Here is a 107003-nt window from a genome sequence, read left to right as displayed (position 1 = left end):
AGTTGGCGCCGGTGGCGATTCCGCGAACTATATGGCCGGACGGAAAATTCGTCGGCGGGTTCTGAATGCTGAGGGCGTTGTTGCCCCACGTGCGGATGGTGCCGTTGTCCAGAAGCGCGAAGGACTGGCTGTTACTCGCAGACACTGCGATCACTCCGCTGTTTGCGGCTCGCAACGCTGCGGGCACCTGGACCGGAGCACCGGTACCCCCGCTGCCCCACGCATGGACGGATCCGTCGCTTGCGAGGGCGAGGGTGTGGTGGGAATAGCTGGAAACCGACGTGATCTGCTTGCCCGTGAGTGAGGCCGGAAGTGTCAGTTGCTGTTGGAAATTGTTGTCACCCCACACGATGACCTGCCCACTGTCAGTCACAGCCACTGAATGCACAGCACCAGCCGCGATAGCTGTGATCACCGCGTCGTCGACTTCTGGAGGAACTACGGCCTGGGCTCTGGTTGTACCGCCATCAGAGGCTCCCCACGCATAAACCTTGCCCTCCGCGGTGAGAGCGAGGCTATGGAGATGTCCGCCTGCGATGGCAGTGACGTTCTCGTTGTCCAACTCCGGAGGCATGACCAGCCGATCCGACCCCGGACTGCCCCACGTGTGGACTTTGCCATCGTTGGTCAGTGCGAGCAGGTGGTCGTTACCGGCGGCGATGGCAACAGTGCGGCCGGCTGTCTCCGGCGGGACCGACAAGATGGGCGGTGCGGGGCTGGCGGTCGCCCCCCATACGTCGATGCTTCCGTCTGCGGTCAACACCATCGAATGACTGGTGCTCCCATCCATCGCGATGATTTCCACACCGTTCAGACGGGCCGGGGGCTGATGCTTGTTGCCGGTCGCCTGTCCCCATCCATACACTTTGCCGCCGGGGATCACTGGAATCCCATCGCTGGCCGAGACGGCCGGGGCAGAAGTTACGATCAACACGCTGGCAGCCACCGTGGCCCCCACCGCCTCAACGACGGCGCCATCGGCCGCTCCCGTGCGCCTGAGATGCGGATGAGTCCGCACCCCTTAAATGTCTTACGTCCATGGAAATCTGTGCCCTCCTTCAGGGCCGGCACTGTCGTGTAGACGCGAGGTGAATAGTGCGAACATGACGATCATCACACTTTCTTGGTTCAAACTTATATCCCCCATTCGGGGTAAATTCTATTTATTTTATGCTAATCGTTGAAATCCGCGGCGCACTCCGACAGATGCCCGTCGTGGAGTGGGCCAACTGACCTGACGCGGTAGATCTCGTGGGCAAGGCGGTGCCGCATCACGGTCCTTGGCGAACTCCAACGCCGGGCCGTGAAGCACCGCGCAGGGTCAGCTTCGATCCGCGGCGGCAAATTCTGGGGCCGGTCGCCCGCGCGAGACAATGTCCGGGTCGTATAACCCTCGACCCGCTCGACCGCTGACAGAGGGGATGCCTAACGGGCTGGCGAACGAACACCAAATCGAGCGAGCTCGGCCTGCTCGGCGTCTCGCCCCCGATGTAGCGAGCGACGTCCTGGAGCGGTCAAAGACAAAAACGGCCGTAGCCAGGAGAATCCCGGCTTCGGCCGCCGCAGTTCTAAACTCAAACTGCTCTCGGTGGGCGAAGGGGGACTTGAACCCCCACGTCCCGAAGGACACTGGCACCTGAAGCCAGCGCGTCTGCCATTCCGCCACTCGCCCGAGTAACGCTCGAACAGGCTAACACGGCCCGCTCGATCGCCACTAATCAGCAGGTGGGAGCGGATGAAAGTCGCCAGAACGAAAACCGGGGAACCAGTGGTCACGGCTCTGGCGCGTGCTTAGAGCGGCCACCGCCTCTATGATCGACCGGATGCCGCCGGAAGCGGCCCGACCGGTCGTGCCCTGAGGCCACGACATGTGGGAGAGAGGAGGCGCGACGTGGGGATAGTCGGCAAGTTCGAACGGACCCTGCAGGGCGCCGTGGGCGACGCGTTCGCCCGACTCTTCGGTGGCAGAGTGGTGGCGGCCGAGGTGGAGGCACAGCTGCGCAAGCAGGCGGAGGCCTCCCTCAAGGTGGTCGACGGCCACCTGCTGGTGTCCAACAGCTACACCATCACCCTCGCGCGCTCCGACTACGCGTCGTTCACCGAGGACGAGGCACTGGCCGTGAAGACCTTCTCCCGCCACCTGTCGGATCACATCAGCGAGCAGGGCTGGGAGACCTACGGTCCGGTCACGGTGACCTTCGTGGAGCGCGACGACCTCCACACCGGACAGATGCGTATCGACGGGGTCGTGGACCCCGATGCCGTCCCGTTCCACATCTCGGCCGCCGCGCCGGCACCGCGACCGGGTCATCCCGCGCCGTCGTCGCCGTCGCGCCGCGAGCCGAGTGCGAGCAAGGAGAACATCGACATGCAGGCACCCGCCTCCAACTATCCCGTCGCGGCCGAGACCGGTCCCCGCAGCTCCGGCTGGGGCGGCCCGTCCGACGCGCCCACCCAGATCACGCAGGGGCGCTCGTCCCTGGCGGTCACGCTGCACCTCGAGGACGGCTCGGGCCGCACCTTCCGCCTCCAGCGGGGCTCCAACCTGCTCGGACGGGGTCAGGACGCCGCGTTCCGACTGCCCGACACGGGCGTCTCGCGGCAGCACGCGGACATCCACTTCGACGGGCGGGAAGCGGTTCTCACCGACCTCGGCTCGACCAACGGCACCACGGTCAACGGCGGCCCGGTCCAGGACTGGCAGCTGGCCGACGGGGACGTGATCCGGGTCGGACACTCGGAGATCACCGTCCGGTTCGACTAGCCTCGACACGAATGACCCCCGGAACCACCGGGGGCGGTGACACGTTGGTAGAGGTGACCCGACCGGCGAGGGGAGGACGGCACCAGTGCAGGGACTCGTTCTGCAGCTGTCGCGCGGCCTGTTGCTGGTGCTGCTGTGGCTCTTCATCTACCTCACGCTGCGCGCGCTGAAGACCGACGTCTTCGGCAACGTCGGCATGCGCTCGGCCGGCCGCACCGAGCGCCGCGGTGGCGTGTTCGGCCGGGGCGCCAAGGCCATCCGTCACCTCGTCGTCACCCAGGGCGCGCTGGCCGGCACCCGCATCACGCTGTCAGAGCAACCGGTCCTGCTGGGCCGCGCGGACTCGTGCACGTTGGTGATCGACGACGACTACGCGTCCAATCAACACGCCCGGCTGTCGCCACACGGCCCCGACTGGTTCCTCGAGGATCTGGGTTCGACCAACGGCACCTATCTGGACAGGACGCGGGTGACGACCCCCGTCAAGGTGGCCGCCGGCACGCCGATCCGGATCGGCAAGACCGTGATCGAGCTGCGCACGTGACCCCGGCGCTCGTCTACACCGCCAGGTCCCATCTGGGGATGGTGCGGGAGAACAACGAGGACTCGGCGTATGCCGGCCCGCGCCTGCTCGCACTGGCCGACGGGATGGGCGGTCACGCGGCGGGGGAGATCGCCAGCCAGTTCGTCGTGGCCGCGCTGGCCCGGCTCGACGAGGACGAGCCCGGGCAGAACCTCACCGCCGCCCTCACCCGCGCGCTCACCGTCGGCAACGAGGCGATCGCCGCCCACGTGGAGGCGCACCCGGAGACCGAGGGGATGGGCTGCACCGCCACGGCGCTGCTGTTCGACGGCCGCCGGATGGGTCTGATCCACGTGGGTGACTCGCGCGCGTACCTCCTGCGGGACGGGACGCTGAGCCAGATCACCAAGGACGACACGTTCGTGCAGTCACTCGTCGACCGCGGGGAGCTCTCCGCCGACGAGGCGCACACCCATCCGCGCCGCTCGCTCATCCTCAAGGCCCTGACCGGCGAGCCGGTGGAACCGACCGCCGTCATCCGCGAGGCCCGCGTGGGCGACCGGTACCTGCTGTGCTCGGACGGCCTGTCCGACCCCGTGAGCACGGAGACCATCGCCGAGACGCTCTCGACGGGCACGGTCGAGGAGGCGGCGGACCGGTTGGTGCAGCTGGCCCTGCGGTCGGGCGGGCCGGACAACATCACGGTCGTACTGGCGGACGTCGTGGACTCGCCGCGCGACGCCCCCGTGGTGCCCGTGGTGGTGGGCGCGGCGTCCGGCGACGAGCCGGGACAGATCGACCCGGCCGCCGATCCGTACTCGGACACCGCGGCCGGGAAGGCCGCCGCGTTCTCCCGCGCCCAGGTCGCGTCGCGCGCCGGGGAGGTCGGCGGGTCCGGTGCGGGACGTGGAGCCGCCGGCCCGGGCCCGACGGACGACGACGACGAGGGCGATCCCGCTCCGCCGCGTGGCAGCAGATGGCGTTTCGCGCTGAGCGTCGTCGGGGTCCTCGCGGTGCTGGCCGGGATCGTCGGCGTGTCGGCACTGCTCGTCCGCAGCAACTACTTCGTCACCGAGGAAGACAACCAGGTCGTGGTGAAGAGGGGCATCTCCGGGGAGGCCTTCGGCATCTCGTTGGCCTCGGTCAGCCAGGTCGCGTGCCTGGCCAGTGACGGTGACCTGACAATGCACTCCCCCGACGCCATCCCCACCGGCTGCGACGTGTTCACCCTGGGCGACCTGCGCGAACCCGCCCGGGAGACGGTGCGCGCCGGGATGCCGTCAGGCAGCCTGGCCGAGGCGACCGCCCAGGTCTCCCGCCTCGCGCAGGACAATCTCCTGCCGGTGTGCGAACCCGAACCACGGGACCCGGACCGCGACGGGCGCACCTCGCCGTCGTCGCCCTCCTCCCCCACCGGCCCGGCGCCGGTGCCCGGTGAGACCTGTCGGGCGGTGAGCTGACCGTGCCCAACGCCGCGTCGACCTCGCCCCCGTCCGATCCCCGGGGGCAGGCGGTCCCCGACCACCCGCGCCGGGGCAAGGAACTCGTCCTGCTCATCGCCGCGTCGGTGATCGTCGGGTTCGCGCTCCTGCTCGTCCAGCTGGCCCAGGAGCAGGAACTGTCCCCGGCACTGCTGTGGATCACGCTGGCGTTCCTCGGCCTGTCCGGCGGCGCCCACCTGCTCATCCGCTGGCTCGCCCCCTACGCCGACCCCGTGCTCCTGCCGGGCGTCGCGCTGCTCAACGGCCTCGGACTCGTGCTCATCTACCGGCTCGACCTGGCGTACGCCGCCAACGCCGCGGCCGCCGGCAACGATCCGCCCGGTATGGACGTGACCCGGCAGTTGCTGTGGACGTTCATCGGGCTCGGCCTCATGGGCGCGGTCCTGTTCCTCCTGCGCGATCACCGCGTCATGGCCCGCTACGGCTACACGATGGGGTTCGCCGGGCTCGTCCTGCTGGCGATCCCCGCCGTGCTGCCCGCGCGGTTCTCCGAGATCAACGGCGCCAAGAACTGGATCATCCTGCCCGGGTTCACCATCCAGCCCGGCGAGTTCGCCAAGATCCTGCTCATCATCTTCTTCGCGTCGATCCTCGTGGAGAAACGCGAACTGTTCACCACCGCCGGTAAGCGCGTGCTGGGGGTGGACCTGCCGCGCGCCCGCGACCTCGGGCCCATCATCGTGGCGTGGTTCCTGTCGCTCGGCGTGCTGGTGTTCAACACCGACCTGGGTATGGCGCTGCTGATCTTCGCCACCGTGTTGACCATGCTGTACGTCGCCACCGAGCGGGTGAGCTGGCTGCTCATCGGCGTGGTGCTGGTGGCGGTCGGCGGTGTGCTCGCCTACGCGCTGTTCGGACACGTCCGCGTGCGGTTCCAGATCTGGCAGGACCCGTTCGCGTTCTTCGACACCGGCGGCTACCAGAGCTCGCAGGCCCTGTTCGGCCTGGCCTCCGGCGGGATGGGCGGCACCGGGCTCGGCAACGGTCGGCCCGACCAGGTGCCGTTCGCCAACACCGACTTCATCACCTCCACCATCGGCGAGGAGCTGGGCCTCATCGGCCTGGCCGCCGTGCTCATGGTCTACGCGATCCTCGTGCTGCGCGGCATCCGCGTGGGGCTGACGATCCGCGACAGCTTCGGCAAGCTCGTCGCCGTGGGCCTGGCGTTCACCGTGGCCATCCAGATGTTCGTCGTGGTGGGCGGCGTGTCCACGCTCATCCCGCTGACCGGCCTCACCCTGCCGTTCATGGCGTACGGCGGGTCCAGCCTGCTCGCCAACTACGCCCTCCTGGCCATCCTGCTGCGCCTGTCCAACGACGCGCGCCGGCCCATGCCCACCCCGCGCCAGGCGCCGGCGCTCGCCGAGGCCGCCACCGGCCTGATGCGCACGCCGCGGCTGCTGCCGGGGCGGAGGAACGGGTGAGCGCCGCGTGAACGCCGCCATCCGCAGGGTCGCAGTGGCCGCCATGGTCATGGTGGTGGCCCTCCTCCTCCAGCTCACCTGGGTGCAGGTCTTCCGCGCCGACGAACTGCGCGCCGACCCGCGCAACACCCGCATGCTCCTCGACGAGTACTCCCGCCAGCGCGGACAGATCACCGCCGGCGGGCGCGTGTTGGCCATGTCCCTGCCGTCGGACGGGCGTTTCGAGTTCGAGCGCACCTACCCCACCGACCCCGAGGTGTTCGGCCCGACCGTCGGCTACTACTCGCTGCAGTTCGCCACCGCCGGGATCGAGCAGTCCCAGGACGCCTTCCTCAACGGCTCCGACCCGCGCCTGCTGTCCCAGCGCATCACCGGCCTCATCTCCGGCCGCACGCCCCAGGGCGGCTCCGTCGAGCTGACCCTCGACCCGGTCGGCCAGCGCGTCGCCTACGACGCCCTCCGCCGCGGCGCCGGCCAGGGCCCGTTCGTCGGGTCCGTCGCCGCCGTGCGTCCCTCGACCGGCGAGGTGCTCGCGCTGGCCTCCAGCCCCTCGTTCGACCCGGGCGCCCTGTCGAGCACCGACCCCGACGTGCGCGAGGCGGAGATGACCCGCATCGAGCAGAGTCCCGACCGGCCCCTGCTCAACCACGCCACCCAGCAGGCCCTGCCGCCCGGCTCGACGATGAAGGTCATCACCACGGCCGCGGCCCTCGAGCAGGGCATGGGCCCGGACACCCCCGTCTCCGGCGCCGACCGCACCCTCCTGCCCGGCACAGCCACCTACCTGCAGAACTACGCGGGTCAGACCTGTGGCGGCGGCACGGTCACCCTCCGCACGGCGCTCGAGCTGTCCTGCAACGTCCCGTTCGTGGAGCTGAGCCAGGAGATCGGCCCGGAGGCGTTCACCGAGATGGCCGAGAAGTTCGGCGTGGACGGGTCCGCCCCGGAGGAGTTCGGGGTGCCCGTCGCGCCGTCGGGGCTCGGGCAGATGGAGGACGCGGCCCAGCTCGCCATGAGCGCGATCGGCCAGAGCGACGTCCGCATGACCACCCTGCAGAGCGCCATGGTCGCCGCGACCGTCTCCAACGGCGGCGTCCGCATGGAGCCGCAGCTGATCAAGTCCCTGACGGCGCCCGACCTCTCCGTCGTCGAGGGTTTCACCCCTCGCGACGCGGCCCGCGCCCTCACCGACGACCAGGCCGCCACCCTCACCGACATGATGATCGGCGCCGAGGCCAACGCCGGCGGCGGCCTGCCCGGGGTGACCATCGCCTCCAAGACCGGCACCGCCGAGCACGGCGTCGACGCCTCCACGTCGATCCCCTACACCTGGTACATCGCGTTCGTCCCCGGCCGCGACGTGGCGGTGGCCGTGGCGGTCGAGTCCGGCCCCGGCATCACCCGCGACACCGTCGGCGCCACCTACGCCGCCCCCATCGGGCGCGAGGTCCTGGGCGCCCTCCTCGGGGGCGCGCCGTGAGCCTGAACTCCGGGGCTCTGCTGTCTCAGCGCTACCGCCTGCTGCGGCTCATCGCCACGGGCGGGATGGGCCAGGTCTGGGAGGCCGACGACTCCGTCCTCGACCGGCACGTCGCGGTCAAGGTCCTCAAAGCCGAGTACTCGTCCGACCCCGAGTTCGTCGAGCGGTTCCGGTCCGAGGCCAAGGTCACCGCGCGGATCTCCCATCCCGGCATCGCCACCGTCTACGACTACGGCCAGATCACCGACCCCGCCTCCGGCAGCCCGCTGTCCTACCTCGTCATGGAACTCGTGGTGGGCGAGCCGCTGTCGGACGTCCTCGCGCGCGAGGGCACGCTGCCCCTGCGCCACACGCTGGACATGCTCGAGCAGACCGGCCGCGCCCTCAACGCCGCCCACGCGATCGGGCTCGTGCACCGCGACGTCAAGCCGGGCAACATCCTCATCACGCCGACGGGGCAGGTCAAGCTCACCGACTTCGGGATCGCCAAGTCCATGGGCACGTCCGCCGTCACCCAGACGGGGATGGTCATGGGCACCGCCCAGTACATCGCGCCCGAGCAGGCGATGGGCCACGACACGACCCCGGCCGGCGACGTCTACTCCCTCGGCGTGGTGGGTTACGAGTGCCTGGCCGGGCGGCGACCGTTCGTCGCCGACTCACCCGTGAGCGTCGCGATGATGCACGTGCGCGACACCCCGGCGCCGCTGCCCGAGTCCGTGCCCGGCCCGGTCCGGCGCGTCATCGCCGAGGCGATGTCCAAGGATCCCGAGCGGCGCTACCCCGACGGCGAGGCCTTCGCCGAGGCCGTCGCCGACATCCGCGCCGGCTGCGATCCACGCCCGCCGAGTGCGTTCCTCGCCGCCGCGGGCGGGGCCGCCGCCGGGGCGGCCGCGGGTGCGGCGGCAGCCACCGCGGCGACCACCGTCCTCCCTGACGACGGCTCGGGCGTGTACCGCGCCTCGTCGGCCGGCGCGGATCCGACGCGCGCCTACACGAGCATGCACCCGGGCACCGCGGGTCGACCCCGCACCCAGGGCGCGCCCCGCACACAGGGTCCCGCACGCACGCAGGGGCTGCCGGCCGCGCAGGCCGCGGGTCGGCCCCACCGGTCGCCGGCCACCGGCCGACAGCCCGCCACGCCGGTCACCACGCGACCTCCCCGGCGTCGCCGCGGGGGCGGGTGCGCGGGGTGGTTCCTCGTGGTGTTCGTCCTGGTCGCCGCCCTGGCGGTCGCCGCGGCGGTCGCGCTGTCCAATCTCGGCGTCTTCGGCCCGGGCGGGCTGTTCGGCGGCGGCACCACCACTCCGCGGACGCCGGCCACCACGCCCGTCACCACCGTGACCACCCAGGCCCCCGCCCCGGCCCCCGCCCCGGCCCCCACGCCGCAGCCGAGCCGCACCCCGTCCCCCACGCCGACACCGGAGCCCTCGCCGTCGCCGACAGGGGCGCCGGCCACCTCCGACCTGCAGGACATGCTCGACTCGCTCACTTCGGAGTTCAGCTCGTTACTGCCGCAGCAGGGCGAGGGCCAGCAGGGCGCACAGGGTCAGCGCCAGGGGGGCGAAGGCCGGGGTGACGAGGGTCGCGGCGACGGTCCCCAGGCCAGCGGGCGGACCGATGGTGACGTGGTGCCCGTGTCGGCGCGCGGCGGGGGTGAGGGCGCATGACCACCCCGCCAGTCCTCGCGGGTCGGTACGAGATCGGCGAGATTCTCGGCTTCGGCGGCATGTCGGAGGTCCACCGCGGCCGGGACACGGTTCTCGGCCGCGACGTCGCCGTGAAGATCATGCGACCCGAGCTGGCCCGCGACGAGACCTTCTACCAGCGCTTCCGTCGTGAAGCGCAGAACTCGGCTTCGCTCAACCACCCGTCGATCGTCGCGATATACGACCAGGGTGAGGAGCACACCGACGAGGGCTCCCTGCCGTATATCGTCATGGAGCTCGTCGAGGGCGACACCCTGCGCGACATCATCCGGATGGACGGTCCGATGCCGCTCGAGCGGGCGCTCGGCGTGATGGCCGACGTGTGCGGGGCACTCGACTTCTCGCACAAGAAGGGCATCGTCCACCGCGACGTCAAACCGGCCAATGTCATGATCTCCCGCGACGGCGCGGTCAAGGTCATGGACTTCGGCATCGCGCGCGCGATCAGCGACTCCTCGTCGACGCTCACCACCACGTCGTCGGTCCTCGGCACCGCCCAGTACCTGAGCCCGGAGCAGGCTCGCGGCGAGAAGGTCGACGCCCGGTCGGACCTGTACTCCGCCGGCTGCGTGCTCTACGAGATGGTCGCCGGGGTGCCGCCGTTCACGGGCGAGTCGCCGGTCGCGGTGGCGTACCAGCATGTCCGCGAGTCCCCACGGCCGCCGTCGGCGGTCAACCCGGAGGTGACGCGGTACGTCGACGCGGTGGTCATGCAGGCCATGGCCAAGAACCCGGAGAACCGCTACACGTCGGCCGGGGAGATGCGCACCGATCTCATCACGGTGCTCACCGGCGGCCGTCCGGCGGCGCCGTTGGTGCTGTCGGACGACGATCTCGACGACGACGAGCGGCCCGACGCGCCACACGGGTTCACCGGCGCGGGGTACGGGACCGGCCGGCCCCAGCAGTCTCCGTCGGATGCGCTCACGGAGGCCCACGATCTGGCGGGCGTGGCCGGCGGCGTGGCCGGCGGAGCCGCGGGGGCCGCGGGGGCCGCGGCGGGCTCCCGTCCCGCATCCCACTCCGCGGGCGGTCGCCGTCCGGCGGCCCGCGACGGCGACCGCCGCAGGCCACGGGGGGTGGCGGTCGCGCTGGCGGTGCTGCTCGTCCTGGGCGGCGTCACGGCCGTGTCCCTGTGGGCGACCTCGAACGGCGGCGGCGGGATCTCGCGGCCGCAGGAGGTGACGATCCCGGAGGTGGCGCAGCGGCCGGTGGCCGAGGTGGTCGAGGAGCTCACCGCGCTCGGCCTGGAACCGGTGCAGGCGCCGGCGCCGCACCCGGAGATCCCCGAGGGTCACGTCATCTCGTCGGACCCGATCGCCGGCAAGCGCCTCGCGGTGGGCTCGGAGATAAACCTGGTCGTGTCCACGGGTAAGCCGATCCTGTCCGTGCCCAACGTCATGGGGATGTCCCCCGCCGACGCCCGGTTGGCGCTCGAGGAGGCGGGGTTCGAGGTGGTCCCGGAGAACGAGGCCCGACCGTCGACGCCGGAGGACCAGGACAAGGTCGTCGACACCGATCCCGCCCCGGGCGCGCAGGTGCCCTCCGACCGGCCGGTGCGGTTGACGGTGGGGTCCGGTCCCGAGCAGGTCGCGGTGCCCGGGGTGATCGGTCAGGGCGCCGAGTCCGCCCGGGCCACGCTCGAGGCCGCGGGCTTCCGCGTGGACACGCTGCGCGTCGACGGCACCGCGCCGGAGGGTCAGGTGGTCGGCCAGTCGACGCCCGCCGGGCAGTCCCAGCTCAAGGGCGCGACGATCACGCTGCAGGTCTCGGCCGGGAACCGGTTCGAGATGCCCAACATCGTCGGCGACACCGTCGAGGAGGCGTTGGGCAAGCTCGAGCAGGCGGGCTGGCGCGGGGATCGCGGTCAGCTCGTCGAGCTCCCGCAGAACGACCCGGACCTGTCGCGGGTCGGGCGGATCTACTCCCAGCAACCGCCGGTCGGTGAGGCGGGTGTCAACGATCAGGTCGTGGTCCGGGTGATCCGCTTCGGGCTGGTGCCCGGGCCCGGCTGACCGGCCGGTCGCCCGCCCCGCGCGCGGCGTGCAGCGGTCAGGCGTCGCTTCTGCACGGTTCGCCGAACCACGTCCTGGGGATTCGCTGACCGAAGTGACGGCTCGCGCCATCCGGCCGCGGTCAGGCGAGGGCGGCGCCGCGGGTCCGGTCGAGCTCCGACTCCAGCCGCGTCACCAGGGTCTCGGACGGACGCTCCCCGCACATCCCCAGCCAGTTGGCGAGCATGCGGTGCCCGCCGTCGCTCATCACCGACTCGGGGTGAAACTGCACGCCGTGGACGGGCATGTCGCGGTGCCGCATCGCCATGACCAGCCCCGACTCCGTCCACGCCGTCGGCACGAGGGCGTCCGGGATCGTCTCGGGCAGCACGGTCAGCGAGTGGTAGCGCGTGGCCGTGAACGGGCTGGGGATGCCGGCGAGGACGCCGGAGTCGTCGTGCGTGACCCGGCTCGTCTTGCCGTGCATGAGCTCGGCGGCGCGGTCGACGGTCGCGCCGAACGCCTCACCGATCGCCTGGTGCCCCAGGCACACGCCCAGCACGGGCACGCCCGCGCGGCCACAGACCCCGATCAGCGGAATCGTGGCACCCGCCCGGCCAGGCGTTCCGGGCCCCGGGCTGAGCAGGACGCCGTCGTATCCGCCGATGACGCGTTCCAGACCGGCCGGGTCGTAGCGGCCGTCCGGGCCGGCGAGCCTGAGGTCGTCGTTCCTCCACACGTCGCACGTCGCGCCCAACTGGCCCAGGTACTGGACCAGGTTGTAGACGAAGCTGTCGTAGTTGTCGACGACGAGAATGCGCATAGACGCAGCGTACTGCCCTCGGGCCGGGGAGCGTCTCCGGTGGGCTTGGTAGACTCGCCCCGACATCCCCCACCACGAGGACTGAAATGCCCAAGTCAAAGGTCCGGTCCAAGACCGAGTACACCGACGCGGCCGTCAGCCGCACCCCCGTCAAGGTCAAGGGGACCCCGACGGCGCGCTGGTACCTCGTGCTCATGCTAGGTCTGATGATCGTCGGACTGCTGTGGCTGGTCACGTACTACATCGCCGGGGAGAAGATCCCGTTCATGCGCGATCTGGAGACGTGGCAGAACTTCGCGATCGGCTTCGGTGTGGCCGTCGTCGGGCTGCTCATGACGATGAACTGGCGCTGACGGTTCTCCACAGACCCCCGCCGGGGAGGCGCACCCGCGCTTTCCACAGGCTTTTCCACAGGTCACCCCCCGCACGACGCGGGGGGTGACCTGCATTTTCTCCGAAATGTGTCTATTTGTGCAGGTCAACAGCCCGATCGCAAGGCCGCCAACCACAGTGACCCCGCTCCTCCACACCCCTCACACACTGTGGACAACTCCCTCCACACTGGGGATAAAGCCTGTGGGACGACGACGAGGTCGACACCGCAGGTCGGGCCCGCTCCGACTCGAACGACTTTCGAACTCCACGCGTGTTATTCCTCCACAGTGTGGATAACGCCTGTGGATAAGGGAGGATGGGCGTGTGAGTGGTGAGGCGGTCTCCGGAGGGGAGCCCAGGGCGGTGTCGTGGTCGCCGGGCATGGTGTGGCCGGGCGTGCAGATCGCCGCGGGAGTGTTGCTGGTGGTGCTCGGACTGCAGCGCCAGGAACCGCTCGCGTTGCTGCTCACCGGCCTGGCGGCGCTGTTCCTCATCCCGTCCGGGGTGTCCCAGTTACTGCGGCGGCCGCGGATCGAGGTCGTCGACGGGCAGCTGGCGATCGCCACGCTCGGACGGGTGATGTTCGTGCCCCGGTCCGAGGTGGTGGAGGTGCGCGCCCTCGGCTCGGCCCGGTGGGGCGTGCGGCAGCACATGATGAGGCTGGAGTACACCGACGAGCGCGGCCGCGAGCAGCTCGACGTGTTCACCCGGCTCGATCTGGGCACCGATCCGCGCGACGTCGCGGAGACGCTCACGCGGCTGGGGTTCGGCGGCCGGCGCGGCGACACGTAGGTGCGGCCGGCGCGGCGACACGTAGCCACGGGCGGGAGGGCAGCGAGATGGCGCGGCGGCGGCGCCGGGCAGCGGGGCGGGGCCGGCGGGGCTCAGCGGAGGACGACGAACCCCGCGGTCATGGACTCCGCCGCGTACCACGCGGCGAGCCCGACGAGGACGACGACGACGAGGTACGCGGTCCACGACACGACCTCCCGCCCCCCGCGACCCACACGGGGGGGCAGGCGCCGCGGCAGCACCACCAGCGCGACGGCGGCGACCGCGCCCACCGCGAGCCCGCCGAGATGCGCGCCCAGCGAAACCCCGGGGACGAGGAAGCTGACGCCGATGTTGAGTACGAGCAGCAACCCGATGCCCTTGACGTCGAGGCGCAGGGACATCGCGACGATGGCGTATGCCCCCATCAGCCCGAAGATGGCCCCGGAGGCGCCGGCGGTGAGCGCGTTCTGGCTGGTGAACATCACCGCCACGGACCCACCGAGGGCGGAGACGAGGTAGAGACCGAGGAACCGGGCGTGCCCGATGCTGCGCTCGATCCCCAGACCGAGGATCCACAGCATGTACATGTTGAGCAGCAGGTGCATCGGACCGAAATGCTGGAACGCCGAGGTGAGCAGCCGCCACCACTCGTCGCGGACCGCCACCATCGGCGGGAACAGGGCCGTGGCCTCGAACAGGGCCGAGGCGCTGTTCGCCATGATGCTGCGCGCCTGCGCCGCGGTGGCGACGTAGACGGCGAGATTGGCGGTGATGAGCCACGCCGTGACCGGCTGGAGGCGGAAGAAACGCGAGACCGCGCCACCGCGGTGGGTCTGGATGCTCATGGCTCCCGGTTCGTCGTGCTGCGGATAGACGTGCGGCGCGGGTCCGTGTGTCCCGGGACCCGCGCCGCCGACCGGCCGGGGAGGTCGGTCAGGAGATCTCGATCGACTCGATCACGACGTCCTCGGTCGGGCGGTCCATCGCACCGGTACGGGTGGTGGCGATGGCGTCGACGACCTTGCGGGAGTCCTCGTCGGCGACCTTGCCGAAGATGGTGTGGCGGTTGTTCAGGTGCGGCGTGGGGCCGACCGTGATGAAGAACTGCGAACCGTTGGTGCCCGGTCCGGCGTTGGCCATGGCCAGCAGGTAGGGCTCGGAGAACTGCAGCTCCGGGTGGAACTCGTCCTTGAACTGGTAACCCGGGCCGCCGCGGCCGGTGCCCGTGGGGTCGCCGCCCTGGATCATGAAGCCGGAGATGACGCGGTGGAAGATGGAGCCGTCGTAGAACGGGCCGGTCTTCTCCCCCTTGGCGTTGGCTTGGGAGTACTCCTTGGAGCCGTCGGCCAGCCCGACGAAGTTCTGCACGGTCTCCGGGGCGTGGTTGCCGTACAGCTCGACGACGATGTCGCCCCGGTTGGTGTGGATGGTTGCCTTCTGCGTTGCGATGCTCACGTGTCCCATCCTGCCACGATGGTGGAACCGATGTCGGCGAGGTGGTGGTCGGTGTCCGAGCGCTGTGCCACCATCGTCACATGAGCACACGAAGCGATCGCGCCGCCCACCGCAAGGCCGTCAAGCAGGCGGACAAGGACCTGAACAAGGCCGGGACCGCCGCGCGCAAGGCGTTCGACCTCAAGGACCCGCGGTTCCTCGGCGAGGCCGCCGTCGCCGCCACCCGGGGCCCCGTCGGGCTCGCCCTCTTCGGAGCAAGCCGCGGCATCCAGGTGCTCCGTGAGCGCCGCGCGGAGCAGGCGGAGATCCTCGGTGACCTCGCGGCCGACGCCCGCCAGCACGCCGACTCCCTGCGCGAGAAGACCTCCGCCCTCGCCACGCCGCAGGAGAAGCGCAGCCCGCTGCGTCGCTTCGCGCCGCTGTGGATCGTGGGACTCGTCGGCGGTGCCGCCGTCGTCGGCGCCACCGCGTACTTCCTGCGCGACCCGGGTTCGCCCGCTCCCTCCTCCCCGCCGGCGCCCAAGCCCACCCCGGCTCCGCCGCGGACGCCCACGCCGGCCGAGGCGGCCGCCGACTCCCGGGGTGACGCGGCCGGATCCACGGGCCCGGACGCCCGTGAGTCCGAGGATTCGGAGACGGGCGAGGACCTGACCATCGAGTCCCCGGATCCCGAGGGCCCCGCCGACCAGTCCGCCGAGTCCTCCCCGGCCGCGGGCAGCGCCGCGCCCGGCCCCGCTGCCGGTTCCGCGCCGCAGCCCTCCGATGACGCCGCGGGGGACGACACCTCGACGGGCGGTCAGACCACGGACGGCAACACCACCGGCGCATGAGCCGATCCGACGCGTCGGCCCACGACCCGGCGCTCGAGATCTCCGCGTCGGCCCTCGAGGAACTGGGCCCACTGGACGTCCACGCGCTGTACCGACTGCGCGTGGACGTCTTCGTGGCCGAGCAGGACTGCCCGTACGCCGAGATCGACGACGTCGACGCCGACCCCGGCACCACACATCTCCTCGCGCGGGGGTCGGGCGGTGAACTCGTGGCGACACTGCGCGTCTTCGCAGACGACGCCGCCGACGGACTCATGCACGTCGGGCGCGTGTGTACGGCACCGTCGTGGCGGGGCCGGGGTATCGCGGCCGACCTGATCCGCCGGGCGTTGGAACTGTGCGGTGACCGGCCGGTCGAGATCGGGGCCCAGGCCCACCTCGAGCGGTGGTACGAGCAGTTCGGATTCGTCCGGTGCGGACAGGACTACATCGACGGACGGATCCCCCATCTGCCCATGCGACGCGACCTCCTAGGATGAGACCAGGCTCACCCTTCGATCGCTTCCGAGGACACACATGACGTCTGCCGCCCCCTCCGTCCCGCTGGTCAAGGCTCTCCTGCCCGAGAACGAGATGCCGACGCACTGGTACAACATCCAGGCCGACCTGCCCGAGGCGATGGCGCCCCACCTGCACCCCGGAACCAAGGAGCCGCTCGGTCCCGAGGACCTGGCGCCCCTGTTCCCGATGGCGCTCATCGAGCAGGAGGTGACCCCGGAACGGTACATCGAGATCCCGGAAGCGGTCCGGGAGATCTACCGGCTGTGGCGGCCGTCGCCGCTCATCCGTGCACGGCGTCTCGAGAAGGCGCTGGGCACCTCCGCCCGCGTCTACTACAAGTACGAGGGCACCAGCCCCGTCGGTTCACACAAGCCGAACACCGCGGTCGCGCAGGCGTACTACAACGCCGCCGAGGGCATCACCAAGCTGACCACCGAGACCGGCGCCGGCCAGTGGGGTGCGTCGCTGGCGTTCGCCGGGCAGGCCTTCGGGATCGAGGTCGAGGTGTGGCAGGTCAAGGCCTCCTTCCACTCCAAGCCGTACCGGCGCATGCTCATGGAGACCTTCGGGGCGTCCGTGCACCCGAGCCCGTCCGACCTCACCGAGGCCGGTCGCGCGCTCCTCGCCAAGGACCCCGACACCCCGGGATCTCTCGGCATGGCCGTGTCCGAGGCCGTGGAGGTGGCCGCCGCGGATCCCGAGACCCGTTACTCCCTGGGCTCGGTGCTCAACCACGTGTGCCTGCACCAGACCGTGATCGGCGAGGAGGCCATCACGCAGCTGGCGGTGTTCGGCGAGGGCGCGCCGGACTACGTGTACGGGTGCGCCGGCGGTGGCTCCAACCTCGCCGGGCTGGCGTTCCCGTTCATCCGGGAGAACCTCGCCGGCGCGAAGACCGAGATCGTCGCGGTCGAGCCCACGGCCTGCCCGTCGCTGACGGAGGGCGAGTTCCGCTACGACCACGGTGACGTCGCCGGCCTGACCCCGCTGATGAAGATGTACACCCTCGGCCAGGACTTCGTCCCGGATCCCATCCACTCCGGCGGCCTGCGCTATCACGGCATGGCGCCGCTGGTCAGCCACGTCAAGCACCTCGGCCTGCTCGACTCGATGGCGGTGGAGCAGAACGTCGCGTTCGCGGCCGGCGTCGAGTTCGCCAAGGCGGAGGGCATCGTTCCAGCCCCCGAGTCGACCCATGCACTGGCCGGCGCCATGGCGAAGGCCCGCGAGCACGCCGGCGAGGCCGGGACCGGGCCGTCGATCGTGATCGGCCTGTCCGGTCACGGCTTCCTCGACCTGCCCGCGTACGAGTCGTTCGTGCGCGGCGAGCTGGGCTGACGCGCCGGACGGGGCCCGCGCCCCCCACCAGACCACCAATCACGTTCCCTACCCTCGATAAAGGAGCCCCCAATTGACCAAGACCATCGAGTTCACCGATCGCGTCGCGATCGTCACCGGTGCGGCCGGCGGCCTGGGCCGCGCGTACGCCCTCGCGCTGGCCGAGCGTGGTGCCAAGGTCGTCGTCAACGACCTCGGTGGCGACGTCCGCGGTGAGGGCGGGTCGCCGTCGCTGGCGCAGCAGGTCGTCGAGGAGATCACCGCGGCCGGCGGCGAGGCGATCGTGGACGGCAGCGACATCACCGACGAGGCGGCGGTCGAGGCCATGGTGTCGACGGTCATGGAGAAGTGGGGCCGGATCGACATCCTCATCAACAACGCCGGCATCCTGCGCGACAAGTCCTTCGCCAAGATGGACATCGCCGACTTCCGCAAGGTCATCGAGGTCCACCTCATGGGCTCGGTGAACTGCACCAAGGCGGTCTGGCCGCACATGGCCGAGGCCGGCTACGGCCGCATCCTCATGACCACGTCCTCCTCCGGAATCTACGGCAACTTCGGCCAGGCCAACTACGCCGCGGCCAAGTCGGGACTGGTCGGCCTGATGAACGTCCTGGCCATCGAGGGCGAGAAGAAGAACATCAAGGTCAATTCCATCGCTCCGACGGCCGCGACCCGCATGACCGAGGACCTGCTGCCCCAGCGGGTGCTGGACATCATGGGTCCCGAGACCATCGCGCCGGGCGCCCTGTTCATGGTCAGCGAGGACGCCCCCACCAAGACGATCCTCGGGGCCGGCGCCGGTGTGTTCGCGGTGTCGCAGATGGTCGAGAGCCGTGGCGTCTACCTGCCCGAGGGTGCGCGGACCCCCGAGGTGGTGGCCGAGCGCTGGGCCGAGATCGCCGACGTCACCGACGCCAACCCCCTCGAGGGCGCCTTCGAGCAGACCTCGAAGTACGCCGCGCTGGCCGCCCGCGAGCTCGGCCTGCACCTGGAGAGCTGACCGGCCGGCCGCGGGTCACTCCTGGTCGGCGAACTGCGTCTCGTACAGTTCCGCGTACCGTCCGCCGCCCGCGAGCAGCTCGGCGTGGGTACCCGACTCCACCACGTGCCCCGCCTCGAGGACGAGGATCCGATCCGCGGCCCGGACGGTCGACAGCCGGTGCGCGATCACCAGGGACGTCCGGTCGGACATCGCCTCGGTCAGTGCCTCCTGGACCGCGGACTCGTTGGTCGAGTCCAGCGCACTCGTCGCCTCGTCCAACACCACGACCGACGGCTCGGCGATGAGCAGTCGCGCGATGGTCAGGCGCTGACGTTCTCCACCCGACAGCCGGTATCCGCGGTCACCGATGACCGTGTCGAGACCGTCGGGCAGCGAGGCGACCAGGCCTTCGAGCCGGGACCGGCGCAGGGCGTCCCACACGAGATCGTCGGTGACCTCCGGGCGCGCGAAGGTGAGGTTCGCCCGGATGGTGTCGTGGAAGAGGTGGCCGTCCTGGGTGACCATGCCGACCGTGCGACGGAGCGACGACGACGTGACGTCACGCACGTCCAGTCCCGCGACCCGCACCGCGCCCGAGTCGACGTCGTAGAGGCGGGGCAGGAGTGAGGCGATGGTCGACTTCCCGGCTCCCGACGACCCGACGAGCGCGACCATCTCGCCCGGCGCGGCGCGGAACGAGATCCCGTGCAGCACCTCCTGCCCACCGCGGGTGTCGAGGACCGCGACCTCCTCCAGGGAGGCCAGCGAGATCTTGTCCGCCGCGGGGTAGGAGAAGTGGACGTCGTCGAACTCGATGGTCGCGGGGCCCTCGGGGATGTCGACGGCGTCGGGGGCGTCGGCGATCAGGGGCTCCAGGTCGAGGACCTCGAAGACCCGCTCGAAGCTGACGATGGCCGTGACGATGTCCATCGGGGCGTTGGCCAGCGCCGTCAGCGGGCCGTAGAGGCGGGTGAGCAGCAGCGCCAGCGCGACGACCGACCCGGCGTCCAACCCGCCGTTGAGGGCGAACCACCCGCCCAGTCCGTAGACCAGTGCCAGCGCCAGGGTGGACACGAGCGTCAGCGAGTTCATGAACACGCTCATGAGCAGCGCGGTGCGCACCCCGATGCCGCGGACCCGCCCGGCACGGGCCGCGAATTCCGCCGACTCCGCGGAGGGCCGACCGAACAGCTTGACCAGGGTCGCCCCACCGGCGTTGAACCGCTCGGTCATCTGGTCGTTCATCGACGCGTTGAGGTCCGAGGCCTCGCGTCGGAGTCGTGCCAGACGCCTGCCGACGTACCGGGCGGGGAACAGGAAGATCGGCAGCAGGAGGACCGACAGCACGGTGATCTGCCAGTTGATGCCGGCCATCACCGCCAGGGTGAGGACCAGCTGCACCAGGTTGGACACGACCCCGGAGAGGGTGTCGGAGAAGGCCCGCTGGGCACCCATGACGTCGTTGTTGAGGCGACTGACCAGGGCGCCGGTGCGGGTCCGCATGAAGAATGCCACCGGCATCGTCTGTACGTGGTCGAACACCGCGCGACGCAGGTCGAGGATCAAGCCCTCGCCGATGCGCGCCGACCACAACCGGGTGAACACGGCCGCGACCGCCTCGACGACGCCGATCGCGGCGATCAGTACCGCGAGCCCGACGACCACCCGAACCGGCGAGGCCTCGACGATCGCGGTCACGACCCGGCCCGCGAGCACGGGGGTCAGGACCGCCAGCGACGCCCCGAAGACGGAGAGGATGAGGAAGACGACGATCCGCCGGGTGTGGGGGCGCGCGAACTGCCCGATCCGGCGGAAGTTCTCGCGGGTGAAGACACTCCGGTCGAGCGAGATGCCGTTGTTCTCGGCCCGGTACAGCGTCCGCATGGCGGCCATGTGCATGGACAAGCCGGGCCACTCCTCTCACGCCGGTCGAGGGGTGTACCGACGACACCTCCGTACAACCCGGCCGGTGCCCGACCTATTCCGGCCCGGGTCGGAGATCGCGGGTCCTCGTCGTCGTCATCATCGAGGCCTTCTGGACAAAGACCGACGGTATGTCTAGACACGGCGCGGGTTTTTGTCTAATGTCGGGTGCAACACAGTGGCATATGCCACACAACGTTGATTCGGAGGTCGTCAGCGATGTCCAGCACCGAGTACATCCGCCCCACGGACGGGGCCGATGAGCACGAGGCGCCTCACGCGCATCATGACCATCACGGACACGACCATCACGGCCACGACCACGCGGACGTCGAGCCGTACGCGTGGACCGACGCCAAGCGCTACCTGTGGCTGCTCGGAGTGATCCCGGCGATGGGCCTGTTCCTCTCCATGCCGTTCGTCGCCGGCTTCAACGCCCTCGGCTGGGATATCCCCGCGACCATCGCGTGGTTCCTGCTGCCGTTCCTCGTCTACGTCGCCATCCCGCTCGGCGACCTGGCGATCGGCGCCGACGGGGAGAACCCGCCGGACGAGGTCATGGACAAGCTCGAGGCCGATCCGTTCTACCGGTGGTGCACCTACCTGTACATCCCGCTGCAGTACGCCTCGCTCATCGCCGCCTGCTACCTCTGGACCGCCGACGACCTGTCCTGGCTCGGCTACGACGGCGGCCTGAGCGTCGCCGCCTCCATCGGCGTCGCCTGGACCGTGGCCATCACCGGCGGCATCGGCATCAACACCGCTCACGAGCTCGGCCACAAGATCGCGGGCAGCGAGAAGTGGCTGTCCAAGGTCGCGCTCGCCACCACCGGTTACGGCCACTTCTTCATCGAGCACAACCGTGGCCACCACGCGCGCGTCGCCACTCCGGAGGACCCCGCCAGCTCCCGCTTCGGAGAGTCCTTCTGGGCGTTCCTGCCGCGCAGTGTCGTCGGCTCGCTCCGCTCGGCGTGGTCGCTCGAGTCCGAGCGTCTCGGCCGCCTGGGCAAGAGCCCGTGGACCCTCCGCAACGACAACCTCAACGCCTGGCTCATGACCGTCGTGCTGTTCGGCGCGCTCATCGCGATCTTCGGGTGGGAGGTCGCCCCCTGGCTGATCGTGCAGGCGATCTTCGGGTTCTCCCTGCTCGAGGTCGTCAACTACCTCGAGCACTACGGACTGCTCCGCCAGAAGACCTCGGCGGGTCGGTACCAGCGCTGCCGCCCCGAGCACTCGTGGAACTCCGACCACCTGGTGACCAACATCTTCCTGTACCACCTGCAGCGCCACTCGGACCACCACGCCAACCCGATGCGCCGCTACCAGATGCTCCGCAGCTTCGAGCAGGCCCCGCAGCTGCCGTCCGGGTACGCGACGATGATGGTCATCGCCTACATCCCGCCGCTGTGGCGGAAGGTCATGGACAAGCGCGTCCTCGACCACTACGACGGCGACATCACCCGCGCGAACATCCAGCCCTCCAAGCGGGAGAAGATCCTCGCCCGCTACGGGGCCGGCTCGACCGCGGTGGCGGAGAAGATCATCGCCGACACCGACATCGCGACCGACCAGACCTCGCCCACCGGTGAGTACGTGTGCCCCAACTGCGGGAACCACTACTCCGAGGCCGCCGGCCTCCCGCGCGAGGGCTTCCCGCCCGGCACCCCGTGGTCGGCCATCCCCGACTCCTGGCAGTGCTCGGACTGCGGCGTGCGCGACAAGGTCGACTTCCTGCCGGTGAAGTGACCCCCGCGTACGGGGTGGGAACCCGGCCCTCCCCCGCCCGGAACCGGGTATCCGCAACAATGGACACCATGCCCCGTCACCGCCAGACCAGTGACCGACCCTCCCCCGCGGACGCGCGCGGGGAGCGTCGGCCGCTCCGCAGCACCGTGTTCGAGGCCATGCACGAGCTCCTCGGCTCGCGCGACTGGTCCGCGGTCACCATGTCCGACGTCGCCAAAGCCGCCGGACTGAGCCGGCAGACCCTCTACAGCACGTTCGGCAACCGGCAGGGTCTGGCGCAGGCGTACGCGCTGCAACTGTCCGAGACGTTCGCCGGTGAGATCCGCGACTCCATCATCCGGTATCCCGGGCAGATCGAGACCGCGCTGCGTGAGGGCATCAACGGCTTCCTGCTCTCCAGCCAGCGCGACCCGCTCATCCGGGCCCTGCTCACCGGGGACATCAAGCCGGAGCTGCTGCGGCTCATCACCACCGAGGCCGGCCCCCTCATCGAGCGGGCCACCGAGGTGCTCACCCCCGCCCTCGCCGAGAGCTGGATGCGGATCGAGGAGACGCAGGCCCGGTTGGCGGCCTCAATCATCGCCCGCATCGGCATCAGCTTCATCTCGCTGCCGCCCGAGGATCCCGACCAGCTGGCCTCCGGCCTGACCGAGGTCATCGCGCCCTACCTGCAGAAGGTCGTCCAGGTCGACCTCCCCGGCTGAGCCCCTATCCCCCGTCGCCGAGCATCGACTCGGTGCCCGGCTGGCCCGGCACCGGCACACTCGCCTCCAGGAACAGCCCCCGCGCCTCCACGCACAGACGATCGCCGGCGTGGATCGTCGCGTGCGTCCACGTCTTGCGGCCCTCGCGCTCCTGAACCCACGCGCGGAACGACAGCGGCTCGAGCAGCGGGGTGGGCGACCGGTAGTCGATCTCGTAGTGCGCGGTCATCCCGAAGCGGCCGCCCCAGTGGTTGGCGAACCCCATCATGTGGTCGATGATCAGCGCGCTGATACCCCCGTGGACACAGCCGGGAGGGCCCTGGTAGACGGGGCCCAGCGTCACCTCGGCACGCACCGAGCCGTCATCGCACCCGTAGAACTGAACCGGCGGGGCGAGTGGATTCTCCGGCCCGGCAACCGGGTTCGACCGGCGGGTGCCCGCACCCGTCCACATGATCTCCAGCCGCTTCGCCGGCGACGGGACGCGCGGTTCGATCAGGTCGGCCACCGCGGCCAGGCGGTCGGCGATGTCCCCCAGCTCGACCTCCGAGTGCGCCAACGCCGCGGTCGCCTCACGGAGTCGACGCAGCTCGGCCACTACGCGGTCGAGCTCGGGATCCGCCGGCGGCAACTCCGGGGTGGGGATCGGTTCGAACCTTGTGCCCAGTCGCTTGCGCGCCGCCTCGAGGGAGAAGTCCTCGTCCGAACCCAGCTTCGGCAGGGGTACGCCGCCGAATCCGGGACTATCGCTCTGTTTAGTCATACTCTAAGGGTATGTCGACACCTGTCAATCCGAAGCCGTTCGATCCCGCTACCTATGGCCCCTGGGCCCTCGTCGTGGGCGGAAGTGAGGGCGTGGGCGCCGAGATCGCCTTCCGCCTCGCCGATCAGGGGGTGTCCACGATCCTCGTCGCCCGCAAGACCGGGCCCCTCGAGGAGACCGCGGAGGCCGTCCGCGCCAAAGGAGTCGAGTGCCGGACCCTGTCCGTCGACCTCACCGAGCCCGGCGCCACCGAGGGCATCGCCGCGGCCTGCGAGGGTCTCGACCTCGGCCTCATCGTGCTCAACGCCGGCGCCAACACCTACGGCTCCGAGTTCGTCGAGTCGGACATGGACAAGGTCCAGAAGGTCATCGACCTCAACATCACCTCGCCGATGCAGATCATCCGTCAGTTCGGCCCCGGCCTCAAGTCCCGCGGCCGCGGCGGCATCGTGGTGATGGGCTCGATGGCCGGCTACCTCGGTCACGCCGACATGAGCGTCTACTCCGCGGCGAAGGCGTTCAGCCGCGTCTTCGTCGAGGGCCTGTGGCTGGAGATGCGTGAGTACGGCGTCGACGTCGTCGAGGTCATCCTCGGCGTCGTCCGCACCCCCGCGATGGTGCGCGCCGGCCTGGACATGGATCTGCCCGGCTTCACCGTCAGCGAGCCCGAAGAGGTCGCCGAGGAGGTCCTGGCGTCCATCGGCAACGGGCCGATCCACGTCTGTGGCGGCGAGAACAACCGCAAGGGCGTCGAGTTCTCGTCCGGCGTCGACCGCGGCCGGATCGTGGCCGGCTCGCACAAGCGGATGAAGGCCCTCCGCGGGAACTGACCCCCGGGTCGCGGGCGCGGTCAGCCCTCGATGGGCTTGCTCTGATCCCCGTCGAGCATCCAGCGCGGCGTGACGAACATGCCCGTGACCGACGCGCACAGGGTGTCACCGGCGTGCAGCGTGCCCGTGCACCACAGTTTGCGCCCGTCCACCCGGTCCTGGCGGGCCTCGAACCGCAGGGGCGTGTCCAGCGGGGTGGGGGCGACGTAGGTGACCTGCAGGTCCACCGTCATCCCGATGCGCTCCGCCGCGGCGTTGGCCAGGCCGAGCATCTCGTCGAACAGCATCGCCACCACGCCGCCGTGCACACATCCGGGCGGGCCCTGGAACTCCACGCCCAGCGTCAGGTCCGCGCGGACGGTGCCGTCCGGGAGTACGGCGGCCTCCAGCGGCGGGGCGGCCGGGTTGCGCGAGCCGATCACCGGGTTGGAGGCGATGTGCTCGGGCACGCCCCATGAAGCGTACTCGGCCGGCGGGTGGGGGGTCGCGGCGTTCTCGATGCGGTCGGCCAGCTCGCGGGCCAGCTCGATCTCCGCGGCCAGGTCCTCGAATTCCGCGCCGGAGACGAGGCCGCGGATGCGCCTCAGCTGGCGGGCGAGCTCGGTGGCACCGGAGGCGTGGTCGGGCTGGTCGAGGAAGGTCTGAGCGGAGACGGCTTCCCCGAATTCTTGCTGTTCGGTCACGCCGTGTGACGTTACTCCGCAGTCGGGCGCCGCCCGACGTGGCCCGGCGTCAGGCCGCCACCTCGCGGAGCCGGGCGGTCGGCGGGCACAGGCCGGTGTCGAAGATCCCGCCGGTCGTCAGCGCGCGGATCCGACGGACCTGCTCGACCAGGGCGTAGAGACCCTCGTCGTCGTCGTCCATCCGATCGACAGCGCGACCACCGCCTCGCGCGGGTCCCACGGACCCGGGTCCATCCCCGGCCGGTCCCGTCGCTCGACGGCGACCTGCCCGCTCACGCCTGCACCGACCCGACGGCGTCCACAGCGGCCGACGCGCCGCCAGCACCGGTCGCACCGGTCGCCCCCGCCGCGCCCCGACCCGCACGCCGGCCGAAGAACGACCCGTCGCCCAGCGAGGTACCGGAGATGTAACCGTCACCGTGGAGCCCGTGGGTGCAGCGGCCCGCGGCGAACAGGCCGGGGACGGGATCGCCGGCGCGGCTCAGCACGCGGGAGTCGAGGTCGGTGTGCAGTCCGCCGAGCGTGAAGCCCTGCGCCTTGAGGGGCAAGCCGTTGAAGGTGTCCGGCCCGCCGGCCCCCGTGGGGTATGCGCCGAACGGCGGCTCGAGCGGGCGCACCCACCGCGCGCTCTTGCCGAACTGCGGGTCCTCGCCCCGCGCGGCGCCCTCGTTGTAGCGGCGCAGCTGGTCCGCCAGCGCATCGGCGGGCAGACCGCAGTCGGCCGCCAGCTCCTCGATGGTCTCGGCCGCGTGCATGGGCTGCATGCCCCACAGCTCGTTCTCCGGCACGTCCTCGATGCCCTTCTCGTCGATGATCACCCACACCGGCGGGCGGCGGTGGTGCACGGCGGCGTGGCAGTACAGGCCCGGGTACACCTCCTCGTTGATGAAGCGGTGGCCGTCACCGTCGACGAGCATCGAGCCCACGACCAGGCGCGGGATGATGAGCATCGCGGTCTCAGTCTGGTGCATACGACGGACCGCGGCGCCGGCCTCCATGCCCATCTCGATCCCCGAGCCGTCGTCGCGGCCGTCGGAGACCTTGTCCTTGCCCAGCTGCTGGGGCGCCCACTGCTCGAGCATGCGGTCGTTGTCCACGAACCCGCCCGTGGCCAGTACGACACCGCCGGTCGCGCGGTACTCGCGCTCCTCACCGAACTGCGTTGCGCGCACGCCCACCACACGGCCGTCCTCGACGATCAGCGACCGCGCCTTGACGTCACAGTGCAGGTCGACGCCGGCCTTCTCTGCGGTGGCGACCAGCGAGTCCATGAGGAGGTTGCCCGCGAAGTTCGGGCCGGGCGGGCGGTGACCGCGGGCGGCCGGTTTCGCCAGCGAGGCGTAGGGCTCGGCGCGCTCTCCCATCCACATGAGCCCCGAGTCGTCGCCCGGCATCCACGTGGGGGTGTCCCACAGCTTGTGGTTGAACACCGCGCCGTGATCGACCAACCAGTCGTGGTGCTCGACGGCGCCGGCGCAGTATTCGTCGATCTTGGCCTGATCGGCGTTGGGCCCGAGGGCGGCGGTGAGGAACGCGCGCATGTCCTCAACCGTGTCGGAGATGCCGAGCGCCCGCTGGGTGGCCGTTCCGCCGCCCAGGTAGATCTCCCCGCCGGACTGTGCAGACGAGCCACCGGGCCCGGAGGCGCCCTCGATCGCGATGACCGTGGCGCCGGCCTCGGCGGCCTCGATCGACGCGCACGCTCCCGCGATGCCCATCCCCACGACCAGGACGTCCGCCGTGAATACCGATGGACCGGTGTCCGGTGAAGTGTCCGCCATACCGGAACTATAACGTGTTCACCCCCTCAGGCAGCGCATTAACGTGGTGGTCATGACTTCCTCCTCCGAGGCCGTGAGCCTCGATTCCCTCGACACCCGACTGGCCGCCCTCGAGGCGCGGCTCACCGACACGCACGACCGCCTCGCCGCCGCCGAGGACGAGCTCGCGATCCTCCGGATCCTCGCGGCCTACTCCCCGCGCGTGGACTCCGGCGATGCCCAGGGCGTGGCCGAGTTGTGGACCTCCGACGGCGTGTACGACGTCGACACCGGCCGCCTCGAGGGCCACGACGGCCTGGTGGAGATGGTGACCGGCGACGCGCACCAGGGTCTCATCGCGCACGGGTGCGGTCACGTGCCGAGCCTGCCGGTGGTCGTACTCGACGGCGACCGCGCCGTGGCGACCGGCTACACCCAGCTCGTCGTCCTCTCCTCGAAGCCGGGTCGGTACACCGTCGTGCGGGTGACCGCCAGCCGGTGGGAACTCGAGCGGCGCGGGCCGGTGGACGCGCCCGACCGTGGGTGGCGCGTCGTGCTCCGCACCGCCCGCGCCATGACCGACGACGGCGAGGGCCGCGCCCTGCTGGGACGTTCGCGCGAGAGGTAACGTGGCGGGCATGAACCGCCGACGCCGTGCGTCCGCCGATCCGACGCTCCGAGCGGGCCGCCTCGCGCTGCTCACGACGTCCGCAGTCCACCTGGGTTTCCAGTCCATGGTCACCTCGGTGGTGTATCCCCAGCTGTTCGACGGCCCCACCCACGGGATCGCCGAACGTCAGGCCGACCACGCCCGCCGTATCGCCCCCGTGGCCCTGACGCTGTACGCGGCCGGGCTGGGCGCGACGGCGTGGACGGCCTACGGGTCTATCCGCTCGCGCGAGCGGACCGGGCTGACCGCCACGCTCGTCGCCTGCGCGGCGGGCGTCGCGGCCCCCGCGGTGACGGCCGGGGTGGTGCCGCTGCACGTGGGAATCGCGCGTGAACAGGTCACGCGGCCCCGCATCGCCGCACTCCTCGCCTCGGACCGCCTGCGCACCGGACTCGCCGCGCTGAGTGTCGTGGCCGCCGCGCAGGCGTTGAGCAGAGGTTAGGTCCGCCGCGCGCGGGTCACGGCAACCAGCGCTCCCAGGGCGACCACGCCCACGACCAGAGCCAGTACGTGGTAGGCCGGGATGAGCCCGATGCCCTCGGCGATGACCGCCGCCACCACCGCCGGCACACCGAGCGAGGTGTAGGCCACCACGAACAGCGCGGAGAAGACCTGCCCGCGTACCGCCGGGGGCGCGCTCTGCGCCACCAGCGTGTTGCCCATGAGGAACAGCAGCCCCATCCCCAGCCCGGTGAGCGCGGCCGCGACGATGAAGCCCGTCACCTCGCCGGCCGCCAGGGACAGGGATGCGACGACCAGCCCGGAGACCAGGGCCCCCACCCCGACGGCCACCCCGAGCCGCCACCGCTCCGGCCCGGATCGCAGGTTCCACACGAGCTGGGCGATCCCCGCCGCACCCTGCAGGCTGGCCACCACGAGTCCGGTGACCATGTAGTCCGACCGGCCCATCAGGTCGCGCGCGATCGCCCCGCCCAGCCCCAGGAAGACGCCGCCGACGGACCACGAGACGGTCACGCACACCGCCGCGAGGGCGAACGTGGACCGGATCTCCGCCGGGACCGTGGGTGGCCGCACCCGCAGGGCGTCGCGCGCCGTCGAGGAGCCGCCCGCCGTCTCCGGGACGAGGGTGGCCACGGCGACGAGGAGCGCGACGGTGGCCGCGCCGATCACGAGGTAGGGGTGCACGAGGGGTGACGACGACGAGGTGGCCACGGCGCCCGCGAGGAGCACTCCCACCGCGATGCCGAAGTTGGTGGTGGAGCTGCTGGTGAGTGCGCCGACCCGTGAATCGCGGGTCGGATGGAGCTCGATCAGTGCGGCGGAGGCCGAGCCGGTGATCAGGCCCACCGCCAGTCCCTGGATGATGCGGCCCGCGATCAGCCACGCGACCAACGGGGCGGCCGCGAGCATGCCCATGCTCGCCGCCAGCAGCGCCAGCCCGGTGAGGATCACCGGTCGGCGACCGATGGCGTCGGAGAGCCGCCCGAGGAACAGCAGGGGCACGAGGACCGCGAGGGCGTACACGGCGTAGACGACCGTGATGGTGGTGCCGCCGACCGCCCACGACTGCTGGTAATCGACGTACAGGGGCGAGGGGGTGGCGCTGGACGCCAGTGCCACGGTCACCACCAGGGCCATGAGGACGAACGGGACCCATGACGAGCGGGGGGTGGTCTGCACGGTCTCCCTATCCGCCGGATCCGGCGTCGGTCGGGGTGGCGTCCTGTGCCGCGGTGGGCTGCGGCGCGGTCCGCCGCGGCGGGCGCCGATGAGTGGACCTCCGTAGGGAGTTTGAGAACCCTTGCCCGGCCTTGAAAACCGTGGCTTCTCGCGGGTCCCGTGGGGCTTACAAGCGGGATCGGAGGCCGTTGGAACCGACTGTAGTGGACTCGCGGGGCCGGATGGTGCGTGCGGTTGGGATGACTCAAACCTTTCTGAGCCCAGCGCAGGTGGACGAGTTGGTGGCCATGTACCAGGCGGGTGCGACGCTTGTGGAGGTCGGTGAGCGGTTCAGCGTTCACCGCCGCACGGTGGCGGCGCATCTTGTCCGCCGGTCAGTCCCGATCCGCAGGCGCGGCCTCGATGAGTCCCACCTCGCCAAAGCAGTCGACCTCTACGTCAGCGGGTTGACGCTCATGGAGGTCGGGTTGCGGTTCGGCGTCAGCCAGCAGTCCGTCAGGCGCGCGCTCGTCGCAGAGGGCGTCGTGATCCGGCCGGGCGGGCGGCGCGCTCGGGTCAGCGCTTGACGTGCCTGCCACATGTGGACGAGCGGATCATGGGCGTAAGGATGTCCGGCAGCATGGCCGCGGCGGCGAGGGAACGTGCGCCACCGTCTGCGACATACACGGTTACGCCTGCATCACCCGAGGTCTGCCACTGCCTGCGGGTCGGCGGAGACGCCGCTCGGCTCGGGACCAGCGCTGAGGCGGTGCGATCCGCGGTGATTGTCATTTCACCGCCGTGGCTATCACGGCCGGACAGCGACTCGGGGCTCAATCTGAGTCTTGACCTGGTTGTAGACGTCCACGTTCACGGTCGGAGCGACCCAGAGCGAGAGCGCGACGGCGAAATCCACCTGTTGCCCGGCCAAGCCGCCGGCCTGCTCGAAGCACTTGACTCGAACGACCATGTTCGATCCCTGACCTGCGCCGAAAGAGCTGGTCAGCTCCCATGACTGATGCTGCACCGTCGCAGCCCCGCGGGTCGAAGTGTCAGAAGAAAGGCCGCTGGGTGTTTGGAGCTTGGGTATCGATCCCGCGGGTTTCACGAACGCGAGCGAGGCCTTCCGGTACTGCCTGTGTCGCCAGTTGACAGGGCTGAGCCATGCCAGGGTTGCGTCGATGCGCTTGGCCTCGCGGATCCCGAGCCCATCCGGGAGCGGGAACAGAAGTTCTTGCTCCTGTGCGGCGCCGATTGAACCGACAAATAGCACGACCGCTTCGTTGGTGGCGCACCCATCGGTGTAATCCCGCTGAATGATGCCGTTACCCAGCGCGGATTCGCGAGCCAACGGCTGGGTAGAGAGGTCCGGCGGGAGGTCCGCGCCATGCACAAGAAGTGCCTTGATCGCAGAGGCTCGCTGGCGCCGCGTGATGGAACGTCCCACGGTGATCTCGTCGACAAGGTCGTGAATACGCGCCGCTTGTCGTGTCACCAGGGCTGCGGCCGGGCTGGTACCGGCGATGAACGCTTCCTTGTTCTGTGTCGGCGTCGCTACCCGAATCCCTGGTCCTAGCGCGGACAGGCTGGCGAAGGAGATTGCCTCTTCGGGTACCGGTGGGTCTCGGAAGATCACGCGGCCGCCGTTGGCGACGAGGTCGGGTTTGATGCTCCGGCGATACCCGCTTCCTGTTGCCGAGATGGGGCTGAGGCTTGGCAACCCGTCGGTCGGATCGAGTGCGTATCCCTGTGGGCTCGTGCCGGAGGCGTCGTCGTGGAGGGCACCCACAGCGAGGGCGTTGATCGACTCGGCCGGGGCGAGCGGGCGGCGGTTGTTCTGCTCGCGCTCCTGTGCGTTGAGGACGGATTGCCGACGTTCTTTGCCTGTGAGGTCCGCGATCTCGCGGGAGTTGCTCGGCGTCAACCGAAGTCTTGGGTGGTTTCCCACCGAGACGATGACGAGCACGCCGTACTCGTAGCTGAGCCAATCGATGATCCGTGCCCAGGAGGAGAGGATCGAGTCGAACGGCGAGGCTGGGTCTCCGACCGAGAGATTGACGACGGCGATCTGCGAACCGGCGGGGCCTTCCGTGCCTTCGCCGTCGAAGAGCTCCCGGAATACACGCCACATCAGATCGGGCACGAGTTCCGTGGCGGGCAGTTCTTCACTGCGATCCGCGGTCTCATCTGACGGCGTCAGGATCGGCCGGACCAGCACCGGGCGGCTCGCGGCCGGCTCGTTCGAGCCCCGGTCGCCCCATACCGCTGCTGAGGCCATCCAGGTCCCGTGTTTGAGTTCATCGACGGTGGCGTTGCTGAGGAGGTCGTCCGGGTCGTGGACGATGACCCGGTCTTGCAGCAGCGGGTGGTTCGCGGCGGGGACGCCGTCGAGGAGACACACCACCGGTTCGGAGGTGGGGAGAGGACTGTCCCAACTCGACACGGCGTCGATAGGTGGTCCGGTGATCGGGAGTCCTTGGCCGGTGACTCGTAGATACATGACGTTGGCGGAGCGGACGACGTGGACGGAGCCGAAGTTGCCCCGTGCGAGGTCAAGCAGGACATTGGTGGGGACGGTGCACTTGAGGCCGTGATAACCGATCTGTTCGATGACCGCCGAGGTGTGTACTTGGCCTCCGGCTTGTTCGACCAGGGCGGTGACCTCGCGTTGGCTGGCGAGGCGTATCTGGGGTGAGTGTCGGTACCAGAGTTCGATCTCGATCGCGTGTGGTTGATCGGTGATCCGTCCGGCGAAGTGCTCGTCCCAGTCGAGCATCTTTAGACGGTCTTGCGGCCCCCACGGGCGTAAGTCCTTGAGGTGGGCAAACAACTCTCGCAGCGGCGAGTACCCGTAAGGGAGGGACTGGTTCCGTTTCCACGTCCGCCACAGGGATAGCAGATTGTTGAGCGCCGTCTGGTTGAGGCACACGGCGTGAAGGCAGGAGCCGATGAATGGGTTGCGCGGCTTCTTGCTGATGAGCTGATACTCATCAGTGGGTTCCATCGCACCTTCGGACTCGACCAGGATTTCCAACCCGAGCTTTTGGGCGACCGCAGTCAGATCGATCTGCTCATCGAGGGCCTCGAAGACCAGAACGAGTTGAGGGTCGGCGGCTTGGATCGAGTCCGCGAGTTGGATCTCCGCACCGAACGCGGCAACGGTCTCCTCGAATCGTGAGTCGATCCGGCCGACACGCTCACCTTCGTTGCGGAAGGTGACCCGCGAACTCCCTCCACCGGTTGGCTTGATTGCGCGCGGTGGGGAGATCGTGCCCAGGATCACCGGTCTCGACGTCGAGACACCATCGGCCGGTGGCGTCATTGTTCACTGACGTCAGCACGCGCAGACCACTGCTTGAGAAGCTGTTGAGTGACCGCCTGAGAGTCCGGCTCCGGGCCTGAGAGGATTGAGCGGCGTTGCACGTCCAGCGCAAACTCCTCCAACTCGGCATAGCTGACGCCGCTGAGCCGGTCAGCGATGGTTCGCGCAGAAAGACCGAACTCCACGCCCGTCCTCGCTGACCATGCTTGCAGCCATTCGACCTTGCCTGCCCGGGTCGGGTTCGGCAGGTTGAGCCTCAGCTGCATCCGACGCCACACCGCCCGGTCGAGAAGCTCCGCATGGTTGGTCGCCGCGATCACGATGACGTGGCTGGGCAGTTTGTCGACCTGCAGCAGAAGCGAGCTGACGACACGCTTGATCTCACCCGTCTCGTGAGTGTCGCCTCGTTCCTTCGCCACGACATCGAACTCGTCGAAGAAAAGAACGCAGGGCCGCACCCGCACCGCGGCGAACAGGGTCTCCATGCGGGACGCGGTCTCACCCAGGAAGCTGCCGATGAGCCCCTCGTAGCGGACACTCAGCAACGGGACTGCGAGCTCGGTGGCGATCGCCTCGGCCAGTGAGGTCTTGCCGCCGCCGGGTGGGCCCACGAACAAGAGCCGATGCCGCGGTTCTACCCCGTGACTACGCAGCAGGTCGCGACGGTGATGTTCCTCGACCAGCTGGTTGACGGCCTGGCGAACCTCGGTCGGAAGAACCAAGTCAGTGACCCGTCGTTCGGGCTCCTGCTCATAGAACAGACCATTGGACGCCTCGTTACGACTCAACGAGGTGACGTTCGTGCCAGTGCTCGGTCGTCTGCGAGTCAGTGCATCAGCGAGCTGGGATGCCAGCACGCCGTGCTTCTTGTTCTCTTCCTCAGCGATCAGCGCCTCAGCGGCGCGACGGAACGCCAGATCATCGCCACCGGCACCCGACTGTACGAGCGCGAGGAGCAGGTCTGCGCGGGCCATGCGTCCTCCGTTCACCGTTCAGTCCTGACTAATCTTCTCAGACCCTATGTCCACCCGCCCACATCGACACGAGCAGTACCGCAGCTGACTGCCACGAAGCGTCACCGTCCTACGGGTTCGCGTCCCGAGGCTGGGCGACCTGTCGATCGCGCCGGGGTTGTCGGACGCTCACGTGTGCGTTCGATCATGGCGGCGTATCTTGTCCGCCGGTCGGTCCCGATCCGCAGGCACGGCCTCGATGAGTCCCACCTTGCCGAAGCGGTCGGACTCTACGTAGGCGGGTTGAACCTGATGGAGGTCGGGTTGCGGTTCGGGGTCAAGCAACAGGCGGTCAGACGCGCGTTGGCCGCTAAGAGTGTCGTGATCGGCGAGCAATGGCCGGCGGCATAGGTGTAGCTGACGACGTTCATCGGAATGCCTCCGCCAGCTCGGATTCTTGATGCGCTGACTGGTCCTGGGTGACCTGTCGGGTGCGTGCGCGGCGTCGCGCAACCGCTTCGCGGATGCGGGCGCGGACCAGGAGGACGAGGCTGACCGGACCCATGACGATGAACTTCATCGCGTTCCACACCGCCCACAACACCACCAGATGCAGCCACCCTGGCGCACCGGCGGCGATGGCGTTGGTGCAGATGCTCGCGATCAGCAGGTAAGGAACGGCGATGAGCATCGCGGGGATGCCCCATCTCAGGTTGGGTCGGCGTCGGATCGCGTCGAGCAACCGGTTGGTGGGCATGTAGCGGCGCAGGTAGTAGCGGGTGCGGGCGCTGAGCGTCCATATCAGGCGGATCATGGCGGGCCTCTCGTCACACGTGTCTCTCCGTCGAGGAGGCAGTACGTGTATGAGCGCCCAAGCTGGGCCGTCCCGAAGGACCCGCAATCGAGGAGAACCTGCCTCGGCTTCCACTGTACGCCGGAGCGCCGACAGACGTAACCCCGTGCTATCTCATCCGCGAGTATCCGACGCCGCGGGAAGGAAGCGATGCCGTGGGCCGGCTGGTGCGTGTGGCAGGGCGATGAGGTGGGTTCCTGAAACAGGTGCCTCTGCCTGTTGAAGGTGCAGGCCGATCATGTTGACGAGGGTCGCGGCGACGGCAGCGAGGTCTGCGGCCGAGCCGTGGAACGTGGGTACGGAACATCCTCTGGTGGGGATCAGTTCGTCGCCTTCGGATGCTTCTTCCCAGAGCCGGTGGTACAGCTCCAGCCCGCCATCGGCCACCACCGAGCGTCCTGCCTGGTCGTCAAGCTCAGACGGCGTACAGGCGGCACCGGGTGCGCAGATGTTGGCGATACCGAGCGATCCCGTCCTCGCGTCGGTGGCGACCTGGGCAATGAGTGCCTTGCGGTCTTCGCCGGCGAGGGTGTCGAGGTAGGTGGCGATGCTGTGACTGACGGTGGCGTCGATGATGAGGTCCGCGGCGAGAGAGACGGCTGGATCGGGGACGCTTCCTTCTGCGACGGTGACGGTCAAGTCGTCGCGGATCGCGCGGAGGCGCGTGGCGAGGGCGTCGGCCTTCGTCTGGCCGATGTCGGCTTCGGTGTAGTTCTGTCGCACGAGCAGTCCGCCGGTGATGGTGCCGGGGTCGCAGACAGTGATGGCACTGGCTCCGGCGCGTGCGATGAACTCAGCGAGCCATGATCCCAGGCCGCCGCAGCCCCAGATGTGAACGGTCCGTCCTTGGAAGCCGTTGACGGGACGGTCGTCGTCGCGTCGGGTTGTGACCTCTTGCCGTTCGTCGGACATGTTGCACCATTCAATGGGGATGTCGGCGTTGATGACCGTGGGATCGAGGTTGACCGCGGTCCCGTGCTTCTTGGCAAGGCGCCGGAGGGCGTCGGCGGTAGTTGCGGGGAGGCGTCCACCGAGAAGATGATGCGGTCCCCCTGCGGGGTGCGGCACAGCAAGCACGAAGTACTGCTCGGTGCCGTCAGCGTTTCGTAGAGCGCTGGCGAGGAGCGAGGTAAGGAACGCGGGCGACTGCGGTGAGACCTCTGGTGATCGTCCATCGGCGCGGTCAAGGTGCGGGTCGTCCAGGAGCGTAAGGAACAGCGCGAAGGTGGACGCCGCGCCGAAGGGGAGGTCGCTCGCGAGCACGAACACGGGCGTGCGGTGTCCGTCCTGGTCGGTCGAGTAGGTGAGGTCGTAGCGGTGCGGTGAGCGGGCGACGAGCCGAGCGATCTGATGCTGCTTCGGCGGGCCGGGTTCGCGGACGACGATGGTGGGTGTGTCGTCGGCGTGGTGGAGCACTCCTCCGACAGCATGATACATCGCGGTCGAGGGATCGAATGCTCCGACGGCGGCATCGGTGAGCCAGTCCCACAGTCGGCTGAGGAATCCGGCCATTCCTGCGGACGGCCGCCACTCGCGGGAGGGGTCGAGGTAGATACAGAGCCGCTGCCCTTGGAGAACGTGCGGAAAGCCGAGGAAGCGTGTGTGGTCAACCTCGGCGCTCGGGGGAAAGAACAGCGAGGGGCGAATCCTGACGATGAACTCTTCGTCCTTGCCGAGTTCCAGCCCTCCGGGGCAGTGAGGGATGTCTGCGGTGTGGAGCCGGAGTCGGAGGTTGGCGTCACCGTCGGTGCCGACCTGGGGCTGCTGGACTATCCGCACGTCGTGGGGGCGCTCCCTGGCGAGTGACCTCAGCTCGTCGACGAGATGCTTCTGCCAGGCCGATAGCGTGGCCCGGTTGCGGCGGCTCATCCCGCGCGGCCAGACCGCCCCACGGTGGAAGCGGCCGCGGGAGCTGCTGCCGGGAACTTCGCGCTGCTGGACGAGGTGGCCGGGGCCTTGAAGCCGTCACCGAAGATGCCCTGCCACAGCTCGATGCTGCGATCCTTGTTCTCCTCTTCGTACGCTTCCTCGATTTCGGCGGCGTGGACATGGATGCGATCCCGGAAGTAGCTGTAGGTTGCCTGCGCTTTTTCGGGATCGGAGCCCCATCGGTGCCCGAAGTACACACCGGACCCGGACGGGTCGGCGACAGGCGGCGTGCTCGGGTTCGCCTGGAGCCAAACGTCGAGGTCCTTGACGATATGCAGAAGGGCGGTCGGCACGTCGCTGTAGTAGCTGGGGTCCAGCAGCGTGCGCAGCTCGGTGACCTGCTCACCCAGCAGGGTCGTCAAGAGGATGGACCGGGTGCCAGTGAAGGAGTTCTTATGGTCCCGCAGGTACTTCATCAGGCGGATGACCTTGCGGAGGTTGCCCTTCGCGAGCGCGTCCTTGTTCTTCATCCAGTCGGTGAAGCCCTGGGGGTCGGTCAGCTCCCAGTCGTTGTCGTCGCGGTTGACGATGACTTCGCGTCCGTCGGCGAGGTTGAGATGCGGCACGATGTCGAGGTGCATGGAGTTCGCGTAGACGAGTCGGACGCAGCGGCACTTGCGTGAGTGCGGCATGTTCCCGTAGGTGCTGTGGCGGTGTAGAGCCGCGTAGACCTCCTCGATGTACTTCTTGGGATCGTCGGACCAGTCCGGGTTCTCGCTCATGTCGAGCATGAAGTCCGCGTCGAACTCGTTGTCACCGACCGGGTTGATGATGGTCTTGTGCGCCCACGATCCTTGGGGCGTCTTGCCGAGGATCAGGTGCCCGATCTGTTCGTCGGCCTTGAGCGCCTTGTAGACCGTCTCTACGCGAGAGTCGAGGAGGTCCAGCTTTACCTGGCCGAGGTTGACGGTGTCCTTGAGCAGGACGTTGAAGTAGTCAGTGAGCTTCATCGGGAGACCTCCGTGGTCGACGTGCTGGTCGGGTGGCCGCGGCGTGGGTCTCCGATCAATGGTGTGTATTCGGCTGCGCGATGAGTCGCGAACCGCGCGGTGTAGACGGGGCTGAGTTCGCGGCTCACGGACGCGGCGAGTCCAGCGATATCGTCCGGGTCTGCCGAGTCGAGTGCGTACAGATCGCCGGGAACCCGTGCGTCGAATCTGGTGTAGGCATCCTTGCCGATCAGATGTTCAGCGATGCCCTGCCCGCCGCGGCTTCCGGCGTTGAGGATGAGGGGTGCGATCGGCTTTGCCCAGTTGAACAGCCCGCCGCGGTCGAGGCGCTTGGGGTGGTTCGTGAGCTGGTCGATAGTGCCGACGTTGAGCACCCTGATCGAGGCCAGTGGTACGTCGAGCATGCTCACGGCCTCGGCGATTGCGACGACGGAGGGGTTGTTCGCCCACACGCCGCCGTCGATGAGGCGGTGTCCGTCGACGCGTGCGGCCGGGAAGTAGAGCGGTGCCGCTGAGGTCGCCATGGCTATGTCCACCATCGACAGGCGCCAGTCTCGGGCGAGCCGCTTGTGGTGCGGCGTCTTGAAGATGTGCACGGCGCCTCGTTGCACGTCCCATGCCGGGATGACCAGCCGCTTTGCGCTGTCCCCCAGCAGCCGCTCGCCGAGCACCTTCGTCAAGGCGGTGCGCAGCGCGTCGGCGTCGTAGATGGGTGCAGTGAGTTGACGTGCCCGCCGCCAGAGTCGCCGGCGCGTGGCCGGGAAGACTGCCTCGACCAGTTCTTCGTAGTGCTCGACGATCTCGCTCGGGGTGAGACCGGCGCCCAGCGCGAGCGCGACGATCCCGCCCGCCGATGTGCCGGCGATCAGGTCAAAGGAGTCCTTGATGCTGACGTCGAGGTCCTGTTCCAGGCGCGCGAGCACCTGAGCGGTGAACAGCGCCTTGGCTCCCCCACCATCGAGGGCGAGGATCTGGAAGCGATCGAAGGATGGGGTAGTTGGCCCGACTGCCGCGGATGGATGGTCCTGCCGTCCGGGTACGTCGACCGGTCCGGACGGCATCTCGCCTCCGGTGCCAGTCGAACTTGCAGGAACTACACCCATGTAACTATTCTACGCCGCCGCACCGACACTCCCGCGGGCCTAGGTCAGAGGCTCCGCCCAGGGAAGGTCCGTTGGATCGGGCGACGCTCGGTGGCGCCCGCGGGCTGGCGAGCGGCTTCCCCTGCCCGCGCAAGCGCATTTCTTGCGCGAGCCGCGTCGATCTTCTGCGCCGCATTCTCCGGCACGGAGCCGATGGGTGAGTCCTCGGTGATGCCGTACCTGTCACGGTAGGTGGCGACGGTGCGGGCGTACCGTCGCCATACTTCCGCCTTGCGAGGGTCGCGCGGTGGTTCACCGAGTGACCCCGTCCAGGCTTCCCCGGCGTCGCGTGCGGTGTCGAGTACGGCATCCGCGCGGGCCTCGATCAGTTCGCGTCGCTCTTCGAGCGCGTGGCGCATGTCGTGCGCCATCGGACCATCGGCGGACGGGATGAGTCCGGCGATGAGCCGTGGCGCCTTGCGGGCGCGTCCCGAGCCTGCCGGGCGTGGGGTAGCTCGTGCGACCCGGTAGTGCAGGACGGAGGCGATGTCATCCGCGTCATCGAATCCGCGCGCGGCGACCAGGTGCGGGAACAGGCGATCGACATCGTGGTGGTTAGCCACCGCGCGCCGGAGTTCGGCGGTGAGCGCCCCGAACGCCTCCGACTCGATCGCGGCGTGGGCTTGCTCGCCGGTCAGGCCGGAGTCGCGGATGAGGGTGGCCCAGCGGTCGCGTTGAGCGGCTGCGGCGATAGTCTCGTACTCCGCCGCAAGCTGGGCGATCGAGCCCCAGTGTTCGTGTTCGGCGGTGATGGTCTCGTGCGCCGAAAGCTCGGCCCCGACGTGTTGCAGGACCCCGTAGAGCACACTGCGGGCGGTGGCGTCGCGGCTGTCGCCCGGATGCGGATGGGCGTGCTCGTCCGCGCGGTCGAGGATCACGTAGGCGCGGTTGGAGTGCTTGCCGCGGGTCATCGCGACGTAGAAGTTCTCCCGCGTGGTCGTCGGCTCGACCAGGACGTGTGCGGTATCGACGGTGACGCCCTGCGCCCTGTGCGCCGTGACCGCGTACCCCAGATCGACATGCTCAGCCACATACGACGCCGGGAGGACGATAGAGCCGCCGAACCTGCGACCGGTCTTGCGGATCGCGACCGAGCCGTCGTCGCGGACGTTGGTGATGGTCCAGGTGTCACCGTTGCGCACCCACTCCTTGCTGTTGCGGAGGCGGCGGTCGTTGCGGCGGGTGATGATCGTGTCGCCGACCCCGGCGGCGGTGCCGCCGTTCAGCTCCACCTCCCGGCCCGGTGTCAAGGTGCCGTCGAGGATCAGGTCCGCGCGGGCGCGCTGGTTGAGGGTGGTGACGTCGTCGCGGGTCTCCGCGATCAGCACCGACACCAATCCCCCGTTCCGGTCGGCGCGCCAAGCGGCGTAGGCGGCATCCGTCATCGCCTCGGCGTCACCGTCGCGGATGCGTCCGTGGTCGAGGTAGGTGTCGATCACCTGCGTCTGCCCGTGCCGCAACGACAGTGAGGCCGTCTTCTCCCAGGTGTTCACGAAGCGGTGGACATCGACCAGTTCGGGCGTATCATCCCGGTCGTTCACCAGCAGTCCGAATGCGCCGCCGGCGTCCACGGACTGGAGCTGGGCGAAGTCGCCAACCAGCAGCGCTTTCGCCCCCGCCCGCTCGGCCAGGTGCGTGATGCGATCCAGTGAAAGGGTGCCGGCCAGAGATGCCTCGTCGATGATGACGAGCTGGCCGGACTGGAACGTCTCGCCACGGGTGAGATGGTTCTGCCACCACTTTGCCGTGTTCTCCGTCGCGATTCCCAAGTCCTCGGCAAGCACCTGCGCCGCGACCGCGGAGGGCGCCAGCCCGACCACGGACCCGGCGCCGTGTTCCTTCTCCCATGCCCTCCGCAGCGCGGACATGGCCGTGGTCTTGCCCGCGCCGGCGGGGCCGACCAGCACGTCGAGCATCCGGCCCGAGACGGCGACCTTCATCAGCGCGTCGGCTTGGTCCTCACCCAGCATTCGCCCCTCGGCGTCCGGGCGGGAGGTGATCTTCTCCACCGTCGCCAGCGGGACGGTGGGCGCGGTGAGGGTGCGCGCGCGGTCGAGCAGCCGGCCCTCGGCCGCGAGGAGTTCTTCGGAGGAGAACACCGTGGAATGCCTGGGCCGGAACACACTGGTGCCGTCCACCCGGCGGAACGTCACAGGGCTGGTGGCGAGGTCGGGCGGCGTCAGCCGCAACGAGACGCCTTCGGCGGCATCGGCGACCATCCCGACGATCGCCTCCCGATCCCGCATCGAGGCGAACCGCCAGCCCATCGTCTGGCGCGACGCCTCCGCCATCAGATTCCACCGCCGCCATGTCGACCGCTTCTCACCCACGACACTGACGACGCTCTCGCCGAGTTCGGCGATCACCTCCAACGGCACATCATCGGCCCGCAGCAGCAATGGTGCCGCGTTGTCGGCGACGGCGCGTGCCCATGCGGTGGCGTCCTGACCGAGAACGGTCGTGGCGCGAGTGCGCCACTCGCTGGTGAGGTCGGCCAGCGACCGCACCTCCTTCTCCGGCCGAGTGGCAAGGGTGGCCTGTGCCCGGAGCTTGATGATCGTCGCTGTGGAAGGTTGGTGTCTGTGCTTGGCGACGTACGCGGCGATGAGCCGGTTCTTCTCGACGTCGATGTGCCGGGCGCGGGTGGAGAACTCGACCACCAGCTCCTCCGGCACGCTCGCGATCGCCCATGCCGGGTTCCGGTCACGACCCATGCCCCGGGCCTCCCACTCGACGCCGAACGTGCGGGTCATGTGATCGGCGAACACAGCCTCGTGCAGCTCCGAGAGCGCGACCACGGCGGCGTGCATCGGCCGCCCATCCAGAGACCGCCACTTTCTATCTAAGGTCGTCTTGACCTTGTTGCTGATGACGACGTGGGTATGCAGGTGGGGGTCGCCCGCGCGGGAGTCGAAGTGATCGAACGCCGTCGCCACCAGCCCGGTGACATCGACCTGTGCAACGGCTCCGTCCCCGGCGGTTGCACCGGTGCGGGTGGCTGCAACCTCTCGCTCCATGAACGCAACCATCTCCGCAACCGCCCGATGGTGCGCCTCCCCGATCAACGCCTGTGTCCCGGCGTCGGCAACGGCCCACAACGCTGAGGCTGACTTCGGGATCGAGAACGTGAAGTCGAACCCCGCCACCGCACGCCGCGTCCCACGCGCGCTCTCCTCGGTCTCGATCTGCGCGACCGCCTCACCCTTCGCGCCCGGGCTCAGGCCCGCGTCCAGGTCGGCGATCTGCGCCTCGATCCGCTCGGGCACCGACTTGTAGGCAGGGAACGCCAGACCGAGCGGGTCGCCAGTGATTGGGTCGCGACCCATCCCCATCAAGAGCTGGAGCTGGGCCTCCGACACCCGATCACCGACCATGAGCTGCCCCTTGCCGAGCGAGGCGACACCTGAGCCCAGCCATTGGCCCGGTGGTGTTCCCGCCTCCACGTAGTACCTCGTCAGAGGCGTCGACAGCGACCTGTCGCCATCGGCGGCGGCGACCGTGCGGAGCAGGTACTTGTACCCATCACCTGCACTCATCACCCGCATCGAAACCGTCACCAAAGCACCGCCTCTCGACAGCCAGGTGAGCCGACGCTGACCGAGCGGAACACCGTCAACTTTGGTTGACGACCTCGACCTGCAAGACGCGTGGACGGCGCCGAGGAGTGCTAAAAGCACCGCCTGAGCATGGGCGACCCAAAGGGGGCTCAGTCGCTCGTCGACGGCAGCAAGTCGCGAGGAGACAGCCGGAAGGCGCGCTGGGAATGCCAGCTCGATGAGGTGCGGCCCCATTCTACTAGGTAATTCTGGGGAAGGGGCAGTCCGAGCTTTATGACCTTCGAATGCGAGCATTCGTGTGGCAAGGACACCGTCCTCCCACCAGAGGCGGCGCATGCGCCGCCGAGATGTGCTCGCATCCCAGAAGATAACCCAAGTTCGCGGCCGTACCGAGAAGACAGGACAAGAGTTTCGGTCACGCCAACTGAGGAGCAGCGAGGTCGCCGCTGAACAGGGTGCGCAGGGCGTCCATCGCCTCCGTGCGGGCCTTGTAGTAGACCCAAACGCCGCGCTTGTGGCGGTCGACCAAGCCGGCGTCGTGCATAACTTTCAGGTGGTGGCTGAGGGTCGACTGCGACAGGTCGAAGCCTTCTGTCAGGTCGCACATGGCGCACGCCTGGGCGCCCTCGTGGGACAGGATCATCGACATCAATCGCAGCCGCACCGGATCGGCCAGAGCCTTAAGCATGCGGGAGACACCTTCGGCCTGCGCCGGGGTGATCGGCTCGCGGGCGAGGGGCGTGCAGTATCCCAACGCGGCGTCACGGGCGGACAGACCAGACATCGACATGGGTACATATTGACATGTATCGAACTCTACGGCAAACTCGGGAACGTAGACTTTGACGTCCATCGAAGTCCGATGTTCCACGAGCTAGAAGGAGATCAACCGTGACCACCCCTACCCAGTTCCTCCGCTCCAAGTACCGCGCCATCGAAGGCGGCTGCGTGACCTGCGCGGGTGACCTCGCCGTCGTGGAGTCCCTGCCCGGGGTCAAGGAGGTCGACGCGCTTGCTTCCGGTCTGGTGCTGGTCACTCACGACGGCACCGTGAGCGATGACGCCGTCGTCGCGGCCGCGAAGAAGTCCGGGCTGCCCCTGGTCGCCGCCGGCCCGGCGCGCCCGGTCCGGGCATGAAGTCACCGGTGGAGGAAGGGAAATAGTCGATGAGTGCTAATGCGAGCACGTCACCACACGTCACGTCCGCTGTCGCGGTTCGGCCTCGCGCCCGCCGCTGGTGGCAGAAGCCCGAGATGGTCACGCTGGCCGTCGCCGCGGTGCTGCTGGTGGCCGGGCTGGTGGTGGAGTGGACCATCCACTCCGAGCCGGTGGCCCTGGCCCTATTCTGGGGCGCGATCCTCATCGGCGGCGTCTACCCATTGCGCAGCGCGATCCGGGCGGTGCGCCACAAACGGCTGACCATCACCGTGCTGCTGGTCGTGGCCGCCATCGGAGCCATCGCGCTTGGGGTGATCGAGGAGGCGGCGATGCTCGTCGTCATCTTCAGCCTCGGTGAGGCGATGGAGGCCTACGCCACCGACAAGGCCCGCGGGTCTATTAGCGCCCTGATGGAGCTCGCACCCCCCACCGCCAACCGACTCAACGATGACGGGGCGACCAAGACCGTGGCGGTGGAGGAACTCCACCCCGGTGACGTCGTCCTGGTGCGTCCCGGTGAGCGCCTACCCACCGACGGCGCTGTGATCGATGGCGCCTCGTGGGTGGACGCCAGCCCGGTGACCGGGGAGTCCGTGCCGGTCGAGGCCACCGCGGGCACCGAGGTCTTCGGCGGCAGCCTCAACGGCAATGGCGTGCTGCGGATCGAGGTCACCAAGGAGTACTACGACACGGTCCTGGCCCGCGTGATCGAGCAGGTCGAGGAGGCCCAGGCCAACCGCAGCGGCGCCGAGCGGTTCGCGGACAAGTTCGGTGCTGTCTACACCCCGGCGATGTTCGCCCTGGCCATAGCCGTGGCACTAGTACTGCCGCTGCTCGGCTTCGAGTGGCGCGAGGCGATCTACCGAGCCCTCGTGGTCCTGGTCGTCTCCTGCTCCTGCGCCCTGATCATCTCGGTGCCTGTCAGCGTGGTCACCGCTATCGCCCGGGGCGCCCGCGACGGCATCCTCATCAAGGGCGGCATCTACCTTGAGCGCCTGGCCGACATCAAGGCCGTCGCCTTCGACAAGACCGGCACCCTCACCCGCGGCCGGCCCACTCTCGCTCAAGTGACGCCCCTCGACGGGATCAGCGAGGACGAGGCTCTGACCCTTGCGGCGGCGGTCGAGACCGGTAGCGAGCACCCCATCGCGACCGCGATCGTGGCCGGTGCCCGCGACCGCGGGTTGACCATCCCGGCCGTCCAGGATGCACGCGCCCTGCCAGGAGCCGGCATGGAAGCCACCCTCGACGGTCGCACCCTGCACATCGGCCGGCCCACCGACGAGGACCGGACTGACGGCACCGCAGGCCCGGCGCTGGCGCACGCCGAGGCGGAAGGATGCACGGCCGTGGTTCTTCGCGACGACACCCGACCCTTGGCCGTCGTGGCGGTGGCCGACCAGCTGCGCCCCGACGCCGAAAGCACCCTTACCGAGCTGCGCGACCTCGGAGTCGAGCGGGTCCTGATGCTCACCGGCGACAACGCCACCGTCGCCAGATCCACCGCGCAGGCCCTGGGGCTAGACGACTACCGCGCCGAGTTGCTCCCCGAGGACAAATCCGCCGCAATCCGTGAGCTGCGCGAGAAACACGGCGTGATCGCGATGGTCGGCGACGGCGTCAACGACGCCCCCGCCCTGGCCAACGCCGACCTCGCCATCGCCATGGGTGCCGCCAGCACCGACGTCGCCCTAGAGACCGCCGATGTCGCCCTCATGGCCGACGAGCTCGACCGGCTCCCGGCCGCCATCCGACTATCGCGCCGCGCTCGGAACAACATCAAGATCAACATCGCCCTGAGCCTGACCGTCGTCGCCATCCTGATCGTCGCCGCCCTCGCCGGCTGGATGTCCCTGACCACCGGCCTGCTCCTCAACGAGGGCAGCGCGGCGCTGATCATCCTCAACGGCCTGCGCATGCTCCGCCCGGGCCGTGGCGAAACTAGGCGCGCCCAGGTCGATTTCGGTACCCGCCAAGGTTCTGACCTGAACTCCGGGCGACCGTGCGCTCCGGGCTCGACGACCGATGGACACTCGGTAGCCGCGGGAAGCTCGTACGACCAGCGCGAGCACGGCAGATGACTTTCCGCGCCTGTCGACGTCTGCATGGCGCCGACAGGCGCGTTGGCGACCAAGTCCGCACCGTTCCGCGACGGCGAACTCATGAGGACTGGCGGGTAACGCTAGAGCGATGCCCACTTCCCCGCGAGGGCCACGGTTTCCATAGTGACTGGCCTGACCGATCTCGATGAGTACGGTAAATGAAGGCGCCGGAACCACGCGCCGACTGCATGAGGGCTTCGCCTGGGTTGGCGAGGAACGCAGTAGATCACATCGTCTCCCGCCCACGCAGCGCTCCTTCAGGGCGGAAACGATCGCCAGTTTTTCGGCATCCCGACAGCCCGACTGATGCATCGCCTAATAGTCGGTTGGGTATCAGGAGCCTGTGGCGTCATGTCGGATGCGCGGTCCCTCAGCGAACCTCAGGCACATACCGCGGCGGTCCGATCCGGTGATACCCGGGCTAAGCACTCTGTGGCAGGCGCCCCGGCAGCGGGCTCCTAGTGGGATACGACAGTGGATCAAGCGGGGTGTCCGACCACGGCTTCTCTCCCGTGGTGGCGCGAACGGAGAGTATCCACCGGCGGCGTGATCCCATCGCGTATGACTGCGTGAAGCTGATCTTCGTGCGAGCCGGGTCGGCGTGGTTGTTCAGCGAGTTCGGAGAGCGACCGGTCAGGGTCGGGGACGTGGTGCTGCTTGCGGCGAACACCCTGTGCGGGGCCGAACCGGAGCAGCGGGTCACGGTCACGACGCTGTTTCTGCATCGAGACTATGTGGTCGATCAGGTATTCTGGCAGCACGCCGCGGTGTTGACCGACCGGCTGGAGGCCAAGGATTTCATCGCGACCCGCTATGCGGAGGCCGCCCAGGTGCTGCGGCTGGGCGAGGACCGATCCGCGTGTGTGATGCCGTGGTTGGATGAACTCGGTCGGCTCAGCCTCAATGGGCCTGCACCGGAGCAGTTCTATCGGATGCAGTCCCTGCTGTTCGCCGTCCTGGATGTGGTGTCGCCGTTCGTGAGGACGACCGCGGTGCGCCGGTCCGCGACCCAGCACAAGGCCACCTACCTCGACGCACCTGCCCTCCGGCGTTTGGCACCGTTGCGGGCCGAGGCCCGTGCCGCAGCCGACCGGCTGCGGGACCAGCCAGCACGACGGTGGACGCTAGCGGAGTTGGCCGAGTCGGTGCACCTGTCGCCGTCCCAGCTCGGCCGGGTCTTCGTCGACGCCTACGGGAAAACGCCGATGAAATACCTGGCGACGCTGCGTGCCGAGCACCTGGCCCGGTTGCTACGTGAGACCGATCTGCCGATCGAGGTGGCGATGCGTGAGGTCGGCTGGCACAGCCGTGGTCACGCCGCGCGACTGTTCCGCCAGTGTGTCGGAGCGAGCCCGACGCGATACCGCCAGGTCGTCCGGCAGAAAGCACCGACCTGACGGATCGATACCGATATTCGCTTTCGCGATACGCGTATCCGCATCATCGCTCGATCCGGCGCCCTCGCCACCTGACGGGCTGGTAGTCCGGTAGGACTCGTCGGGTTCACCCCGCGCTCTGACGGTCACACCGTCGTCGTCCGTCTCGTCGCCCTGGTGTCCCTGGCGCACCTGATGGTCACCGAGCCCAGTCGGCCCGGTGCTAAGGGTATCGGGAGGAGACAGCGACGATGGCCACGACACGGGAGGAAGCCCAGGCCGCGCGGGAGGCGAAGCTCGATGAGCTGCATGAGCAGCTGACCGGCGCCGTCGAACAGCTCGTCTCTGGCGACGACTGGGGCCGTGCGCTCGCGTTCGCGGCGCGGTTCAGGGCGAGATCGTTCTCCAACACCCTGTTGATCTGGGCACAGCATGCCGCGGCTTACGAGGCAGGTCGGGTGCCGGAGCCGATGCCGTCGTATGCGGCCGGGTATCGCCAGTGGCAGACCTTGGGCCGGCAGGTGGAGAAGGGTCAGTCGGGGTACATGATCCTCGCCCCGGTCACCGGCCGGTTCGCTACCGCCACGCCACAGGATGCGGAGTCGTGGCGGCGGCTCGGCATGGGCGAAAAGCCACGCCCCGGTGAGGTCGTGCGCTCGAAGATGATTACCGCCAAGCCCGCCTACGTGTGGGACGCCTCGCAGACTGCCGGTGACCCGATCCCGGAACCACCCGCGCCGAAGCTGCTGGAAGGCGAAGCACCGGCCGGGTTATGGAACGGTCTGGCCAGGCTCATTGAGGAGCGCGGGTTCACCGTGCTGCGGGTGCCGCACGAGGGCATGATCCACGGCGCCAACGGCATGACGGACTACACCGCGAAGACGGTCGCGGTCAGGGAGAACATGGACCCCGCCGCGCAGGTCAAGACGCTCGCCCATGAACTTGGGCACGTCCTGATGCACGGCCCCGACCAGGAGGACGCCCGCCAGCATCGCGGCATCGGGGAGGTGGAGGCCGAGTCGGTGGCGCTGATGATCGGCGCCGCCCATCACATGGACACGACCGGGTACACGATCCCCTACGTGTCGACCTGGGCGGCGCGGGTGGACGGCAAGGAACCGGCCGAGATCGTCAAGGCCACCGGCGAGCGGGTCCGCAAGACCGCGCTTGCGATCCTCGATCAGCTCGACACCGCCCAGGTCGGTGACGGCACTCCACCGGGTCTCGACCGTGAGACGCCGCACCGCAACCAGCCATCCCACGAGCGGACAGCACCCGAACGCGCAGCGTCGGCGAGGCGGGTCGAGCCCGTGCCCGAAACGGGTCCCCGCCCCGCGGCCAGCACGGCCGTGATGCAGGGACGGGATCTGTGATGGCCGCTACGGATGCGCTCGCGGGTGTGCTGTCGCAGATGACCAGGCCATGGCCGGTCTCCGCCGCGGCACGAGAACTCGCCGCCGCAGGGGTGCCGGTGTTCCCGTGCGTGCCGGGCGGGAAGCGTCCGCTCACCGCGCACGGGTTCCACGACGCCACCACCGATCCTGGCCAGGTGGAAGCCTGGTGGCGGACGCACCCGGATGCGAACCTCGCTGTCCCCACCGGCGCCACCTCCGGGATGGTGGTGGTGGACGTCGATGTCCACGCCCCCGTCGACGGATTCGCCTCCTTCGGGCGCGCCCACCGTGCCGGCCTCGTGTCGGGGTGGGCGTTCCTGGTGTCCACGCCGTCGGGCGGGATGCACGCCTACTACCCGGCGACACCGGAGCGGGCGCAGCGGTCCTGGCAGGCCGCGCGCGCCGGTGTGGACTTCCGTGGCGACGGCGGCTACATCCTCGTCCCACCCTCGATGGTGTCCACCAATGGCGGAGCTGTCGGCTACCGGGTGCGGCAGATCAACACCGGCCCCTCGGCGACGCTGGGTTCGGACCGGCTGCGGGACTTCCTCGACCCGCGCCCGATGCCCCCGCCCAGGACGGGCGACGATGTGGAGCGGTCGGTGGATGTGTCGCGGCTGGCGGTGTGGGTCGCTGCCCGCGGCGAAGGGGAACGGAACCGGGGCCTGTTTTGGGCCGCCTGCCGACTGGCCGAGAACGGTGTCCCGGCCCCGGAGGCACTGGATGTGCTCGCGGCCGCGGCCTCGGAAGTGGGGTTGGGCGAGCGGGAGATCACGACGACCGTCCGCTCGGCCTACCGCACCACCCAACCCCAACCACGCCCTTCGCCGCCGGTGGAACGCGGCGCGCCGCAGGCCAGAGACGGGTGGTTTGCTCGCGAGGCGACCGTGCGTCCGTCCGCTCCGGGACGACGGCTGTCATGACCGTCCCTAGCAGTCCGACGAGTCGACGGTGGGCGGTGGTCACGGCGGTCGCCGGGACGGTGTTCATCGCCGGCGGCGCGTTCTGGCTGTCGTTCACGGCGTTGGCGGACCTGGCCGCCCGCTCCGGGGTCGGCGGCTCGCAGGCGTGGGCGTGGCCGCTGATCGTCGACGGCATCATCGTCGTGGCCACCGTCGCCGTCGTCGCCCTGGCCGGCCAGCGGTCGGCGTGGTACCCGTGGGCGCTGCTGATCGGCGGCGCTCTCGTGTCGGTGACCGCCAACGCGATCCATGCCGTGGTGGCTGCCGATGCGGACGTGCCCGGAGTGCTGGCGGCTGCGGTGGCGGCGGTGCCGCCCGTGGTGCTGCTGGCGATCACCCACCTGACCGTCATCCTCACCCGACCGCAACTTGCCGCCGAGGTGCCCGCATCCACCGACGAGTCCGCGATCGAAGCCGCAGCGATCGAGGACCCCGGCCCGGACGCAGCGTGGGAGCCGGTATCGGCGGTGACAGCACCAGATGGCGTGGAAGCCGCCGCGCTGTGGGCGCCGACCTCGCAGGAGAACGACCCCGTCGCAGCTCCCGGCACGAGGCAGGCATCAGCGGCCCGGCGCGCTGACCCGCAGGGCGATGCCGCGACGGATGCCGCCGACCGACGGGCGCGGGCGGCGGCGCTGCGCGGGCAGGGATGGTCGAACAAGAAGATCGCCCGCGAACTGGGCGTCCACCCGTCCACGGTGGGCCGGTGGTTCACCAGCGCGCACCTTCCCGATACCACCGAACACGCCGATGCCGAGGAGGCGAAGGACGCATGAATCCCGATCACGACCACCAGCAGGAACCTCACCGGCGACCGCCGGTGCCGGAGACCGGCCACCCGACGTTGACGCCAGCCGAGCAGGTCGAGACACCGCCGGCCGAGAAGGCGGAGACACCAGAGGCAGTGCAAGCGGCGAGGATCGCTGGTCTCCGGGGCCACAGCCGTGAGCGGCTCGCCCAAGATGCGGGCCTGCGTGCGCGGGGGGTGGAGTGGGTGCGCCCTACGGACCTTCTCGCCCGCCAGGGTGCGGCGCTGGCGGGGCGGGGCATCGACTTCGAGGTCGAGTTGGCTCGCCGCACCCGCACCGCCACGAACACCGGTGTGCGAGGGCTTGGGGATCGGGCGCGCCGGTTGCCGCCGCTGTCGGCCTTCGGCCGCAGCAAGACAACCGAGTCCGTTCCGTCGCGGTCGCCGGTCGGATGAGCTGAGCAGGTGAGAGGTCATGAGCACCGCCCGGGCAGGCAGCATGGACGTCGTCGTTGGGGACGGCGTGCGCACCTGCCTGTTAGGAGGTGCCCCCACCATGACCGAGAACGCCCACACCACCATTCGCCAGAGAACCGAGAGCGGCGAGGATTTCACGCGAAGCGAAGGTCTACGCACGCTGCTGACTCGCCTCCACGATGCCGGGCCAGGCGCGTGGGAGCACGACGCCACCGCCGCAGAACTGATGGCCTACGCGGCGGAGAAGTACGCGCCACTGGCGCATAAGCACGACCTGGACCCCTGGGAGGCAGCCACCGCGGCGTTCGACGTGATGCGCACCCAAGCTGCCCGCACGGCGAATGATCCGTGGGCGGTGGTGACCCATGCGGTGCGGATCACGTGCATCTTCGAAGAACGCGCCCAAGGACTCCTGTGCTCGGTCCACCAGGCACGCCGCCCGCACATCTCAGCGTTCCACGACCCCGAACGCTTCTCCGACCGGGAGAACCCGCTGGCCGACTACCACCCCGCATTCCAGATCACCGATGACACCACAACCGCCGCCGATGATGAGGGCGACGGCGCGCCAGCGTCGGTGCGGGCGCGCACGTCGGCGGGCTCCACGGTCGAGGACGCGATCGCGTTGTTCACGTTGCTGGACTGGCCGCCAGCCACGGCGCGCGCCGGGATCGAGCATGTGTGCGGGGTGCTGACCAAGGCCGGCACCCGCCAGGCCACCTACGAGGCGCTGCGCCGCGACAAGCACGCCCGCGCACTGCTCGACATCCCCGGCCATTCCTGGACGGCGCTGTTGAAGGCGCTGCTGGGTAACCCCCACCCCGCCTACGCCGCCACGACCGCGGGGCGGGGCGTCCTGTTGCGGCTGCTGATCGGCGAGAGCCTGCCGGTGCTGCTGCGCGACGACGACCTCGTGCTCACCATCTCCCTGGCCGCACCCGCCCACCGCAACCGGAATCCCCGTGGGGGCGGGTCGCGATGAGCGCGCCGGCGGGGTCCATCGAGCTGGAACGCACCGTCGCCTCGATCCAGGTTGGGCGCCGACACCGCACCGAGCTGGGGAGCATCGACGAACTCGCGGCCTCCATCGACCGCGACGGCCTCCTCCAACCCATCACCATCACCCCCGACGGCGTGCTCGTGTGCGGGGCCAGGAGGCTGACCGCGATCAGACAGCTCGGCTGGAAGACCGTCAACGTGTGGGTCCGCTCGGGCATCTCCGACCGGCTCGGGCACCTCTTGGCCGAGCAGGACGACAACGTCCTGCACAAACCCCTGACCCAGACCGAGGCCGCCGCCCTCTACCGGGAGCTGAAGGCGCTGATGGCCGAGGACGCCGCCCGCCGGCAGGCCGCGGCCCGGTTCAGTGCGGAAAATCAGCCTGGAAGCGACGGTGGTGCAAATTTTGCACCACCGTCACCTGCCGGGAAGGCACGGGAGCAGGCGGCGGCGATGATCCCGGGCGGTGCGTCCCACACCACGCTGGACAAGATCAGCTACCTCCAGCAGCTTGCCGACGACCCCGCCCAGCCGGCCGAGCTACGCCAATACGTGGCCGGCGAGCTGGAGCGGATCGACGCCGGTGCCGCCGTCGATCCGATCTACCGGCACCTCCGCGATCTCGCCGAGACAGCCAGGGATGAGCGCGAGGCGGACCTGCACCAGCTTGCCGCCGACGCGCTCGCCCGCGCGAAGACCGCGACAGCGAAGAAGCGCACCCCCCGGTCCACGGCGCCAGCCGACGATGATGGTGCGCCGGTGCGGTATCCGGTGCGGGCGTTTGTGCTGACCTGGACCGAACTGGCCAACTGGTGGACCCACTACGACGCCGAGCAGCTCGCCGCCGAACTCACCGACGAGCAGATCGAGTCCTTCCTGACCGCCGTCGAGGGCACCAGCAGGTTCGCCGAGGAACTGCGTACCGCCCGCGACCGCCGGGCAGGCCACGAGACCCCGCCCGCACGGGGACACCTGCGCGCCCTCTGAGCATTCGGGCGACTGCGGGTACACGTGGTGCACCTACCGGGCATGAAGACTCCCGACCTGTCTGCCCCGCGTTCCCGTCACCGGCTGATCGCCGCACTCGCCGCCCTCGTGGCGGTCCTGGTGCTGGCCGGTGTCGGCGTCTACGGCCTCCTCACCGGACCACCCACCGGCAGCATGGTTGAGACCGAGCCTGGACCAGGTATTACTGCCTCCAGCGATCCGGTGCCCGGTGATCCGGCCCCGACCGCGACACCGCGTCTGCCGACGGTGCGGGCCTCGGCTGATCCGGCGACCTTCGCCCGCAACGTCGCGACGGCGCTGTTCGCCTGGGACACGGCCAGCGGGTTCATGCCCGTGGACTACACCTCGGTCGTCCTCGCCGTCGGCGACCCCTCGGGTGCGGAGCAGGCCGGCCTTGCCTCCGACATCGCCACCTACCTGCCGAACCGGGACGCCTGGATCGAGCTGCGCCACTACGCCACCGCCCAGCACCTCACCATCGACGAGGTGTTCGTCCCCGATGCCTGGGATGCGGCCCTCGAACAGGCACAACCCGGACAGCTCGCCGAGGGCACCATCGCCTACACGATCGAGGGCACCCGCCACCGCGAAGGGGTCTGGAACGACGAGACCGTCACCTCCGAGCATCCGGTGGCGTTCACCGTGTTCCTCGTCTGCGGCCCGACCTACGACACCTGCCACCTGCTGCGGCTGTCCCAGCTCGACAACCCCCTCCGATAGGCCGGAGGTGCGCTCATGGTGAAGAAGCTCGCCCTCGCCGCTCTCGCGCTGGTGTTCCTGGCGCCGTCGCTGGTGTTGGTCGGGGTCGGGGTGGTGATGAACCCTGCCGCCTCGGCCTCCTGCACCGTGGCCGGCACAAGTGTCAGGGTCGGCGGCGTCCCTGACGAGCTGGAGGTCACCACCGCCAACGGCGAGACCTTCACGCTGAACAATCAGCAGCTCACGCATGCGGCGACGATCATCGAGACCGGGTCCGGCATTGACGGGGTGACCCGGGACGGGCTGGTGATTGCGCTGATGGCGGCGCTGACCGAATCCACCCTGCGGATGCTGTCCAACACGAGCGTCTATCCGGAGTCGGCGGACTATCCCAACGACGGCGACGGTTCCGACAACGACTCCCTGGGGTTGTTCCAGATGCGCCCGCAGTCCGGGTGGGGCACCGTCGCCGAGCTGATGGACCCGACGTATCAGGCGCAGGCGTTCTTCGGCGGACCCACCGGCCCCAACCACCCCTCACCGCGTGGCCTGTTGGACATTCCCGGCTGGGAGCAGATGGACAAGGGCGAGGCCGCCCAAGCCGTCGAGGTGTCCGCCTACCCCGACCGGTACCGCAACTACGAGTCCGTCGCCGAGACCATCCTGACCACCCTCACCGGCACCACCACGACAGCCAGCGCGGGCGCCTCGGCCGGCGACGCCACGGTTCCGGCCGTGCAGACTGTTGCTGCGGAGTCTTCGCGGGTGGTGTTCCCGGTGCCCGCGGGCACCTCGGTGCTGACCAGCGAGTACGGGCCGCGGGTCCATCCGATCTCCGGGGAGAGTTCGTTCCACACCGGCACCGACTTCGCCGCCCCGGACGGCATCCCGATCCTCGCTGCGGCCGATGGCACCGTCACCGTCGCCGAGTTCTCCGGCGGCTACGGCGGGCTCATCGTCATCGAACACACCATCAACGGGCAGAGTGTCGCGACCGCGTACGGGCACATGTGGGAGACCGGCATCCACGTCCAACCCGGCGACACCGTCACCGCCGGCCAGCACATCGGCGACATCGGCTCCTCGGGCAACAGCACCGGGCCGCATCTGCATTTCGAGGTCCGCCACGGCGGCACCGACGGTGAGCACACCGACCCCGCCGCCTGGCTCAACGCCCATGATGCCGCCGACCTCCCCGAACCCGAGACCGGCGCCCCGGCCGGCTGCGACCCCGACACCAGCACCCCGGGCGGGCATCCCGACCCCCTTGACGGTGACCCGGACCGCCTCGTCGACGACCCCACCAGCGATGGACAGATCACCGCTCGGATGCTGCACCTGTACCAGCAGGGCACCGCCGCCTTCCCCGACACCTCCTGGGCCTGCTACTCACCGCGCTCCGAACACCCGCTCGGCCGGGCCTGCGATCTGACCTTCGGCAACGCCATCGGCCAGCACCCCACACCGGCGCAGCTCGAAGCCGGCTGGGACGTCACCAACTGGATGCAGGACCACGCCGAAACCCTCGGGGTCGAGTACCTCATCTGGCAGGGCAAGATCTGGTCCCTCTCCCGCGACGCCGATGGTTGGCGCGACTACACCGGCGGCGGCATGCACGACCCCGGCGACGTCACCGGCGGCCACTACGACCACCTCCATGTCACCGTTCGGTCCGGGAGCTGAGCGGCATGGACGTGTTCCCCGACTTCGACGGCCTCGGCGGGATCGGCGACCTGCGCGAGGTGATCGGCGCGCTGCTCACCTTCGTCCTGGTGATCGCCGTGTTGATGCTGATCGTCTGCGCCCTCATCTGGGCACTCGCCACCGCCAACGGCCACCACGCCACCGCCACGAAGGCGCGTATCGGCGCCTGGACCGCGCTCGGTGCCGCGGTTCTGGCCGGCGGCGGGGTGGCGTGGCTGAACTGGCTCATCGACCTCGGTCAGCAGCTCTGACCCCTTGCCCGCCCGCGAACCCTCGCGCGGCGCCGCGTTCTTAGGACTGTGGGGCGGGCGGTGCACCTGCCCGACGAACCCATCCGCGTTCCCCGCCCTCCGGGGCGGGTCCGTTCGTCAGGAGACCCACCGTGTTCGACCTCATCACCACCGTCCTGGCCGCACCCGCACTGGTGCCGATGGACATCAACATCGACCCCAACGATTCCGGTCTTCCCGGCATCGCCCAGCTGCGCACCATCGTCGGCGCGGTCATGACCATCGGCCTGATCCTGTCCGTCCTCGCGCTGATCATCTCGGCGATCGTGTGGGGCTTCGGCGCCAACTCCTCCAATCCGCATCTGGCCGGCCGGGGCAAGGTGGGCGTCCTCGTCTCCTGTGGCGCCGCGGTGATCTGCGGCGCGTCGGTGACGCTGATCAACTTCTTCTGGAACGTCGGCCAGCAGGTCTGACCCCACCCCCTCCATCAACTCGATCTGAGGAGTGATTGCGGTGGGTGTGTGCGATGTTCCCATCATCTCGACCGTGTGCGACACCGCCGGCGAAGCAGCGGCCTCGTTGGTGGCGGCGCCGTTCGACTGGCTCGCCCAAGCCATGGGTGCTGCCGCCGGCTGGTTGTTCGAAGCCGTGTGGACGGTGTTCGACACCACCACCTTGGTGGACGTCACCCGGCCCGAGTACGTGGCGGTCTACAACATCTTGTTCGGCATCGCGGTGTTCGTGATGCTGATCTTCTTCTGCCTCCAACTCATGACCGGTCTGATCCGCCGCGACCCCACCGCCCTGGGCAGGGCCGCGCTCGGTCTGGCGAAGTCCGTGCTCGGCAGCTTCGTCGTCATCACCCTGACCGCCCTCCTCCTGGAGATCGTGGATCAGCTGTGCGTCGGGATCATCCAGGCCGCCGGGGAGACCACCGAGTCGATGGGCGACAAGATCACCCTGCTGGCCGCCGGACTGGTCGGCATCAACATCGCCGCGCCCGGGGTGGGGGCGATCATCACGATCTTCCTCGCCGGCCTGGCCATCAGCGCGGCGGCCATCGTGTGGCTCTCCCTTCTTGTGCGGAAGGCGTTGCTGCTGGTGGCGATCGTGCTTGCACCTCTGGCGTTCTCCGGCGCGTCGTGGGATGCGACGCGGGGGTGGATCGGCAAGTGGGCGATGTTCGTGATCGCGCTGATCTGCTCGAAGCTGGTCCTGGTCGTCATGTTCCTCGTCGCCGTCACACAGGTGGCCGCGCCGATCGATGGCGACCTGTCGTCGGTCAGCGATCCGATTGCCGGGATCGTGCTGATGGCGATGGCCGCGTTCGCCCCATACCTGACCTACAAGTTCCTGTCCTTTGTGGGCTTCGACATGTACCACGCGATCGGGTCCGAGCAGGACGCCAAGAGCGCCCTCAACCGGCCCATCCCGACACCGAGCAAACCGGCCGGCGACGGCCCGCAGAAGGTCCTCGACGGAGGCAACAGCGGCAGCGGCGGTGGCAGTGACAGCGGTGGGAACACCCCGCCACAGCCGAAGACTCCGACATCCCAGAACGCAGGGAGCACTGCCGGGGCAGGCGGAGGGAAAGCCGCCGCAGCAGGCTCCGGGTCCGCCGGTGCGAGCGGCACAGCCGGTGCTGGTGCAGGTGCTGGTGCTGCGGCTGGGCCGGCCGCGGCGGCGGTGATCGGCGCGAAGGTCGCCAAGGACGCCGCCACCGCTGGCCCCAAGGCCGGCACAGCGCTCGGCAGCCAGGGCGAGACTGCCGCCGGCGCCGCCGGGCAGTCCGGCAGCACCCCACCGCCATCGCAGGCGCCCCAGTCATCGAGCCCCACGCCCAAGCCGTCGTCCACGCCGGCACCTGCGGCACCGTCGACCGGTCCCTCGCAGCCGGAGCCGCGCCGGCCGAAGACGCCGCCACCGCCGGCGCCGAAGCCCACTGGGAAGGAGTGAGGTTATGACCTCGAAGCAGAAAGAGCCCTCGACCGCGCTGGTGCCGGTCAAGTTCTCCCGCCTGACCCGCCGCGGCATCCTCCTCGGCCTCTCCTTATCCCAACTCATCACCCTCGCCACCGGTGTCCTCTCCGTCGTGGTCGCGCTGTATGCAGGCGGTGGCATCCTGCTGGCCTACACCGCGCCGGTCTGGGTGCTCGCCGCCGCCCTGACCTGGGTACCGGTTGCCGGGCGTCCGGCCGTGGAATGGCTGCCGGTCACGTTCTGGTGGCTGTGGCGTGCGACCGGCGGCCAGCTCCTGTACCGGCGCCGCCTCGTTGTCCCACGACCGGCCGGCACGCTTGCGCTGCCCGGTGACATGGCCCGACTGCGCGAATACACCGACCCCGACACCGGCGCCGGGATGGTCCACGACCCTCACCAGCAGACCCTGACCGTGGTGTGTGAGGTGACCCATCCCGCGTTCGTGCTGCTCGATCCCGGCGAGCAGGAACGCCGGGTCACCTCCTGGGGCCGGGTGCTGGCCACCGTGTGCCGCTCCGGGCGGATCGCGACCCTCCAGGTGCTGGAGCGCACCCTGCCAGACTCCGGCACCGGGCTGGCCGAATGGTGGGCGACCCACGGCACCGCCGACGACACGTGGGCCGCAACCACGTATGCCGAACTCATCGAGCGCGCCGGCCCCGCCGGGGAACGCCACGCCACCACCGTGTCCCTGAGCCTGGACATGAAGACCAGCGCGCGGCAGATCAGGACCGCCGGGGGCGGCATCCGGGGTGCTGCCGCCGTACTGCGCCAAGAGATGTCCACCCTCACCGCCGCCCTGCGCTCAGCCGACCTCACCCCATCGGGCTGGCTGAGTCCTGGGCAGATCGCCGTCATCCTGCGCGCCGCGTACGACCCGGCCATCGCCGCCACCTTGGCGCGCCACGGCGAACTCGGCCAGCAGCTCGCCACGGCCGGACCCGTGGCCGTCAACGAATCCTGGACGAGGCTGCGCACCGACTCCGCCCACCACGCCGTGCTGTGGATCAATGAGTGGCCCCGCTCGATGGTCTACCCCGGTTTCCTGTCCCCGGTGCTGCTGTCCACCGGCATCCAGCGCTCGTTCTCGCTGCTGTGCACGCCGATGCGTTCGGACCAGGCGGCCCGGGACATCCGCAAGAAGAAGGTCGAACACATCAGTGACGCCGCCCAACGCGCCAAGATCGGGCAGATCGAATACGCCGCCCACACCGCCGAATACCACGACGTCCTCCAGCAGGAAGCCGACCTGACCGCTGGCCACGGCGTGCTGCGCTACACCGGCCTCATCAGCGTCTCCGCACCCACCGTCGACGAACTCGACGCCGCCGTGGCAGCGATCGAACAGGCCGCCATCCAAGCCTCCTGCGAGACCCGGCTGCTGGTCGGCCAGCAGGCCGCGGCGTTCACCGCTGCCGCGTTGCCGCTGTGCCGCCACATCTGACCCAACTCACTGCGGGGCGGGACTCACAGCGGGGGCGGGCGTGCACCTGACAGGCGAACCCCGGATGCCGGGGTTTTCCGTTCTCGCCCACAGGAGGCGCTCATGCCCACGTTCCATGACCCACTCAAAGATGCCGCCGAAGCATCCGAAGCGCTGCGCGGTCTCGCGCACGCCAGCCGGGTCTTCGACGATCCCGCCGACACGTACGCGGTGTTCGGTGACCTCGTGGCCAGCGTGCGGTCGCTGCGGCAGGTGCTCGACCAGCTCGCGAACACGCATCTGACCCACCGCGACCGTGCCCACGATGACGATGGCGATCACCTCGCAGGATCGGACAGCGTGTTCGCGGCCGCCGACGAGCTGCACCACGCCGGCACCCTGCTCGACCAGGCCCACGACCACCTCGATTCCGCGTTCTCCCATTCGGGGCGTATCGCCTGGCACGCCGAGCCAGCTATCTCGACCGAGGCGCCGACCGATACTGCCGAGCGGCGGTGGGTCTCCGTGGTGTTCCTCCAGGGCGAGGAGGCCGATCAGGTGCTGGCCCTGATCGACCGCGCCGGTACCGACACCGCGATCACCCACTTGGCCCAGTGGGACTTCGGGGAGGAGACCACCGGCGCCGCCATGGAGAACGGCTACGTCTACGACGCACCCCCGACCGGGGCACTGGACAGGGTCGTGACCGAGGGCGACTACGCCCTGACCTACAACCCGGCCATGGGGCACGTCAGCCTGCTCCGCCAGCACACCGTCCCACCCGATGCGGAACTGGACGACGCCGATGTGGTGCCCGCCCGTGAAGCCATCGCAGGCGTCGGTCCCCTCGACACGAGCACATCGCATTCCACCCGCACAGCGATGCGGGAGCGATCGCTGCGGACATCTCCCGCGACAGAGGAGGACTGGTTCGCCGGTCCCGCCCGCACGGCCGGGCCGGCAGGGCGGGGGCTGTCACTGTGAGCGCGCGCGAGACCGAGCGGCTGCACACCTCGGTGCTGGTCGCTCCGGCGAAGGAGCGACGCCGGCTGCGCAAGCAGCGCCGGGAGGCGGCCGCCCGCCTCCAGGCCGAGCAGCGCCGGACCGAGCAGGCAGCAGCGAAGGCCAAAGCCGACGCCGAGCGCGCCGAACGCCGTGCGACGCGGTATCTGCCTGCCGCGGGTGAACCCGGACCGGCAGCGCTGCGCACACCGGGCAGATTCCACCTCCCTCGGCACCAGGACACGTCGGCGACGTTGGCGGGCGCGTATCCGTTCGTCGCCGAGGGCGGTCTCGGCGCCGACGGGGTCTTCGTCGGCCAAGACCTCTACTCCGGCGGCTCCTTCGTCTACGACCCCTGGGTGCTCTATGCCCGTGGGGTCATTACCGCTCCTAACCTGGTCCTGGCCGGGATCGTCGGCTCCGGCAAATCGAGCTTGGCGAAGTCGCTCTACACGCGGTCGTTGCCGTTCGGGCGGCGCGTGTACGTGCCCGGCGATCCCAAGGGCGAACACACCCGGGTGGCCGAAGCGGTCGGCGGGCGAGCGATCGTCCTCGGCCACGGCCTGAACACCCGCCTCAACCCTCTCGACGAGGGTCACCGACCCTCCGGGTTCTCGGATGCGCAGTGGGCCACCACGGTCGCCTCTCGCCGCCGCGACCTCATCGGCGCGCTGGCAGAAACCGTCCTCACCCGAGGTCTGACGCCCTTGGAGCACACGGCGATCGACCTGGCGCTGTCCGAGACGGTGCGGGAGAACACCGTGCCGATCCTGCCGATGGTCGTCGACCGCATCCTCCAACCGAATGCGGAAGACGACGCGGACGGGCGGTTGGCCGAAGACGGCCGGCTCGTCGGCCACGCCCTGCGCCGCCTGGTGGCCGGTGACCTCGCCGGCTTGTTCGACGGACCCTCGACCGTGGCGTTCGATCCCGACCTGCCGATGATCTCGCTCGATCTGTCCCGCGTGACGGAGAACTCCACGCTCATGTCGGTGTTGATGACGTGCTCCTCGGCGTGGATGGAATCGGCCCTGCTGGACCCGGCCGGTGGGCAGCGGTGGGTGATCTACGACGAAGCCTGGCGGCTGATGTCCCATCCTGCCCTGCTGCGCCGGATGGATGCGCACTGGCGGCTGGCGCGGCATTACGGGATCGCGAACATGCTGATCTTCCACAAGCTCTCCGACCTCGACAACGTCGGCGACGCCGGCTCTGCCATGCGCTCCCTGGCCAACAGTCTCCTGGCCAATGCCGAGACCCGGATCGTCTACCGGCAGGAGTCCGATCAGCTCGGCTCCACCGCCCACGCCCTCGGGCTCACCGGCACCGAGCAGAAACTCCTCCCCTCCCTGGGGGTCGGGCAGGGGCTCTGGCGGATCAAAGACCGGGCTTTCGTCACCCAGCATCAGCTGCATCCGGCCGAGCTGGAACTGTTCGACACCAGCTCCCGGCTCACCTCGGGAGTGAAGTGATGACCCGCACACCCCCACACCGTGCGACCCCGCACAAGCCCGAGGAGACCCCGGTGGTGCTGCCTCACGTCGTCATCACCGTCACCGAGACCGGCGCCCTGCACGTCACCGTCGACGGCACCAACTTCCCTCCGCCATCGGAGGGAGAGACGTGGACGCGGAGCACCTTCGGAACCCTCCTGGACGCCATCACCGCCGACCGGACGATCACCGTGCGCATCGAGGTCCGCGAAACCGACGGGACCGTGTTCACCGACATCATCCGCGGCCGCCGCCGCACCTCGCCACCCGCCGATGCCGAACCAAGCGAGCCAGGCTCGGGGCGGGGGAAGCACACGACGAAGCCCCGCGGCCCCGCGCTGGCGGAGTTGACCGCAGACGGGTTCGTGCCCGGCGAGGACGTCGCCGTCGCGGTCATCGTCTCCCACACCGACGCGACCGGTACCGGGGACGCCCGCACCCTCCTCGACCTCGACCGCCTCCGGCCAGTCCTGCGCGACGGCACGGGTGAGGTCGTGTTGCTGGGCCGCGTCTCGGGGACCCTGCATGTGCGGCGGCTGCCGTGAGCGCACCGCCACGGCAGACCGGAAGCATGGGCGAGGAGCTGACCAACGCCGCCCTCGTCGGCCTGGTCGGCCTGTTCGGGGTCGCGCTCATCCTCCGCGCATCAGGGTCCGTCGCGGCGTTCCTCACCGGCACACACCAACCCGAAGCCGGCCCGGCCGCCGGGCTTGGGGTGCTGTTCAACCCCGGTGACCCCGCAAGCGCGCTGGCCGCCGATGGCCTGCACCCGGTCGCCTACTGGATCACCACCGCGGCCCTGCTCGCAGGGCTCATGGCCACCGGTGCATGGGTGTGGGGTCGGTTACGACGGCACTCACGGAAGGTCGAGCGTGACCCGCGGCGCCTCGCCGGGACCGCCAACAGCCAGGAAGTCGCCCAGACCGCCTCGGGCAAGGCGCTGCTACGCCGCGCCGGGACACTTCGGCCCTCGCTGAGCGATCCCGTCCCGTCGGATGTCGGCTACCGGATCGGAACCTCCAAGAGGCGTGAGGTCTGGGCGAGTGTGGAGGACTCGATCCTGCTCATCGGCCCGCCGCGGTCGGGCAAAGGCCTGCACATCGTGATCCCGGCGATCCTCGACGCGCCCGGCGCCGTCGTCACCACCAGCACGCGGCCGGACAACCTCACCGCCACCCTCCGCGCCCGCGAGCGGGTCGGCCCCGTCGCCGTATTCGACCCGCAGCGCTTGGCTGAGGGGCTGCCTGCCGGGATGCGCTGGTCACCCGTCCGCGGCTGCGAAGACCCGCTGACCGCGATGATCCGCGCCACCGGCCTCGCCGCGGCCACCGGGCTGTCCGCCGGTGGGGTCGAATCCGGGGGCTTCTGGGAGGGCAAAACACGTACAGCCCTCCAATCGCTCCTGCACGCCGCCGCCCTCGACCACCGGCCACCGGCCGAACTGTTTCGGTGGACCCTCGACCCGAGTGCGGCAGCCGAAGCCGTCGCCATCCTCACCAACTCACCGAACGCGGCGACCGGGTGGGCGGACTCCCTCGGGGCGATGATCGACTCCGACCCCAAGACCCGCGACAGCATCTGGCAAGGCGTGGCGCTGGCCCTCGGTGCACTGGCCGACCCCCGTGTTCTCGATGCCGTCACACCCGGCCCAGGCGAGGAGTTCGATCCCGAAGGCTTCATCCGAGAGCGCGGCACGCTCTACCTGCTCGCCACCGGCGCCGGCGCCGGCGCATCCGCAGCCCTCGTGGCGTCGTTCGTCGAAGACCTCATCGAAACCGCACGGAAGATCGCCGCGCGCTCACCCGGCGCAAGGCTCGACCCGCCCCTACTGCTCGCGCTGGACGAGATCGGCAACCTAGCCCCCTTGCCGTCACTGCCGACGCTGATGGCCGAAGGCGGAGGCACAGGCATCACCACTCTCCCGGTCTTGCAGTCGCTGGCGCAGGCACGGGACAAGTGGAACGAGAACGCCGCCGGCGCGATCTGGGACGCCAGCATCGTCAAAATCATCCTCGGCGGCGCCTCCAACAGCCGTGACCTCCAAGACCTGACCACCCTGATCGGCGAACGCGACGAATACACCGACTCGGTGACCCTCGGCGACCACGGCACCCGCTCCAACCAACGCTCCATCCGCCGCGTCCCCATCCTGCCGCCAGACCGAATCAGAACGCTGCCATTCGGCACCGGTATCACCCTCCTGCGGTCGGCACCGCCCATCGTCACCGACCTGCGGTCCTGGCCATCGCGCCCTGACGCCGCCCGGTTGAAGACGGACCGGGCCGAGATCGAGGCGTTGCTGCGCCGCCCCACCGAGTCCTAAGACGCGGTGCCATGACACATGCGCGTGCGTGTGTGCGGACGTGCACCTGCCTGACACAGCGGCCCCGAACGGGTGGTCGCTATCGAGAAGGCAGGAAGGCATTGTCATGGCTATTCAAACGCAGGAGTCGTTGTCGGGGTTCATCGCCTCGGACCCGCAGTTGCGCGAGACGTCGAAGGGCGATGCCCGGTTCTACGCACGGATCGGCAAGGAGCACTTCCGCCGCGAGGACGACGGGTCGTTCACCCAGATCGAGACGAGCTATCACCACATGGTGATGTTCGGCCGTTCGGCTGACCACGCCCACGCGAAGTTCGCCAAGGGCGACAACTTCATCGCCGAGGGCTACACGCGGCCCGTCAGCTACGAACGCAACGGCCAGAACGTCGAGGGTGAGGAGTTCGTCGCCAAGAAGATCGGCCACGACACGGCCCGCACCCGGTACGACGTGGACCGCACACCGCGTCGGGCCGCGTTGGAGCGGGAGGCGACCGCGTTCGAGGCACCACACCGGCCGGCACCGGCCGCCCAGTCGTCGCCGCTGAGCCTGTGAGCCGGGAGCCGCGACGATGACTGACGACACTCCCGACTTTGACGCCGGCGCCGGGGCGGACGACTCCGTCCTGGATGAATCGGATGTCTTCGACAGTCCGCCGCGGATCAGCGCCGCGGACGTGTCGGAGCCACCGCGCCCGGTGAACTGGAATCTGCTGACCGCGCACGAGCTGGAACAGGAATGGCTGGCTCTGAACCGGTGGGTGGACTGGCTTCGGCACACCTACGGGCTGCCCGCCAGCGTGATCCCACCGTTCTGGCACCACCACCCCGAGCTGGTGTGGGAGCTGTCCGCTCTGCATCTGCATTGGCTGTGCGCCTACGACGCCGAGCAGAACGGCTCCGCCCCGAGCGGGTGGCATCGCGACTTCGTCGAGACCCGCAACCGGCTCCGCGACTGGGTGGCCGCTTCCGGCACTCGCCTGGATCGGGACCGGCCCACCCGGCAGACCGTCTGGCCCGGCGAGGACCCTGCACCGCCGGTGGAGGACATCGTCATCGCCGACCGCGACGAGGAGTTCGTGGAATGGGTCCAAGCCGATGTGCGGCGCCGCCAGCAGACCGAGGACGAGTTCTACGCCCACATCGACCGCGACACCGGGGAGGTGCGGGACTGATGGGCTCCTACGCGAAGAAGACGAACCGCCGTAGCTACGAGGACCGGTCGTTCTCTGTCCGCGCGGTCCATCGTGACCAGCCGGACCTCCACAAGCTCGCCGAGGTCCTGATCCGGCTGACGTTGCAGGAGACCGGCCGCACCCGCGCCGAACACCGGGCAGCCGAACTACCCGACACCTACCGCCCCGCCACCGGCGGCGCCTCGGCGTCTACGGCTATCGCGCAGTGACGGACCGGGACGGTAGAATGAACCAAGCAAGCCTCGCGCACCGCGTGTGGTGTTGTGGTCCTAAACCCCGCCACGTGGCGGGCAACACGCAACGTGACCCTCTCTGGGTCTAGTCCTACAGCCTTCGGGCTGCTCTCACGATCAACACCCCCGTCCCGGCCTCCATCGGCCCGTGGACGCGAGGGTCGATCCGCGTGAGAGAAGGACCCCGATGGCCACCGCGTCCAACAATACCGACCCCGTCCGTGACGACCCGGCACAGAGCCTCATCGACCCACCCGAAGGTGCCGCCGTGGCAGTGTCGTATCTGCGCGTGTCCACCAAGGAACAGGCAGAGAGGGGCGGCCGCGACGAGGGCTTCTCCATCCCCGCGCAGCGCGAAGCCAACCGCCGCAAGGCCGGCCAACTCGGCGCGGCCGTCGTGGAAGAGTTCGTCGACGCCGGTGAGTCCGCGCGCAAGGCCGACCGTCCCGAGCTGATGCGGATGATCCCCTACGTCAAACAACACAAGGTCGCCTACTGCATCGTTCACAAGGTCGACCGTCTCGCCCGCAATCGAGCCGACGACGTGACCATCCACCTCGCCCTCCAGCAAGCCGGAGTCCTACTCGTCTCCGCGACCGAGAACATCGACGAGACGCCCTCGGGGATGCTGCTGCACGGCATCATGTCCACCATCGCCGAGTTCTACTCCCGCAACCTCGCCACCGAAGTCACCAAAGGCATGACCCAGAAGGCCGCCGGCGGTGGAACCCTCGGTAAGGCACCCATTGGCTATCTCAACGTCCGCACCCGCGACGAACTCGGCCGCGAGGCCCGCACCGTCGAACTCGACCCCGAGCGGGCACCCTTGGTCCAGTGGGCCTTCAAAGCCTACGCCTCAGGGAACTGGACCGTCAGCCAGCTCCACGACGAACTCACCTCCCGCGGCCTGATGAGCCTGCCCACCCCGAAACGCCCCTCCAAGCCGATGGCCGTGTCCTCGGTGCACCGACTGCTGACCAACCCCTACTACAAGGGCGACGTGACATACCGCGGCGTCAACTACAAGGGAGCCCATCAGCCGCTCGTGCCCGCCGAGGTCTGGTACCAGGTCCAATCCGTCCTCACCGCTCACAAGTCCGCGGCCGAGGCCACGCAGATCCACGACCACTACCTCAAAGGCACCATCCACTGCGGAGGATGCGGGTCCCGCCTCATCGTGTCCAACGCGAAGAACCGACACGGCAACGTCTACTGCTACTTCGTCTGCTCCGGCCGGCACTCCAAGCGCACCAACTGCGACCGCAGCGCGATCCTCATCGCCGATGTCGAGAAACTGATCGAGGATTACTACCAGCGCATCCAGATCACCCCCGCTCAGCACGAAGCACTCGCCGGGATGCTGCATCACGAGTTCGACCGGCTCATGTCCGCAGAGGTCGACGAACTGGCCCAGCTCACCGCCAACCGCGACCGCCTCCAACACGAGCAGGAACGGCTCCTGCAAGCCCACTACGCCGACGCGATCCCGCTTGCCCTGCTCAAACGCGAACAAGACCGCATCCTGGGCGAACTCGACCAAGTCAGCCGGCGCATCGACGCCCACCACGGCGAGTACGCCGACGCCCGAGCCCACCTCGACGACGCCCTGAACCTGCTGACCAACTGCGCTGACATCTACAACCGGTGCGACGACGCCAACAGGCGCCTATGCAACCAAGCGTTCTTCACCAAGGTCTACATCGACGAAGACGACGAACTGCGCGTCGAGAACAACCGGCCCTTCGAGATGCTCCTCGACCCCGAGATCAACGCCAACGCCCTCACCTGGGCCGAGAACGCAGACAAGACCCGAACCACCACCAACGATTCTGTTGGCAAGGGTTCGAGCCTTGTGCGTCGGGTGGAGCCTAGGGGATTCGAACCCCTGACATCTGCCTTGCAAAGGCAGCGCTCTACCAACTGAGCTAAGGCCCCGTCACCGCCAAGCATAAACGCCGGACCGCAGCGTGCGGATCCGGCGTCTGCCTTGCGGAGTGGGCCTAGGAGGACTTGAACCTCCGACCTCCAAATTATCAGTTTGGCGCTCTAACCACCTGAGCTATAGGCCCTCGTACCGATGGATGAATCTACCCGACGCACTCCCCCGGACCCAAATCGGCAACTCGGAGGCGGTCACGGACAGCGCGCCGGGCGGCCTCCGGGCCGTCCCCCGGTGCCGCGTCAGTTGCGGCGGTCACTGAGCGTCACCTGCACTCCGCCGCCGGTCAGGTCTGCCGCGAGGTTGTAGATGAACACCGCGAGCGTGGCCAGGATCGACAGCAACAGGACGTTGAGCAGACCGACGCCGCCGCTGTAGAGGAAGATCGTCGACGGACCGATCACGGACGCGGACTCGTCGCCGGCCACCCCGGACAGCAGCCCGCCGAGCCGGTCCCACACACCCATCCCGGACAACAGCAGGTAGGTCACGCCTATCGCGACCATCCACACGAGGTAGAGGGCGAACATGAGCCCCAGGACGGTGGTGAACGCCGACCACGGGTCGATCCTGCGCAGCACGAGGACGGACTCGAGCGGCCCGCGGCGCTCGGTGGGCGATACGACCGGCGCGGCCCGTCCGGCGGCCCCGCCCGAGTGGGCCTTGGACAGGCCGCCGCTCACGCCTTCGGCCCGGTGCTGGGTCGCCGCCGGGAACGCGGTGGTGGCCGCCTCGCTCGCGCCGGATCCGGAACCCGCGGTCCCGGAATCCTCGGCACCGGAACCCGCGGTCCCGGAACCCGCGGTCTCGGGACGCGCGGCGGCCGGATCGGTCGGGTCGGTCATCGCCTACTCCTCCGTGATGGACTCGGCCTCGGCCTTGTCCTCGTCGTCGGGCTCGTCCGCGTTGCGGGCGATGGCCAGGAGCGAGTCGCCCTCGGCGAGGTTCATCAGGCGCACGCCCTTGGTCTGCCGGCCGGCCTTACGGACTTGCTTGGCGAACGTGCGGATGACGCCGCCACTGGACGTGATCGCGTACAGCTCGTCCTGCAGCTCCACGATCGTCGCGCCGACGAGCTTGCCGCGCTTGGGATCGAACATGAGCGTGAGTACGCCCTTGCCGCCGCGCCCCTGGGCCGTGTACTCGCTCAGCGCGGTGCGCTTGGAGTACCCGCGCTCGGTGGCCACCAGTAGGAAGTACTTCTCCTGGTCCGACGTGTCCGCACGGACCACGGACATGCTCAGCAGCGCGTCGCCGTCGTTGAACCGCATACCCATCACGCCGGACGTCGCGCGCCCCATCGGGCGGAGCGTGTCGTCGTTGGCGTGGAAGCGGATCGACTGGCCCTTCTCCGACACCAGCAGCAGGTCGTCGTCCGGTCCGGCCAGCGCGGCGCCGACCAGTTCGTCCCCGTCGCGCAGGTTGACGGCGATGAGGCCGCCGGAACGCGGGGAGTCGTAGTCCTCGAGCCGGGACTTCTTGACCAGGCCGTTCTTGGTGGCCAGGACGAGATACGGGGCGTCCTGGTAGCCCTTGATCCGGATGACCCCGGCGATCCGCTCCTCCGGCTGGAACGCCAGGAGGTTGGCCACGTGCTGGCCGCGGGCCGTGCGGTTGGCCTCCGGCAGCTCGTAGGCCTTGATCCGGTACACCCGTCCCTTGGTGGTGAAGAAGAGCAGCCAGTCGTGGGTCGAGGAGACGAAGAAGTGCCGAACGATGTCGTCCTGCTTGAGCTCCGCTCCGCGAACACCCTTGCCGCCGCGCTTCTGGGCGCGGTACAGGTCCGTCCGGGTGCGCTTGGCGTACCCGGTCTCCGTGATCGTGACGACGACGTCCTCGCGGGCGATGAGGTCCTCGTCGGTGACGTCCCCGTCCGCGGGGATGATCCGGGTCCGACGGTCGTCGCCGTACTTCTCGACGATCTCGCGCAACTCCTCGCCGACGATCGCGCGCTGACGCTCGGGCCTGGCCAGGATGTCCTTATAGTCGGCGATCTCGAGCTCGATCGCGGCGAGCTGGTCGACGATCTTCTGCCGCTCCAGGGCCGCCAGGCGCCGCAGCTGCATGTCGAGGATCGCCTGAGCCTGGTCGTCATCGATCTCGAGGAGGTCCTTGAGGCCCTCGCGGGCGACCTCGACCGTCTCCGAACGGCGGATGAGGGCGATGACCTCGTCCAGTGCGTCGAGTGCCTTGACCAGCCCACGCAGGATGTGAGCGCGCTTCTCGGCCTCGTCGAGCAGGTACTGGGTGCGCCGGACGATGACCTCGACCTGGTGCGTGACGTACAGGCGCACGAGGTGGTGCAGCGCCAGTGTCCGGGGGACACCGTCCACGATGGACAGCATGTTCGCGCCGAACGACGTCTGCAGCTGCGAGTGCTTGTAGAGGTTGTTGAGGACGACCTTGGCCACGGCGTCGCGCTTGAGAGTCACGACGATGCGCAGGCCGACACGGTCCGAGGACTCGTCGTCGATCTTGGAGATCCCGGCGATCTTGCCGTCACGCAGCTGCTCGGCGATCGACAGGATCATGTTGTCCGGGTTGACCTCATAGGGCAGCTCCGTGATGACGATGACCGTCCGGTTGCCCTCCTCCTCGATGGAGGTCTTGCCCCGCATCCGGATCGAACCACGACCGGTGGACTGGTAGTCGTTGATCCCCTGCTCGCCGACGATGTAGCCGTGCGTCGGGAAGTCCGGGCCCTTGACCCGTTCCATGCACGCCGCGAGGGTCTCCTCCTCGCCGGCGTCGGGGTTGTCCAGGCACCAGTAGATCGCCTCGGCCACCTCGCGCAAGTTGTGCGGCGGCATCTTGGTGGCCATGCCGACCGCGATGCCGCTCGAGCCGTTGACCAGCAGGTTCGGGATCCGCGAGGGCAGGACGACGGGCTCGGACGTCTTACCGTCGTAGTTCGGCTGGAAGTCGACGGTGTTCTTGTCGATGTCCCGGACCATCTCCATGGCCAGTGGGGTCATCTTGCACTCGGTGTAGCGCATGGCCGCGGCGCCGTCGTTGCCCCGCGAGCCGAAGTTCCCCTGCCCGTCGACCATCGGGTACCGCATGGCCCACGGCTGGGCGAGACGCACGAGGGTGTCGTAGATCGCCGAGTCACCGTGCGGGTGGTAGTTACCCATCGTGTCGGCGACCGGCTTGGCCGACTTCACGTAACTACGCTCGGGCCGGTAGCCGTTGTCCCACATCGCGTACAGGATGCGACGGTGCACAGGCTTGAGCCCGTCCCGAACATCCGGGAGTGCTCGCCCGACGATGACGCTCATCGAGTAGTCGATGTAGCTTCTCTGCATCTCGGCCTGGATGTCGACCGGCTCGATCCGGTCGTGGCCCCCGGCCTCGGGCGGCAACGTCGTGTCCGTCATGGGCTCCTCTTCTGTCGCGCTCGAAGCAGCGCCACCGGGCACGCTTCGACCCCACCAGTCTATAGGGCCAGCAGAAACGCAGGGTCGGGCGCGCGGGGGTGCCGGTCAACAGCCCACCACGGCGCCCGCTACGGCGCCGGTCGGAAGCGCACCTCGTCACCGGGACCGGCCCGGCCCGGCAGCGGTCAGCCGTCCCGCGGCACCTCGCGTACACCCGGGGCCGCCTCCGCGCGCCCCTGGTGACGCGCCGCGCCGGATCCGGACGACTCGTCTCGAGGTCGATCGCGGACGGCTCCCTCCCCCCGATCCGGTGAAGTCGATCACCCTCCGGTCGGAGGGGCGCCGCTCCGAGGGCGGCAAACGTACGACAAAGCTGACTTATCGTCCAGTTCTCAGTTCGGACGCCGTCTTTTCAGCGAGCTGAGTACGTCCCGGGAACGCAAAGTAAGGGCAATTTTAGTGTGTACGCCGTGATCACAGCACCTTGGCCACATTTCGCTGTTTGTGACGCGTCCGCATACCCAGGCACCCCGCTGCCCGTTTGTGATCGAACGTTGAGATAAGGACTGTCTTATAGTAAAGAGATTTTCTTGGGAAAATGTCGGGCCGAGACTGTTGTGCGGCCCTGTCACCGGGCGCACACTTTCTCTGTCGCACGGAGCACCGTGCGAGGGGATCGGGGCGAGAGTCCTGATCCCCGGGGGGACGCCGCCACTCCCGAGGGGGATCGGGAGTGGCGGCACTACAACAGGGATGAATATGTTCAACACCGCTGCGCGCGGTGGCTCGAGCTGGGGGCTCTCGCCTCTGCAGCGATCGGGTCTCCGCGCGGTCACCGCTCTCGCCGTCACCGGCGCCATCACCGCTCCGCTGGTGGGTATCGCCACCGCCCAGACCGGGTCTCTCGGATCATCGGGATCAGGTGGGTCCACCCCACCCGCGTCGAGCACGACGCCGACCTCCAGCACCACCCCGACCACGACGCCACCGCCCTCCGCCGCCCAGGCGACGGTCGAGCTCCGTGTCCTGGTCCTCGACGACGGGGATTTCAGCGGCGAGGCGTTCGCCACCCGGCTGGCCGCCGAGGGGGTCGAAGTGGACCGGATCAACGTCAAGGCTACCGGCCGCCAGGCCATCACCCGGGCGATGCTGGCCGACGACGCGACCAAGACCGCGCGCTACATGGGCATCGTCTCCGTGGCCGCCGATCGCACCGGGCTGACCCCGGAGGAGAACGCGGTGATCGATCAGTTCACCGCCGACTACGGAATCCGCGAGGTGTCCGCGAACGTCACGCCGGTTGCGGAAGTGGGCCTCGTGCCGACCACCGGCGGCACCAACTTCGACGCCACCACCGCCACGCTGACCGCGGGAGCACTCTCCGGCGAGTGGTCCTACCTCGACGGCCCCGTGCCCTTCGAGAATCTGAGCTCGACGGTGGCCGAGTCGTGGGGCTACGCCGCGACGCCGGCTACGGGCGCGCAGTTCGTACCCCTGCTGACGGGCCCGTCCGGCGGGGCCGGCGTGATGATGGGCGTCCACACGCAGGGCACCCGCGAGCGCCTCGTGATGACCGTCGCGATGAACCAGTATCAGCACCACTTCAAGGCGCTCTCCCACGGGATCATCACGTGGCTGACCCGCGGCGTGTCGACGTCGCTCTACCGCAACGTGTTCAACGTCCAGGTCGACGACGTCTTCCTCGCCGACGACGAGTGGAACCCCGTCGGCAACTGCACGTTCGGGGTGAACTGCGAAGACGAGCCCGAGGACGGGGCCCTCACCGAGTCCCGCATGGTCGCCGCCGATGTCGGCGTGGCCACGAGTTGGGAGGACTCGAACGGCATCCAACTCGACATGACGTTCAACGCCTTCGGCGCGGGCGACGACGGGCTCACCGACGCCTTGCTCGCGGCGAAGAACCAGCTGCGGTGGATCAACCACACGTGGGACCACACCAATCTGGACAGCCTCGACCAGGCGGAGATCACCGCGCAGATCCAGCAGAACATCGACTGGGCGCGGGTTAACGGCGTCCCACTCGACGCCACCGAACTGGTCACGGGTCAGCACTCGGGCACCGCCTCGGGTCCCGCCAGGCGCGACAACCCTGCTCTCGCGCCGGCGCTGGACGACACCGGCGTCACCTGGATCGCCGGCGACGCGTCGGTCGAGCCGAACCAGCGGCCGCTCGGGAACGCGCTCACGGTTCCTCGCCACCCGATGAACATCTACTACAACACCTCGACCAAGGAGAACGCGGTCGACGAGTACAACTGGATCTACACCCGGTCCGACCAGGGTGGTTCCGGGACCTGCGAGAGCAACGCCGCCTCGACCTGCCTCGACGCTCCGTTGCCCCTGGAGAGCGGCTTCGACGAGTACATCGTCCCGCAGGAGGCCCGGCACGCGCTCAGCCACGCGCTGAGCATGGACCCGCGGCCGCACTACGTCCACCAGTCCAACATCACCGGAGACCGCATCCTCTACCCGGTGTTGGACGCGATGGTCCGCGACTACCGCGCGCTGTTCAACGACCGGTCCGCGCCGCTGCGCAACCCCTCGCACGCCGAGCTGGGGCGCGAGATGCAACGGCGCGCCGCCTGGGCGGACGCGGCGGACTCCGTCACGGCGACCGTCCGCGGCTCGACGCTCGTCATCGAGAACGACGGTGCCGCCTCCGTCGAGGTGCCGATCACCACCCGCAGCGGCTCCGCCTTCGACGGCGAGGCCTACGCCGGGTCCGAGTCACGCTGGGTGACGGTCCCAGCAGGCGGCGAGGTCACCTTCGAGCTCGGAGACGACGTCGGGTTCCTCACGCCGGATGAAGACAGGGAAGAGCCGGCGGTCGCCGCCCGCGCTCTCCCGCGAGCCGCCGGGGCCGCCGCGGCCCCGTCGCCCGGTCAGAACTCCGTGGTCGTCCCGCCGATCAATGACGCCACCCGCGTCGGCGCCGTGGGCGAGGGCCCGTCGGCGAGGGGCTGACGACATGCGTATCGCCCTGATCAACGAAGGCACCTACCCGGTCAACACCGGCGGCGTCAGCACCTGGTGCGACCAGCTGGTGAGCGGGATGCCGGACCACACGTGGGAGGTCGTCACCTTGACGGGCGGCAGCCGCACGCCGATCACGTGGACCGTTCCGAGCCAGGTCAGGTCCACGACCCTGTACCCGGTGTGGGCGCCTGTCCGGGCCGGCCTCCCCGAGAGCCGGCTCCTCACCCGGCGGAGGCGGGCCCGCGTGCGGGCCGCCCTCCGCGACCTCTGGGCGGCGATTCTGCCGCCCGCCGAGACCATCACGGTCGCCGACGGCACTGTGCGCCACGACCCGGCCCTCCTGGGCGCGGCGCTCCGCGAGCTCCTCGCGGCCGGCGGCGGTGACCTCTTCCGACTCCTGGGGTCGGAGAGTTCCGCCGAGGCCCTGCTCGACGCGTGGTGGGGCCACTCCCCCGCGCTGGACCGGTCCGCCCGGCTCAGCGTGGGGGATGCGGTCGAAGCCGCCACTCTCGTCGATCGCACCCTCTGCGCCACCGACGTCCGATTCGGCGACGTCGATGTGGTCCACGCCTCCTCCAACGGGAGCGCCGCGTTGGTCGGACTCGCCCGTAAGTGGCGGGACGGCGTACCACTGATCCTCACCGAGCACGGTGTCTACCTGCGGGAACGTTACCTCGCACTGGCGGGCACCCAGCTCGGCTGGTCGGCCCGCTACGCCGTGTGCACAGCGCTCCGGGCCTTCTGCGTTCTCGTCTACAGCGAGGCCGACCTCCTGCTCCCCGTCAGCGATTTCAATGCCCGGTGGGCCGTCCGCCTCGGCGCCGATCCGGCCCGGATCCACACCGTCCGCAACGGTGTGGACGTGTCGACGATGACGCCGGTGGGCCCCGAGCCCCGGGTGCCCACGATCAGCTTCGTGGGCCGCATCGACCCGCTCAAGGACCTCGAGACACTGGTCCGCGCCTACGCACTGGTGAGGCGGGAACTCCCCGCCACGCGCCTGCGGATCTTCGGGCCCTGCCCGGCGGGGAACGCGCGGTACAAGGAATCGATCGAGAAGACCATCGACGAACTCGGGGTCACGGACGGCGTCACGTGGGAGGGTCCGACCGCCGGACCCCGCCCCGCGGTGGAGGCGGGCTCGATCGTCGCCCTGTCGTCGGTGTCCGAGGGCCTGCCCTTCACCACGATCGAGGCGATGATGTGCGGGCGCGTCACCGTCAACACCGACGTCGGAGGTGTCTCCGAGGCAGTCGGCCGGGACGGTCGATTGGGCGGTTTGGTCCCGCCGCGGGACCCCGTGGCCTTCGCAGAGGAGTGCCTCCGGTTCCTCACCGACGACCGGCTCCGCGAGCAGACCGGTCGACGAGGCCGGGAACACGCTCTGGAATCGTTCGCCCTGAGAAGCTGCATCGACAACTTCCGGGGCTGGTACGAGATCGCCGCCGGCACCCACAGCGACCACTTCACCGGTGGCGCTCTCGAGTTCATCCCGAGTGTGGCGTCATGAGCGAGACCTTCATCATCCCCGACCCACCCGGCAGATCGCCCCGGCACGCGCGGCCACTGGTCGTGGCCGCCGTTCCCGCCGAGGCCCACCATGGCCTCGTCGGGCGCGCGGTCGACCGGTTCGACGTGGCCGCCCACCTCGAGGCGTCCGGTTTCGGCGACGCGCTCGCCCGGCGGCACGGCGCTCACGACGTCTACGAATACGCCCGCACCCTCCCTGCGCTCGCTCCGGGGGCCGCGGAGACCGCCATCGTTCGTCCTCGCGTCCGCCGCGAGGGCTGGGTCCGCGCACTGCTGCTCCTGGGCGGCGCGGTCGTCATGGCGCTCTGCGCACCCGCCGCGATCGGCGTGGGCGCCGATCTGTCGATCGCGATCGTCGCCACCGGCCTCTCCGGCTGGATACTGGGGCAGCTCCTCGGATTCGTCACGTGGCGAAGGGCCGGCCTGGGGGATCTCCCCGGCGCTGCGCGCATCTCGGTCGGCATCGCACTGCTCGTCGCGGTCCCTCTCGTCGGCGTCGTCACCGCGGCGACCTGGTACCTCGGCGACGCCCCAGCTGTGCCCACAGCCGCACTCTGCGGCGCGTGGACCCTGTACGCCGCGTCGTTGACCCTCGTCTCCGTACTCGGGGGTCTAGGGCTGCTCACCGTACTCGCCGCGGGCTGCGCGGCGGTCGCCGTCGCCGCCACCTTCGCCGGCGCGGCGCTCGTACCGATCATCGCCCTCGGGGTGCTGTCCCTGGGCGGCGCCCTACTCGCCGCCCGGACGTACCGGATGACCACCTCGCTCCCACCGGCGTGGCCCTCCCGGGACGACGTCCGCGCCGCATTCGACGGCACCTGTCAGGCCGCTCTCATGTCGACCGCGCTGCTCCTGGCGCTCAACCTCGCCGATTCGGACGACCGGATCCCGCTGTCCATCGCGGTCATCCTCGCGGCCGCGCTGTGCGATCCGGCGATCGAGGACCTCGGCATCCGGCTCAAGTCCCTGTCCTACCGCTCCGGCCGTTGGCGGTTCGTCCTCCGCGGCGTCCTCGTCCGCACCCTCATCTACCTGGGGGCCATCGCACTGGCGACGCTGTCCGCGACGTGGATCGTCGACCAGATTCTCGGCATCGCGGAAGACCCGGCATCCGGACTCGTCCCGGACATCGTCGTCCTCTGCGTCGTCGCCCCGGTGTTCGCCGTGTTCGCCTTCGGTTCCGCGATCGTCCTCCGGGCCGGCCGCGTCGCCGAAGCCATCTGGATCTCAGCCCTCGCCTGCATGGGATTCGCGACGCTCCGCTTCGGACTACCGGTACCCGTCGGGGTCGCCATGCTGTGCGGGGCCTGCCTGCTCGCGGTCTACCACGCCGTCTCAGCGGCTCTACACCCCCACAGCTGGTGAGCACGCCACGCGCGGCGGTGCCGCTGTACCTCCACCCCGTATACGATCGCGAACTCTGGGAGCAGGTCCTGCATCCGGGTGCCGCCGACCTCGTCGTCGTCAACGTCGACTCCGGTCCCGGACGCGCCACCGACCCGATCTTCGCCGAGGCCCTACGCAGCACACCCGTCGACGGGGGCCCGACACTCCTGGGGTACGTCGACACCGACTACGGGCGGCGCAGCCTCCAGGACGTCCGCACCGATGTCCGCCGCTGGCGGGAAGAGTACGGCGTGACCTCGGTATTCCTGGACCAGGTGGCGTCCGGCATCGGGGCCGACGGGCACCTCGACGCCCGGGTCATCGTGCCCCTGACCGGGCTCGTCCACGCGCTGCGGCGGGACGGCGCCCGGGTCATCGCGGGGAACCCGGGCACCGTCCCCCACCCGTGGATACTCCGGCTGCTCGACATCACCTGCGTCCGTGAGACCGACCTCGAGACCCACCTGACCGACCCCGGCGAATTACCGGGGGGCGTCGACCCGTCGCGGGTGTGGCACCTCGTCTACGACTGCCCACCCGAGCGTGCCCGGGAGGCCATCGACCGGTCCGCCGAACTCGGCGCCGGCTACGTGGGCCTCGCCTCCGACGCGCTGCCCCACCCGTGGGGATCCGTCAAATACCTCAACCCCGACGCCGCACCAGTCAGCAGCTGCGGTTGACGTACCCGCGCTCGCCCCGGGGCACCACGTCCCGGTCACGCAGGAGCACCGAGATGCGATCACCGCGGAGACGGCACGCGGTCTCGAACGCCCGGGAGCCGCCGTCGGTGTACTCGATCTCGATCACCCGGTCGCCGTAGGCCGCCAGATAGCGATCACACTCCGAACCACGCCCCCACGAATACAGCTGGCAGTCCTCGGCGACGGCGTAGTCGAAACCCACCCGCCGGATCTCCTCATCCGTCAGCTCCGCCGCGTTCTTCTGCGCGACCGCGAGGCCCCGGGTGTGCGCACGGTCAACCAGCAGGTCCGCGTACGCGACCGCGTCCGCCCGGGTCAGGCGTCCCCCCGACCGCGTCCAGGAGTCGAGATTGTCCGGCTCGACCGAGCGGAATCCACGGTCGGCGCAGTCGGCCAACCAGCCGTCCACGATGGCGGCCAGTCGCGACCGCTTGGCGTCGGACGAGATGTCCAGCAGCGCCTCGTCCCACTCGGAGTCCTCGACCACGTCGCCGCCGGGGCCGCGCAACACGAGATCAGCGTGCTGACCGCTCCAGGCCGAGGCCTCGTGGGGTTGTGCCTGGAACGCGTTGAGGTGGCAGACCGAGTAGACGCCGTCGACCGGCGGCTCCGAGCGATCGCGGATGACCACCCCGACGTCAGCGGCGGGCGGGTACGCGCCACCGATCTGATAGTCGACCACCGCGCCCGCCGGCGGCGGCTCGACATCGGGCACCGACAGGCCACCGGCGCCCGGCTGCGCGTCAGCGCCCGGCTGCGCGTCGGGGCTCGTGCCGGGGGCCGGACCGGTCGCGACCGATCCCTGGCCGAGGACCTCGCTGCCGCACCCGGACACGACGAGCGCGGTAGCGCACGACAGGGCGACGACGGCCCGACCGACGCCGGTGACTGTGCTCTGTCTCACGCGGCAATCATGCCACCATCGCGGCGGGATGACCGACCTTTGCCCCGACGTCAGGTCAGACGTCCAGGAACCTCACGTCACGAGCGTTGCGGGTGATGAAGTTACGGCGCGCGTCCACGTCCTCACCCATGAGGATCGAGAACAACTCGTCGGCCGCCGCGGCGTCCTCGAGGGTGACCTGCCGGAGCGTGCGGACCGACGGGTCCATCGTGGTCTCCCATAGCTCCTTCGGGTTCATCTCGCCGAGGCCCTTGTAGCGCTGGATGCCGTCGTCGACGTTGATCTTGCGCTTGTTCTCCAGGCCGATCTTGAGGAGTTCGTCGCGCTCGCGGTCCGAGTACGCGAAGTCCGGCTCGCCCTTGCTCCACTTGAGCTTGTACAGCGGCGGCTGCGCCAGGTAGACGTACCCGTTCTCCACGAGCGGCTTCATGAAGCGGAAGATGAGCGTCAGCAGCAGCGTCGCGATGTGCTGGCCGTCGACGTCGGCGTCGGCCATCAGCACGATCTTGTGGTACCGCAGCTTGTCGATGTCGAATTCCTCGTGGATGCCGGTGCCCAGCGCCGTGATGATGGCCTGGACCTCGGCGTTCTTGAGGACCTTGTCGATCCGCGACTTCTCGACGTTGATGATCTTCCCGCGCAGCGGCAGGATCGCCTGGAACATCGAGTCGCGACCGGACTTGGCCGAACCACCGGCCGAGTCACCCTCCACGATGTAGAGCTCGGACTTCGACGGGTCCTTGGACCGGCAGTCCGCGAGCTTGCCGGGGAGGCCGCCGATGTCGGTCGCCGACTTCCGGCGCACCATCTCGCGGGCCTTGCGGGCGGCGACGCGTGCCTGACTGGAGGCGATGGCCTTGTTGACGATCACCTTGGCCTCGGCGGGGTTGGCCTCGAACCAGTGACCGACGTGCTCGGCCACCTGCCGCTGGACGAAGCCCTTGACCTCGGTGTTGCCGAGCTTGGTCTTGGTCTGCCCCTCGAACTGCGGGTCCGCGATCTTGGCGGAGATGACGGCCGCGAGACCCTCGCGGATGTCGTCACCCGTGAGGTTGGGGTCCTTCTCCTTGATGAGCTTCTTGTCCCGGGCGTACTTGTTGACCAGCGAGGTCAACGCTGCACGGAAGCCCTCCTCGTGGGTGCCGCCCTCGTGGGTGTTGATCGTGTTGGCGAAGGTGTGGACGGACTCCGAGTACCCGGAGTTCCACTGCATGGCGACCTCGACCTCGTGGCCGGTGCCCTTGCCCTCGAAGTACAGGATCGTCGGGTGGATCGCGGTCTTGGACTTGTTGATCGCCTTGACGTAGTCCTTGAGGCCGTCCGGGTAGTGGAAGGTCCGCTTGCGCTCGCGGATCTTCTCGGGCTCGGCCGCCTCGGCTCCGTCACCGGCGCCCTCGACGAAGACCTGCTCGGCGTCCACGGCGCTGGCCAGATCCGAGCCCTCGTCCGAGCCCGGTGCGGAGTCCGGGCCGACGCCCTCGCTGTCCGCGATGGCGTCGAGCTCCGCCGCCTTCTCGGCTCGCGGCCGACGGTCGGTCAGCGTGATGGTCAGTCCCTTGTTGAGGAACGCCATCTCCTGAAGGCGACGGGCGACGATGTCGAAGTCGTACTCGGTGGTCTCGAAGATCGACGGATCCGCCCAGAAGCGGACCTTGGTCCCGGTGCCCTCGGCGGGCCCGGCGTCGACCAGCTCCGCCGGCACGGCCATGTCGAAGTCCTGCTTCCACAGGCGACCGTCGCGCTTGATCTGGACCTCGACGCGGGTCGACAGCGCGTTGACCACCGAGATGCCGACGCCGTGGAGACCACCGGAGACCGCGTAGGAATCCGAGTCGAACTTGCCGCCCGCGTGGAGCTGGGTCATGACGACCTGGACGGTGGGCATGCCCGACTCGTGCATCTCCACCGGGATGCCGCGGCCGTCGTCGATGACCTCGACGCCACCATCCTCGAGAAGGGTGACCTTGACGCCGGTCGCGTGCCCCGCCATGGCCTCGTCGACGGAGTTGTCGACGACCTCCCAGATCAGGTGGTGCAGACCCCTCGGCCCGGTGGAGCCGATGTACATACCCGGCCGCATCCGGACGGCCTCGAGCCCTTCGAGGACAGTGATCGATGAAGCGCCGTATTCCTTGGCTCCGCCGTTGTCGGCCGTGCTCCTGGCGTCCGCCACGTGCGAACTCCTCGCGTCTCGGGGGTCTGGGACCGGCCCAGTCTACCTGCGGGAACCGCCGCGCGGGCCGCGGGCACGCCCGGCCCTCACCCGTAGGTGTCCCGCGGGCCCCGACCCGACACGTGGAGGGGGCCCTTCCGCCAACTCGGTTTCTCCGGCCCCTCCACCTTGAGCCGACGGACGTGACCCGGTCCCATGGCGGCGGCGATCTTGCGGAGGATGTCCGCGGACATCAACCGCAGCTGCGTGGCCCACGCGGTACTCGAGGCCCGCACGTGGAGGATCCCCTCCTCCAGACGCTCCGGCGTCGCGTGGCTCGAGACGTCCTCGCCGACGATCCGTCCCCACTCGGCGAACAGCCGGCCGGTGGCGACCTTGTCGTCCCATCCGCGCTTCTTGGCGACCTGGCCGACGAGCCGCCCGAGCGGCTGGGGGTCCCACGGATCGGCGCCGGCACCCGTCCAGCCGCGCTTGCGCAACCGACGTCCCGCGCCGACCGGGCCGGTCCGTCCGCGACCGACCTGTTTGCCTTCCGCACGGGCCTTCGCCCTGGCCTCCTCGAGCGCCTTCTTGGCGATGTCATAACCACGTTGTGGCTGGTCAGACGGTGTTATGCCGTCCCGTCCGGTCCCGCCCGTCATGTCGGGTCCCCACTTTCCGTATCGGTGTTCTCGTCGTCGTCGCCCTCGTCGTCCCGGGGTCGTGACAGTGTCATCGCGGAGTGACGGTCCCGCCCCTCGCCCGTCATCACGACGTCATGACGCACGCCCCGCAGCCCGGCCGGGACGTCCTCCCCGACCGCCGCGGTGATGAGGACCTGCTCGACCCCGGCCGCGACATCGGCGAGCGCGGCGCGGCGGTGGCGGTCGAGTTCGGCGAACACATCGTCGAGGAGGAGCACCGGCTCGGCACCGTCGGCGCGGAACAGTTCGAGGGAGCCGAGGCGCAACGCGAGCGCGAACGACCACGTCTCGCCGTGGCTGGCGAACCCCTTCGCCGGCTCCTCTCCGAGGGACAGGAGGAGGTCGTCCCGGTGCGGCCCGACGAGCGACATGCCGCGGTCGATCTCGTCGCGTCGCCGTCGACCGAGCTCCGCGAGGAGCACCGCCTCGACGAGTTCGGGATCGGTCAGCTCGGACTCGTCGGGGGTGTCGGCGACGCGGAACCGGTAGGCGAGATCGGCCGGGCGGGACTCGGGTGCCAGCCCGCGATAGGCGTCGACGACGAGGGGTCGCAGCTGCCGGAGGAGGTCGATCCGCCCGGCCACCAAGCGGGCCCCGAGTTCGGCCAGCCGGCCGTCCCACACGTCGAGGGTGTCCAGCACGGCGGCGGATTCCTCCGACCGGCCGCGCCGCATCGCACCGGACGCGGACTTGAGCAGCGCGGTGCGCTGACGCAGCACGGACGAGTACTCGGTCAGGTCGCCACCGAGCGAGGGTCGGCGTTGGACCATGAGCTCGTCGAGCACTCGACGCCGCTCGGCTGGTTCGCCGCGCACGAGGGCGAGGTCCTCGGGTGCGAAGAGGACGGACTGGACGACCCCGAGGATGTCGGAGAGTCGGCGGCACGGTGAGGTGTTGAGTCTCGCGCGGTTGGCCTTGCCGGAGTTGAGCGCGAGTTCGACGGTGAGTTCCCGCCCGGCGTTGTGGGCGAGTGCGCCGACGAGCGCGGTCCCGGCACCGGTCCGGATCATCGGCGCGTCGCCCGCGACGCGGTGGGATCGGAGGCTGGCCAGCACGCCGATCGCCTCGAGGACGTTGGTCTTCCCGTGGCCGTTGCGGCCGATCAGCGTGGTGACCCCCGGCTCGAGATCCAGTTCGAGCAGCGGCCAGGAGCGGAAGTCCAGGAGCCTGAGGTGACGCAGGTGCATACCGGAACGGTCCCGGGTCGCGGGCTCAGCCCGGCAGGCGCACGGGCATGAGCAGGTAGGTGTGGTCCGACTCGACGGGCGCGATGGCGCCGTCGGCGCCCGGCTCGGGGAGGGCCTCGGGTGCGGGTCGCAGGACGGCGGGGCGGCTGGGCTGCGTGAACCCGAACGCGACGCGGGCCGAGTGGATGCTGCCCAGGCCGTCGAGCAGGTAGCCGGGGTTGAAGGCGATGGTCAGCGGCTCGCCGACGAAGTCCACCGGGAGCGACTCGTTGGCCTGCGCGGCGTCGTCCCCGCCGGCCGAGAGCGCGAGCTCGCCCTCGCTGAACGCCATGCGGACCTGGACGCCGCGGTCGGCGACGAGCGCGACACGCTTGATCGCCTGCACGAGGGCGTCGACCTCGACGATCGCGACGGACGTGTGCTGGGGCGGCAGCAGCTGCCGGACCTTGGGGAACTCTGCGTCGAGCAGGCGGGTGGTGGTGCGCTGACCGGAGACCAGCACACCGAGGATGCCCTCGGCCCCGACGTTGGAACCCGCCCCGAGGCTGAGGTCGACTCGACCACCGTGTCCGGCCGAGCGGGTGACCTCGGACAGCGCCTTGGCCGGGATGAGCACCTCGACGGTGACGTCCTCGCGAGCCGGCTCCCAGTCGAACTCCCGGATGGCCAGGCGGAACCGGTCGGTCGCGATGAGCGTGACCCGGGTGCCCTCGATCTCCATACGGATGCCGGTGAGCATCGGGAGGGTGTCGTCCTTGCCGGCCGCGACGACGACCTGGCCCACGGCCTCCGAGAACGCGTCGACCTCGGCGGAGCCGGTGACCTCCGGCATGGCCGGAAGCTGCGGGTAGTCCTCGACCGGCATGGTCGGGAGGGTGAACTTCGCGGAGCCGCAGGTGATGTACATCTTCTGCGCGGTGACCACCACCTCGACCGGGCGGTCGGGCAGGGCGCGGGCGATGTCGGCCAACAGCCGCCCGGACACCAGCGTGCTGCCCGGCTCGGATACCTCCGCGGGTACCGAGACCTGCGCTGACGTCTCGTAGTCGAACCCCGAGATCGTCAGACCCGAGTCCGCCTCGAGCAGGACGCCGCCGAGGATCGGCACCGACGGCCGCGAGGGTAGCGTGCGGGCGACCCAGGCCACGGATTCCGCGAAGTCCTCGCGGGTGACGCGGAACGTCGGATCCGTGATCTCCATCGATGACCTCTTTCAGGCGGGGCGGATACCGGCTGCCGGTATCTGGACGAGTGGTCTGTTTCGGGGGGTCGTGCCGTACGTGCCCGCCGCGGTCGGCGGAACGTCTCCATGAGGGTAACCGCTCGCACCGACAGTGGGCACACGGAGTCGGCGTAACCGGTCAAGCAGGCTCGCCGTTCCACATCCCTACTTCTTACAAGAACTCTCAAGAGAGATAAGAGGTAGTAGTAGGTCCTGTGAAATTGTGAGCCGAGACCTGTAATCACAGGTCTCCGCCGATTTCGTCGTGTGAACGCGTCTGTCGATTCTTGTGATTTGGTCGAGCGCCCCGGTGGAATCACAAGATTCCGTCCACCCTCTGTCCACCGTCGGTCCACAAGATCCCACAGCTTTGTCCACAGCTGTGAACGATGTGACGAAGGGGGTCGCGGGGGGTCTCAGGTGTGTCGCGACGCGGTCGCAGGCGCCGTGACACGACGGTCGCAGGCGCCGTGACACGACGGCTCCGGCCGGATGACAGGGGTCGCGGCGACGCGGCGACCCGCGCGCACGACGAATCAGCCCGTATGGCGGGAAGGGGGACGGTACGAGTGGCCCTCAGAGCGAGCGGGAGCGCTCCTTGATCCGGGCGGTGAGCTCCTGGATCTGGTCGTAGGTACGCCGGTCGTCCTTGATCTCCTTGAGGATCTTGCGCTGGGCGTACATGACCGTGGTGTGGTCCTTGCCGCCGAAGGTGACGCCGATCTTGGGGAGGGAGAGGTCCGTGAGTTCGCGGCACAGGTACATGGCGATCTGCCGTGCCCGGGAGAGCGACCGCGTCTTGGACGTTCCGCACAGTTCGTCGATGCTCGTGGAGAAGAACTCCGCGGTCACCGCCATGATGGTCGCCGCGGAGATCTGTAGCGAATCGTCGTCGGAGACCACGTCGCGCAGAACGATCTCGGCGAGCGGCACGTCGATCTCGTGCCCGTTGAGCGACGCGAACGCCACCACACGGATGAGCGCGCCCTCGAGTTCGCGGATGTTGCGCTGGACGCGGGTGGCGATGAGCTCGAGGACGTCCCGGGGGACGACGTAGTTCTCGGACTTCGCCTTCTTGTCCAGGATCGCGATGCGTGTCTCGAGCTCGGGCGGCTGGATGTCGGTGATCAGCCCCCACTCGAACCGCGTGCGTAGTCGGTCCTCGAGGGGCTGCAGCTGCTTGGGCGGCCGGTCGGAGGAGATCACGATCTGCTTCTGCGCGTTGTGGATCGTGTTGAAGGTGTGGAAGAACTCCTCCTGGACCTGCTCCTTGCCGATCAGGAACTGGATGTCATCCACCAGCAGGATGTCCGCCTCGCGGTACCGCTTTTTGAACATGTTCTGGCGGCCGTCGCGGACGGAGTTGATGAAGTCGTTGGTGAACTCCTCGGTCGAGACGTACTTGACCTTCTGTTCGGAGTACATGCGCAACGAGTAGTGCCCGATGGCGTGGAGCAGGTGGGTCTTGCCGAGACCGGATTCTCCCCAGATGAACAGGGGGTTGTACGCACGGGCGGGCGCCTCGGCCACGGCGAGTGCGGCGGCCCTGGCGAACCTGTTGGAGTTGCCCTGGACGAACGCGCTGAAGGTGTAGCGCTCGTTGAGGCCGGGGGCCGTCGCAGCGGACAGCGCCTCGTCGCGGTCGCTGCCGTGGAGGAGTCGCTCGGCGGCGATCTGTTCCTCGGTCATCCGCCGGGGCCGTGTGGTGGCCGGCGGGTGCTCCTCCTCGGCGGCCGGGCGATGGATCTCGTCGGCGTCGATGACCTGGTCGTCCTGGTCGTCGGTGGGCGGTTGCCCGCCGGCCAGGGAGGTGTCGACCTTGACGGCGAGGTCGACGGGCTCGCCGAGCTGCGCGCTCAGGGCGCGGGTGATGGGTCCGCGCAGGACGGATTCGATGTTGTCGCGGGCGAAGGCCGATGGCGCGGCGAGCATCGCGAAGCCGTTGACCACGGCGATCGGCTGTACGAGCCGGAGCCACGCCTGCTGCTGGCGGGACAGGGCCGGGTTGTCGTCACTGGCCAACTCGGGATCGGTGAGCCTGTCGAGGACGGCACTCCACACGTGTTCGAGCTCAGGAGACACGGTGGGTGGTCTCCTCTCGTCAGCGTGTCGGGCGATCCCGGTGGGCCGGGGGGCCGGCCAGGCCGGACACCACACTCTATCCACAGGCTCCGACCCAGGTCCACTGAGGTATCCACATGGTTGTCCACAGCTGTGGGAAGACAGACTTCACCCATGGGCCGTGCGCAGGTGGAGGATCAGCGGCGAGGGATCGGTGGTACTGGTTCGGATCTGAGGTTATGTACAGCCCGGGGGGGCTTGTTGGTGAATGACCGTAACAACACGTCCCAGCCAGGGGCAACCCTCAAGATCGACTGGAGGCCGGAAGTCAAGCATCGCGGCCGTGGGCGTGTCGAGATGGCCTGCGAAGTGGTGACCGTGGGACGAATGGGATTACACGGTTTGGTGGCCGGCGCGTGGTGCGCGTAATCTTGAACAGTCTGTCGTGCGCCCGCGGGCGTACGGCGCGTCGTGGTGCCGCCGACCCCGGTGATTCGACGACGTCTCGTACTCGAACAGGCGCTGGTCACGGCGCCGACTTCACGTGAGGAGCCAACCATGGCCAAGGGCAAGCGGACTTTCCAGCCGAACAACCGTCGTCGTGCCAAGGTGCACGGTTTCCGTCTCCGGATGCGCACGCGCGCCGGCCGTGGCATCGTCGGCGCCCGTCGTCGCAAGGGCCGCGCCTCGCTGACGGCCTGATCCCGGCCGGGGTGGCGCGTGCTTCCCAGGTCGCACCGGCTCCACCGTTCCGCTGATTTCGCGACGGTGGTGCGCAAGGGTGCCAGGAAGGGCCGCCGCACCATGGTCGTACACGCCCACGTGGACTCCTCGGATGTCCGCGTGGGCGGTCCGCGTTTCGGGCTCGTCGTGAGCAAAGCCGTCGGGGACTCGGTGACACGCCACCGGGTCAGCCGGCGGCTTCGTCATATCGCCGCCGAGGTGCTGGCGGACGTCGACCCGGACCTCATGGTCGTCGTGCGCGCGAACCCGGCGGCGGCGACGGCGCCTCACGCCGATCTGGTGCGGGATATGAGAACCGGGTTGGCCGCGGCGGCGTCGCGGGCTCGGGGGTCATCGTGACCCGGGGCCGGCCGGGGCCCGTGGCACGGGTCCTGCTGTGGATGCTGGACTTCTATCAGAAGGGCATCTCGCCGCTCACCCCGCCGAGTTGCCGCTTCGAGCCGACGTGCAGCGCGTACGCCGTCGAGGCCGTGCGTGTCCACGGCGCCTGGTACGGCACCTGGCTGTCTGTGTGGCGCCTGCTGCGCTGCGGCCCGTGGACGCCGGGCGGGTGGGACCCGGTCCCGGAGCCACGCGCGCCCGATCCCCCGGACGGGCATGACGCGCACGACCACAATTCACGAACGTAGCTAGGACTCACACACCCATGTCGTTCATCACCAACCCGCTGGTCTATTACCCGATCTCCGGGATCCTCTGGTTCTGGCACAAGATCTTCGCCTTCCTCGGGGGGCTTCTCCCCTGGGTCGAGGCGCCGGACTCCAACGGCGTCATCTGGGCGCTGTCGGTGATCTTCCTCGTCGTCACGCTGCGCGCGTTGCTGTTCTGGCCGGCGGCCAAGCAGATCCGCTTCTCTCGCAAGATGCAGGAGCTGCAGCCCAAGATGAAGGAGCTGCAGAAGCGGTACAAGAACGACCGCGAGAAGCTCGCCGTCGAGACGCGCAAGCTGCAGAAGCAGGAGGGCTTCAACCCTCTGCTGGGCTGCCTGCCCATGCTCATCCAGATCCCGGTGTTCCTGGGTCTGTTCCACGTGCTGCGCTCGTTCAACCGGATGGGTGAGCAGTTCGGCGCGCTGGGGATGACGGCCGAGGAGACGCGCAACACGGGCAACTACGTGTTCAACGCGGATGAGGTCCAGAGTTTCCTCGACGCCCGCCTGTTCGGCGCCCCGCTGTCGTCGTTCATCTCGCAGCCGGTCGAGCAGTTCCAGGCCTTCGTCGAGCCGGGTGCCGCGCTGGACTTCGCCCGCTGGAACATCATCCTGGTCGCCGTCCCGCTGATGATCATCTCGGCGGTCACGACCCACTTCAACGCCCGTGTGTCGCTGTCGCGCCAGTCGCCGGAGGCGGCCGCGAACCCGCAGGCGAAGATCATGAACCAGCTGATGCTGTGGGCGTTCCCCATCGGCATCCTGGTGACCGGCGCGTTCTGGCCGATGGCGATCCTCGTCTACATGGTCACCAACAACCTGTGGACGCTGGGCCAGCAGTACTTCCTGTACGAGAGGATGGCCAAGGAGGACGACGCCGCCGCGCTGGCGCGCCGTGAGGAGCAGAAGGCCCTCGCCCCGCGTGTCGGGGTGAAGCCGGTCAATCCCAAGAAGGGCCGTGGGAGCGGGTCGGCCGCCGCCTCGGGTACCGCCGTGGCCACCGCGCCCACCGTGGGCGCGGATGAGGTGAAGGGGGACGACGACGAGGTGGTCCCGCCGAAGGCCGCTCCCGCCTCTCCCTCGCCGAGCGGGCCCCGCCCGGGGCAGCGCCCACAGGCGCCGGGCGGTCAGCGGAGTAGGCCGGCTCAGAAGGCCTCCGGATCGCGGCCCAAGAACAAGAAGAAGAAAAAGAAGCGGTGACCCGGTAGGGCACGCCACTGGACGAGGTCCCCGATGCTCCGGCGTCGGGGACCTTGTCCCATACTTGGGGTAGATACTCGTCGGCTCATGTGGGTGCGGCGATCGGCGGTCACGACGGAGGCGGGTCCATGTCCAGAAGGAGCATCGAGGTGTCCGAGGAACGATTGGTCGAGGAGGGCGAGGTTGCCGGTGACTATCTCGAGCAGTTCCTCGACATCCTGGACTTCGACGGGGACATCGACCTGGATGTCGAGGGCGACCGCGCGGTCGTGAGCATCGTCGGTGGCGACGATCTCGACACCCTCGTGGGTCCGGACGGCGCGGTGCTCGATGCGATCCAGGAGCTGACCCGTCTGGCCGTCCAGCAGGAGTTGGGTGACCGGAGTCGGCTGATGCTCGACATCGCCGGATGGCGCGAGGCGAAGCGGGAGGCGTTGACCGATGCCGGTCGTGTCGCCGCCCAGCGGGTGCTCGAGTCCGGAGAGTCGGAGGAACTGGAGCCGATGACCCCGTTCGAGCGGAAGATCATCCACGACGCGATCGCGGAGATCGACGGGGTCACGTCGGACTCGACCGGCGTCGAGCCGAACCGCCGGGTGGTCGTCCTGCCGGAGTGAGGCGATGAGGACCCGACAGGGGTGCGAGTCGAGCGGCTCGCACCCCTGTCGCGTGTCCGGGGAAGAATGACAACGATGTAGTTCGATGTTTCACGTGAAACCGGGCCTGGGCCCGATGGAGGTAGCGCAACGCCATGACCGACGACACCACTAACGAAACGACACGTGACAGCGGCCTGGGCGGCGTGCCCGCAGGCGCCGCGGACGTGTTCGGCGAGCGTCTCCCACTGGCGATCCGGTACGTCGAGTTCCTCGGAACCGCGGGACTGGAGCGCGGTCTGATGGGGCCGCGGGAGCGTCCCCGTCTGTGGGATCGGCACGTCCTCAACTCGGCTGCGGCGGCGTCTGCGCTCGAGGACGGGGAGGCGGTCGTGGACATCGGCAGCGGCGCCGGCCTGCCCGGGATCCCGATCGCTCTCGCCCGACCGGATCTCCGCGTGACGCTCGTGGAACCACTGCTGCGGCGCGTGACGTTCCTCGAGGAGATCATCGACGAGCTCGGTATCGACGTGCGAGTGGTGCGTGGCCGGGCGGAGGAGAAGGCCGTCATCGCGACGGCGGGGAATGCCGACGTCGTGACGTCCCGCGCGGTCGCGCCGCTGGCCAAGCTGGCCGGGTGGTCCGCTCCCCTACTCCGGGTCGGCGGGCGAATGGTCGCGCTGAAGGGTGAGTCCGCGGCAGACGAGGTCGAGCGGGATCGCGGGACGCTCGCCACGCTCGGTTTCGAGGGGCTTCGCGTCGAGACCGTGGCCGCCCCCGATGCGGAGCCGACGAGACTGGTGATCGGCAGTCTGGCGACTAGGATGGGACACCGTGGCTCGCGATCTCGCGGGGGAGGACGACGCGTCCGGTGACCGGCCCGGGCATCCGGCCCGGGATCGTGTCGGTTTCACGTGAAACACTGACTCCACGGGCAGCGGATGCTGCACCGCCGGTGTCCATGATGGAAGTCGAAAGGTGACGGATGTCCGACGACGAGACCCCGATTTTCGCGGCTGCGAGGCAGGCGAACGAGGTGCTCCACGGGGATGCCCCCACGCTCCCCCGGCCTGAGACGCCGCGCATCATCACGATCGCCAACCAGAAGGGCGGCGTCGGGAAGACGACGTCCACCGTCAATCTCGCTGCAGCTCTGGCTCTCGGTGGGCTCGGTGTCCTCGTCATCGACATGGACCCCCAGGGGAATGCGAGCACGGCTCTCGGTGTGGACCACCGCGAGGGGACGCCGTCGAGCTACGAGCTGCTGATGTGGGAGGCCTCGATCGAGGACCTCATGCAGAAGAGCCCGCACGCCGAGCAGCTGTACTGCATCCCCGCGACCATCGATCTCGCGGGCTCGGAGATCGAGCTCGTCGGCCTACCCCACCGGGAGCGGCGACTGGCCGAGGTCCTTCACCCCGACGATCTCCGGCTGCTCGGGATCGACTACGTCTTCCTCGACTGCCCGCCCTCCCTGGGCCTGCTCACCGTTAACGCGATGGTGGCCGCGAGCGAGATGCTCATCCCCATCCAGTGCGAGTACTACGCACTGGAGGGTGTGGGGCAGCTGCTGCGCAACGTCGAGCTGATTCAGCAGCACCTCAACACCGAGCTCGAGATCTCGACCATCATGCTCACCATGTATGACGGCCGGACCAAGCTGGCCGAGCAGGTCGCGGGCGAGGTACGGAACCACTTCGGCGACACGGTGCTGCGGACGGTCATCCCTCGGAGCGTCAAGGTGTCGGAGGCGCCGGGTTTCGGGATGACCATTCTCCAGTACGACGCGGGATCCCGAGGTGCCCTGGCCTACCTCGACGCCGCCCGCGAGATCAACGGCCGGGGCGTCACCAGCCGGCGCGCAAGCGACCGGGGGCCGGACGACCGGGGGGCGAGTAGCCCGGGTGGCGATACGACGACTGACGAGTTGGTGGGCACCCCCGCCCCCGGCATGAGCGCGGACGAATCGCGTCCGGAGGAGAGTCGATGAGTCAGCAACGCAAGGGTGGTCTCGGACGTGGGCTGGCGGCCCTGATCCCGACCGGACCCGAGGACGGCCCGCGGCTCGGTAGCGACGCGGCCGACGTGATCCTGGGCCCCCGCGCCGGCGGTCCCCGTACCTCTCCCCCGCGCCCCCGTCGCGCGGCTGCGGATACCGCGGCGCCGGCGGAGTCCGCCGGCGATGCCGGAGTGTCCCGTGCGGGCCGCGCCGAATCCTCGGCGTCCGCAGGAGGGGGTCGTGAGCGGGGCGCTGTTTCACGTGAAACGCCGACCGGCGATCGCGGCGAGCGTACGAACGAGGTTTCACGTGAAACCGCTGACCTGGTCGATCCGGGCGCGGTCTACCGGGAGATCTCGCCGAGCGACATCGACCCGAACCCCAAGCAGCCGCGGACCTACTTCGACGAAGAGGCGCTCGCCGAACTCGCGCACTCCGTGAAGGAGTTCGGCCTACTGCAGCCGATTGTCGTCCGTGAGATGTCCGGCGGCCGGTATCAGCTCATCATGGGCGAGCGCCGCTGGCGCGCGAGCCAGCGGGCCGAGCTGGCGACGATCCCCGCGATCGTCCGTCAGACGGAGGACGACGACCTCCTCCGCGACGCCCTGCTCGAGAACATCCACCGAGTGCAGCTCAATCCCGTGGAGGAGGCAGCCGCGTACCAGCAGCTGCTCGACGAGTTCAACGTGACGCAGTCCGAGCTCGCCAACCGGATCGGGCGGTCCAGGCCGGCCATCACGAACAGTATCCGTCTCCTCCAGCTCCCCACGGCGGTCCAGCGCAGGGTTGCGGCAGGCGTCCTGTCCGCAGGGCACGCCCGCGCGCTCCTCGGGCTGGAGGCGGGCGCGGCCGCGCAGGACGAGCTCGCCGCGAGGATCGTCGCGGAGGGCTTATCCGTCCGCGCCACGGAGGAGATCGTCACTCTGGCCAACCGTGATGCCGGAGATGTCGAGGAGAAGCCGAAGCCCGCTCCCCGCGGTCGTCGGAAGGACCCCGAGCTCGAGGCGGTGGCCGGTCGACTGTCCGACCGCTTCGAGACCTCGGTGTCGGTGACGATGGGTCGCCGCAAGGGCCGCATCACGATCGATGTCGGGGACGCGGACGACCTGGCGCGTGTCCTCTCTCTACTCGAGGGCGGGTCGACCGGTACGACACGATGATCTCGATTCGTTCGTTGGACCTGTCCGCCGTGGACCATCTCGGCCCGCGGGCCCGGCGTTGCGTCTATTGGCAGACGGACGGCGAGTCGACGAGTGGCTCCCCCGGGGATCCGGAGTTCGAGAAGGAGGCGTGGATTTCCCACGTCTCGCTCGAGTGGGGCGTGTGCGGACAGATCGCCCGGGCCGCCGACAAGCCCGCGGCGGCGGCGTTCTACGCGCCCCCGGGGATGATCCCCCGAGCGTCCTGCTTCCCGACCTCACCGGTCGGCGCCGACGCGATCCTCCTGGCGGGGATGAGCGTCGAGGATGGCGCCCCCGCCGGAGTCCTCACCTCGCTCCTCGACGCGGTCGTGGTGGACCTGCGGAGTCGCGGCATCAAGGCCATCGAGGCCTTCGGGGTGACGTCCGAGGACACGGGCGAGATAGCGTCACGTGACACGTGCGGCGCGGACTCGTGCGTGCCGGCGACGAGCTTCCTCATCGAGCACGGGTTCACCATCATCGCGCCGCACGAGACCCATCCAAGGCTCCGGCTCGATATCCAGAGCGAGCACCTGTGGAAGGCGGACGTCGAGCGCGCCCTCGATCAGCTGTTCGCGGAGCACGGCTTCGCCACCCGCCGAGTCGGCGTGTTGTCGGGGGCGTCGGCCCGGGCGTGAGGTCCGGCCGGGGCCGGGTAGTACGTGCCGGGCGAGCCTGGTAGCGCGTGAATGCGTGTGCCGGGCGAGCCGCGGGGCTCAGCTGCGCTGGCGCTGCTCGTAGTCGATGAGGTCGTCGACGGACATAGACCCGGTGGGATGGTCGTCCTCGTCGAGTAGATAGAGGCGCTTGACGCCCACGAGGATCGAATCGATGATCGTGTCCTGCGCGTCGCGGTCCCCCAGGATGGCGAGGTCGCCGGCGTTGTGTGCGTACCCGAGGTAGATCTGCACGGACGGCATACGGGTCATCCGCAGCAGTGGCCAGCTGCGGCCGTGGGTGCGGCAGTCCCGCAGCTCGGTGCGGCTGACGATCTCCCGCTGGATGAATCCCGACAGAGCCTCACCGAGCATGGACTCCGCGCCCAGCGAGTTACCGAAGTAGAAGGTCGCGACCCCGTTGCCCACGGGATTGGGATGCCGGTCGAGCCGCAGGGAGATCACGAGGTCGGCGTTGAACGCGTTGGCGATCTCCGCGCGCTCGGGATCGGTGGGGATCATCGCCTCGGGCCGCGAGAGGAAGACCTCCACGCCGGCCTGGTTCATCCGCTCGGAGAGTCGGCGGGTGATGTCCCACAGGAGCTCGGCATCCGTGATCGTTCCGTTCGGGGTCTCGATGCGGATCGGGTTCTCGGACCCGCTGGGGCCGGGATCGAGCACGATCCGCTTGCCGGCGAGCATCGGACCGGAGGTGCGGGCGCGCTCCGTCTCCACGAGGGACGCCATGTCGCCGCCCTTGAAGAGGGTGGAGAAGCGGTTGATGGTGTCGAGGGTCTCGGCACCCACGACGCCGTCCGCCTCGAGGGCGCAGTCCCGCTGGAAGTCGGTGACCGCAGCGTGGGTGAGGGCGCCGAAGGTCCCGTCGACGAGACCGGCGTAGAAACCGAGCTCCCCGAGCCGGCGCTGGAGCTGGGCGACGTCGTCCCCGGCCATGGGCTTGGAGACGATGTAGCTCAGATCCCGCGTCCCCAGGACGTGGCTGGCGTCGTCGAGGGCGGCCTGGGTCGCCGGACCCACGATCCCGTCGGAGATCAGCCCACGGGCCTGCTGGAAGGCCAGAACGGCCGTCTCGAGATCGGCGTCGAACACCGCGTCGGTCCGGGCGAGGACCGAGCCGGTCTCCGGCTCGGTGACCCCGACCGAATCGATGTTGTGAAGCAGGCCCATCCCAGCGAGGGTGGCCCGGATCGCGGCCACCTCGGGCCCGCGGTCACCACGCCTCCACGCCATGGGTTCCTCCCGCTCTCTCGAGTTACGTACTCGAATGAACTTACCGCCTCACCCACCCGAGTGCCGTTTCCGCGCCGCGCGGCGGGGGACGGCTCAGGGGGTCTTTCAGCAGATTCTTGCGGGACCCTCAGGAACCCAGGACGTCGCTGAGCTCCGAGCGCAGGGCCGACTTGGACTTCGCGCCGGTGAGGCGCTTCACGGGCTGTCCCTCGGAGAACAGCAGGAGCGCGGGGATCGCGGTGATCTGGTACTCGGCGGCCAGCTCCTGGTTGGCCTCGACGTCCACCTTGGCGACCGTGAGCTTGTCGGCCTCGGCGCCCGCGAGTTCGTTGAGGACCGGCGCCATCATGGTGCACGGGCGGCACCAGGTGGCCCAGAAGTCCACGAGCACCGGCTTGGAGGCGCTGGCGGCGAGGACGGCGTCGGCGAAGTCGGCCTCGGTGACGTCGACGATGTTGGGGGTGTCGGCCATGATGGCGGTCCTTTCGGTGGAGGTTCGGGTGGCTGGGGTCAGGCCTGCTCGGCGAGCCAACGCTCGGCGTCGATCGACGCCGAGCAGCCGGAACCGGCGGCGGTGATGGCCTGGCGGTAGCGCTTGTCGACGAGATCGCCGCAGGCGAAGACCCCGGGGATGGAGGTGGCGGTGGTCTGGCCGGTGAGGACGTAGCCGTCCTCGTCCACCTCGACCTGGTCGCGCACGAGCTCCGACCGCGGGTCGTGGCCGATCGCCACGAACATCGCGGCGGTCTCGAGCTCACTCGTCTCTCCGGTGACCGTGTTGCGCAGGCACAGCTTCTCGACCGAGCCGGTGCTGCCGGCGACGACCTGGTCGACGGTCGTGTTGAGGATGAAGGAGATCTTCTCGTTCTCGCGGGCCCGCTCGAGCATGATCTTCGACGCGCGGAACTCCTCGCGGCGATGAACGATGGTCACCGAGGAGCCGAACTTGGTGAGGAAGGTCGCCTCCTCCATGGCCGAGTCGCCGCCGCCGACCACCACGATGGGCTTGTCGCGGAAGAAGAAGCCGTCGCAGGTGGCGCAGGAGCTCACGCCGCGGCCGAGGTACTCCTGCTCCCCCGGGACGCCGAGGTAGCGGGCGGCCGCGCCCATCGCGAGGATGACGGCGCGGGCACGGTGCTCCTCCTCGCCGACGCGGACGATCTTCACGTCGCCGGCCAGGTCCATCGACGTGACGTCCTCCATCCGGAGGTCGGCGCCGAACCGCTCGGCCTGCTCGCGCATCTGCATCATGAGGTCGGGGCCCATCATGCCCTCGGCGAAGCCCGGGAAATTCTCCACGTCGGTGGTGGTCATGAGCGCACCACCGAACTGCGACCCCTCGAAGACCACCGGCTTGAGCTCGGCCCGCGCGGAGTAGATGGCGGCGGTGTAGCCGGCCGGGCCGGATCCGACGATGATGACGTCGTGGACGGTGTCGCTCATGAGTTCTCGGGGCTCCTCGGGGTGGGCGGTCGATGGGGAGGGTGGCGGACCTGCACCACCGTGTCAGGCCTACTCACCAGGGCTCAACACGCGGGTGGGGCGGCTTGTTCCCCCAGTGTCCCCGGTCTCCCCCTCACGCGGTGAGGGTGACCCCCTCGAGGAGGACGGCGAGCTTGGCGCGGCCGCGGGCGCACCGGCTCTTGATGGTGCCCGGGGGGACGTTGAGCAGGTGGCTGGCCTCGGCCACGGTGCACCGCAACATGTCGACGACGACGACGGCGTCGCGCTGATCGTCGGGCAGGCCCGCGAGCGCCTCGGCGACGATGATCGCGTAGGCGGGATCCTGGTGGAAGTGATCGCGCAGGGTGACCTGCTCGTGCAGTGACGGGGTGAGCTGCGTATGGGTACGCAGGCGTTGGGCGCGCATCTTGTCCAGGCACGCGTTGACCACGATCCGGTAGAGCCATCCCTGGACGGGGCAGGCGTGCTTGAACGTGTCCGCCTTGCGGTACGCCGAGACGAGGGCCTCCTGGAGGGCCTCCGCGGCGTCATCGCGGTTGAACGACGTCCGGATGGCCAGCCGCCACAGGTAGTCGTAGTGACGGCGGACGAGCGCGGAGAACGCGTCCGGATCGCCGGCGACGTGCGCGTCGATCAACTCCGCGTCCGTCAGCGGGGACTCCGCCCGCAGGGACGCACGCGTCGTCGCCGGGGCGGGGGTGACGGTGGCACCGGTGTTCACGGGCGTCACGGTAACCCGGTGCCTCGGCCGGTGGGGGTGCCACCTCGGCGCCGGGCGGGTCAGCGGGTGAGCTCGACCTCGGTGATCTCGGCGTCGTAGGCCTGGGCACCGGACGTGCCGAGCCGGGTGATCCACACGAGGAGGTACCGCGACTCCTCGGGCTCGTCGATCGTCACGGTCGCCTCGCCGTCGCGGACGGTGCCCGTCCCGAGCCGGGTGGTCTCGTCGAGGGAGCTCGGCGTCGCGCTGGTCGCCGAGCGCACCTCGAAGCGCACGTCGTCGTCCTCGGAGTGCAGGACCACCCGCCGGACCTCCTGCTCGCCGTCGAGGGTGAACATCAGCCCGATGCCCGGCTTGTAGGCGGACGGCGAGTCGCCGATCTGCGCGCGGTAGGTGTCGCTCGACCACGAGGTGGACCGGTCACCGTCGGCCACGTTCGGCGCGCTCGCCGAGTTCTCCGCCGTGCCGGCCGAGGACGCCGGCTGCCAGGTCGTCACGGTCGAGACCTCGACCGGCGTGTCCGGGGTGTCCCACTCGGTCTCCTCGGTGTCCGCGTCGGCGTCCGCCTGGTCCTCCGGCGCGGGTTCGGTGGTCTGGGACGCCCGGCTGGCCTGGGCGGCCCGCTCGATCGCGTCGAGCTGTTGCGACAACGGCGTGTTGTTGCTCGTGCCGCCGAAGCCGCCGAGCAACCACGTGAGGACCAGGACGATCACCACGACCGCCGCGGCGGAGGTGCCGGCCATGATCTGCCACCGGCGCTTCTGCGTCTCCGGGTCCGGATCGGAGTACGGCTCGGAGTACGGCTCAGCGGTCCCGCCCGCGTACGCCCCGTCGTACGCCCCGCCCGCCGGGTCCGGGTCCACCGGGCGGGTGACACGCGCGGCGCGCACCGGCCCGCCGACGCGGTCGGCAACCATGGACCTCACGGTGGCCGCCGAGCTCACCGACGACCCGTCGAGCGTCCGCATCGCCAGCACGGCGGACTCGGGCGAGACCCCGGCGCCGACCACCGTGGGATCGAGGACCTCGTCGTCGTCGCCCCTCGGGGCCTCCCCCGGGCGCCCGTCGGCCGGATCGTGCCGGTCGGACCCGTCGGGAAGGGGCAGCGGCCACGTCCCGGTGAGCAGCGCGTAGAGGACCGCGCCCAGACCCCGCACGTCGGCGCGGGCGTCCGCGCCCTCGCGCACTCCGGGGAAGGACAGTACGGCGCGCCCGTCCTCGGTGAGGCGGACCCGGTCCGGCGAGTCCAACCCGAGGGCGAGGCCGGCCTCCTCGGCGCGGGTCGCGGCGTCGGACAGGCCCCACACCGCGCCCACGGCGGAATCCGGGTCGGGCTCCGAGACGGCGGCGGCGAGACTGCGGCCCGGGATCCACTCGGTGACGACGATGCCGCCCGCGCGGCCGCGGATGACGTCGAGCACGCGCGCGAGGCCGTCGGAGTAGACGGACGTCAGGGCGACGGTCCGGTCGAGGACCCCGGTGGCCGAGCCCGGGGGCTGCTCGCCGGGCAGGGGGTCGACGAAGGTGAGGGCGACGAACCTGTCGAGGCGCCGGTCGCGGGCCTTCCAGAACGCCTGCCCGGCGACGCCGCCGCACGGCTCGAGCAGCTCGTACCGGCCACCGGAGACGAGGCCGCCGACGGTCAGACGAGGAGGAGTGGGGGAAGCGGACCCCACGGGGGCCCCGGTCTGATCGCCCACCCGCTGTCCTCCTCGCCTGGTGCGCCCGGCCTCCCGTCGGCCGCTCGTGACCCCTCGAGTGTACGTACCGCCCGCCCGGGGAATCGACTATCGCCTCAGACGCCCCACGAGGCCGCGGAGAACGGGGGTGATGGAGTCCAGTTCCGGCAGACGGGATCTCGACAGGACCAGCCCGGTGACCGCGAGGGTGAGGACACCGGCGAGCGCCGCGCGGAGCACGTAGCCGATGCTGCCGACGGCGTCGGTGAGCGCGTCCATCGGCAGCACCGTGTCCACCGCGAGGGCCACCAGGGCGCCGGCGACCGAGGCGCCGAGCGTCCACGCGGCGGACCGGAGGGTTTCCCGGCCGCGCAACGACCCGAGCTTCGAGCGGAGCAGGACGTACCCGGCCACCGCGCCGACGACCCAGCCGATGCCGTTGGCCAGGGCGAGGCCGATCACCACGTGCGAGCGCTCGTCCGCGACCGCGGGGACGAGGAGCGAGAGGACGACCCGGACGACGGTGATCGCGAGGATCATCACCGTGGGCGTCCAGTAGTCCTCACGGGCGTAGAAGACGCGCTGCTGCAGGAGCACGATCGCGTAGGGCACCAGGGTGAACGCGCCGGCGGCCACGGTGAGGCCGAGGACCCGGGCGCTTTCGGCGTCGAAGTTGCCGTAGCGGAACAGGCCCGTGGCGATGGTCGGTCCGAACGCCGTCATGAAGGCGATGATCGGCAGGAGGCCGAACAGGGACAGCCGGGTCCCCAGCGAGATGTCGCGCACGACCGCGTCGTTCCGGCCGGCGACGCCGTTGTCCGCGAGGCGGGGGTTGATCGCCGTGAGCAGCGTGACGCCGATGATCCCGTACGGGACCTGCAGCAGCAGCCAATAGGTCTGGTAGATCGCGATGGCGGCCTCGTCGGCGGCGGCGCCGATGCGGTTGGTCATGACCAGACCGACCTGCGAGATGAGCACGTACGTCACGCCGGCCAGCGCGTGCCCGCCGAACTGCTTGATCCGCGGGTCGAGCCCCCACTGCGGGCGCAGGTCGACACCGGCGCGGCGCAGCGCGGGGACGAGGACGGCGGCCTGGACGACCACGCCGAGCGTCGTGCCCAGACCGAGCAGCAGGATCGGGCCGCTGAGCAGGTTGACCGGCGCCGCAGGGTCGATACCGCTGCCCACCACCGCGAACAGGGCGAGCGTGGCGATCGCGACGACGTTGTTCCACACCGGCGCCCACGCGCCGGGCCGGAAGACGCCGTTGTAGTTGAGCACCGCCAGCATCACGGAGAACACGCCGTAGAAGAAGATCTGCGGAAGCAGCAGGAACGCGAACGCGGTGGCCAGGTCGGTGTTGACCTCGCCGTCGCCGAGGTTGAGTTCGGTGAGCAGCGGCGCGCACGCCACGGCGAGCACCGTCGCGCCGAGCGCGAGCGCCGAGGTGACGGTGAGCAGGCGGCGGATGAAGGACACTCCCCCGTCCGCGTCCTCCTGCGCCGCCTTGGCCAGCAGCGGCATGAACATGGCCGTGAGCACCGAACCCAGCACGAGCTCGGTGATCATGTTGGGCAGCGTGTTGGCGGTGTTGAACGCCGACGCGACCGCGGGGCCCAGCACGGTGAGGATGAGGATCATCCGGACGAAGCCGGTGATACGGCTCGCGAGGTTGGCCACGGCCATCGAGCCCGTCGACCGCATCACGGACGCGTCGGACGAGTCGCGCGTGCGGCCCCCGGTCCCGCCCCCGGAGCGGGACTCGGAGGACCCGTCCGTGGACGCGCCGGCAGCCGGGGTCGCCGCGCTCACGGAGGCGGCCGTCATCGCGGGGGTCGGGATCGCGTCGGGGACGAACGAGTCGGCGACCGGCGGCGGCGACGCCGGGCCGGGCAGCACGCAGCTGCCCGACTCACGCCGCCTGGCCCTGAGGCCGGGATCCGGTCTGCGCAGTTCGGGTCCGGTGGACCCCTGCTCGTCGTTCACGGTCGGTGCCCTTCGTCCGCGGGGTCGAGGATGCCCCGACGGTAGCGCAGGTAGCGCCGACCCCCGAGGACGAGGGCGAGCGCCGCCGCGGCCAACGCGAACGCCTGCGCGACCGGGTACCCGCCGGTCTGGACGGACAGTTCCACCGGCTCCGACAGCGGTCGGCCGTCGGGACCGGTGAGCATGAAGGTCACGGCGTGCCGGGTGCCGCCCTCGGCGTCGGACTGGGTGGGCACCTGCAGGGTGCGCGATCCGCTCGCCGGGATCTGGACGACCCCCACCGGGTCCACCCGGATGTCCTCCGGGGCGGTCACCGTCACGCCGACGCGGACCGGGAACGGCAGGGCGTTGCGCGTCACGAGCAGGAGCGGGCTGTTGGGGCTGGCCATCGTGAAGACGCTGCCCGGCGGCAGGAGGTCGACGCGGTCGAGGGAGGCGCTCACCGTCTCCTCGAGCCGGTCGAGTCGCGCGGCGGACCGGGCCAGTGCGTCCTCGCCGGTCCCGGATCCGGGGTCCACACCGTCGCCGCCGGCCCGCCGCCCGGTCTCCGAGAGGACCCGCAGCGCGTCGGTGACCATCGGGTCGAGGTGATCCTGGGCGCCCGCGGAGGTCGGATCGGAGGTGTCGACCAACGAGCGGAGCGTGCCGACGGCCTCGAGGGCGGTGGCGATGCGCCGGTCCGCGTCGGCAGGGTCGGGCGCGCCGGGGTCGACCGCGCCCGTCGGATCCGGGGCGAGGGTCCCGTCGGGGACGGTCACGGGGCCGGTGAGGCGTTCGGTGAGCGGGAGCGCCCGCATGCGGCCGGCCGCCAGCTGGGCGCCGAGCGACTCGAGCAGGGAGCCGGCCGATTCCCCGTCGACGGTCCACACCTGGGGCGGCACGGCGAGGACGCCCTGAGCGTCCGCCGTGGTGTCCCCCGGGCCACCCGCCGCGTCGATCGCGTCCACCACCGGCGCGAGGAGGGCCGCGCGGGCGTCCTGGAGCCGGGCTGCCGGCGAGTCGGCCGTGAGCCAGTACCGGGTGGCCGGGTCCGAGTAGCGCGGGTTCTCCGGCACGTCGCCGGTCGCGGCCAGGGCCGAGCCGATCGTCGCGGAGTAGGTCAGCGCGCGCCCGGCCGCCGTGCCGGCCAGGCCCACGACCCCGGGGGGCGGCACGAGGCCGGTGTCGGTGCGGGTGGACGGCGCGGCCACCACGGCGCTGCCCGCGCCACCGCCCTGCGGGGCGAGGGCCTCGGCGGTGCCCGGCGCCAGGGTGCCCGAGGCGGGCACGACGACGTCGGGGACGGGCGCCACCCCGAGGATCCGCTCGACGGAGCCCGCGTTGTCGAGTGCCGCACGCGTGAGGTCGGTGGACCCGACCGCCGCGACGGACTCGAGACCCGCCTGCGCGGCCGGGAGGCTCACCACGCACGCGCCGTCGGCCAAGGCGCGCAGCTCGTCCAACCAGCGCGTGGCGTCCGCGGCGACGGCCTCCGGATCGGCCGGGCGCGTCGTGGCGCCGCCGGACCCGGAGTCGTCATCGCCACCGCCGCGGACCCTGGCGCCACGCGCGGAGGAGTCACCCGTGCGATCGGATCCGGCGTCGTCGGAGATCACGATGGGGCGGCCGCCCGCGATCTCGGACACGGTCCCCAGGAGCGACGGATCCACCGCCAGACACATCGAACGCCGCAGCTCCTGACCCCCGGGTCCGTCGAACGCCTCGTCGGCCGCGCGGACCAGACCGGTGAGGCGACCGGAGTCCGACAGCTCCCGCAGGAGGGAATCGTCGGTCAGCATCACCACGGGATCGGGACCCTCGACACCGGGCACCGCCGCGACCCGCGTCGGTGACGAGGCCAGCGGCCACAGCACCGTCAGCGGGACCGGCGCCGGACGCTGCTCGTCCGCCGGCGAGGGGTCGACCACCTCGTCGTCGTCGACCCCCGGCACGGTCGCCGGCCGCGGCGCCTCCAGCACGGGCAACAGGGTGCGGGCGTCGTCGAGGCGCGCGGGGGATCCGCCCGCGGGCGTGCCGTTGACGTTGACGAGCAGCGGGTAGACGCCGGGCTCGGTGAGCTGCAGGTCGGGACCCGGATCACCGGGCACGGCGCGCGCGGGCATGGAGACCCGGTACGTCACCGACGCGCCCGGCGGCACGGCCTCCGCCACGCGGACGAACTCGCCGCGCACCCCGAACGACGGTTCCGACCACACCAGCGGTTCGCGCACCGACTCGGCGTCGGCGGACCGCGGCCCGCGCTGCAGGCGCACGTCGACCGCCTCGAGCGGGGTGTCGCCGACGTTGGTGATGGTCCCCGACACCGTGACGACCGGGACGCCGGCCTCGGTGCCGACGGCGGCCCCTCCCCCGCCCCCGGCGCCCGCCGGGTCGTTCGCGCCGTCGAGGACCCGAGGGGTGAGCTCGTCGATGCTGATCCTGGCCAGTGCGGGGGCCGGATCGGGGATGTAGCCGGCGGCCGAGGCCTGCTCGGGGGTGATCGCGCGGGCCGCGGCCGGGCCCCACGCGGTGCCGACGCCCCAGCCCGGTCCGATCGCCAGTGCCGCGCACAACGCCGTCGGGACGACCGCCCGGACTGCACGCCCAACCGGCCGCCCGATCACGGCCCTGACTCCTCCGGGGAGTCGTCGCGGGGCGCGGCTGCGGAACCCGGGGCGTGACTGCGGCGGACCGGCTCCGGACCGTCGGCCCGGCGGGACGGGTCCACCACCTGCGCGTCGGCGGGCGGAGGGTTGTCGCCTGCGGCCTCGGCGCGGGCGAGCTGCGGCAACAGGGTGCGGGCGGCCTCGACCAGCCGCCGCTCGTCCGGATAGGCCAGGCGGCGGGGCAGGTCGTCGAACGGCACCCACGCGACCTCGGTGATCTCGGGGTCCTCGTCGCACAGGTCGCCGTGGTCGTAGCGGATGAGGTGGTGGTGGACGGTCTTGTGGATGCGTCGGCCCTCGGCCACGAACCAGTAGTCGATGGTGCCCAGCGCCGCCAGGACCGTGCCGTCGACGCCGGTCTCCTCGAGCACCTCGCGCCGGGCCGTCTCCTCGACGGTCTCGCCCGGCTCGATGTGCCCCTTGGGCATGGACCACAGCATGCGCCCGCGCCGGTCGAGGCGACCGATGAGCGCCACCTCGAGCCGGGACAGGTCCGGCTCGGGCCCGCTCGCGGCGCGCTCGAGACCGCGCACGACCAGCCCGCCGGCCGAGGTCTCCAGCACGGTCTTGAGGCGCTGGCCCCCGCGGGGATGGCGCGCTCCCCCGCGGCCGCCGCGGGCGTTCTTGGCGCCGCCCTTGCCGCCCTGGGCGCCCGGCTTGGCGCCGGTCTTGGGCGCGTTCTTGGCGGCCGTCTTACCGCCGGTCTTGGACCCGCCCTTGCCGCCGGCCTTCGCGGGCGGCGACGTGCGGGTGGTGTTGGCCGAGGCCGCCTGTCCCCCACCGGATCGGGACCGGGTGGAGGCGCGTGGGTGGCGGGGCGCCTGGCGTGAGGTCGCGCCGGCGGTGCCGTCGCCGGACTTCACCGTGTGGGTGGTGTCGGCGCTCTGCTGCTTCTGGGCCTCGGCCGCGCGGCCCTGCCCCCGGCCGCCGCGTCGTCCGCGGCCCCCGCGACGGCGTCGCCGGCCCTGGCGGTGCTGGCCGTCGTCGGGGGCCCCGGACTGTCCCCCGTGGGCGGCCTTCGGGCCCGACGCGCCGCCGGCACCGCCGGAGGGCTTCTGCGGGGCTGATTTCTGGGCGTCGCCCTGCCCGGACCGCTGCCCGTCGGAGCCCTTCGCTCCGGTCCGATCCGACCGATGACCTGCGGATTCACGTCCAGGGGTGCCGGGTCCGGCCGGCCGACGCGCACGACGACGCCGCGGCGCGTTGGCGCGCGGGTCGGCGGGACGATCGGCTTCGGACACCCATCGATGCTACCGGCCGGGGGTGACTTGACCGGAATCCACGGCGTGCCGTCGCCGGGCCGCGCGCGGTCAGGCCCCGAGCGCCGGCCCGACGACCCGCCACGAGTCGCGCAGCTCGCGGGAGAACAGGCCGAAGGTGTGCGCGCCGCTGGGATAGCGGTCGTAGGTGAACGGCACGCCGCCGGCCCGCAGCGCGGCGGCCATGTGGCGGGTCCCCAGGTCGGCGGCGAGCTCGGTGGGGGCGCCGATCGCGAGGGTCGCCGAACCGAACTCCGCGGCGTCGTCGGGGCCGGGGTTGCCCGGTGCGGAGGCGAGATAGAGGGCGGTGCCGCGGAGTCGCTCGGCGAGCGCGGCGGGCAGCTCGGAGTCGAGGAAGGTGTGCCAGCGGTTGACGCCGAGGACGGGGTCGGGTCGCTGCCAGTCGGTGTAGAGGCTGAACCGGCCGCCCTCGGGGCTGGCGACGAGGACGTGCTTGTCGGCGAAGAAGTCCTGGTAGTCGGTGTGGTAGGCCCAGCCGACGTGGTCCTCGCCGCCGCCGACGCCGTTGAGCAGCAGCAGCAGCGGCGCCGGGCGCGCGCTCGGCGGGAGGAGGACGAACGTCGGCACCGCCTTGTTCATGGCCGGCGACCACACGTCGGCGAGGACCTTGCGGCCCTCCACGGGCTGGACGCGCAGGACCTGCGGGCGTGCGGGGTCGGCGGGCGGCGGGGCCGTGGGTCGCGGGGCGGTGGTGAAGCCCAGGGCGGTGGAGGTGTCGACGCCGCCGGCGGACTGTGCGGCCGCCGTGGGGACGGTCCCGGGGACGACCGCGGTCAGGGTGGCCGCCGCGCCGGTCAGGGCCGCCACCGCCGCGAGGGTGACGGCGGCCGGGGCGCCGGTCCGACGGGTGGGTGACAGGCGTGGACAGGGGCGGCGACGACGAGACACGCCCGTCACTCTAAGTCACTCCTGTCACAGGGCACAGGGTGTCGGGGTGGGCGCCACGTGAGGCGGGACCGGCGACCCGGGCGCGGCTAGAGTCCGCTGTATGAGCTCTGGCCCGCCCGCGCACGCCCTGGTCCTGCGACACCGGGCCAAGCCGGGCCGTCGCGAGGATCTGATCGAGGCGTGGCGTCGGCACATGCCCGGGGCGGTACAGGCCAACGACGGGCATCGCGCCTACGTCCTGTGCGCCTCGTACGTGGACCCGGACGTGATGGTGGTGTTCCAGCACTACCGGGACGCGGCCGCCGCGCAGGAGTTCCTCGGCAACCCGGCCTACCTGCGGTATCTCGAGGAGTCGGGGGACCTGCTGAGCGGGCCGCCGGAGGTCGAGGCGGTCGAGCCGCTGTGGTCCAAGACGGCCGTGGCGGACGACTGAGACCCGCGGCGGGTCGCCAGCGCCGGTTCTCCGCCCGGCCGGGGGATGTCGGGCCCACTCGGTAAAGTCAGCGCCGTGACAGCCCGCAGACCGACCTCCGATCGCAGCGCCGCCGGCGATCGTGCCGCCTCCGACCGACACGATGCCGCGGTGTTCTCGGGTCTGCAGGACGGCCCCGGCGCCAGGCCCGATCCGGCGGAGGTCGAGGCCCGCAGGGTCCGGCTGTTGGCCGGTGCCCAGACCACCCTCAACCAGCTCGCCGACGTGCTGTCCCCGCTGGCGGCGGCGTTCGGTGAGGCCGGGCACGAGCTGTATCTGGTGGGCGGCAGCGTCCGCGACGCCGTGCTCGGGCGGCTCGGCACGGACCTGGACTTCACGACCGACGCCCGCCCGGAGGCGGTCCGGGGGATCCTCGACCGCTACGCGGACGCGGTGTGGGACACGGGGATCGAGTTCGGCACGCTGTCCGCCGTCAAGCGGGACCGCGATGGGATCGAGCAGCAGATCGAGATCACGACCTTCCGCGCGGACTCCTACGACGGGGTCACCCGCAACCCCGAGGTCGTCTACGGGGACACCCTCGACGGGGACCTCGTGCGGCGCGACTTCACCGTCAACGCCATGGCGGTGCGTCTCCACCCCGACGGCCGGCACGAGTTCGTCGACCCGCTGAACGGGATGGACGCGCTTCTGGCCGGCGTGCTCGACACCCCGGCCGCGCCCGAGCAGTCCTTCGCCGACGACCCGCTGCGCATGCTGCGGGCGTGCCGCTTCGTCTCCCAGCTGGGCTTCACCCTCGCGCCACGCGTGTTCCGGGCGATGACGGAGATGACCGCGGAGATCGACCGCATCACCGCGGAGCGGGTCCGGGCCGAGCTCGACAAGACGATTCTCGGCGACTACCCGATCGACGGCATCAACATGCTGTGCGAGACCGGCCTGGCCGACCACGTGCTGCCCGAGGTGCCCGGCATGAAGCTCGAGCGGGACGAGCACATGCAGCACAAGGACGTCTACTGGCACTCGCTGACCGTGCTCAAGCAGGCCATCGACCTCGAGCCGGAGGGTCCCGACCTCGTCCTGCGCTGGGCGGCGCTGCTGCACGACATCGGCAAGCCGGCCACCCGCGCGCCCAAGCCCGGCGGCGGCGTGACGTTCCACCACCACGAGGTGGTGGGCGCCAAGATGGTCCGCAAGCGCATGCGCGCCCTGAAGTACCCCAAGCAGATGATCGAGGACGTCTCGGGACTGGTGTTCCTGCATCTGCGCTTCCACGGGTACGGCGAGCGCCAGTGGACCGACTCGGCCGTGCGCCGCTACGTCTCCGACGCCGGTCACCTGCTCCCCCGCCTGCACCGGCTCGTGCGCGCCGACTGCACCACCCGCAACAGGCGCCGCGCGGCCAAGCTGCAGGCCAACTACGACTCGCTGGAGAGGCGGATCGCCGAGATCGAGGAGAAGGAGGACCTCGCGCGGGTCCGCCCCGACCTCGACGGCAACGAGATCATGAGTCTGCTCGGCCTCAAGCCCGGGCCCGAGGTCGGCCGAGCGTGGGCGTTCCTCAAGGAACTGCGTCTGGACCGCGGCCCGCTCGACCGGGACGAGGCCGAGGCCGAACTCCTCCGGTGGTGGGCCGAGCAGAACGGCGGGGACCAGCCGGCCGGGGGACCGGACACGGACCGGCAGAACGGCGACCCGGCGTGACCGGCGGAGCGGTCGACCGCTACCTCTCGTCGGCGGTCGGTCGCCTCGTCGTCGTCGTCCTCGCCGCCGTCGGCACGCTGCTGCACACCGTCGGCGTCCCGGGCCTGCAACAGATCCCGCCGTACCGCATCGACCTCGACGTCTACCGCGTCGGCGGACAGGTGTTCCGCGACGGCGGCGAGCTGTACGGCGAACTGCCGCAGCTCGCGCAGGGCGCGCACCTGCCGTTCACCTATCCCCCGCTGTCCGCGCAGATCTTCTCGCTGCTCACGCTGGTGCCGCTGCCGGTGGCGTCCGCGCTCGTCACGCTGGCGACCATCGCGGTGCTGGCGCTCGTCGTGCAGCTGGTGCTCACGCGCACGTGCGAGCGGCCGGCGCGCGAGCTGTGGTGGCTCACGGCCGCCGTCATGGTGGTGGCGCTATGGTTCGGCCCGGTCCGCGAGACGATCGGGTTCGGACAGGTCAACGTGTTCCTCATGGCGCTCGTGCTGGTCGATGTCATCCTCGGCCGCGGGCGGTGGTGGGGCGGGACGCTCACCGGGCTGGCGATGGCCATCAAGCTCACGCCCGCGGTGTTCCTGCTGTACTTCTTCCTGCGGCGGGACTGGCGTGGGCTGGCCACGGCGGTGGTGTCCGCGCTGGCGTTCACCGGCCTCGGCCACCTGCTCGCGCCTGACGACTCCGCCCGCTACTGGAGCTTCGCCATCCGTGATCCCGAGCGGATCGGCGGCCTCGCGTTCACCTCCAACCAGTCGGTGAACGGCGTCGTCTACCGGCTCGGCCTCGAGGACACCGCCGCGTCGATCGTGTGGTTCCTCGTGGCCGCGACGATCGGGTTGGGGATCGCGTGGGTCGCGTGGCGTCTGCTGCGGTCTGGTCAGGAGGTCGCCGCTGCGGTGGCGGTGGGTCACGTCGCGCTGTTCTGCTCGCCCGTGTCGTGGGGCCACCACTGGGTGTGGGCGGTGCCGGCGGTCGTGCTCGCGCTGGTGTGGGCCGACCGTGCGGGGCGGCGGGGCGACCGCGACGAGCGCCTCTGGCTGGGCCTCGCCGCCAGCGGCGTGGTGATCTTCCTGGCGACTCCCCAGTGGTGGGTGCCGAACAGCGAGGGCCGCGAGCTGGGCTGGAGCCCGGTCGAGCACCTCGTCGGCAACGCCTACCTCATCTGGGCGCTGGTGTTCCTGGTGGTGCTCGGGCTGCGGGCGGCCCGCCTGGGCCGGCCCGATCTGGGCGGCGACCCCCGCCAGCCCGTGGTGCTGGACCGCGCGCTAGCCCGCTGACCGCGCCTCCCCCGGGCTGCGCGGCCCGGCCGGTTCCGCCGGCTGCGCGCCGCTGGCCTGGCCCGGCCGGCCGCTGCTCGCCGCGCCGGCCCCCGGTCCGCCCG

General features: G+C 69.9%; 92 protein-coding genes, 3 tRNA genes and 1 pseudogene. 58 read left to right on the top strand and 38 right to left on the bottom strand.

Features of this window, described 5'->3' with window-relative positions:
* The coding region (locus DCI01S_RS17145; RefSeq protein WP_218001308.1) for an RCC1 domain-containing protein at positions 1-946 on the bottom strand (946 nt) is incomplete at its 3' end.
* A gap of 643 nt (positions 947-1589) precedes the next feature.
* A tRNA-Leu gene (locus DCI01S_RS05190) sits at positions 1590-1672 on the bottom strand.
* 219 nt (positions 1673-1891) lie between these two features.
* Between DCI01S_RS05190 and DCI01S_RS05185 the strand changes: the two genes are divergently transcribed.
* The 7 genes from DCI01S_RS05185 (at position 1892) to pknB (ending at position 11417) form a co-directional block, all read left to right on the top strand.
* A complete protein-coding gene (locus DCI01S_RS05185; protein ID WP_061228264.1) occupies positions 1892-2764 on the top strand; it encodes an FHA domain-containing protein in 873 nt (290 codons plus the stop codon).
* Between the two features lie 85 nt (positions 2765-2849).
* Positions 2850-3308 carry an FHA domain-containing protein FhaB/FipA gene (locus DCI01S_RS05180; protein ID WP_061228263.1) on the top strand — a complete coding sequence of 153 codons (459 nt, stop codon included), beginning with the start codon at positions 2850-2852 and terminating at the stop codon, positions 3306-3308.
* Entirely contained in the window at positions 3305-4747 is a 1443-nt protein-coding gene (locus tag DCI01S_RS05175) for a PP2C family protein-serine/threonine phosphatase (RefSeq protein WP_061228262.1), read from the top strand. Before DCI01S_RS05180 ends, DCI01S_RS05175 begins: the two co-directional genes overlap by 4 nt.
* A 2-nt stretch (positions 4748-4749) precedes the next feature.
* Positions 4750-6213, top strand: coding sequence for an FtsW/RodA/SpoVE family cell cycle protein (locus tag DCI01S_RS05170; protein ID WP_061228261.1), 1464 nt, complete (start codon positions 4750-4752; stop codon positions 6211-6213).
* A gap of 7 nt (positions 6214-6220) precedes the next feature.
* On the top strand, positions 6221-7693 hold the full coding sequence (locus DCI01S_RS05165; protein ID WP_061228260.1) for a penicillin-binding transpeptidase domain-containing protein: 1473 nt from the start codon (positions 6221-6223) through the stop codon (positions 7691-7693).
* Positions 7690-9363, top strand: coding sequence for a serine/threonine-protein kinase (locus DCI01S_RS05160; protein ID WP_061228259.1), 1674 nt, complete (start codon positions 7690-7692; stop codon positions 9361-9363). The genes DCI01S_RS05165 and DCI01S_RS05160 overlap by 4 nt, the downstream gene beginning before the upstream one ends.
* Positions 9360-11417: a Stk1 family PASTA domain-containing Ser/Thr kinase gene (gene pknB / locus DCI01S_RS05155; RefSeq protein WP_061228258.1), complete on the top strand. Its 2058-nt coding sequence runs from the start codon at positions 9360-9362 to the stop codon at positions 11415-11417. Before DCI01S_RS05160 ends, pknB begins: the two co-directional genes overlap by 4 nt.
* 121 nt (positions 11418-11538) lie before the next feature.
* Here pknB and DCI01S_RS05150 read toward each other — a convergent pair whose 3' ends face one another.
* Positions 11539-12219 carry an aminodeoxychorismate/anthranilate synthase component II gene (locus tag DCI01S_RS05150; protein WP_061228257.1) on the bottom strand — a complete coding sequence of 227 codons (681 nt, stop codon included), beginning with the start codon at positions 12217-12219 and terminating at the stop codon, positions 11539-11541.
* An 86-nt stretch (positions 12220-12305) separates the two neighbouring features.
* Here DCI01S_RS05150 and crgA point away from each other — a divergent pair, with 86 nt between their 5' ends.
* Both crgA and DCI01S_RS05140 read left to right on the top strand, forming a co-directional pair.
* Positions 12306-12572 (top strand): cell division protein CrgA, encoded by a 267-nt coding sequence (gene crgA, locus DCI01S_RS05145; protein WP_061228256.1) that lies wholly within the window; start codon positions 12306-12308, stop codon positions 12570-12572.
* 346 nt (positions 12573-12918) lie between these two features.
* Positions 12919-13386: a PH domain-containing protein gene (locus DCI01S_RS05140; protein ID WP_061228255.1), complete on the top strand. Its 468-nt coding sequence runs from the start codon at positions 12919-12921 to the stop codon at positions 13384-13386.
* Positions 13387-13478: 92 nt separating this feature from the next.
* Here the strand turns inward: DCI01S_RS05140 and DCI01S_RS05135 are convergent, their stop codons facing one another.
* Complete coding sequence (locus DCI01S_RS05135) at positions 13479-14213, bottom strand: rhomboid family intramembrane serine protease (RefSeq protein WP_061228254.1); 735 nt, start codon at positions 14211-14213, stop codon at positions 13479-13481.
* A gap of 88 nt (positions 14214-14301) precedes the next feature.
* Entirely contained in the window at positions 14302-14832 is a 531-nt protein-coding gene (locus tag DCI01S_RS05130; protein ID WP_167349543.1) for a peptidylprolyl isomerase, read from the bottom strand.
* Positions 14833-14903: 71 nt separating this feature from the next.
* Between DCI01S_RS05130 and DCI01S_RS05125 the strand changes: the two genes are divergently transcribed.
* The 4 genes from DCI01S_RS05125 (at position 14904) to DCI01S_RS05110 (ending at position 18495) form a co-directional block, all read left to right on the top strand.
* Complete coding sequence (locus DCI01S_RS05125) at positions 14904-15653, top strand: hypothetical protein (protein ID WP_061228253.1); 750 nt, start codon at positions 14904-14906, stop codon at positions 15651-15653.
* Entirely contained in the window at positions 15650-16132 is a 483-nt protein-coding gene (locus tag DCI01S_RS05120; RefSeq protein WP_061228252.1) for a GNAT family N-acetyltransferase, read from the top strand. Before DCI01S_RS05125 ends, DCI01S_RS05120 begins: the two co-directional genes overlap by 4 nt.
* Positions 16133-16169: 37 nt before the next feature.
* Positions 16170-17492, top strand: coding sequence for a TrpB-like pyridoxal phosphate-dependent enzyme (locus tag DCI01S_RS05115; protein ID WP_061228251.1), 1323 nt, complete (start codon positions 16170-16172; stop codon positions 17490-17492).
* 73 nt (positions 17493-17565) lie between these two features.
* Complete coding sequence (locus DCI01S_RS05110) at positions 17566-18495, top strand: SDR family NAD(P)-dependent oxidoreductase (RefSeq protein WP_174521525.1); 930 nt, start codon at positions 17566-17568, stop codon at positions 18493-18495.
* 15 nt (positions 18496-18510) lie between these two features.
* On the opposite strand, the gene DCI01S_RS05105 is transcribed toward DCI01S_RS05110, so the two are convergent.
* Positions 18511-20382, bottom strand: coding sequence for an ABC transporter ATP-binding protein (locus DCI01S_RS05105; protein ID WP_082767650.1), 1872 nt, complete (start codon positions 20380-20382; stop codon positions 18511-18513).
* Between the two features lie 237 nt (positions 20383-20619).
* Here DCI01S_RS05105 and DCI01S_RS05100 point away from each other — a divergent pair, with 237 nt between their 5' ends.
* Both DCI01S_RS05100 and DCI01S_RS05095 read left to right on the top strand, forming a co-directional pair.
* Positions 20620-22146, top strand: coding sequence for a fatty acid desaturase (locus DCI01S_RS05100; protein WP_061228249.1), 1527 nt, complete (start codon positions 20620-20622; stop codon positions 22144-22146).
* Positions 22147-22214: 68 nt separating this feature from the next.
* A complete protein-coding gene (locus DCI01S_RS05095) occupies positions 22215-22850 on the top strand; it encodes a TetR/AcrR family transcriptional regulator (RefSeq protein ID WP_244881655.1) in 636 nt (211 codons plus the stop codon).
* Positions 22851-22854: 4 nt separating this feature from the next.
* Here DCI01S_RS05095 and DCI01S_RS05090 read toward each other — a convergent pair whose 3' ends face one another.
* On the bottom strand, positions 22855-23613 hold the full coding sequence (locus DCI01S_RS05090; RefSeq protein WP_061228247.1) for a PaaI family thioesterase: 759 nt from the start codon (positions 23611-23613) through the stop codon (positions 22855-22857).
* 11 nt (positions 23614-23624) lie between these two features.
* Between DCI01S_RS05090 and DCI01S_RS05085 the strand changes: the two genes are divergently transcribed.
* Positions 23625-24443 (top strand): SDR family NAD(P)-dependent oxidoreductase, encoded by an 819-nt coding sequence (locus tag DCI01S_RS05085; RefSeq protein WP_061228246.1) that lies wholly within the window; start codon positions 23625-23627, stop codon positions 24441-24443.
* A gap of 20 nt (positions 24444-24463) precedes the next feature.
* Here DCI01S_RS05085 and DCI01S_RS05080 read toward each other — a convergent pair whose 3' ends face one another.
* From DCI01S_RS05080 to DCI01S_RS05075, 3 genes are read right to left on the bottom strand one after another with little or no spacing between them, the layout of a single operon-like run.
* Positions 24464-25126: a PaaI family thioesterase gene (locus tag DCI01S_RS05080; RefSeq protein WP_061228245.1), complete on the bottom strand. Its 663-nt coding sequence runs from the start codon at positions 25124-25126 to the stop codon at positions 24464-24466.
* A gap of 49 nt (positions 25127-25175) precedes the next feature.
* The gene (locus tag DCI01S_RS17140) at positions 25176-25346 is read right to left on the bottom strand and encodes a hypothetical protein (RefSeq protein ID WP_174521524.1); all 171 of its coding nucleotides are present in this window, start codon (positions 25344-25346) and stop codon (positions 25176-25178) included.
* A 52-nt stretch (positions 25347-25398) separates the two neighbouring features.
* Entirely contained in the window at positions 25399-26907 is a 1509-nt protein-coding gene (locus DCI01S_RS05075; RefSeq protein ID WP_061228244.1) for an FAD-dependent oxidoreductase, read from the bottom strand.
* Between the two features lie 52 nt (positions 26908-26959).
* On the opposite strand from DCI01S_RS05075, the gene DCI01S_RS05070 reads away from it, so the two are divergent.
* Together DCI01S_RS05070 and DCI01S_RS05065 are read left to right on the top strand one after the other, a co-directional pair.
* Positions 26960-27514 carry a nuclear transport factor 2 family protein gene (locus DCI01S_RS05070; protein WP_061228271.1) on the top strand — a complete coding sequence of 185 codons (555 nt, stop codon included), beginning with the start codon at positions 26960-26962 and terminating at the stop codon, positions 27512-27514.
* 10 nt (positions 27515-27524) lie between these two features.
* A complete protein-coding gene (locus DCI01S_RS05065; protein ID WP_061228270.1) occupies positions 27525-27998 on the top strand; it encodes a hypothetical protein in 474 nt (157 codons plus the stop codon).
* Here the strand turns inward: DCI01S_RS05065 and DCI01S_RS05060 are convergent.
* Positions 27995-29197 carry an MFS transporter gene (locus DCI01S_RS05060; RefSeq protein ID WP_061228243.1) on the bottom strand — a complete coding sequence of 401 codons (1203 nt, stop codon included), beginning with the start codon at positions 29195-29197 and terminating at the stop codon, positions 27995-27997. The two genes, DCI01S_RS05065 and DCI01S_RS05060, sit on opposite strands and share 4 nt — an antisense overlap.
* A 239-nt stretch (positions 29198-29436) precedes the next feature.
* On the opposite strand from DCI01S_RS05060, the gene DCI01S_RS05055 reads away from it, so the two are divergent.
* Positions 29437-29763 carry a helix-turn-helix domain-containing protein gene (locus DCI01S_RS05055; RefSeq protein WP_204650372.1) on the top strand — a complete coding sequence of 109 codons (327 nt, stop codon included), beginning with the start codon at positions 29437-29439 and terminating at the stop codon, positions 29761-29763.
* A 221-nt stretch (positions 29764-29984) separates the two neighbouring features.
* On the opposite strand, the gene DCI01S_RS05050 is transcribed toward DCI01S_RS05055, so the two are convergent.
* The 8 genes from DCI01S_RS05050 to DCI01S_RS05010 form a co-directional block, all read right to left on the bottom strand.
* Positions 29985-32498 (bottom strand): S8 family peptidase, encoded by a 2514-nt coding sequence (locus tag DCI01S_RS05050; RefSeq protein WP_061228242.1) that lies wholly within the window; start codon positions 32496-32498, stop codon positions 29985-29987.
* On the bottom strand, positions 32495-33472 hold the full coding sequence (locus DCI01S_RS05045; RefSeq protein WP_061228241.1) for an AAA family ATPase: 978 nt from the start codon (positions 33470-33472) through the stop codon (positions 32495-32497). Before DCI01S_RS05045 ends, DCI01S_RS05050 begins: the two co-directional genes overlap by 4 nt.
* 406 nt (positions 33473-33878) lie before the next feature.
* Entirely contained in the window at positions 33879-34265 is a 387-nt protein-coding gene (locus DCI01S_RS05035) for a hypothetical protein (RefSeq protein WP_061228239.1), read from the bottom strand.
* A 153-nt stretch (positions 34266-34418) separates the two neighbouring features.
* Complete coding sequence (locus tag DCI01S_RS05030; RefSeq protein WP_061228238.1) at positions 34419-36173, bottom strand: ThiF family adenylyltransferase; 1755 nt, start codon at positions 36171-36173, stop codon at positions 34419-34421.
* A complete protein-coding gene (locus DCI01S_RS05025; RefSeq protein WP_061228237.1) occupies positions 36170-37183 on the bottom strand; it encodes an SMODS domain-containing nucleotidyltransferase in 1014 nt (337 codons plus the stop codon). The genes DCI01S_RS05030 and DCI01S_RS05025 overlap by 4 nt, the downstream gene beginning before the upstream one ends.
* Entirely contained in the window at positions 37180-38244 is a 1065-nt protein-coding gene (locus DCI01S_RS05020) for a CBASS cGAMP-activated phospholipase (protein ID WP_239550594.1), read from the bottom strand. Before DCI01S_RS05020 ends, DCI01S_RS05025 begins: the two co-directional genes overlap by 4 nt.
* A gap of 86 nt (positions 38245-38330) precedes the next feature.
* Positions 38331-41861 (bottom strand): MobF family relaxase, encoded by a 3531-nt coding sequence (mobF, locus tag DCI01S_RS05015; RefSeq protein ID WP_218001307.1) that lies wholly within the window; start codon positions 41859-41861, stop codon positions 38331-38333.
* A 436-nt stretch (positions 41862-42297) separates the two neighbouring features.
* Entirely contained in the window at positions 42298-42735 is a 438-nt protein-coding gene (locus tag DCI01S_RS05010) for an ArsR/SmtB family transcription factor (RefSeq protein ID WP_368664634.1), read from the bottom strand.
* A gap of 38 nt (positions 42736-42773) precedes the next feature.
* On the opposite strand from DCI01S_RS05010, the gene DCI01S_RS05005 reads away from it, so the two are divergent.
* From DCI01S_RS05005 to DCI01S_RS18130, 23 genes and pseudogenes are all read left to right on the top strand, one after another.
* Complete coding sequence (locus DCI01S_RS05005; RefSeq protein ID WP_036317959.1) at positions 42774-43019, top strand: hypothetical protein; 246 nt, start codon at positions 42774-42776, stop codon at positions 43017-43019.
* Positions 43020-43135: 116 nt separating this feature from the next.
* Positions 43136-45121, top strand: a complete 1986-nt coding sequence (locus DCI01S_RS05000; RefSeq protein WP_051995335.1) for a heavy metal translocating P-type ATPase — start codon at positions 43136-43138, stop codon at positions 45119-45121.
* 590 nt (positions 45122-45711) lie between these two features.
* Positions 45712-46539, top strand: a complete 828-nt coding sequence (locus DCI01S_RS04995) for a helix-turn-helix transcriptional regulator (RefSeq protein WP_218001306.1) — start codon at positions 45712-45714, stop codon at positions 46537-46539.
* Positions 46540-46769: 230 nt separating this feature from the next.
* On the top strand, positions 46770-47891 hold the full coding sequence (locus DCI01S_RS04990) for an ArdC-like ssDNA-binding domain-containing protein (protein WP_061228233.1): 1122 nt from the start codon (positions 46770-46772) through the stop codon (positions 47889-47891).
* Positions 47892-47929: 38 nt separating this feature from the next.
* The gene (locus DCI01S_RS04985; RefSeq protein ID WP_244881654.1) at positions 47930-48835 is read left to right on the top strand and encodes a bifunctional DNA primase/polymerase; all 906 of its coding nucleotides are present in this window, start codon (positions 47930-47932) and stop codon (positions 48833-48835) included.
* Positions 48832-49650, top strand: a complete 819-nt coding sequence (locus DCI01S_RS04980; protein ID WP_174521523.1) for a DUF2637 domain-containing protein — start codon at positions 48832-48834, stop codon at positions 49648-49650. The genes DCI01S_RS04985 and DCI01S_RS04980 overlap by 4 nt, the downstream gene beginning before the upstream one ends.
* Positions 49647-50078 carry a hypothetical protein gene (locus DCI01S_RS04975; protein ID WP_061228230.1) on the top strand — a complete coding sequence of 144 codons (432 nt, stop codon included), beginning with the start codon at positions 49647-49649 and terminating at the stop codon, positions 50076-50078. The genes DCI01S_RS04980 and DCI01S_RS04975 overlap by 4 nt, the downstream gene beginning before the upstream one ends.
* A gap of 100 nt (positions 50079-50178) precedes the next feature.
* Positions 50179-51081, top strand: coding sequence for a hypothetical protein (locus tag DCI01S_RS04970; RefSeq protein ID WP_061228229.1), 903 nt, complete (start codon positions 50179-50181; stop codon positions 51079-51081).
* Positions 51078-52085: a ParB N-terminal domain-containing protein gene (locus tag DCI01S_RS04965; protein ID WP_061228228.1), complete on the top strand. Its 1008-nt coding sequence runs from the start codon at positions 51078-51080 to the stop codon at positions 52083-52085. The genes DCI01S_RS04970 and DCI01S_RS04965 overlap by 4 nt, the downstream gene beginning before the upstream one ends.
* A 42-nt stretch (positions 52086-52127) precedes the next feature.
* The gene (locus tag DCI01S_RS04960; RefSeq protein WP_061228227.1) at positions 52128-52826 is read left to right on the top strand and encodes a hypothetical protein; all 699 of its coding nucleotides are present in this window, start codon (positions 52128-52130) and stop codon (positions 52824-52826) included.
* 15 nt (positions 52827-52841) lie between these two features.
* A complete protein-coding gene (locus tag DCI01S_RS04955; RefSeq protein ID WP_061228226.1) occupies positions 52842-54488 on the top strand; it encodes a M23 family metallopeptidase in 1647 nt (548 codons plus the stop codon).
* A gap of 5 nt (positions 54489-54493) precedes the next feature.
* Entirely contained in the window at positions 54494-54760 is a 267-nt protein-coding gene (locus DCI01S_RS04950; RefSeq protein ID WP_061228225.1) for a DUF6112 family protein, read from the top strand.
* Between the two features lie 131 nt (positions 54761-54891).
* Positions 54892-55212: a DUF6112 family protein gene (locus DCI01S_RS04945; protein WP_061228224.1), complete on the top strand. Its 321-nt coding sequence runs from the start codon at positions 54892-54894 to the stop codon at positions 55210-55212.
* 73 nt (positions 55213-55285) lie between these two features.
* Positions 55286-56695: a conjugal transfer protein TrbL gene (locus DCI01S_RS04940; RefSeq protein WP_174521522.1), complete on the top strand. Its 1410-nt coding sequence runs from the start codon at positions 55286-55288 to the stop codon at positions 56693-56695.
* A gap of 4 nt (positions 56696-56699) precedes the next feature.
* A complete protein-coding gene (locus DCI01S_RS04935; RefSeq protein ID WP_061228222.1) occupies positions 56700-58163 on the top strand; it encodes an SCO6880 family protein in 1464 nt (487 codons plus the stop codon).
* Between the two features lie 102 nt (positions 58164-58265).
* Positions 58266-59126, top strand: coding sequence for a hypothetical protein (locus tag DCI01S_RS04930; protein ID WP_061228221.1), 861 nt, complete (start codon positions 58266-58268; stop codon positions 59124-59126).
* On the top strand, positions 59123-60616 hold the full coding sequence (locus DCI01S_RS04925) for a putative type IV secretion/conjugal transfer ATPase (RefSeq protein WP_061228220.1): 1494 nt from the start codon (positions 59123-59125) through the stop codon (positions 60614-60616). The genes DCI01S_RS04930 and DCI01S_RS04925 overlap by 4 nt, the downstream gene beginning before the upstream one ends.
* Positions 60616-61182 (top strand): hypothetical protein, encoded by a 567-nt coding sequence (locus DCI01S_RS04920; RefSeq protein WP_061228219.1) that lies wholly within the window; start codon positions 60616-60618, stop codon positions 61180-61182. Before DCI01S_RS04925 ends, DCI01S_RS04920 begins: the two co-directional genes overlap by 1 nt.
* Positions 61179-62960: a type IV secretory system conjugative DNA transfer family protein gene (locus DCI01S_RS04915; RefSeq protein WP_061228218.1), complete on the top strand. Its 1782-nt coding sequence runs from the start codon at positions 61179-61181 to the stop codon at positions 62958-62960. Before DCI01S_RS04920 ends, DCI01S_RS04915 begins: the two co-directional genes overlap by 4 nt.
* A 106-nt stretch (positions 62961-63066) precedes the next feature.
* Entirely contained in the window at positions 63067-63513 is a 447-nt protein-coding gene (locus DCI01S_RS04910) for a single-stranded DNA-binding protein (RefSeq protein ID WP_061228217.1), read from the top strand.
* Between the two features lie 16 nt (positions 63514-63529).
* A complete protein-coding gene (locus DCI01S_RS04905; protein ID WP_102162517.1) occupies positions 63530-64132 on the top strand; it encodes a hypothetical protein in 603 nt (200 codons plus the stop codon).
* On the top strand, positions 64132-64362 hold the full coding sequence (locus tag DCI01S_RS04900; protein ID WP_061228216.1) for a hypothetical protein: 231 nt from the start codon (positions 64132-64134) through the stop codon (positions 64360-64362). Before DCI01S_RS04905 ends, DCI01S_RS04900 begins: the two co-directional genes overlap by 1 nt.
* A 211-nt stretch (positions 64363-64573) precedes the next feature.
* Positions 64574-65638, top strand: a pseudogene (locus DCI01S_RS18130) (recombinase family protein); the annotation flags it as partial.
* Between the two features lie 610 nt (positions 65639-66248).
* On the opposite strand, the gene DCI01S_RS04885 reads toward DCI01S_RS18130, so the two are convergent.
* The 4 genes from DCI01S_RS04885 to gyrA form a co-directional block, all read right to left on the bottom strand.
* Positions 66249-66321, bottom strand: a tRNA-Ala gene (locus tag DCI01S_RS04885).
* 60 nt (positions 66322-66381) lie between these two features.
* A tRNA-Ile gene (locus DCI01S_RS04880) sits at positions 66382-66455 on the bottom strand.
* A 112-nt stretch (positions 66456-66567) separates the two neighbouring features.
* Entirely contained in the window at positions 66568-67170 is a 603-nt protein-coding gene (locus DCI01S_RS04875; protein ID WP_061228213.1) for a DUF3566 domain-containing protein, read from the bottom strand.
* Between the two features lie 3 nt (positions 67171-67173).
* Positions 67174-69702 carry a DNA gyrase subunit A gene (gene gyrA / locus DCI01S_RS04870; RefSeq protein ID WP_061228212.1) on the bottom strand — a complete coding sequence of 843 codons (2529 nt, stop codon included), beginning with the start codon at positions 69700-69702 and terminating at the stop codon, positions 67174-67176.
* 759 nt (positions 69703-70461) lie between these two features.
* On the opposite strand from gyrA, the gene DCI01S_RS17540 reads away from it, so the two are divergent.
* The 4 genes from DCI01S_RS17540 to DCI01S_RS17530 are packed head-to-tail and all read left to right on the top strand — an operon-like array spanning position 70462 to position 76295.
* A complete protein-coding gene (locus tag DCI01S_RS17540) occupies positions 70462-72687 on the top strand; it encodes a hypothetical protein (protein WP_061228211.1) in 2226 nt (741 codons plus the stop codon).
* Between the two features lie 4 nt (positions 72688-72691).
* Positions 72692-74209 (top strand): DUF3492 domain-containing protein, encoded by a 1518-nt coding sequence (locus DCI01S_RS04860; RefSeq protein ID WP_061228210.1) that lies wholly within the window; start codon positions 72692-72694, stop codon positions 74207-74209.
* Positions 74206-75594, top strand: coding sequence for a hypothetical protein (locus tag DCI01S_RS17535; RefSeq protein ID WP_061228209.1), 1389 nt, complete (start codon positions 74206-74208; stop codon positions 75592-75594). Before DCI01S_RS04860 ends, DCI01S_RS17535 begins: the two co-directional genes overlap by 4 nt.
* The gene (locus DCI01S_RS17530) at positions 75591-76295 is read left to right on the top strand and encodes a spherulation-specific family 4 protein (RefSeq protein WP_167349541.1); all 705 of its coding nucleotides are present in this window, start codon (positions 75591-75593) and stop codon (positions 76293-76295) included. The genes DCI01S_RS17535 and DCI01S_RS17530 overlap by 4 nt, the downstream gene beginning before the upstream one ends.
* Here the strand turns inward: DCI01S_RS17530 and DCI01S_RS04845 are convergent.
* The 6 genes from DCI01S_RS04845 to dnaA all read right to left on the bottom strand — a co-directional run bounded on the left by DCI01S_RS04845 (position 76279) and on the right by dnaA (position 84567).
* Entirely contained in the window at positions 76279-77220 is a 942-nt protein-coding gene (locus tag DCI01S_RS04845) for an endo alpha-1,4 polygalactosaminidase (protein WP_061228207.1), read from the bottom strand. The two genes, DCI01S_RS17530 and DCI01S_RS04845, sit on opposite strands and share 17 nt — an antisense overlap.
* Positions 77221-77275: 55 nt before the next feature.
* A complete protein-coding gene (gene gyrB, locus DCI01S_RS04840) occupies positions 77276-79393 on the bottom strand; it encodes a DNA topoisomerase (ATP-hydrolyzing) subunit B (protein WP_007629595.1) in 2118 nt (705 codons plus the stop codon).
* An 86-nt stretch (positions 79394-79479) separates the two neighbouring features.
* Positions 79480-80034, bottom strand: a complete 555-nt coding sequence (locus DCI01S_RS04835; RefSeq protein ID WP_061228206.1) for a DciA family protein — start codon at positions 80032-80034, stop codon at positions 79480-79482.
* The gene (gene recF, locus DCI01S_RS04830) at positions 80031-81263 is read right to left on the bottom strand and encodes a DNA replication/repair protein RecF (protein WP_061228205.1); all 1233 of its coding nucleotides are present in this window, start codon (positions 81261-81263) and stop codon (positions 80031-80033) included. The genes DCI01S_RS04835 and recF overlap by 4 nt, the downstream gene beginning before the upstream one ends.
* A gap of 25 nt (positions 81264-81288) precedes the next feature.
* Entirely contained in the window at positions 81289-82464 is a 1176-nt protein-coding gene (gene dnaN, locus DCI01S_RS04825; RefSeq protein WP_061228204.1) for a DNA polymerase III subunit beta, read from the bottom strand.
* A gap of 597 nt (positions 82465-83061) precedes the next feature.
* A complete protein-coding gene (dnaA, locus tag DCI01S_RS04820) occupies positions 83062-84567 on the bottom strand; it encodes a chromosomal replication initiator protein DnaA (protein WP_007629602.1) in 1506 nt (501 codons plus the stop codon).
* A gap of 537 nt (positions 84568-85104) precedes the next feature.
* On the opposite strand from dnaA, the gene rpmH reads away from it, so the two are divergent.
* The 9 genes from rpmH (at position 85105) to DCI01S_RS04775 (ending at position 91553) form a co-directional block, all read left to right on the top strand.
* Positions 85105-85248 (top strand): 50S ribosomal protein L34, encoded by a 144-nt coding sequence (gene rpmH / locus DCI01S_RS04815; RefSeq protein WP_007629603.1) that lies wholly within the window; start codon positions 85105-85107, stop codon positions 85246-85248.
* A gap of 18 nt (positions 85249-85266) precedes the next feature.
* Positions 85267-85629: a ribonuclease P protein component gene (gene rnpA / locus DCI01S_RS04810; protein WP_082767647.1), complete on the top strand. Its 363-nt coding sequence runs from the start codon at positions 85267-85269 to the stop codon at positions 85627-85629.
* 20 nt (positions 85630-85649) lie between these two features.
* Positions 85650-85919 (top strand): membrane protein insertion efficiency factor YidD, encoded by a 270-nt coding sequence (gene yidD, locus DCI01S_RS04805; RefSeq protein WP_061228202.1) that lies wholly within the window; start codon positions 85650-85652, stop codon positions 85917-85919.
* A 17-nt stretch (positions 85920-85936) separates the two neighbouring features.
* Complete coding sequence (yidC, locus tag DCI01S_RS04800; protein WP_061228201.1) at positions 85937-87139, top strand: membrane protein insertase YidC; 1203 nt, start codon at positions 85937-85939, stop codon at positions 87137-87139.
* A 128-nt stretch (positions 87140-87267) separates the two neighbouring features.
* Positions 87268-87756, top strand: a complete 489-nt coding sequence (locus DCI01S_RS04795; protein WP_043567373.1) for a Jag family protein — start codon at positions 87268-87270, stop codon at positions 87754-87756.
* Positions 87757-87890: 134 nt separating this feature from the next.
* Entirely contained in the window at positions 87891-88610 is a 720-nt protein-coding gene (gene rsmG, locus DCI01S_RS04790) for a 16S rRNA (guanine(527)-N(7))-methyltransferase RsmG (RefSeq protein WP_061228200.1), read from the top strand.
* A gap of 110 nt (positions 88611-88720) precedes the next feature.
* A complete protein-coding gene (locus DCI01S_RS04785; protein ID WP_061228199.1) occupies positions 88721-89725 on the top strand; it encodes a ParA family protein in 1005 nt (334 codons plus the stop codon).
* On the top strand, positions 89722-90894 hold the full coding sequence (locus DCI01S_RS04780; protein ID WP_061228198.1) for a ParB/RepB/Spo0J family partition protein: 1173 nt from the start codon (positions 89722-89724) through the stop codon (positions 90892-90894). The genes DCI01S_RS04785 and DCI01S_RS04780 overlap by 4 nt, the downstream gene beginning before the upstream one ends.
* The gene (locus DCI01S_RS04775) at positions 90891-91553 is read left to right on the top strand and encodes a hypothetical protein (protein ID WP_061228197.1); all 663 of its coding nucleotides are present in this window, start codon (positions 90891-90893) and stop codon (positions 91551-91553) included. The genes DCI01S_RS04780 and DCI01S_RS04775 overlap by 4 nt, the downstream gene beginning before the upstream one ends.
* A 78-nt stretch (positions 91554-91631) precedes the next feature.
* On the opposite strand, the gene DCI01S_RS04770 is transcribed toward DCI01S_RS04775, so the two are convergent.
* The 9 genes from DCI01S_RS04770 to DCI01S_RS17815 all read right to left on the bottom strand — a co-directional run bounded on the left by DCI01S_RS04770 (position 91632) and on the right by DCI01S_RS17815 (position 103485).
* The gene (locus DCI01S_RS04770; protein WP_061228196.1) at positions 91632-92822 is read right to left on the bottom strand and encodes an N-acetylmuramoyl-L-alanine amidase; all 1191 of its coding nucleotides are present in this window, start codon (positions 92820-92822) and stop codon (positions 91632-91634) included.
* 127 nt (positions 92823-92949) lie between these two features.
* Complete coding sequence (gene trxA / locus DCI01S_RS04765) at positions 92950-93294, bottom strand: thioredoxin (RefSeq protein ID WP_007629616.1); 345 nt, start codon at positions 93292-93294, stop codon at positions 92950-92952.
* Positions 93295-93332: 38 nt separating this feature from the next.
* Entirely contained in the window at positions 93333-94265 is a 933-nt protein-coding gene (gene trxB / locus DCI01S_RS04760; protein ID WP_007629618.1) for a thioredoxin-disulfide reductase, read from the bottom strand.
* 133 nt (positions 94266-94398) lie between these two features.
* On the bottom strand, positions 94399-95016 hold the full coding sequence (sigM, locus tag DCI01S_RS04755) for an RNA polymerase sigma factor SigM (RefSeq protein ID WP_061228195.1): 618 nt from the start codon (positions 95014-95016) through the stop codon (positions 94399-94401).
* A 50-nt stretch (positions 95017-95066) separates the two neighbouring features.
* Entirely contained in the window at positions 95067-96707 is a 1641-nt protein-coding gene (locus DCI01S_RS04750) for a protein kinase family protein (RefSeq protein WP_061228194.1), read from the bottom strand.
* An 87-nt stretch (positions 96708-96794) separates the two neighbouring features.
* Positions 96795-98672 (bottom strand): murein biosynthesis integral membrane protein MurJ, encoded by a 1878-nt coding sequence (gene murJ / locus DCI01S_RS04745; protein ID WP_061228193.1) that lies wholly within the window; start codon positions 98670-98672, stop codon positions 96795-96797.
* A complete protein-coding gene (locus DCI01S_RS04740) occupies positions 98669-101275 on the bottom strand; it encodes a hypothetical protein (RefSeq protein ID WP_244881653.1) in 2607 nt (868 codons plus the stop codon). The genes murJ and DCI01S_RS04740 overlap by 4 nt, the downstream gene beginning before the upstream one ends.
* Complete coding sequence (locus DCI01S_RS17820; protein WP_244881652.1) at positions 101272-102558, bottom strand: NUDIX hydrolase; 1287 nt, start codon at positions 102556-102558, stop codon at positions 101272-101274. The genes DCI01S_RS04740 and DCI01S_RS17820 overlap by 4 nt, the downstream gene beginning before the upstream one ends.
* Before the next feature lie 69 nt (positions 102559-102627).
* Positions 102628-103485: an alpha/beta hydrolase-fold protein gene (locus DCI01S_RS17815; protein WP_244881651.1), complete on the bottom strand. Its 858-nt coding sequence runs from the start codon at positions 103483-103485 to the stop codon at positions 102628-102630.
* Positions 103486-103585: 100 nt separating this feature from the next.
* On the opposite strand from DCI01S_RS17815, the gene DCI01S_RS04720 reads away from it, so the two are divergent.
* The 3 genes from DCI01S_RS04720 (at position 103586) to DCI01S_RS04710 (ending at position 106899) form a co-directional block, all read left to right on the top strand.
* On the top strand, positions 103586-103918 hold the full coding sequence (locus DCI01S_RS04720; protein WP_061228190.1) for a putative quinol monooxygenase: 333 nt from the start codon (positions 103586-103588) through the stop codon (positions 103916-103918).
* Positions 103919-104068: 150 nt separating this feature from the next.
* Positions 104069-105622: a CCA tRNA nucleotidyltransferase gene (locus tag DCI01S_RS04715; RefSeq protein WP_174521526.1), complete on the top strand. Its 1554-nt coding sequence runs from the start codon at positions 104069-104071 to the stop codon at positions 105620-105622.
* The gene (locus DCI01S_RS04710) at positions 105619-106899 is read left to right on the top strand and encodes a glycosyltransferase 87 family protein (protein ID WP_061228189.1); all 1281 of its coding nucleotides are present in this window, start codon (positions 105619-105621) and stop codon (positions 106897-106899) included. The genes DCI01S_RS04715 and DCI01S_RS04710 overlap by 4 nt, the downstream gene beginning before the upstream one ends.
* Positions 106900-107003: the final 104 nt, after the last annotated feature.

It is taken from the genome of Dietzia cinnamea NBRC 102147 (assembly GCF_001571065.1).
Lineage (GTDB): Bacteria > Actinomycetota > Actinomycetes > Mycobacteriales > Mycobacteriaceae > Dietzia > Dietzia cinnamea.
The sequence above is the reverse complement of the archived record's forward strand: the minus strand, read 5'-3'. Positions and strand labels throughout refer to the sequence as shown.

Excerpts from the sequence above, each read along its gene's own strand:
- rpmH (WP_007629603.1), top strand. The coding sequence starts at position 85,105 with ATGGCCAAGGGCAAGCGGACTTTCCAGCCGAACAACCGTCGTCGTGCC.
- DCI01S_RS04795 (WP_043567373.1), top strand. The coding sequence starts at position 87,268 with ATGTCCAGAAGGAGCATCGAGGTGTCCGAGGAACGATTGGTCGAGGAG.
- rsmG (WP_061228200.1), top strand. The coding sequence starts at position 87,891 with ATGACCGACGACACCACTAACGAAACGACACGTGACAGCGGCCTGGGC.
- DCI01S_RS05020 (WP_239550594.1), bottom strand. The coding sequence starts at position 38,244 with ATGCCGTCCGGACCGGTCGACGTACCCGGACGGCAGGACCATCCATCC.
- DCI01S_RS05055 (WP_204650372.1), top strand. The coding sequence starts at position 29,437 with ATGACTCAAACCTTTCTGAGCCCAGCGCAGGTGGACGAGTTGGTGGCC.
- DCI01S_RS04780 (WP_061228198.1), top strand. The coding sequence starts at position 89,722 with ATGAGTCAGCAACGCAAGGGTGGTCTCGGACGTGGGCTGGCGGCCCTG.
- DCI01S_RS05150 (WP_061228257.1), bottom strand. The coding sequence starts at position 12,219 with ATGCGCATTCTCGTCGTCGACAACTACGACAGCTTCGTCTACAACCTG.
- DCI01S_RS04860 (WP_061228210.1), top strand. The coding sequence starts at position 72,692 with ATGCGTATCGCCCTGATCAACGAAGGCACCTACCCGGTCAACACCGGC.
- DCI01S_RS04900 (WP_061228216.1), top strand. The coding sequence starts at position 64,132 with ATGGGCTCCTACGCGAAGAAGACGAACCGCCGTAGCTACGAGGACCGG.
- mobF (WP_218001307.1), bottom strand. The coding sequence starts at position 41,861 with ATGAGTGCAGGTGATGGGTACAAGTACCTGCTCCGCACGGTCGCCGCC.
- DCI01S_RS04775 (WP_061228197.1), top strand. The coding sequence starts at position 90,891 with ATGATCTCGATTCGTTCGTTGGACCTGTCCGCCGTGGACCATCTCGGC.
- DCI01S_RS05035 (WP_061228239.1), bottom strand. The coding sequence starts at position 34,265 with ATGATCCGCCTGATATGGACGCTCAGCGCCCGCACCCGCTACTACCTG.
- DCI01S_RS04950 (WP_061228225.1), top strand. The coding sequence starts at position 54,494 with ATGGACGTGTTCCCCGACTTCGACGGCCTCGGCGGGATCGGCGACCTG.
- DCI01S_RS05130 (WP_167349543.1), bottom strand. The coding sequence starts at position 14,832 with ATGGGACACGTGAGCATCGCAACGCAGAAGGCAACCATCCACACCAAC.
- DCI01S_RS04910 (WP_061228217.1), top strand. The coding sequence starts at position 63,067 with ATGGCTATTCAAACGCAGGAGTCGTTGTCGGGGTTCATCGCCTCGGAC.
- DCI01S_RS17540 (WP_061228211.1), top strand. The coding sequence starts at position 70,462 with ATGTTCAACACCGCTGCGCGCGGTGGCTCGAGCTGGGGGCTCTCGCCT.
- DCI01S_RS04835 (WP_061228206.1), bottom strand. The coding sequence starts at position 80,034 with ATGACGGGCGGGACCGGACGGGACGGCATAACACCGTCTGACCAGCCA.
- DCI01S_RS05100 (WP_061228249.1), top strand. The coding sequence starts at position 20,620 with ATGTCCAGCACCGAGTACATCCGCCCCACGGACGGGGCCGATGAGCAC.
- DCI01S_RS17535 (WP_061228209.1), top strand. The coding sequence starts at position 74,206 with ATGAGCGAGACCTTCATCATCCCCGACCCACCCGGCAGATCGCCCCGG.
- DCI01S_RS04970 (WP_061228229.1), top strand. The coding sequence starts at position 50,179 with ATGACCGAGAACGCCCACACCACCATTCGCCAGAGAACCGAGAGCGGC.
- trxA (WP_007629616.1), bottom strand. The coding sequence starts at position 93,294 with ATGGCCGACACCCCCAACATCGTCGACGTCACCGAGGCCGACTTCGCC.
- DCI01S_RS05025 (WP_061228237.1), bottom strand. The coding sequence starts at position 37,183 with ATGAAGCTCACTGACTACTTCAACGTCCTGCTCAAGGACACCGTCAAC.
- DCI01S_RS04935 (WP_061228222.1), top strand. The coding sequence starts at position 56,700 with ATGACCTCGAAGCAGAAAGAGCCCTCGACCGCGCTGGTGCCGGTCAAG.
- DCI01S_RS04960 (WP_061228227.1), top strand. The coding sequence starts at position 52,128 with ATGAAGACTCCCGACCTGTCTGCCCCGCGTTCCCGTCACCGGCTGATC.
- DCI01S_RS04930 (WP_061228221.1), top strand. The coding sequence starts at position 58,266 with ATGCCCACGTTCCATGACCCACTCAAAGATGCCGCCGAAGCATCCGAA.
- trxB (WP_007629618.1), bottom strand. The coding sequence starts at position 94,265 with ATGAGCGACACCGTCCACGACGTCATCATCGTCGGATCCGGCCCGGCC.
- DCI01S_RS04785 (WP_061228199.1), top strand. The coding sequence starts at position 88,721 with ATGTCCGACGACGAGACCCCGATTTTCGCGGCTGCGAGGCAGGCGAAC.
- DCI01S_RS04985 (WP_244881654.1), top strand. The coding sequence starts at position 47,930 with ATGACCAGGCCATGGCCGGTCTCCGCCGCGGCACGAGAACTCGCCGCC.
- DCI01S_RS05115 (WP_061228251.1), top strand. The coding sequence starts at position 16,170 with ATGACGTCTGCCGCCCCCTCCGTCCCGCTGGTCAAGGCTCTCCTGCCC.
- DCI01S_RS04720 (WP_061228190.1), top strand. The coding sequence starts at position 103,586 with ATGAGCTCTGGCCCGCCCGCGCACGCCCTGGTCCTGCGACACCGGGCC.
- DCI01S_RS05070 (WP_061228271.1), top strand. The coding sequence starts at position 26,960 with ATGACTTCCTCCTCCGAGGCCGTGAGCCTCGATTCCCTCGACACCCGA.
- DCI01S_RS05050 (WP_061228242.1), bottom strand. The coding sequence starts at position 32,498 with ATGACGCCACCGGCCGATGGTGTCTCGACGTCGAGACCGGTGATCCTG.
- DCI01S_RS04920 (WP_061228219.1), top strand. The coding sequence starts at position 60,616 with ATGACCCGCACACCCCCACACCGTGCGACCCCGCACAAGCCCGAGGAG.
- DCI01S_RS05075 (WP_061228244.1), bottom strand. The coding sequence starts at position 26,907 with ATGGCGGACACTTCACCGGACACCGGTCCATCGGTATTCACGGCGGAC.
- crgA (WP_061228256.1), top strand. The coding sequence starts at position 12,306 with ATGCCCAAGTCAAAGGTCCGGTCCAAGACCGAGTACACCGACGCGGCC.
- DCI01S_RS04965 (WP_061228228.1), top strand. The coding sequence starts at position 51,078 with ATGAGCGCGCCGGCGGGGTCCATCGAGCTGGAACGCACCGTCGCCTCG.
- DCI01S_RS05010 (WP_368664634.1), bottom strand. The coding sequence starts at position 42,735 with ATGGACGTCAAAGTCTACGTTCCCGAGTTTGCCGTAGAGTTCGATACA.
- pknB (WP_061228258.1), top strand. The coding sequence starts at position 9,360 with ATGACCACCCCGCCAGTCCTCGCGGGTCGGTACGAGATCGGCGAGATT.
- DCI01S_RS05030 (WP_061228238.1), bottom strand. The coding sequence starts at position 36,173 with ATGAGCCGCCGCAACCGGGCCACGCTATCGGCCTGGCAGAAGCATCTC.
- DCI01S_RS05065 (WP_061228270.1), top strand. The coding sequence starts at position 27,525 with ATGAACCGCCGACGCCGTGCGTCCGCCGATCCGACGCTCCGAGCGGGC.
- DCI01S_RS05085 (WP_061228246.1), top strand. The coding sequence starts at position 23,625 with ATGTCGACACCTGTCAATCCGAAGCCGTTCGATCCCGCTACCTATGGC.
- gyrA (WP_061228212.1), bottom strand. The coding sequence starts at position 69,702 with ATGACGGACACGACGTTGCCGCCCGAGGCCGGGGGCCACGACCGGATC.
- DCI01S_RS04990 (WP_061228233.1), top strand. The coding sequence starts at position 46,770 with ATGGCCACGACACGGGAGGAAGCCCAGGCCGCGCGGGAGGCGAAGCTC.
- DCI01S_RS05120 (WP_061228252.1), top strand. The coding sequence starts at position 15,650 with ATGAGCCGATCCGACGCGTCGGCCCACGACCCGGCGCTCGAGATCTCC.
- DCI01S_RS04875 (WP_061228213.1), bottom strand. The coding sequence starts at position 67,170 with ATGACCGACCCGACCGATCCGGCCGCCGCGCGTCCCGAGACCGCGGGT.
- DCI01S_RS05045 (WP_061228241.1), bottom strand. The coding sequence starts at position 33,472 with ATGGCCCGCGCAGACCTGCTCCTCGCGCTCGTACAGTCGGGTGCCGGT.
- DCI01S_RS04980 (WP_174521523.1), top strand. The coding sequence starts at position 48,832 with ATGACCGTCCCTAGCAGTCCGACGAGTCGACGGTGGGCGGTGGTCACG.
- DCI01S_RS05095 (WP_244881655.1), top strand. The coding sequence starts at position 22,215 with ATGCCCCGTCACCGCCAGACCAGTGACCGACCCTCCCCCGCGGACGCG.
- DCI01S_RS04770 (WP_061228196.1), bottom strand. The coding sequence starts at position 92,822 with ATGGCGTGGAGGCGTGGTGACCGCGGGCCCGAGGTGGCCGCGATCCGG.
- DCI01S_RS05125 (WP_061228253.1), top strand. The coding sequence starts at position 14,904 with ATGAGCACACGAAGCGATCGCGCCGCCCACCGCAAGGCCGTCAAGCAG.
- recF (WP_061228205.1), bottom strand. The coding sequence starts at position 81,263 with ATGCACCTGCGTCACCTCAGGCTCCTGGACTTCCGCTCCTGGCCGCTG.
- DCI01S_RS04975 (WP_061228230.1), top strand. The coding sequence starts at position 49,647 with ATGAATCCCGATCACGACCACCAGCAGGAACCTCACCGGCGACCGCCG.
- DCI01S_RS05135 (WP_061228254.1), bottom strand. The coding sequence starts at position 14,213 with ATGAGCATCCAGACCCACCGCGGTGGCGCGGTCTCGCGTTTCTTCCGC.
- DCI01S_RS04955 (WP_061228226.1), top strand. The coding sequence starts at position 52,842 with ATGGTGAAGAAGCTCGCCCTCGCCGCTCTCGCGCTGGTGTTCCTGGCG.
- dnaN (WP_061228204.1), bottom strand. The coding sequence starts at position 82,464 with ATGGAGATCACGGATCCGACGTTCCGCGTCACCCGCGAGGACTTCGCG.
- DCI01S_RS04905 (WP_102162517.1), top strand. The coding sequence starts at position 63,530 with ATGACTGACGACACTCCCGACTTTGACGCCGGCGCCGGGGCGGACGAC.
- DCI01S_RS05000 (WP_051995335.1), top strand. The coding sequence starts at position 43,136 with ATGGTCACGCTGGCCGTCGCCGCGGTGCTGCTGGTGGCCGGGCTGGTG.
- yidC (WP_061228201.1), top strand. The coding sequence starts at position 85,937 with ATGTCGTTCATCACCAACCCGCTGGTCTATTACCCGATCTCCGGGATC.
- DCI01S_RS05090 (WP_061228247.1), bottom strand. The coding sequence starts at position 23,613 with ATGACTAAACAGAGCGATAGTCCCGGATTCGGCGGCGTACCCCTGCCG.